At 37.6% G+C, this 115,343-nt stretch carries 104 protein-coding genes (2 of these 104 cut by a window edge); 73 read left to right on the forward strand and 31 right to left on the reverse strand.

Features of this window, described 5'->3' with window-relative positions:
• From J0M15_08525 to J0M15_08540, 4 genes are all read left to right on the forward strand, one after another.
• A protein-coding gene (locus J0M15_08525) for a hypothetical protein (GenBank protein MBN8537085.1) crosses the window boundary here: on the forward strand, positions 1-688 show its 3' portion. 359 nt of this gene lie to the left of the window's left edge; 688 of the gene's 1,047 nt are visible here — the last part of the coding sequence; its start codon lies beyond the left edge, outside the window; its stop codon occupies positions 686-688.
• Complete coding sequence (gene mvaD, locus J0M15_08530; protein ID MBN8537086.1) at positions 679-1,647, forward strand: diphosphomevalonate decarboxylase; 969 nt, start codon at positions 679-681, stop codon at positions 1,645-1,647. The genes J0M15_08525 and mvaD overlap by 10 nt, the downstream gene beginning before the upstream one ends.
• Positions 1,644-2,576 carry a hypothetical protein gene (locus J0M15_08535; protein ID MBN8537087.1) on the forward strand — a complete coding sequence of 311 codons (933 nt, stop codon included), beginning with the start codon at positions 1,644-1,646 and terminating at the stop codon, positions 2,574-2,576. The genes mvaD and J0M15_08535 overlap by 4 nt, the downstream gene beginning before the upstream one ends.
• A 451-nt stretch (positions 2,577-3,027) precedes the next feature.
• The gene (locus J0M15_08540; GenBank protein MBN8537088.1) at positions 3,028-4,035 is read left to right on the forward strand and encodes a hypothetical protein; all 1,008 of its coding nucleotides are present in this window, start codon (positions 3,028-3,030) and stop codon (positions 4,033-4,035) included.
• A gap of 61 nt (positions 4,036-4,096) precedes the next feature.
• Here J0M15_08540 and J0M15_08545 read toward each other — a convergent pair whose 3' ends face one another.
• Entirely contained in the window at positions 4,097-4,507 is a 411-nt protein-coding gene (locus J0M15_08545; protein ID MBN8537089.1) for a HEPN domain-containing protein, read from the reverse strand.
• Positions 4,491-4,865: a nucleotidyltransferase domain-containing protein gene (locus J0M15_08550; GenBank protein MBN8537090.1), complete on the reverse strand. Its 375-nt coding sequence runs from the start codon at positions 4,863-4,865 to the stop codon at positions 4,491-4,493. The genes J0M15_08545 and J0M15_08550 overlap by 17 nt, the downstream gene beginning before the upstream one ends.
• A gap of 337 nt (positions 4,866-5,202) precedes the next feature.
• Between J0M15_08550 and J0M15_08555 the strand changes: the two genes are divergently transcribed.
• Positions 5,203-6,240: a Fic family protein gene (locus J0M15_08555; protein ID MBN8537091.1), complete on the forward strand. Its 1,038-nt coding sequence runs from the start codon at positions 5,203-5,205 to the stop codon at positions 6,238-6,240.
• Here J0M15_08555 and J0M15_08560 read toward each other — a convergent pair.
• Positions 6,230-6,808, reverse strand: coding sequence for a Maf-like protein (locus J0M15_08560; protein MBN8537092.1), 579 nt, complete (start codon positions 6,806-6,808; stop codon positions 6,230-6,232). The genes J0M15_08555 and J0M15_08560 overlap by 11 nt on opposite strands.
• A 106-nt stretch (positions 6,809-6,914) precedes the next feature.
• Here J0M15_08560 and J0M15_08565 point away from each other — a divergent pair, with 106 nt between their 5' ends.
• From J0M15_08565 to J0M15_08580, 4 genes are all read left to right on the forward strand, one after another.
• Complete coding sequence (locus J0M15_08565) at positions 6,915-7,406, forward strand: transcriptional repressor (GenBank protein MBN8537093.1); 492 nt, start codon at positions 6,915-6,917, stop codon at positions 7,404-7,406.
• A 5-nt stretch (positions 7,407-7,411) separates the two neighbouring features.
• A complete protein-coding gene (gene uvrA, locus J0M15_08570; GenBank protein MBN8537094.1) occupies positions 7,412-10,063 on the forward strand; it encodes an excinuclease ABC subunit UvrA in 2,652 nt (883 codons plus the stop codon).
• 184 nt (positions 10,064-10,247) lie between these two features.
• Positions 10,248-11,477: a hypothetical protein gene (locus J0M15_08575; GenBank protein MBN8537095.1), complete on the forward strand. Its 1,230-nt coding sequence runs from the start codon at positions 10,248-10,250 to the stop codon at positions 11,475-11,477.
• Between the two features lie 282 nt (positions 11,478-11,759).
• Positions 11,760-12,347 carry an outer membrane beta-barrel protein gene (locus J0M15_08580; GenBank protein ID MBN8537096.1) on the forward strand — a complete coding sequence of 196 codons (588 nt, stop codon included), beginning with the start codon at positions 11,760-11,762 and terminating at the stop codon, positions 12,345-12,347.
• 40 nt (positions 12,348-12,387) lie between these two features.
• On the opposite strand, the gene J0M15_08585 is transcribed toward J0M15_08580, so the two are convergent.
• Positions 12,388-13,320, reverse strand: coding sequence for a hypothetical protein (locus tag J0M15_08585; protein ID MBN8537097.1), 933 nt, complete (start codon positions 13,318-13,320; stop codon positions 12,388-12,390).
• 171 nt (positions 13,321-13,491) lie between these two features.
• On the opposite strand from J0M15_08585, the gene J0M15_08590 reads away from it, so the two are divergent.
• From J0M15_08590 to J0M15_08645, 12 genes are all read left to right on the forward strand, one after another.
• Positions 13,492-15,093 (forward strand): peptide chain release factor 3, encoded by a 1,602-nt coding sequence (locus J0M15_08590; GenBank protein MBN8537098.1) that lies wholly within the window; start codon positions 13,492-13,494, stop codon positions 15,091-15,093.
• A 180-nt stretch (positions 15,094-15,273) separates the two neighbouring features.
• A complete protein-coding gene (locus tag J0M15_08595; GenBank protein ID MBN8537099.1) occupies positions 15,274-15,651 on the forward strand; it encodes a hypothetical protein in 378 nt (125 codons plus the stop codon).
• 8 nt (positions 15,652-15,659) lie between these two features.
• Positions 15,660-17,000, forward strand: coding sequence for a signal recognition particle protein (ffh, locus tag J0M15_08600; protein MBN8537100.1), 1,341 nt, complete (start codon positions 15,660-15,662; stop codon positions 16,998-17,000).
• Between the two features lie 79 nt (positions 17,001-17,079).
• Positions 17,080-17,328, forward strand: coding sequence for a 30S ribosomal protein S16 (gene rpsP / locus J0M15_08605; protein ID MBN8537101.1), 249 nt, complete (start codon positions 17,080-17,082; stop codon positions 17,326-17,328).
• A 157-nt stretch (positions 17,329-17,485) separates the two neighbouring features.
• Positions 17,486-17,725, forward strand: coding sequence for a KH domain-containing protein (locus tag J0M15_08610; protein ID MBN8537102.1), 240 nt, complete (start codon positions 17,486-17,488; stop codon positions 17,723-17,725).
• 123 nt (positions 17,726-17,848) lie between these two features.
• Positions 17,849-18,400: a 16S rRNA processing protein RimM gene (gene rimM / locus J0M15_08615; protein MBN8537103.1), complete on the forward strand. Its 552-nt coding sequence runs from the start codon at positions 17,849-17,851 to the stop codon at positions 18,398-18,400.
• 4 nt (positions 18,401-18,404) lie between these two features.
• On the forward strand, positions 18,405-19,229 hold the full coding sequence (trmD, locus tag J0M15_08620; protein MBN8537104.1) for a tRNA (guanosine(37)-N1)-methyltransferase TrmD: 825 nt from the start codon (positions 18,405-18,407) through the stop codon (positions 19,227-19,229).
• A complete protein-coding gene (locus J0M15_08625) occupies positions 19,226-19,849 on the forward strand; it encodes an RNA methyltransferase (GenBank protein MBN8537105.1) in 624 nt (207 codons plus the stop codon). The genes trmD and J0M15_08625 overlap by 4 nt, the downstream gene beginning before the upstream one ends.
• A gap of 28 nt (positions 19,850-19,877) precedes the next feature.
• Positions 19,878-20,324, forward strand: coding sequence for a 50S ribosomal protein L19 (gene rplS / locus J0M15_08630; protein MBN8537106.1), 447 nt, complete (start codon positions 19,878-19,880; stop codon positions 20,322-20,324).
• A 16-nt stretch (positions 20,325-20,340) separates the two neighbouring features.
• Positions 20,341-20,952 carry a ribonuclease HII gene (locus J0M15_08635; protein MBN8537107.1) on the forward strand — a complete coding sequence of 204 codons (612 nt, stop codon included), beginning with the start codon at positions 20,341-20,343 and terminating at the stop codon, positions 20,950-20,952.
• On the forward strand, positions 20,942-21,289 hold the full coding sequence (locus J0M15_08640; protein MBN8537108.1) for a YraN family protein: 348 nt from the start codon (positions 20,942-20,944) through the stop codon (positions 21,287-21,289). Before J0M15_08635 ends, J0M15_08640 begins: the two co-directional genes overlap by 11 nt.
• Before the next feature lies 1 nt (position 21,290).
• Positions 21,291-21,707, forward strand: coding sequence for a hypothetical protein (locus J0M15_08645; protein ID MBN8537109.1), 417 nt, complete (start codon positions 21,291-21,293; stop codon positions 21,705-21,707).
• Here the strand turns inward: J0M15_08645 and lptD are convergent.
• Entirely contained in the window at positions 21,700-24,135 is a 2,436-nt protein-coding gene (lptD, locus tag J0M15_08650) for an LPS assembly protein LptD (protein ID MBN8537110.1), read from the reverse strand. The genes J0M15_08645 and lptD overlap by 8 nt on opposite strands.
• A 153-nt stretch (positions 24,136-24,288) precedes the next feature.
• On the opposite strand from lptD, the gene J0M15_08655 reads away from it, so the two are divergent.
• On the forward strand, positions 24,289-24,615 hold the full coding sequence (locus J0M15_08655) for a hypothetical protein (GenBank protein ID MBN8537111.1): 327 nt from the start codon (positions 24,289-24,291) through the stop codon (positions 24,613-24,615).
• Positions 24,616-24,661: 46 nt separating this feature from the next.
• On the opposite strand, the gene J0M15_08660 is transcribed toward J0M15_08655, so the two are convergent.
• A complete protein-coding gene (locus J0M15_08660; GenBank protein MBN8537112.1) occupies positions 24,662-25,684 on the reverse strand; it encodes a hypothetical protein in 1,023 nt (340 codons plus the stop codon).
• A 90-nt stretch (positions 25,685-25,774) separates the two neighbouring features.
• Here J0M15_08660 and J0M15_08665 point away from each other — a divergent pair, with 90 nt between their 5' ends.
• Positions 25,775-26,347, forward strand: a complete 573-nt coding sequence (locus J0M15_08665) for a hypothetical protein (protein MBN8537113.1) — start codon at positions 25,775-25,777, stop codon at positions 26,345-26,347.
• Here the strand turns inward: J0M15_08665 and J0M15_08670 are convergent.
• The gene (locus J0M15_08670; GenBank protein ID MBN8537114.1) at positions 26,342-27,535 is read right to left on the reverse strand and encodes a thioredoxin domain-containing protein; all 1,194 of its coding nucleotides are present in this window, start codon (positions 27,533-27,535) and stop codon (positions 26,342-26,344) included. The two genes, J0M15_08665 and J0M15_08670, sit on opposite strands and share 6 nt — an antisense overlap.
• 68 nt (positions 27,536-27,603) lie before the next feature.
• On the opposite strand from J0M15_08670, the gene J0M15_08675 reads away from it, so the two are divergent.
• The 8 genes from J0M15_08675 to J0M15_08710 all read left to right on the forward strand — a co-directional run bounded on the left by J0M15_08675 (position 27,604) and on the right by J0M15_08710 (position 37,916).
• On the forward strand, positions 27,604-29,196 hold the full coding sequence (locus J0M15_08675; protein ID MBN8537115.1) for a ChaN family lipoprotein: 1,593 nt from the start codon (positions 27,604-27,606) through the stop codon (positions 29,194-29,196).
• Positions 29,197-29,253: 57 nt separating this feature from the next.
• A complete protein-coding gene (locus J0M15_08680) occupies positions 29,254-30,612 on the forward strand; it encodes a response regulator (protein MBN8537116.1) in 1,359 nt (452 codons plus the stop codon).
• 64 nt (positions 30,613-30,676) lie between these two features.
• On the forward strand, positions 30,677-31,357 hold the full coding sequence (locus J0M15_08685) for a hypothetical protein (protein ID MBN8537117.1): 681 nt from the start codon (positions 30,677-30,679) through the stop codon (positions 31,355-31,357).
• Position 31,358: 1 nt separating this feature from the next.
• Entirely contained in the window at positions 31,359-32,099 is a 741-nt protein-coding gene (locus J0M15_08690) for a hypothetical protein (protein ID MBN8537118.1), read from the forward strand.
• Positions 32,100-32,220: 121 nt separating this feature from the next.
• Positions 32,221-33,894, forward strand: a complete 1,674-nt coding sequence (locus J0M15_08695; protein MBN8537119.1) for a hypothetical protein — start codon at positions 32,221-32,223, stop codon at positions 33,892-33,894.
• A 2-nt stretch (positions 33,895-33,896) separates the two neighbouring features.
• A complete protein-coding gene (gene pyk, locus J0M15_08700) occupies positions 33,897-35,372 on the forward strand; it encodes a pyruvate kinase (GenBank protein ID MBN8537120.1) in 1,476 nt (491 codons plus the stop codon).
• An 85-nt stretch (positions 35,373-35,457) separates the two neighbouring features.
• On the forward strand, positions 35,458-36,207 hold the full coding sequence (locus tag J0M15_08705) for a hypothetical protein (GenBank protein MBN8537121.1): 750 nt from the start codon (positions 35,458-35,460) through the stop codon (positions 36,205-36,207).
• Positions 36,192-37,916, forward strand: coding sequence for a S8 family serine peptidase (locus J0M15_08710; protein ID MBN8537122.1), 1,725 nt, complete (start codon positions 36,192-36,194; stop codon positions 37,914-37,916). The genes J0M15_08705 and J0M15_08710 overlap by 16 nt, the downstream gene beginning before the upstream one ends.
• Positions 37,917-37,936: 20 nt before the next feature.
• On the opposite strand, the gene J0M15_08715 is transcribed toward J0M15_08710, so the two are convergent.
• The 3 genes from J0M15_08715 to J0M15_08725 form a co-directional block, all read right to left on the reverse strand.
• Positions 37,937-38,914, reverse strand: coding sequence for a Crp/Fnr family transcriptional regulator (locus tag J0M15_08715; GenBank protein MBN8537123.1), 978 nt, complete (start codon positions 38,912-38,914; stop codon positions 37,937-37,939).
• Between the two features lie 44 nt (positions 38,915-38,958).
• A complete protein-coding gene (locus J0M15_08720) occupies positions 38,959-39,813 on the reverse strand; it encodes a hypothetical protein (GenBank protein MBN8537124.1) in 855 nt (284 codons plus the stop codon).
• Between the two features lie 166 nt (positions 39,814-39,979).
• Complete coding sequence (locus J0M15_08725; protein MBN8537125.1) at positions 39,980-41,347, reverse strand: hypothetical protein; 1,368 nt, start codon at positions 41,345-41,347, stop codon at positions 39,980-39,982.
• A 123-nt stretch (positions 41,348-41,470) separates the two neighbouring features.
• Here J0M15_08725 and J0M15_08730 point away from each other — a divergent pair, with 123 nt between their 5' ends.
• From J0M15_08730 to J0M15_08770, 9 genes are all read left to right on the forward strand, one after another.
• Positions 41,471-42,325 (forward strand): 3-hydroxybutyryl-CoA dehydrogenase, encoded by an 855-nt coding sequence (locus J0M15_08730; protein ID MBN8537126.1) that lies wholly within the window; start codon positions 41,471-41,473, stop codon positions 42,323-42,325.
• A 201-nt stretch (positions 42,326-42,526) separates the two neighbouring features.
• Entirely contained in the window at positions 42,527-44,611 is a 2,085-nt protein-coding gene (locus J0M15_08735; GenBank protein ID MBN8537127.1) for a hypothetical protein, read from the forward strand.
• Positions 44,612-44,681: 70 nt separating this feature from the next.
• Positions 44,682-45,479 carry an enoyl-CoA hydratase/isomerase family protein gene (locus J0M15_08740; protein MBN8537128.1) on the forward strand — a complete coding sequence of 266 codons (798 nt, stop codon included), beginning with the start codon at positions 44,682-44,684 and terminating at the stop codon, positions 45,477-45,479.
• 10 nt (positions 45,480-45,489) lie between these two features.
• Positions 45,490-48,783 carry a cobalamin-dependent protein gene (locus tag J0M15_08745; protein MBN8537129.1) on the forward strand — a complete coding sequence of 1,098 codons (3,294 nt, stop codon included), beginning with the start codon at positions 45,490-45,492 and terminating at the stop codon, positions 48,781-48,783.
• A 281-nt stretch (positions 48,784-49,064) separates the two neighbouring features.
• Entirely contained in the window at positions 49,065-50,219 is a 1,155-nt protein-coding gene (locus tag J0M15_08750) for a hypothetical protein (protein MBN8537130.1), read from the forward strand.
• Complete coding sequence (locus tag J0M15_08755; GenBank protein ID MBN8537131.1) at positions 50,219-50,896, forward strand: hypothetical protein; 678 nt, start codon at positions 50,219-50,221, stop codon at positions 50,894-50,896. The genes J0M15_08750 and J0M15_08755 overlap by 1 nt, the downstream gene beginning before the upstream one ends.
• Positions 50,886-51,989, forward strand: coding sequence for a HAMP domain-containing histidine kinase (locus J0M15_08760; GenBank protein MBN8537132.1), 1,104 nt, complete (start codon positions 50,886-50,888; stop codon positions 51,987-51,989). The genes J0M15_08755 and J0M15_08760 overlap by 11 nt, the downstream gene beginning before the upstream one ends.
• Entirely contained in the window at positions 51,986-53,341 is a 1,356-nt protein-coding gene (locus tag J0M15_08765) for a sigma-54-dependent Fis family transcriptional regulator (GenBank protein MBN8537133.1), read from the forward strand. The genes J0M15_08760 and J0M15_08765 overlap by 4 nt, the downstream gene beginning before the upstream one ends.
• 368 nt (positions 53,342-53,709) lie before the next feature.
• On the forward strand, positions 53,710-54,225 hold the full coding sequence (locus J0M15_08770; protein ID MBN8537134.1) for a hypothetical protein: 516 nt from the start codon (positions 53,710-53,712) through the stop codon (positions 54,223-54,225).
• A 67-nt stretch (positions 54,226-54,292) separates the two neighbouring features.
• Here the strand turns inward: J0M15_08770 and J0M15_08775 are convergent, their stop codons facing one another.
• Entirely contained in the window at positions 54,293-54,706 is a 414-nt protein-coding gene (locus tag J0M15_08775) for a hypothetical protein (protein ID MBN8537135.1), read from the reverse strand.
• Between the two features lie 165 nt (positions 54,707-54,871).
• On the opposite strand from J0M15_08775, the gene J0M15_08780 reads away from it, so the two are divergent.
• Complete coding sequence (locus J0M15_08780; protein ID MBN8537136.1) at positions 54,872-55,699, forward strand: trypsin-like peptidase domain-containing protein; 828 nt, start codon at positions 54,872-54,874, stop codon at positions 55,697-55,699.
• A 281-nt stretch (positions 55,700-55,980) separates the two neighbouring features.
• Here J0M15_08780 and J0M15_08785 read toward each other — a convergent pair whose 3' ends face one another.
• Complete coding sequence (locus J0M15_08785) at positions 55,981-57,516, reverse strand: hypothetical protein (GenBank protein ID MBN8537137.1); 1,536 nt, start codon at positions 57,514-57,516, stop codon at positions 55,981-55,983.
• A 237-nt stretch (positions 57,517-57,753) separates the two neighbouring features.
• Here J0M15_08785 and J0M15_08790 point away from each other — a divergent pair, with 237 nt between their 5' ends.
• The gene (locus J0M15_08790) at positions 57,754-59,346 is read left to right on the forward strand and encodes a hypothetical protein (protein MBN8537138.1); all 1,593 of its coding nucleotides are present in this window, start codon (positions 57,754-57,756) and stop codon (positions 59,344-59,346) included.
• 117 nt (positions 59,347-59,463) lie between these two features.
• Here J0M15_08790 and J0M15_08795 read toward each other — a convergent pair whose 3' ends face one another.
• Positions 59,464-59,685, reverse strand: coding sequence for a hypothetical protein (locus J0M15_08795; GenBank protein ID MBN8537139.1), 222 nt, complete (start codon positions 59,683-59,685; stop codon positions 59,464-59,466).
• 537 nt (positions 59,686-60,222) lie between these two features.
• On the opposite strand from J0M15_08795, the gene J0M15_08800 reads away from it, so the two are divergent.
• The 3 genes from J0M15_08800 to psd all read left to right on the forward strand — a co-directional run bounded on the left by J0M15_08800 (position 60,223) and on the right by psd (position 63,717).
• Positions 60,223-61,170 (forward strand): hypothetical protein, encoded by a 948-nt coding sequence (locus J0M15_08800; GenBank protein ID MBN8537140.1) that lies wholly within the window; start codon positions 60,223-60,225, stop codon positions 61,168-61,170.
• Between the two features lie 79 nt (positions 61,171-61,249).
• Complete coding sequence (locus tag J0M15_08805) at positions 61,250-62,830, forward strand: hypothetical protein (protein ID MBN8537141.1); 1,581 nt, start codon at positions 61,250-61,252, stop codon at positions 62,828-62,830.
• A 68-nt stretch (positions 62,831-62,898) separates the two neighbouring features.
• A complete protein-coding gene (gene psd, locus J0M15_08810) occupies positions 62,899-63,717 on the forward strand; it encodes a phosphatidylserine decarboxylase (protein ID MBN8537142.1) in 819 nt (272 codons plus the stop codon).
• Between the two features lie 12 nt (positions 63,718-63,729).
• Here psd and J0M15_08815 read toward each other — a convergent pair whose 3' ends face one another.
• Positions 63,730-64,122 (reverse strand): 6-pyruvoyl tetrahydropterin synthase family protein, encoded by a 393-nt coding sequence (locus J0M15_08815; protein ID MBN8537143.1) that lies wholly within the window; start codon positions 64,120-64,122, stop codon positions 63,730-63,732.
• 21 nt (positions 64,123-64,143) lie between these two features.
• Here J0M15_08815 and J0M15_08820 point away from each other — a divergent pair, with 21 nt between their 5' ends.
• From J0M15_08820 to J0M15_08830, 3 genes are all read left to right on the forward strand, one after another.
• Positions 64,144-64,650: a 6-carboxytetrahydropterin synthase gene (locus J0M15_08820; GenBank protein MBN8537144.1), complete on the forward strand. Its 507-nt coding sequence runs from the start codon at positions 64,144-64,146 to the stop codon at positions 64,648-64,650.
• An 84-nt stretch (positions 64,651-64,734) separates the two neighbouring features.
• Positions 64,735-64,977 carry a ferrous iron transport protein A gene (locus J0M15_08825; protein MBN8537145.1) on the forward strand — a complete coding sequence of 81 codons (243 nt, stop codon included), beginning with the start codon at positions 64,735-64,737 and terminating at the stop codon, positions 64,975-64,977.
• Positions 64,974-66,815: a ferrous iron transporter B gene (locus J0M15_08830; protein MBN8537146.1), complete on the forward strand. Its 1,842-nt coding sequence runs from the start codon at positions 64,974-64,976 to the stop codon at positions 66,813-66,815. Before J0M15_08825 ends, J0M15_08830 begins: the two co-directional genes overlap by 4 nt.
• Here the strand turns inward: J0M15_08830 and J0M15_08835 are convergent.
• Genes J0M15_08835 through J0M15_08850 form a run of 4 tightly spaced genes read right to left on the reverse strand, consistent with a single transcriptional unit; the run spans position 66,794 to position 71,055 of the window.
• Positions 66,794-68,641: a polysaccharide deacetylase family protein gene (locus tag J0M15_08835; protein ID MBN8537147.1), complete on the reverse strand. Its 1,848-nt coding sequence runs from the start codon at positions 68,639-68,641 to the stop codon at positions 66,794-66,796. The two genes, J0M15_08830 and J0M15_08835, sit on opposite strands and share 22 nt — an antisense overlap.
• A 6-nt stretch (positions 68,642-68,647) precedes the next feature.
• Positions 68,648-69,379, reverse strand: coding sequence for a sterol desaturase family protein (locus tag J0M15_08840; protein MBN8537148.1), 732 nt, complete (start codon positions 69,377-69,379; stop codon positions 68,648-68,650).
• Entirely contained in the window at positions 69,372-70,295 is a 924-nt protein-coding gene (locus tag J0M15_08845) for a hypothetical protein (GenBank protein MBN8537149.1), read from the reverse strand. The genes J0M15_08840 and J0M15_08845 overlap by 8 nt, the downstream gene beginning before the upstream one ends.
• Before the next feature lie 7 nt (positions 70,296-70,302).
• Complete coding sequence (locus J0M15_08850) at positions 70,303-71,055, reverse strand: hypothetical protein (GenBank protein MBN8537150.1); 753 nt, start codon at positions 71,053-71,055, stop codon at positions 70,303-70,305.
• A 152-nt stretch (positions 71,056-71,207) separates the two neighbouring features.
• Between J0M15_08850 and J0M15_08855 the strand changes: the two genes are divergently transcribed.
• The 5 genes from J0M15_08855 (at position 71,208) to J0M15_08875 (ending at position 76,325) form a co-directional block, all read left to right on the forward strand.
• The gene (locus J0M15_08855; protein ID MBN8537151.1) at positions 71,208-72,623 is read left to right on the forward strand and encodes a hypothetical protein; all 1,416 of its coding nucleotides are present in this window, start codon (positions 71,208-71,210) and stop codon (positions 72,621-72,623) included.
• 25 nt (positions 72,624-72,648) lie between these two features.
• Positions 72,649-73,581 (forward strand): hypothetical protein, encoded by a 933-nt coding sequence (locus J0M15_08860; protein ID MBN8537152.1) that lies wholly within the window; start codon positions 72,649-72,651, stop codon positions 73,579-73,581.
• Positions 73,582-73,713: 132 nt separating this feature from the next.
• The gene (locus tag J0M15_08865) at positions 73,714-74,220 is read left to right on the forward strand and encodes a response regulator (protein MBN8537153.1); all 507 of its coding nucleotides are present in this window, start codon (positions 73,714-73,716) and stop codon (positions 74,218-74,220) included.
• Positions 74,221-74,226: 6 nt separating this feature from the next.
• Positions 74,227-75,117 (forward strand): HDOD domain-containing protein, encoded by an 891-nt coding sequence (locus tag J0M15_08870; protein MBN8537154.1) that lies wholly within the window; start codon positions 74,227-74,229, stop codon positions 75,115-75,117.
• On the forward strand, positions 75,114-76,325 hold the full coding sequence (locus tag J0M15_08875) for a HAMP domain-containing histidine kinase (protein ID MBN8537155.1): 1,212 nt from the start codon (positions 75,114-75,116) through the stop codon (positions 76,323-76,325). The genes J0M15_08870 and J0M15_08875 overlap by 4 nt, the downstream gene beginning before the upstream one ends.
• A gap of 55 nt (positions 76,326-76,380) precedes the next feature.
• Here the strand turns inward: J0M15_08875 and J0M15_08880 are convergent, their stop codons facing one another.
• The 5 genes from J0M15_08880 to J0M15_08900 form a co-directional block, all read right to left on the reverse strand.
• Positions 76,381-77,154 carry an SDR family oxidoreductase gene (locus J0M15_08880; GenBank protein MBN8537156.1) on the reverse strand — a complete coding sequence of 258 codons (774 nt, stop codon included), beginning with the start codon at positions 77,152-77,154 and terminating at the stop codon, positions 76,381-76,383.
• Between the two features lie 67 nt (positions 77,155-77,221).
• On the reverse strand, positions 77,222-77,911 hold the full coding sequence (locus J0M15_08885; protein ID MBN8537157.1) for a hypothetical protein: 690 nt from the start codon (positions 77,909-77,911) through the stop codon (positions 77,222-77,224).
• The gene (locus J0M15_08890; protein ID MBN8537158.1) at positions 77,908-78,438 is read right to left on the reverse strand and encodes a DUF3833 domain-containing protein; all 531 of its coding nucleotides are present in this window, start codon (positions 78,436-78,438) and stop codon (positions 77,908-77,910) included. The genes J0M15_08885 and J0M15_08890 overlap by 4 nt, the downstream gene beginning before the upstream one ends.
• A 64-nt stretch (positions 78,439-78,502) precedes the next feature.
• Positions 78,503-79,195, reverse strand: coding sequence for a cupin domain-containing protein (locus J0M15_08895; protein MBN8537159.1), 693 nt, complete (start codon positions 79,193-79,195; stop codon positions 78,503-78,505).
• Entirely contained in the window at positions 79,192-79,752 is a 561-nt protein-coding gene (locus J0M15_08900; protein ID MBN8537160.1) for a sigma-70 family RNA polymerase sigma factor, read from the reverse strand. The genes J0M15_08895 and J0M15_08900 overlap by 4 nt, the downstream gene beginning before the upstream one ends.
• Before the next feature lie 289 nt (positions 79,753-80,041).
• Here J0M15_08900 and J0M15_08905 point away from each other — a divergent pair, with 289 nt between their 5' ends.
• From J0M15_08905 to J0M15_08930, 6 genes are read left to right on the forward strand one after another with little or no spacing between them, the layout of a single operon-like run.
• A complete protein-coding gene (locus tag J0M15_08905; protein ID MBN8537161.1) occupies positions 80,042-81,403 on the forward strand; it encodes a TIGR01777 family oxidoreductase in 1,362 nt (453 codons plus the stop codon).
• A complete protein-coding gene (locus J0M15_08910; protein MBN8537162.1) occupies positions 81,400-82,173 on the forward strand; it encodes a DUF1295 domain-containing protein in 774 nt (257 codons plus the stop codon). The genes J0M15_08905 and J0M15_08910 overlap by 4 nt, the downstream gene beginning before the upstream one ends.
• Entirely contained in the window at positions 82,170-83,420 is a 1,251-nt protein-coding gene (locus J0M15_08915) for an FAD-dependent oxidoreductase (GenBank protein MBN8537163.1), read from the forward strand. Before J0M15_08910 ends, J0M15_08915 begins: the two co-directional genes overlap by 4 nt.
• On the forward strand, positions 83,411-84,241 hold the full coding sequence (locus tag J0M15_08920) for a DUF1365 domain-containing protein (protein MBN8537164.1): 831 nt from the start codon (positions 83,411-83,413) through the stop codon (positions 84,239-84,241). The genes J0M15_08915 and J0M15_08920 overlap by 10 nt, the downstream gene beginning before the upstream one ends.
• A complete protein-coding gene (locus tag J0M15_08925; GenBank protein ID MBN8537165.1) occupies positions 84,204-84,449 on the forward strand; it encodes a hypothetical protein in 246 nt (81 codons plus the stop codon). Before J0M15_08920 ends, J0M15_08925 begins: the two co-directional genes overlap by 38 nt.
• Before the next feature lie 25 nt (positions 84,450-84,474).
• The gene (locus tag J0M15_08930) at positions 84,475-85,944 is read left to right on the forward strand and encodes a deoxyribodipyrimidine photo-lyase (protein ID MBN8537166.1); all 1,470 of its coding nucleotides are present in this window, start codon (positions 84,475-84,477) and stop codon (positions 85,942-85,944) included.
• A gap of 22 nt (positions 85,945-85,966) precedes the next feature.
• Here the strand turns inward: J0M15_08930 and J0M15_08935 are convergent, their stop codons facing one another.
• Positions 85,967-86,974: a TerC family protein gene (locus tag J0M15_08935; protein ID MBN8537167.1), complete on the reverse strand. Its 1,008-nt coding sequence runs from the start codon at positions 86,972-86,974 to the stop codon at positions 85,967-85,969.
• A 156-nt stretch (positions 86,975-87,130) separates the two neighbouring features.
• On the opposite strand from J0M15_08935, the gene J0M15_08940 reads away from it, so the two are divergent.
• From J0M15_08940 to J0M15_08955, 4 genes are all read left to right on the forward strand, one after another.
• Entirely contained in the window at positions 87,131-88,015 is an 885-nt protein-coding gene (locus tag J0M15_08940) for a LysR family transcriptional regulator (GenBank protein MBN8537168.1), read from the forward strand.
• Positions 88,016-88,125: 110 nt separating this feature from the next.
• Positions 88,126-89,292, forward strand: coding sequence for a hypothetical protein (locus tag J0M15_08945; GenBank protein ID MBN8537169.1), 1,167 nt, complete (start codon positions 88,126-88,128; stop codon positions 89,290-89,292).
• A 100-nt stretch (positions 89,293-89,392) separates the two neighbouring features.
• Complete coding sequence (locus J0M15_08950; protein MBN8537170.1) at positions 89,393-89,950, forward strand: sodium-dependent bicarbonate transport family permease; 558 nt, start codon at positions 89,393-89,395, stop codon at positions 89,948-89,950.
• Positions 89,951-89,961: 11 nt separating this feature from the next.
• Positions 89,962-90,267: a transcriptional regulator gene (locus J0M15_08955; protein MBN8537171.1), complete on the forward strand. Its 306-nt coding sequence runs from the start codon at positions 89,962-89,964 to the stop codon at positions 90,265-90,267.
• 52 nt (positions 90,268-90,319) lie between these two features.
• Here the strand turns inward: J0M15_08955 and J0M15_08960 are convergent, their stop codons facing one another.
• Together J0M15_08960 and J0M15_08965 are read right to left on the reverse strand one after the other, a co-directional pair.
• Complete coding sequence (locus J0M15_08960; protein ID MBN8537172.1) at positions 90,320-93,661, reverse strand: hypothetical protein; 3,342 nt, start codon at positions 93,659-93,661, stop codon at positions 90,320-90,322.
• A 179-nt stretch (positions 93,662-93,840) separates the two neighbouring features.
• Positions 93,841-96,009 (reverse strand): M3 family metallopeptidase, encoded by a 2,169-nt coding sequence (locus J0M15_08965; protein ID MBN8537173.1) that lies wholly within the window; start codon positions 96,007-96,009, stop codon positions 93,841-93,843.
• Between the two features lie 302 nt (positions 96,010-96,311).
• Here J0M15_08965 and J0M15_08970 point away from each other — a divergent pair, with 302 nt between their 5' ends.
• The 8 genes from J0M15_08970 (at position 96,312) to J0M15_09005 (ending at position 110,091) form a co-directional block, all read left to right on the forward strand.
• Entirely contained in the window at positions 96,312-97,058 is a 747-nt protein-coding gene (locus tag J0M15_08970; protein MBN8537174.1) for a hypothetical protein, read from the forward strand.
• Between the two features lie 89 nt (positions 97,059-97,147).
• Positions 97,148-100,081, forward strand: coding sequence for a hypothetical protein (locus J0M15_08975; protein MBN8537175.1), 2,934 nt, complete (start codon positions 97,148-97,150; stop codon positions 100,079-100,081).
• A gap of 132 nt (positions 100,082-100,213) precedes the next feature.
• Complete coding sequence (locus J0M15_08980) at positions 100,214-101,170, forward strand: methylenetetrahydrofolate reductase (GenBank protein ID MBN8537176.1); 957 nt, start codon at positions 100,214-100,216, stop codon at positions 101,168-101,170.
• A 31-nt stretch (positions 101,171-101,201) separates the two neighbouring features.
• Positions 101,202-104,906: a methionine synthase gene (gene metH / locus J0M15_08985; protein ID MBN8537177.1), complete on the forward strand. Its 3,705-nt coding sequence runs from the start codon at positions 101,202-101,204 to the stop codon at positions 104,904-104,906.
• A gap of 128 nt (positions 104,907-105,034) precedes the next feature.
• Positions 105,035-106,027, forward strand: a complete 993-nt coding sequence (galE, locus tag J0M15_08990) for a UDP-glucose 4-epimerase GalE (protein ID MBN8537178.1) — start codon at positions 105,035-105,037, stop codon at positions 106,025-106,027.
• Positions 106,028-106,256: 229 nt separating this feature from the next.
• Positions 106,257-107,144 (forward strand): endonuclease, encoded by an 888-nt coding sequence (locus J0M15_08995; GenBank protein ID MBN8537179.1) that lies wholly within the window; start codon positions 106,257-106,259, stop codon positions 107,142-107,144.
• Positions 107,145-107,183: 39 nt separating this feature from the next.
• Complete coding sequence (locus tag J0M15_09000; GenBank protein MBN8537180.1) at positions 107,184-107,909, forward strand: endonuclease/exonuclease/phosphatase family protein; 726 nt, start codon at positions 107,184-107,186, stop codon at positions 107,907-107,909.
• Positions 107,910-108,000: 91 nt separating this feature from the next.
• Positions 108,001-110,091 carry a sodium-translocating pyrophosphatase gene (locus J0M15_09005; protein MBN8537181.1) on the forward strand — a complete coding sequence of 697 codons (2,091 nt, stop codon included), beginning with the start codon at positions 108,001-108,003 and terminating at the stop codon, positions 110,089-110,091.
• 68 nt (positions 110,092-110,159) lie between these two features.
• Here J0M15_09005 and J0M15_09010 read toward each other — a convergent pair whose 3' ends face one another.
• On the reverse strand, positions 110,160-110,432 hold the full coding sequence (locus J0M15_09010) for a TMEM165/GDT1 family protein (protein MBN8537182.1): 273 nt from the start codon (positions 110,430-110,432) through the stop codon (positions 110,160-110,162).
• A gap of 64 nt (positions 110,433-110,496) precedes the next feature.
• On the opposite strand from J0M15_09010, the gene J0M15_09015 reads away from it, so the two are divergent.
• Complete coding sequence (locus J0M15_09015; GenBank protein ID MBN8537183.1) at positions 110,497-111,795, forward strand: MFS transporter; 1,299 nt, start codon at positions 110,497-110,499, stop codon at positions 111,793-111,795.
• 24 nt (positions 111,796-111,819) lie between these two features.
• Here J0M15_09015 and tsaA read toward each other — a convergent pair whose 3' ends face one another.
• The 4 genes from tsaA to J0M15_09035 all read right to left on the reverse strand — a co-directional run bounded on the left by tsaA (position 111,820) and on the right by J0M15_09035 (position 114,768).
• Positions 111,820-112,671: a tRNA (N6-threonylcarbamoyladenosine(37)-N6)-methyltransferase TrmO gene (tsaA, locus tag J0M15_09020; GenBank protein ID MBN8537184.1), complete on the reverse strand. Its 852-nt coding sequence runs from the start codon at positions 112,669-112,671 to the stop codon at positions 111,820-111,822.
• Complete coding sequence (locus J0M15_09025; protein MBN8537185.1) at positions 112,664-113,449, reverse strand: TrmH family RNA methyltransferase; 786 nt, start codon at positions 113,447-113,449, stop codon at positions 112,664-112,666. The genes tsaA and J0M15_09025 overlap by 8 nt, the downstream gene beginning before the upstream one ends.
• Before the next feature lie 25 nt (positions 113,450-113,474).
• The gene (locus J0M15_09030) at positions 113,475-113,747 is read right to left on the reverse strand and encodes a hypothetical protein (GenBank protein ID MBN8537186.1); all 273 of its coding nucleotides are present in this window, start codon (positions 113,745-113,747) and stop codon (positions 113,475-113,477) included.
• A 103-nt stretch (positions 113,748-113,850) separates the two neighbouring features.
• Positions 113,851-114,768: a carbonic anhydrase gene (locus tag J0M15_09035; GenBank protein ID MBN8537187.1), complete on the reverse strand. Its 918-nt coding sequence runs from the start codon at positions 114,766-114,768 to the stop codon at positions 113,851-113,853.
• Positions 114,769-114,869: 101 nt separating this feature from the next.
• Here J0M15_09035 and J0M15_09040 point away from each other — a divergent pair, with 101 nt between their 5' ends.
• Positions 114,870-115,343, forward strand: partial view of an aminotransferase class IV gene (locus tag J0M15_09040; protein ID MBN8537188.1) — the 5' portion only. Its footprint extends 435 nt past the window's final position; only the first 474 of its 909 coding nucleotides appear in the window; it begins with the start codon at positions 114,870-114,872; the stop codon falls past the right edge of the window.

Genomic DNA, 115,343 nt, shown 5'->3' on the forward strand with positions numbered 1-115,343 from the left:
GTTTTGTCTTATTGAAAAAAATGATTTTAAGAATTTAAGTATAGAAGAAAAATCCCTAGAAACAATTCTTCTTGAATATTGGCAATGTCAAAGTGATTTAAGTCAAACGAGCCCCAGTGGAAATGATCTTTTGGCCCAACATTTTGCCGGTTTTAATATCATTGAAAAAGAATTTATTTCTAACAATCAAAATGAAGACAAAATTCAAAATAAAATGAAAATTCAACGTCGTTCGTTGGAATGGAAGTTCAAGAATTTAGATTTTACTCTTTGTTTGACGGGGAACAAAACTCCCACGCACACACATCTTCAAAACCTTAAAAGTTTTGATGAAAAAAAACTTGTTCAGATTCAAGGCAAAACTGAAGGGGCTTTTGATTCAGGAAATGAAAGATCTTTTGCAGAGGAAATTAACCATTGGTATGAAGAGCTCTTGGATCTTCAGTTAGTATGTGAAAACACTCAAAAATTAGTTAGGGATTTTAATAAAGAGATGAGTATCCATTCATCTCGAATGGCAATCAAAGGATGTGGGGCTTTAGGCAGTGATGTTCTTTTTATTTTGTATGACAAATCTGACACTTCATTGGTAAAAGACTGGCTCCATCATCATCAGCTATTAACTTCTTTTACATCTAATGATATATGGATCCAACCTATTCAGTTTGAAAGGAAAATATGGATTTAAAGGTGTATTCGGCTCCTTCAAATATCGCCCTTATAAAGTACATGGGAAAAACCAACGCCATGGATAATCTTCCAACGAATACTTCTCTTTCTTATACCTTAGAGCATTTAAGAACTTTTATAACCTTAGAAAAAAATGATAAAGATGAATGGCGGGTTTTGCAGGGTGATGGATTGTTTCCTTTAGTTTTATCAGAAAAAGGAAAGCAAAAGTTTATCAATCACTTGTCTTTTTTACGAGAACAGGCTCAGGTTAAAGAATTTTTTTTGATAAAATCGGCTAATAATTTTCCTTCAGATTGTGGGATCGCCAGTTCCAGTTCTAGCTTTGCAGCTCTGACAATGGCAGCAATGAATGAATTTCAAAAGTTATCCAATAACTTGTTAGATTTGTCGCCGTCTAACTTATCAGCGCTTTCTAGAAGAGGCTCAGGATCTTCATGTCGCAGTTTTTTTTCACCCTGGTGTGCCTGGAAAACCGATCGAGGATTTTCATTGGATTTCCCGTACACTCATCTACATCATATTGTTATTTTGGTAGATATAAGAAAAAAAGAAGTCTCTTCAAGTGAAGCGCACTTGCGTGTTACAACCAGCCCTTTTTTTCAAGAGCGACTGACCAATGTAGAAAAGCGGTTTCATGATCTTTCATTGGCATTAAAGAATTCGAACTGGTTGATACTTCGAAAGCTTTGTTTTGATGAATTCACAGAAATGCACCAACTATTTGAATCTTCGATGCCTCCATTCAGTTATCGCAATGAAGCTACTTTTAAGGTGATAGATCAACTTCTTTTATTAGAGAAAAAAAATCAAGAAAAGGCCCCAATCATTACGATGGATGCGGGTAGCAACATTCATCTCCTTTTTAAGAATGAGGATCTAGATCTGGCGAAAAAATATCGTTCTCTTTTTAACGGTTACGATTTGTTAACTTCTTTTCAGAAGGAATTAAAATGAGCTCTGTGTTTAGAACTGTCGCTTATGGAAAGTGGATTCTTTCTGGTGAACACAGCGTTTTAAGAGGTCAGGAAGCCATAGTGGTGCCTTTGTTTTCTAAGAAATTGTATTTTGAATTTCTTCCTGGATCTCAAATCGATGGGCTTCGCATTCATATTGAAGGAAGTCATTCGAGTGATATTGAATCTATTGTAAGGGCTTTGTTTTCCAAAGCTATTGAGATCCTGGAATTAAAGAAGTTTAATCTTTCAGGTGATATTCGTATTCAAAACGAAATTCCTTTAGGTTCTGGGCTAGGAGCTAGCTCTAGTCTCTGCGTGGCCTTTGGTAGATGGTTTTGTTCAATGAACTTGATTGAACCGAATAAAGTCTATGAATTTTCTAGGAACCTAGAAAACCTGTTTCATGGTGAAAGCAGTGGGGTTGATATAGCGGTGGTTCTTAACGAAAAACCTCTTATCTTTAAAAGACCCCAATCAATAGAATATATAGAAAATTATTTTAAACCGCATCTTTATCTTTCTTATTCGGGTCAAAGAGGAGTCACAAAAGACTGTGTTGAAAAGGTTAAAAAAATATTTTTAGTTGATCCCGAAAAAGCTCAACGATTGGATCAATCCATGGTGGAAACGACTCAGTTGCTCAAGCAGGCATTTATCGTTTCTAATGAATTTAACAATTCAAATGCAGTCAACAGTGATCAGAATCGCGAGAAACAAATGATCTTAGGAATAAATAATGCTTATTCCATATTTCAGGAGTGGGGGCTAACTCGTGGAGCGATTGATGAGCATATTAGCTCGCTAAAAAGGATGGGTGCTCTGGCATGTAAACCCACGGGGAGTGGTGGTGGTGGCTACGTCTTAAGTTTATGGCCCAGATCTATGGTACCTTCAGAACAAACAGAATTTGAATTTATCCCCATTTGAATGGTTAGTAAAGAACGTCAAGATAAACAACTCCGTTCTGTGCAGAACCCGCAGAGACACAAGTGCCTACATTTGTCGTGTCAACATAACACCCTGAAACTGAAACACCACCTCCTGAACCGTATCTTAAAGGAGTCATACCTCCATACCAACTTCCAGAATTAAGGATTCCACCGGCACTCCAATAGGAAACGCCAATGGAACCATAACCTGTAGATACGCCATTAGCTCCACAGTGACCTGGTTGTCCAAATCCTCCATAATAAATACTGTCCGTCGCTTGTCTATTGGGAGCATAGGACGTTGGAGTTCCGCTACCAAAAACAGCGCCAGGTAGTGGACCTGGAACAAGCGCTCCAGTATAGGAATCAATTCCAAAAGTGCAAGCAATTCAGGTTCTTGTAATGGGCCTCCAGATGGACAACAAATTTATTTAAAGCTATGGTCTGGCGTGAAAACCGCTGATGCTTCTCCCATTCACGGTTTACAAGTTTGGGATAGCGAAACTGGTTTTAATGCCTGTGGTGGTAAAATTGGCTTACCTTCAAGTGTAAAATCTGAAATTGGCGTGGATTTTAGTTCCAATGGAGCGGCTGATTCTACCTTCTCATTTGCTACATCAGTCACTAACTTCTTAGATCAGGTGACAAGCACAACAGGAACTGTGACTCTAACAGACAACTGGAAGATGAGCACAGCAACACTTCAACATAGCGTGAATCCTGGTTGTAGCGCTACAGACATCACTATTGGTGGTACTTCTTACTCTATGGCATGGAAGTGTGGACCAGATAATGCGAGTCTTTACCAAGTCAGTTTAGGAGGTGGTTGTGTGGTTACGGCAACTTCGAAACTCGCGGAAGTTCAAAACTGGAGTGGTATGACTTGTGTTAATAAATGGGCCGTCACCAATTCTTCAAACTTCGTTCAAACAAGTAGTTCAGTGAATTTCAATTGGACAGATTTGAATGCCTCACAATTGGCTTCAGGAACTTCATATTCTTCAATCGCAAACTCTGGCAGTTCTGATTCAGCCAAATTAGCACAATTGCAGTGTTATTCAGAGTATTACTATCGTTCTGGATTAGAGCGATCAGGTGCTGCTTGCTTACCAAGAGTTGCCACAGATTGGTCATCTTCAAATCCAGCTGATTTTGTGAAAGTTAATTTCCGGCCAAGCCAAATGGTGTTTTTTGACCAATATAAGCCATTCCCGGATGGCAGTGGTGGAACGATTTTAACTAGACAAGAACACTATAATGGAGTTCAAGTTAACGGTAATAGTTGGGTTAATTGCAAAGTCATTGATACCGGTGGTTTATCCATTAAAAAAATCAGCGATTCAAAATTATTGGCCACTTATCAATCTTCAGAAATCTCTACAAGTACAGGAAAACCTGCTTGTATGGCTAAATTTTCTGGTAAGAAGACAACATTCGTATTTTATTTAACCAAATAGTAATGATTATTGTCTGTGTGATGAAAATAAACATATTTATTTTCATCACTTAAAAGGAATATTAAGGTTTTTCAGGGCCGAGAATCTTCTCGGCCCATAACAAGACTCTGCTAGCTAACAGAATGCAATTTTGAAAATCCTCGTGGCTTAATTCTTCACTGCCTTCTTCGTATTTTCTTATAGTGGCATACTGAGAAAGTGTTCCAAGTAGAAAGGCATCTGGAGGAACTACTTTTTCTGGAAGCACAGCCACCAGGGCTTCTAAATCGTGGGTGTGCGGGATGGGTTTTTCATAAAAACAAAGGACAGCCTTCAATAGCTTTTCCGTACATTGTTGTGAGTGGTAAACAATGTTCTCTGGTCGTCCAATTTTTGCGGCACTCAATGCCTTGGCAGAATCTAAATCCCCTTTAGCAATACGTGCAAGCTCATAGGCATATTTTTTCTTATACTTTTTAGCGAGTGGACCCATTTAAACTCCAATTTGGATGTAATTCAACACCCGATTCTTTGATATCAAAACAGACGCCGCCAATTTCACTTCTTTTGATAAAGTCACTTTTTTTGAAAACAAGAAGGTCGAGTGGCCATTGGGATAACCGACCTGACTCATAAATTTTTTGCAAGAAAAGCTTAGGACTCTCCTCATCAGGAATAATGACAGCTAGGTCTAAATCTGATTCTGCTGTAAATCGGTCAGCTACAAAAGAACCAAAAATATAGATGGACGAATTTGGTTGTATTGACAGAACTCGCTCAATAATTCCCTTCAGAAGGGTTATCCAGAAGGGATCAGAAGTAGAAAGACGATTAAGCCGAAGAAGTGACATACCAGGGTAAGTCTATCTCTAAAATCTCAATAGTCAATCTACATCAAAGGCAGGTTGAAACATAATCTCAGTCCGGTATCTTTTTGTTGTACATATACTGGCAAGCATTTTTTTCAAGTGACGTTCCTATACTCAGAATCCCCAGTCTGTAATATTAGATCAGAAAGATTCTTTTAATAAAGGATAATGAGTCAGAAATTTCAATTTGATACAAATTCTAATCATTATCTGGGGACATTCATGTACCTAGATATATCAAACAGGAACAACGCCTGAATAAAAATCTTTAAGGAATAACGTTGATTTAATGAAAGAATAGTGAAAGAATAGCGAAAGAATGTTTCTTTCACAAGAGTTTACTTATTCTAAAGTTATGGTTGAAAGCCTAGTTGAAATTTCTAGAATGCAAGGGGAAATTTCAGCAAAAGTATTTTCATTATCTGATAGATTATTTTATAGACAACAAAGCCTAGCTGAATCAGCTCATTTTTCTACTAAAATTGAAGGAAATCAGCTGACTTTAAAACAGGTTACAGAGACGCTGGGTCAGAAAACTCATCTCAAAGCGTCTAGAGAACTCAAAGAGGTTATTAATTATGCGAAAGCTCGTCAATTTATATTCGAATCAAATATCAACATAAACAAAATCAATCTTTTAAAAAGTCATGACATTCTGCTCACAGGAATTTTGCTTAAATCAATAAGAGGGAAATACCGACAACTTCAAAATGCCATAAAAGATTCCAAGACTCAGAAAGTTATTTATCTCCCCCCAGAGTGGACAGATGTAGAAGATTTAATGAAAAATCTTTTTAAAATTGCTTTTTTAAAAAAACCTTCAATCGCAGAAGCTGTTATTGACTCTGGAATTTTTCATTTTCATTTCGAATCTATTCATCCTTTTTTGGATGGCAATGGCCGTCTGGGACGACTTTGGTCAACTAATATACTTAGGCATGGTGGTTTAAGTTTTGTTGAATTCGTGGCATTTGAAAAATATCACGAATTGAATCGAAAAACATATTATGAACAGTTGCATGCCTTGCAGGGTGATATTTTTTATAATATTTCTGCTCGTCTAGATTTGACTCCTTGGTTAGAATATTGGATTAAAGGTTTATTATACTCAATTAAAGAGGCTTATTCGCGAATTGAAAATTTGAGTTTTGAAAAAGAAGAATTGTTTTTAGAGAAGCGTCTTTCTATGGGTATAAACTTATTTAAATCCCATAAAAAAATATCTGCCGAGCAATATCAATTGCTAGCCAATATTGGAAGGACTCAAGCGGTAGAAGATTTAAACAAACTCATTCATTTAAAAATAATAAAAAAAATAGGTGGAGGTCGCTCTACTGTTTATATTCTTATGGAATGAAGATTCCATATTTTTCCAAAATTTTTGAAAGTCCAAGAAGTGGAATTCCTTGAATAGCTGTGGGATCTGTTGATTCAATAGTTTCTATGATCTGAATTCCGTGAGCCTCCATTTTATAGGAGCCAGCGCAGTCCCAGGGGGAATCAAGATCGACATAGCTTTCGATTTGGGCTCGTCGTAAAGGCTTTATTTTAATTTTAGTTATATTTAGTATGTCTTCTTGATAAGCGCCATCGAGCACCGTAAGAGCGGTTATTAATTCATGAGTTTGGCCTTGAAGTTTCATGAGTTGAAGAATGGCCTTCTCGCGTGTCCCTGCTTTTCCAAGAATTTCATTGTGAAGATGAACCAGCTGGTCGCCGCCAATGGTGATTTGGTCTTCCTTGGCTACCGAAGAGGCTTTCAAATAGCTTAATCGCAAAGCCAATACAGAAGGATTAAGGGAACAGTTTTTGTTTTTTTCGAAATCTTCATCAATCAATGGATTTTGCGATTCAAAGGTTAGACCAAGAATTTTTAATTGCTGTTGCCTGTAGAGGGAAGAACTTGCTAATACTATTTTTTTCATCTCGGTTTGTCCACTTGTACCACCCTGCGGCCTCGATTTAAGTCTTTTCAGACAGGCCTCGACAATTCTATTGCAAATGAAAATAATTTTCAACTATATTCCAGAAATGATAAAAAAAATAGAAGAAAAATTGTTACCTCGGCAAATAGATAATGAAACCTTATTTTTTGATGAAAAATGGACGGAGGATGACTTTCGAAATATCATTAGGAAGATAAATTTAAAGGTCACTCCCCAAAGGATGCAGATCTTAAAGGTGCTTCATGAGAACAGAAAACATATCACGGCTCAAGAACTTTTTGAGAAAGTGCAAAAGATCAATTCAGCCTTAGGATTTGCGACAGTCTATCGGTTTTTAAAAGACCTCTCAAAAGTGAATTCAGTAACAGAAGTAAGGATGGGCGGGATGCCTACGCGTTATGAGCTCACTCCCAAAAAACATCATGATCACATGACCTGCACTCAGTGCGGTCGTATTGTTGAATTTGAAAATAAAAATATCGAGGTGTTGCAGGAAAAGGTGGCTCATCAATATGGTTTTAAATTAACTCATCACGTGTTAGAACTTTACGGAGTGTGTCCGGCATGTCAGACTTAAGCACGATGAATGAGATCAAGATCGATGAAGAAGTAATTATTATTAAAAATGCCAGGGAACATAATTTAAAATCTCTCAACTTAAATATCCCCAGGAATAAAATAACTGTTTTTACAGGGCTCAGCGGTTCAGGAAAATCCTCCCTCGCCTTTGACACGATCTATGCAGAAGGGCAACGCCGTTACATAGATAGTTTGTCTTCCTACGCCAAACAATTTCTCGAGCAATTAAAGAAACCTGAAGTGGACTCCATAACGGGTTTATCTCCGGCCATTGCGATTGATCAAAAGTCCGTAGGGAGTAATCCAAGATCCACAGTAGGTACCGTTACCGAAATTTATGATTTCTTAAGGTTATTGTATGCAAAGGTCGGAACTCCCTTATGTCCGCAGCATCAAATTCCCGTGACATCACAAACGCCACAAGAAATTGTGAGTGATATTTTGAAGTTAGGGGATAACCATAAGATTTATATCTTGGCTCCTATGGCCCAAGGAAAAAAAGGGGAGTTTTTAAATGAATTTCAAAAATGGCAAAAAAAAGGTTTTATAAAAGCCAAAGTGGATGGGAAATTTATAGAACTATCCCAGGCAACAAAATTAGCCAAAACAAAACCCCATGATATCGATTTAGTTATTGATCAGCTGATCATCAAGGACTCTGTAAAATCAAGACTTTCTGAAAGTGTCAATACGGCTCTGATAATGGCAGAGGGGAAAATCATTTTAGAAACTCATCAGGGAAAGCGGCAATTGTTTTCTCTGAAGTCAGCTTGTCCCGAATGCGGTTATTCTTTTTCAGATTTGGAGCCAAGGCTTTTCAGTTTTAATAACCCACGCGGGTATTGTCCTACCTGTCATGGTTTGGGAACCCTCGATTTTTTAGAAGAAGAAATTTATGAAGAAGGTGAGGGCGGAAATAAAAAATTAAGTAAGGTCAAGTACACCTTAAAAAATGCAAAGGAAAAAGAAGAGGATGATGATTTCAGTTTTGAACCAGATATCTCTGTTTGTCCCAGCTGCCAAGGCCATCGATTAAAACCAGAGGCCTTGAATGTCAAAATTCATCATCAAAATATTTCCGAAGTGGCCGACTATTCTTGTTTGGAGTTAAAGGAATTTCTTCAAGAAGTGAAAGATAAAAAAGATATTTTTAAATCCAAAGATTTGCTAGTGGCAGAAAAAATTATTTTACAAATACAAAACAGATTAGATTATCTTATCCGAGTGGGGACAGGTTATTTAAGCATGAGCCGGTCCTCAAGAACCCTTTCCGGTGGCGAAGCTCAGAGAATCAGGCTTGCAACACAAGTAGGGTCTTCATTAATTGGCGTGCTCTATGTGATGGATGAACCAAGCATTGGGCTTCATCCAAGAGATCATCATCGATTATTGAATATCATTGCCGAATTGCGAGATCGGGGCAATACCATTATCCTTGTTGAACACGATGAAGATACCATATTATTTGCCGACCATGTGGTAGATCTAGGACCTCGAGCTGGCAAGCTGGGTGGTGAAATACTTGCTGAAGGCACCCCCCAGGAGGTGATGAAGAATAAAAATTCTCTTACTGGAAAATATTTAAATCGAGTATTACATATTCCTATTCCCAAGATCCGTCGTCAGGGAAATGGTAAGTTTATTGAGCTCACAGGGGCGACAGGAAACAACTTAAAAAATGTAAATTTGAAAATTCCGTTAGGTTTATTTAATTGTGTCACTGGGGTGTCTGGCAGTGGAAAAAGTACTTTGATTATTGATACTCTCTATAAACTCTTAGCCAAAGAGTTTTATAAATCCAGCGTGGTGCCTTCACCTTATCAAAAAATTTCAGGACTTGAGCACATAGATAAAGTTATTGAGATAGATCAAAAGCCCATCGGCAGAACCCCCAGATCTACTCCGGCTACCTATGTTGGACTTTTGCCAATGATCAGAGACCTGTACTCGCAGATCCCCGATGCTAAGCTGCGAGGTTATACTCCTGGACGATTTAGCTTTAATGTCAAGGGGGGGCGGTGTGAATCTTGTCAGGGGCACGGGCAAATTAAAATGGAAATGCATTTTCTAGCCGATGTTTTTGTTCCCTGCGATTCCTGCAATGGAAAACGTTATAATCGTGAAACCTTGGCTGTTACGTATAAAGAAAAAAACATCGCTCAAATCCTTGAAATGTCCGTAGGGGAGGCCTTAGATTTTTTTAAGAATCATATGGCTATTTACAAAAAACTAGAGACCCTTTCCCGTGTGGGTCTTGATTACATGACCCTAGGGCAAAGCTCGACAACTTTGTCTGGAGGAGAAGCCCAACGAGTGAAGCTATCTAAAGAACTTTCTAAAAGAGGTACGGGAAAAACACTTTATATTTTAGATGAGCCCACCACGGGTTTACATTTCGAGGACATTCGAAAGTTAGTTGAATTATTACATGAGCTTACAGAGCAAGGAAATACCTTGCTTGTCATTGAACACAATGTGGAAGTGATAAAAACCGCAGATCATCTTATTGATTTGGGTCCTGATGGTGGAAAAAATGGCGGTGAAATCGTGGCCTCGGGCACCCCAGAAATTGTGAGCCAAAACAAAAAAAGCGAGATAGCTGTATTTTTAAGAAAAGTTTTGCCTTCAGCTGCAAGTGACCTGATAGGGTCGTAGTAGCCGCCTAAAATGAAACAGGTCTATTGCCTTTTTTGTATTCGATTGAGCTGCCAGAAAAATAATACAACCTGATTTCATACTAAACTTCATTCTGGGGCTTTCCCATTTCAAAATGAAGCACAATTTAATTTTTATTTTAACTTTTCAGACAAATTCGGTTATTCTCGAAAAAGGGGGACTAATGAAACTTAGTAAATATGGTCGTGGCTTTCTACTTTTTGTTTTTGTGGCTGCTATCAGTCTAGGTTTTCAAAATTGCTCGCGATCTTTCTTATCTGAAGATCAACGTGTTGATCCCTCAATTGAAGGTCAGCTTTCGGAAGATCAATTTGTTGAAGGTATTTCGGAATTGACTGTTCAAAATTTGACTCAAAATTCTGAGGTCAAAGACGGTTATCTTTATGTAGGTGAAAATTATAACGTTTCCTTTTTAAATCGTAAGCTTAGAAACGATGCTGAGTTAACAATTGAAATTCAAAGTACCTCAACAGCAATATGTTTGCTGAGGCGAGAAGCTACTTCAAAGCATGCTCATAAAGGGTCGTGTTCTGGGCCAGGTGTTTTAGATTTGAAAATTACTTTCTTAAATCCAGGTCAAGCAACGGCAGTTGAACAACGGAAGTTTTTTGTTATTCCACGAATTAGCACCCCGCCAGAAAACCAAGTTCCAGCTAGTCCACAAGTCCCAGCTAATCCAGGGTCAGCTTCTGCTGCTTTCTTAGAAAGTTTGGAGTTTGAAGTTTCAGGCACTAGTAGTAAAAATTTATTTGAGCAAAAGTTTTATACTTTGAGTTTTATTGAGAATTTTATTAATTTAGAGACATATAGTTCTTCAACTTACAAAATTACGAAAGCTTCGATGAGTTCTTCTAACTGTATATTTGGAACTAAAGTAAATTCATTTTCAAGTTTAATTACGAAAGCGAGCTACGCATTTATCTGCTATGGATCTGGAAAGCTTGTCCTTGAAATACAGCGTAATAATGAAAGCAGTCGACAGTTCGTCGAGTACAATGTGGTTAAACCCGAAAGTTCAGATAATTCATTTATTGGTCAGGGAATGTTTCTTTTTGCAGAAGTTCCTTTTGCTTCTACCACGATAAATAGAACTTACCCAATTGCTCAATCAAGTTTTATCGATCTGTTTAATGAAAGAACTGACTTCGCATACGGCGTCTATTTAGATCCACTAATGGATTCTGCCTTTGTGAGGTTCGAGGTTGTTACCGCAGTCAGCTCAGTAACAGGGAGTGCGTTCAATTGTGAATTTAGCAAAGATGTTAAGCCAACATTAAAGCCAAATGCCATTGGTACCCTCAGTTGTGAAGGCCATGGGACCTTAACTATTAAGATAACATATGTTTTCGCTGATCGGGAAATTTCAAGAAACTTTAGTTATCAGGTATTCTAAGCGGTTTAATGTAACCACCCTTTAATCTGAATTACAGCAGAGCGTTGTATTTTCCTTATTCCAGTATTCCAATGGAATTGGTGAATTATTGTCTTTGAAAAATTCTTTTGTTACTTGAAGTAAATAGATACGTTGCAGTTCGCGAGCAAAAAAAGCCCACACTAAAGTTTCCAGAACTTAAGTCTACTTTTCCTAGTAAACCTATTCACAAAAAAGAAAAGTGAATATAATTATTATGACATTGGATTTGAGCAAATAAAATATACATGAATGGAGAAAAATATGAAAACACTACTTGTAATTTTGGCAGGTTTTTTATTTTCAGCAAGTGCCCGTGCCGGATTTATGGCAGAACCGTGGTTGGGATATGAATCGGGTAAGACGGATTGTACCAATGTTGTTGGAGGCGACTGTGGGGCTAAATCTACAGGAACAGGTTATGGGGCTCGATTAGGATGGATGTTTTCTGGTGGTTATTGGCTTGCGGGTGAGTACATGGGTGGATCGGGAACTATAAAGTACGACGATTCCAGTGTTGCTGATGATAATTTTGAGCATACGACTTTAGGGGCTACTTTGGGTTTTGATTTCCCAATGGGTTTTCGAGTTTTTGCTGGTTATGGTTTTAATAACAGCTTAAAAGATAAATCCGCTTCTGCGGAGGTCACTTTTAAAGGAACTTCTTCTCGTGTTGGACTTGGTTATAAATTTCACAATAACATCAGTGTTAATCTGGAATATCACACAGATACTTATACCAAATTTGATGTGTCTTCATTTACGGATTTAGATATTTCTACTTTGTTTTCAAAGTTTAATTCTACGAGAACGATGTTAACTTTGAGCTACGTTTTTAATAGTGGCAAATAAACATTCTTTTTCAGATTATTGAACTTGATGGTTTTGAATTTCATAATGTTGAAGTTGCTGCTTGCCTTTTCCTATTTGATTTTTCTTTCTTCCTTCCTGGATGAATAGTGGCTTGGTAGGCGCAGTTTTTAGAGCAAGTGCCTTTTTTTAGGTCCAACTTCAGACAGTCATCACAGATCAGGGCCTCCACATCGCAGTGCTGGCAAATGATTTTAGTCTCTGCAGGCTGACCGCAATGGGGGCAAAGCTTGAATTTTTCCGATGGGGATAGGTTTTGATTTACAGCCACCCGGTTATCAAAAACAAAGCATTCCCCAATAAATTCTTCATTAGGTTTTTCTTTGAGATAGGATAAAATTCCGCCATCAAGCTGATAAACGTTATTATAGCCCTTATCTTGAAGCTCTAAGATTCCTTTTTCACAACGAATACCACCAGTGCAAAAGATCATAATTTTTTTATCTTTGGGTATATTTTGAGACTCAAAATACTCTGGAAACTCGGTAAATTTTTCAATGTTCGGATTAAGGGCGCCCTTAAAAGTTCCAATTTTGTATTCATACCAATTTCGAGTGTCAATCATGACAAAATCTTTTTCATGCTTTAAGATGTGATCCCATTGCTCGGGACTTAGATGAAAATTTTTATCCTCATCGGGGACTCTGCCAGGAATACCGGTAGTGACAATTTCGTCTCGGACTTTGACTGAAAATCGACGAAAGGGAGGCTTTGTTGAGGTAGAATCTTTAAAATTCGAAATGGAAATCCCAAAATATTTTTGGAGTTCATTTTTAAAAGTGACCATGGATTTAGGGGTCGAAGAGGCAATGGTAGAGTTGATTCCTTCGGGGCCAGTTACAATGAGGCCCAAAATTTCATTTTTTTTAGCAAGAGCCTTCAGATCTATTTTGACTTGTTCTAAGTTGGCAATTTTAAAAAAGTGATAGAATGTTGAAATAGTAAAAAAGCGCATCTAAATCTCCTATTGAATTTGGGCTTCAAACCCAAAAATAAGTATTTATTTCGTTACGGACTAGGGCTTCACCTAAGCATCAGCTTAACTTCAGCTTGACTCGTAAGGTAATCTGAAAAAGGAGTCAAGCTTTGAGTTGCCCAAGACCTTGCAAAAATGTAAAAACGAAGGATGCTAATTGACACTATCTCTCAAAAAGAAATTCAAAGGCGGCGCACGTTTGCCATTATCTCTCATCCCGATGCGGGAAAGACAACACTCACAGAAAAGCTACTCTATCATGGAGGAGTGATTCATGAAACGGGTGAAGTCAAAGGTAAATCAGGAACCAAGGCAGTGACTTCAGATTGGATGGAGTTGGAAAGACAAAAGGGAATATCCATTACTTCTTCGGTGATGACCTTTGAGTATGAAGGGCTAAAAGTTAATTTGCTAGATACCCCTGGGCATAAAGATTTTTCTGAAGATACCTACCGTGTTTTGATGGCTGTGGATTCCGCCTGTATGTTGATAGATGTGGCTAAAGGAGTTGAGGAACGAACTAAAAAACTTTACGAGGTTTGTCGTTACCGACAGGTGCCCATCTTTACCTTTGTTAACAAACTCGACAGAGAAGGGAAAGACCCTCTAACCTTAATAGACGAGATCGAAAAGACATTGGGAATGCAATGTTATCCAGTGACCTGGCCTTTAGGAATTGGGCAAAGGTTTAAAGGGATTTATAATCGTATCACCCAGGAGCTTCAGTTTTATGATCAAAGGCGCGAAGGGGACGAGACCATTAAGTATGCGTTTAATGGCGTCTCTGATCCGAGGCTAGATGAGTTTTTAGATCGTGAAACAGCAGCCCAGGTTCGAGATGAGCTGGAACTTATCGAAAGTGCTTTACCCCCCTTTGATGTGGGCGCCTTTTTGAGCGGAGAGATCTCACCCGTCACCTTTGGTTCAGCAAAACAAAATTTTGGAGTGGATACCTTTCTTCATTTTTTTTGTTCCTATGCTCCAGCTCCTCAGGCAAGGAAAAGAAAAACAGGGGAGGATATGGACCCTTTGGAAAATAATTTCACTGCCTTTGTTTTTAAAATTCAAGCCAATATGGATCGGAGGCACCGGGACCGTGTTGCTTTCTTGCGCGTCTGTTCTGGAAAATTTGAAAGAGGGATGAAGGTTCAGCACATGCGTTTGAAAAAAGAGTTGAGGTTGGCCTATTCGAACCAATTTGTGGCTGCAGAGCGAGAGACAGTGGACGTGGCCTATGCAGGTGATATCGTTGGTGTGAATGATACGGGAAATTTTGCTATTGGCGATTGTGTGGCTGTTCAGGGACAAATTCAATTTGAAGATATTCCTAAGTTTGCTCCCGAGCTTTTTACGAAACTAACTGTTGGTGATGCTTTGAAAAGGTCTAAATTACAAGAGGCTTTGAAGCACCTGGCGGAAGAAGGAGCGATTCAAATTTTTATCGATCCTTTAGTGGGGATGCAGGACCCACTTATCGGCGCTGTTGGAGAACTGCAGTTTGAAGTGCTTGCTCACCGACTTCAAGATGAGTACAATCTTGAAGTTCGATTGAATCGATTGCCCTACTCCGTGGCTCGTTGGCCAAAAACTAAGGACGGGAAATCAACGGACATCCTGAAAGGTGGGTTTCAAATTTTTCGAGATCTTAATGAAAATCCAGTTATTCTTTTAAAACAAGAATGGGATTTGAATTGGGCCCAGAGGGAAAATCCAGAAATTGAATTTGCAAACTCCATCAGCAGAGCAAGGTAACCTCTGTAAAAACACGAGGTATTCAAAAAAAGGTCTCTTCTTTCTGCGTACTATTGTCTATCGACGCAGCCTCGCCTTACAGGTGAAAAAGTCCAATTTCTACCTTTGAAAATTTTTTTAGAAATGTTATGGTCCAAGGAGATTATTGAAACAGAATAAAATTAACCGTGGAGGTTCATGATGTCAGCAAGTGTTTTATGGTTAGATACAGAACATGCGAAGGTATTTAAAATTTCAGCAGATGCTGTAGAGAAAAAAGAAGTCAAACTGCACGGAATGTCGCATTCAAATAACAAACAAGAGACCCATAAGGATAATTTAGAACAACACTTTTTCAAGGAAGTCTGTTCAACTATAGGTAAGGTTGAAGAGCTTTTAGTTTTTGGCCCTGGAATGGCAAAAACACATTTTAGAACTTTTCTTGAAAAAAACCACAAGCATGATTTATATAAAAATCTTGTTGGAGTTGAGCCTTTGGATAGCCTAACTGACAATCAAATTTTAGAGTCATCAAGAAAATTCTTTAAAAAAATTCACCAATTTACTCATCCGTTTTAGAGTTAAAAATGTTTGAAAATTTATCAGATAAGATTCTTAATTCAGTTAAAAAACTAAAAGGTGGACAGCGAATTTCTGAGGCCAATATTGAAGAGGTTATCAAAGATATTCGACTCAGTTTATTAGATGCAGATGTTAATTTTAAAGTTGTAAAAAAATTTATTGATGAGGTAAAACTCAAGGCCATTGGTGAAAAAGTAATTGAGAATGTCAACCCGGGACAAATGTTTATTAAAATTGTCCATGACGAGCTGGTAAAAACCTTGGGTGGTGGAACTGCAGAGTTAAATTTAGAAGTATCCTCATCGGAACCAACCGTGTTGTTCTTAGTAGGTCTTCAAGGGGCAGGTAAGACAACCAGTGCCGCCAAATTAGCTTTGTTCCTAAGAAGTAAAAAGAATAAAAAAGTAGGATTGGTGCCGGCAGATGTTTATAGGCCAGCGGCCATTGAGCAATTGCAAACTTTGGGCAAACAAAACAATTTTCCCGTTTTTTCTTCTCAGCCAACTCAAAAACCTCAAGAGATTTTAAAGCTGTCTAAAGAGTGGGCCAAAGATCATAAACTAGAGGTTGTCATTGTGGATACGGCAGGTCGGTTGACCATCGATGAATCCTTGATGACAGAGCTTTCTGACTTAAAAAATATTTGGAAGCCTCAAGAAATATTATTGGTTGCAGATGCCATGTTGGGGCAGCAATCGGTTCAGGTAGCTGAAGGTTTTCATCAGCGTCTCTCTTTGACGGGACTTATTCTCACTAAAATTGATGGAGACGCCAGAGGGGGAGCCGCTTTAAGTATCCGCGAAGTTACGGGCATTCCAATTAAATTTCTAGGTGTGGGTGAAAAAGTTTCAGCTTTGGATATTTTTCATCCAGACCGTCTGGCGGGTCGAATTTTAGACATGGGAGATGTTCTTACCCTCGTCGAAAAAGCTCAAGAAGTGATGGACGATAAGCTAGCCCGTCAATCCACGGAAAAACTATTAAAAAATCAATTTTCTTTGGAGGATTTTTTAGCTCAAATTCAACAAATGAAAAAATTAGGTGGGATTGAGACTCTGATGAAATTTTTACCAGGAATGGGGGAGATTTCAAAACAACTCAAAAATATGACTCCTCCCGACCAAGAGATTAAAAAGATTGAAGCCATAATTCGTTCCATGACAAATGAAGAAAGAAGAAACCATAAGGTTTTAAATGGCTCAAGGCGTCTGAGGATTTCCAAGGGGAGTGGAACCCAGGTTACTGATGTCAATAAATTGATCAAGCAATTTGAAGAAGCGCAAAAAATGATGAGTCAGTTTATGAAAATGGGTTTAGGAAAAGGACCTATGGGAAAAAGATTTTAACAAAAAACTCATTTAATACTTGATAGTTTTTCATTTATTAAATATTAAGACTAAGGTTTAATTCTAAAAAGGATGGAAAATGGTAGTAATTCGACTAGCTAGATTAGGAAAAAAGCACGCTCCTAAATACAGGATCACCGTAGCTGACCAAAGAAAATATGTAACAGGTAAATTTATTGAAGTTATTGGTTCGTATATTCCAACACCTAAAGGTAAGGATATTCAGGTCAAAATGGATATGGATAAATATGATTTTTGGTTAAAAAAAGGGGCTCAGCCGTCCCCTAGAGTTAAGCACGTAGTGAAGCTAGCCCAGGCCCAAAAATAATTGTTGTTTTTTTATATAGACTCAGTGTCTAATTAAAATAGTAGAGAAAAACTAGTAGAAAAAACTAGTAGCGTAATTCTAGTAGAGAAATATTTGGATTATTAAAACTGGTTTCGGTTTTTGTTAATTTAGATATTTTTTTCGATAGGGAGAATAGATGGATAGCTTAAAAGTACTCGTTGAGCACATGGCTAAGTCCTTAGTTGATAAGCCTGATAATGTAGAAGTGGATGAGATTCCTGGACAACAAACAACTTTATTAGCTTTAAAAGTTGATAAAGAAGACTTAGGTAAAGTTATTGGGAAACAAGGAAAAACAGCGGCTGCAATGAGAACAATCATTAGAGCTGCGGGAACCAAATTAAATAAAAGATACCATTTAGATATAGTTGAATAAGGAACTGAAACAAGCTTAAGCAAATAGCTTTATATATAATCTCATACGTCAAATCTTAAAGAATTTACAGATAATGAGGGATTCATATTCTTTTCTTGGTTTTTGTGAGAAGACAGTCGTTCTATGCATTCAGAAGTACCGTCAAAAGTTAAAGTAGGAAAAATTAAAGATGCCCATGGCTTAAAGGGCGAACTTTATTTTTTTTCTTTTTCAAGAGAAACAGAATGGTTTGATGATTTATCTGAAGTTTATTTAGAAACAATTAATAGGAATGAGGACGAACCTTCTTTTCAAAAGTACGAATTGGAAAATTATAAAATTTTTAAAGAGGGTGCCATTATTAAGCTAAAGGGGATTTCAGATCGCACCATGGCTGAAAAATTGAAAGGTCGAAATCTTTTTATTCCAGAGCAAGCACTTGTTGCGAAACCTGGAGAGACAATTTATCTAAGTGAAATTCTCAATTTTAAAATTACCAATGAACAAGGTCAAGATCTGGGCCTTGTCGTGAAGTTTTCATCAAATACGGCTCAAGATATTTTGGTGATTCAGAAAAATAATTTAATTTATGAGGTTCCTTTCGTTGATCATTTTATCTTGGATATTTGTTACGAAGATAAAGTGATTGTTATGGATTTTCCTGAAAGTTTAATGACTGTTAACAGTGAGTCGTAAAGGAATGAAGTTTAATTTTATCACGTTATTTCCTGAGCTGATTGAGGCTTCTCTCAAGGGAGGGGTCGTTGGGCAGGCTATTCATAAAAATATCATTTCCTGTGAGTTCTTCAATCCTAGATCTGTAGCCACAGATGTTCATCGTACTGTTGATTCAATTTCTTACGGTGGAATTGATGGAATGGTTTTGAAACCTGAAATTATGCATAAAGCCCTAGAGAGCTTTAATAAAAGTAATCAATCTGACTCTAAAATAATAAAGACATTGTATCTGTCCCCCCAGGGTAAAACATTCAATCAGCATCACGTTAAAAATTTATTAAATTATGATGAAATTACTTTTATTTGTGGCCGGTACGCAGGCATTGATCAAAGATTTATCATCCATAATAAAATCGAAGAGATTTCCATAGGTGATTTTGTCTTGAGTGGAGGAGAATTACCAGCCTTGGTCATTATGGATGCCATCAGTAGGCAAGTTCCAGGAGTTCTGGGAAATTCTCAATCATCTATTAAAGATTCATTTTATGACAATTTATTGGAAGCGCCCTGTTTTACAAGACCACAAAAATGGGAAGAGCTGGAGGTTCCCGAAGTTTTATTGTCAGGTCACCATCAGAAAATTGAAGAGTGGAAAGAAAAAATATCCCTATTGATAACTCTTAAGAAAAGACCTGACTTGCTTCAGGATTTCTTCACCAAAAAGCAAGTTCATTTTATTAACGGAAAAACTTTTGGTATTTCTGAATTGAAAATATTTTACCAACAGATGAGTGAAAAAGAAAAGGTTGTCTGTGGAATTCAAGATATGATATTTGAAGCTCGATGAATAGAGATAATAATTTAAATGGAAATGGAGATAAGGATTTTATCCCGAGGATGGCGATTGGTCTTGTTCATTACCCTATTCTTGATCGTGAAAAAAAAATAGTGGCCACCAATATTACAAATTTTGATATTCATGACATAGCCAGAGCCGCTTCTGTATTTGGAGTTCATCACTATTATCTGATTCATCCAATGAAGGAACAGCTGATGTTTGTAGAAAGAATTTTAGACCACTGGAGGGTCGGGCAAGGCTCAAAATTCAATCCCTATCGAAAGACGGCTTTGAATCCAGTGAGAACAGCCGAAGATTGTGAGAAGGCTGTTGCCGATTGGAAGGAAAGATTGGGAACGGATGAGGACCCTATAATTATTGCAACCCATGCAAGAGCTGTTAGTGGAGCGAACCCTATCGCGTTTCAAGAAGCCAGAGAAATACTCTGGGAAAGCAAAAAACCAGTATTTCTTATTTTTGGAACAGGTTTTGGTTTGACAGATGAATTTATGAAAAACTGTCACTACGTGTTAGAGAGTATCAAAGGGGCTCCGCCCAGAGATTACCGTCATCTTTCTGTGAGGTCTGCAGTAAGTATCTGTCTTGACCGGCTTCTTGGATCATGGTAAACAACATAGTTTCAAAAAGGATAATTCAATGACTAAACAAACTACTGTAAAAAAAACGGCAACAAAGAAAACTCTTGGAAATAAGACAGGTGCAGAATTAATCAGAAGACTGACTCTAAAACCAGTCAATAAAAACATTCAAGAATTTAACCCTGGTGATACGGTGAATGTTCATGTCAAAGTAAAAGAGGGTGAGAAGGAAAGAACTCAAATTTTCAAGGGTGTTGTTGTAAAGATCCAAGGTTCAGGTTCTGCAAAATGTTTTACAGTGAGAAAAATTTCTTCAGGGGTTGGCGTTGAGCGAACTTTTCCATTTAGAAGTAGTAATTTAGAAAAAGTTGAAAAATTAGTTGCAGGTAAAGTGAGAAGAGCCAGACTTTATTATTTAAGAGGTCTACATGGTAAAGCAGCAAGAATTGAAGCTGATTTAACTGCAAGAACTAGTGACACTCCTGAAACCAATAAAGAAGCTTAATCTTAGTCCAAAAGAAATTCAAAACTGGGACCAGCTTCCCTATGATCTGATCGTCGGCACAGATGAAGTTGGTCGTGGTTGTTTAGCTGGACCTGTTGTTTCCTGTGCTGTTAAATTTAATCACATTTCTGAACTTGTCCAATTTAAAGATTCAAAATTAATTTCCGAAAAACGCAGAGAAGATTTATTCGATGAGTTCTCAAGCTCATTAACCTATGGTATGGGCGTTGCTTCCACTGAAGAAATTGATGAGATAAATATATTGCAAGCCTCTTTGTTATCAATGAAAAGAGCTGTTCAACAATTGGAAGATCATTTAAAGGGGAAAGTCTCTGGAAGAAAATTATTATTACTTGATGGGAATCAAATCATTCCTAATTTACTTGGCTATGATCAGGCCCCCGTTATTAAGGGAGATCTAAAAATTGCCTTAATTTCAGCGGCATCTGTTTTAGCTAAAGTTTTTCGGGACCGGTTAATGAGATCCATTGGCGAAGAGTATCCTGAATACAAATTTGAAATTCATAAAGGCTATGCAACCCAGCTGCACAGAGACCTTATCCAAAAAAATGGCCCAAGTAAATGGCATAGGCGTTCTTTTAAGGGAGTTAAGGAGTATGTTTTATGAACATATTAAAGGTCAAAGGTGTGAAGAATTAGTTTGCTCTTGGTTGGAGCAAAATGGATGGAAAATCCTAGGTCGAAGAGTCAAAAGTCCCTATGCCGAAGTCGATATTCTTACTTCAAAATTCGAAGGGCAAAACATAAATGAGACCATTAAAATGATTGAAGTCAAATCTGTTAGCAATAGAGACTATTTATTTTTAAGATTATCAAATCGACAAAGGGTTCGGCTTCATCAAGCGTTGATATACTTCAGCTATAAATGGAAAAAAGATATTGAACTTCATATTGCTTTTGTCGATGCAAAAGGAAGTATTGAATTTTTTCAGTTAGAAGACTAAAGTGGAAAAAATGAATCATACCTTTTCAAGTAAATTAATTAAATTCAGAATGATAAGAATGTTTTTAGGCCTAACCCTTATTTTGAGCTATCAATCGGTAAAATCTCAGGAGCTAAAGAATTTTTTAAGTTCCTGTGGGTATGGAACCTTGGCGGGAGCGGGGCTTGGATTAGCAAGTTTGGTTTTTGAAAAAAAACCAAACGAAAATTACAATAATATCGCCAGAGGAGCCTCCTTCGGATTGTACTTTGGAATTGGCTATGGGGTTTGGTTATCGACCCAAGAAAGTCATTCTATGGTCGATAGCTTTAGCTATTTTCCTAGCCCTAATATAAAACAAAAGAAAAAGAAATTCGATTATTTATTCATGCCATCAGTTGACGGGGCTCAAGTTCTTTTTTTATATAAGTTTATTTAATAATTTCATTCATGGCATCGATGGTGAGGGGTGGTTTTGAATTTCCATCGAAAGTAAAATCAAACCTTAGTTTTAACTCTTGGGGACCAGTTGTTGGACGGTATTGAGCTAGAGTGATAAGCCAGCAATCTCCTGGAGGTTTGAATTGAGCGACGTAGGCCCATTTTTTGAGTCGATTATTAAATGAATTACTTAGGTTTTTCCCATCATAAACAAATTCTCCGATTATGTTTATATATTTTGAAATCAATCCAGATCGGAAGAGATAATCTTCCGTTACATCTTGGCTTTTCACATCCTGTCCTGGCACAATCTGATTAGATTTAATTAAATTAATTTCATAAAAATTTCCGTACTTATTTGATAATTTAATACCCGAATTAATATCAGTAACTTTTTGATAAGGATAGTAGTTAAAGGAAGAAGCTGTTGAGAAATAATCAAAATTAATATTTAAATAGGCGGACAAATTTGACCAGGGTTGTTTGTTAGGGGTATTGAGACCAGCCTGATAAACATCATAGGATTGGGATAAGGTGAGAGAAGCCAGTTGTTTGTAGGAGGCACCTGAAGGATTAGTTATTTTTTCAGTGAGCCTTTGGACAACGGAAATAGTTACAATTTCTCTATCTAAACTTCTATCTAAATAGTCAAACTGTAAACCATAGGGCGAATTCAGGTCCCCATCAGAGATGCCATTTTGACTCGTAAAAGGAATATCTAAAAGGGATTCATTTTCAAATCCCCAGAAGGGGTGGTTGCGTTTGTCAACCCAAGGAGTTTTGCTGTAGATAATTTGTGGAATAATCTCGTGACGGTATTTGGACGAGTTAAGATCTGAAGAATCAGAATAAACTCGAGTAAATTGAGTTCTAGTGCCGAGCTCTGCCTTGAGATATCTACGGTAAACTTCAGAATTCTCATTTAACTGAAACTGATATTGAGTGTCTCTGAAGGTCATTTTTGGTAAAATATCAATGGTATCATTGAAATTTAAAGGGTAAGCGATTGTTGGTTTAAAATCAAATCTTTGGCCCGTTCTAAGGAGGTCTCGATTAGAATCAAATTTACCATCTTGTACTAATTTGCAATTAGGATCTCTATCAAAGTTAGGAGAATCACAAGAGTTTGTAGGGTATCTTAATTTATTCGTACTATCACTCAAAGTTTTTTCAGTGATATCATCATAGGCTTTTCCAGCTCGTGTTAAGTTGAGGTAACTAAATTCCCAATTATATATAAATCCTGAATCAGAAATGAATTCGGGCATTTTAGAAACAATAATTTCAGGTGTTCGATGCACGCTTTCATCATTACCGGCCAAAGGATCACTTTTAAGAAGATTGATATGATAACTTGTATCAATGTGGAAATGAGTATTTTCTGTATTTTTAGAAAGACTCATGCGGTTCTCAAGGGAAGGTTCATTTTGATTTTTTGTTTCTTTTGAAAAATCATTAGGATATTGCAGATCGCTGGCATTAAGCATTTGTAATCGATGAATATAGTCATTGGGTAATTCAAGGTAGTGATCATACTTAAGAAACCAACGGTTAAATCCTTCACCCTGTTCAGTTTCACTCTTAAAGGAATTGATGCGGTCCTCATTTTGAAAGACTTTATCCCTGAGCCAGGCCGTATTGAATTCCCCATAGCTGTTTTCATTCAAAACAAAACGATAATTTAACAAGCTCTTGGGACCTCTGAGTTCATAATTTTTTAAAGTGTAAGTGAGATCCTGATTCCTTGATATGACATAGAAGAAAGGTTGGGAAATGGTAAGACCTCCCGGCTGAGAATTCTCGAATTCAGGCGTCAATAAGCCCGTCTGTCGGTCACTTTTTAATGGGATAACCAAGTAGGGAAGCCAGAAGACGGGAATGGTTCCCACTTTTAAAAAGGAGTTTTTGATATAGGCATAGCCACCGAGTTCGGCTCTGATTTGTGATCCTTGGAAACTCCAGGAAGCCGGGCAGTTGGAACAAGTTGTGTAATCAGCATTTTGCACAAAAAAATCATTTTCGCCAGTTTTGTTAATGAGTTCGCCTTCAAAGATTACAGACCCAGATTGGACAAATCCCTTTGAAATAAGACCCGTATTAGATTCATAATCAAACCAAACTTGATCTCCGCCAAGAGTGGACTTAGTATGTGTCATTATGACTCTTCCTAACATGTGAATTCGCTTGGCTCTTAAGAAGATATAGGCTTGATCGCATTTTATATGATATTCCTTGTAGACAATTTGTATATTTCCTTTGAGCTCTACAATTTCATTTTCTGTATCTCTATCCAATGAATCTGCTTGAATAAGAAGTCCTTGAATTTTTGCAGAAAATGAACTTTCTGCGGCTAAGGTAAAAGAAAAGTTGAAGTAAAAAAATATTAAAAAAAGAAGATAGGTGAAGGACTTAAGATTCGTAAGCATTGGAAAAATAAAATCACTTTAGTCTGGTTTTGTCGAGGTTTTAATAGGTTTTAGTCTAAAAAAAACTAAAAATATCAATGAGGTATTTATTAATAAAGTTGTTTTGCCGAAAGAGGAACAGCGATGGATTGTAACTAACCTTATTGAGGGCGTATGAAAACAGAAGTGATTCAATTAAGCGAAGGATATCAGATAAATTTAATTGGTAAATTGGATGTCTTAAAGACGAACTATTTAAAAGAAGTTTTAGCCAGAGACTTTAAAAATCAAAATTTGGTTTTTAATTTTTCTTCCATTAGTTTTGTAGGATCAAATGGAATACTCCTGTTTTTCTCTGTTATGGATAACTTGTTCCATTCTCATCAAATCAGTTCGGCGGTGATTGGACTGAATGATGATTTCAAAAAGGTCATTTTTGTCGATCGATATCCGAATCTAAAATTTGAATTTGTGAATCAACAAGCTAATTACTTTGCCTAGTTCCAGCTAGTTTAAACCAGCTCTTTGGAGACCCAAGCCTTTTATCCTAAATGAGACAGTTGTTTTTGGAGGAAAGGTTTTTGCTTAATTCAATATTGATTTTTTCTAATGAATCCATGGCTTGTTTATATTTAATAAGCTCCGAATTTTTTTGATCCCATAGATATTTCAATGATTCCAGCTGTTTTTCAGTATTAAAAAGATCTTCCTTTGTTTTTGTATTTTCATCAAATAATTTTTTGGTTGTCAATTTTAGGTCTTTATTCTCTGTTTCATATTTATACTCAAGGCGTTGGAGGGCGGCAATTTTGTCATTAAGATCTTGAGTTGTTTTTTCATATTGGATCCTTTTTTCAGAAAAAAAGCGTTCCATTTCAATGAGTTTATTCTCGGTTTCTAAAAATTTTTGATGATAATGTTCGAGATCTTCAACTTTTGAATTAAGAAAATGGATGTTTTCTTTTTGCTTGGTTAAATCTTGATGATTTTGAGAAACGATTTCTTCATATCGGGAAATGACTTTTTCATTTCTTGTTTTTTCAGTTTCAATTTGAAAATTAAAATTATCAATCATATCAGATACTCTATTTTTAAGATCCTGTATCTGAACTTCTTTGCGTTCATTCACCTCTGAAATTTTTTGAATTTGCAACTCCAAATTTTTAGAATATTCTTTGAGCTCTTTGAAGTAAGGTTTTACTTGGGTATTTATTTTTTCTTGATATTTCCTTAATCGATGAGTTTCATTTCTTAAATCCACTTCCCTCGAAGTGATTAGGGAATGCTGAATTTTTAAAATCTCATTTTCATCTTGTAGCTGTTTTAATTGGGCATTTCTTGTTTTTTCTTTTTCGAAATTAATAAATTCCTGATCTTGAAGATTTTGGTTGTTAGCTTCCAACTCTTTTAATTTATTTTTTAAAATCTCAATTTCATTCTCAGCATAAGATAATCTTCGAATACTGACTTTTAGTTTTTCATTTGCTAATTCATTCATTTGAATCAGAGTTTCAAGAGATTTATTAGCTTTTGTTTCTTCTTTGCTTGGCAGTGAATTATAGGTGTCCATTTCTAGATAATCTCAAAATGATCCATTTTCCACAACCCTAGGTCCTAAATCTAGTCTTAAGTCAATCAGACAAAGGCCGATAGAAAGTCTATGGGTGAGATTAAAATGGAAGACGCAACGTCATCAAGTCCAATCAAAAAAGTTATTGATTTTGGCATTGATCCTGGGGATTACGGTAAGTCAGACTCATTAAGATATTTGATTTTAAGCCAAGTCTCTGAAGAAAAATATGAAAAATCTATAGAGGATCTTAGAGCCTTTTATCGTAAGGAAAGTGAGTATCCTACCTTTAAAATTAAGATTGAACGTTTTGTAAATCATTCTATTGATCTTATTTTTGCAATTAAAGCTAAAAAAACATTTCCTGGAGTTAAGCAATTGACCAGAGCCAAACAGCAAGAATTAAGGGATCGGTTTAAAGAGCATTTTAAAGAGCTTGTTTACATGTTAAAAAAGATAGAAAAAATCGAAAGAGATCTTTCCATTGAAGATGCGAGAAGCACTATTTACGTGATCCGAGCACTTTGGGTCTCATTTATGGCCCTCATGACCACTTGGTTTATTATGGAAACCTTTCAAGGATTAGCAATGACGAGCTTTGTTGTCATTACTGATACAGCAGAAAAAATAATGGACTTCATTATTTCAAAAATAGGTTTATAATCCAAGTTCTTTATACAGAGATTTTAGAACCATTAAATTTGAACCACCATCTAATTTAACCCCATTAACAAAAATGGTTGGCGTTCCCGCAACTTGAGCCTCTGCGCCTTCTTTACTGGCTGCTTTGACCCAGTTTTCTGTTTCTTCAAGGGCCATGCATCTTTTCAAATTTTCGCATTTTTCTGGTTGAAAACTGCATAACTTGGTATCTACTTCAGCAAGTGAGCCCATACCAATAAAGGATTCTTGATTCTCAAAAATAAAATAATGATAATCCCAACCTTGTTTAAACTCTTTTTCCGCGCAGTAGGCAGCATAAGAAAGTCGGCACCTAATACCATTTCCTTTGCTGTTTGAATCAAGTCCAGGATTGCAAGTTCCATCCAAAGGAAAAGGTTTGTAGATTAACTTCACATTTTGATGGGAGGCCATAAATGTTTTTAATGATGTCACTGCGTGTTTACAATGAGGGCACAAATAGTCGGCAAATTCAACGATGGTAAACTTAGCATTTTCATCTCCAGCAATTAATCCTGTGGTGGGGTTAAATGAAAATTGATTTCGATTTTTCCACGACTGTAAACTTTCTTGAATAAATAAGTCGAGTCTTTCACCAGTGAATCTTTTTTGAACATCCCAATTTATAAAAAAGCCGAGAATAGGAATAGCCAACAGAAGGTAAAGGCTGGCTTTATTCTCTTTAAACAAATGAGATATGTCAGTAAATATATTGAGTTCACTGTTTTTTGGAAAGGTAAAGTAAAGCGAAATGAGGCAAATCATCGAAAGGAAATAAGTTCCAATGCAAAAAGGGCAATAGCTTGATAAATAAAGACTTGAAATGGCAGCCATAACAATGGAAACGAAGAAAACAAAATTTGCGAGATAAAAGCTAAAACGAAAAGGGCGATGGGATTCTTTAGAGCTCAGAAATCCGTTGAGAATAAAGATGGCTAAAACTAAATTGGTAAGAAGGCCTAGTAAGGCAATGGGCACATTGAAAATTTCAGCAAAGCTACTTGTTGAAGCGACATCGCAATTAAATTTTTCATTTATGTTACAAAAGCTACTGTTAGAAAAGCCATATTTAAGTCCATAAAACTTAATACTTAAGTAGGTATGTAAGCCAGCAGACAATAATGAAGAGCAAAGGGCAAGGGATATTAATTTTTTTCTTTTTGTTTCCATTTCCTAATGAGATCATAAATAGGTGATAAGGGGAAATAATTTTTAAGCTGTGAGCTTGGAGATGCAGGGTGGCACGATTAGTTGAATGGGTAAATATTAAAAAAGAATTATACCAGCATGTTTACCATCAAGTTCAACAACGATGGGGAAAACTTGGAAAACAAATTCTAGATTATCGAAGTAAGTATGATAGTGAAAGTCATCGAAAATGGATCATTTCAAATAAAGAAGATCTATTTGAAAAAATGAATCAATCTCAAGTAATTATTTTGGGTGATTTTCATTCCCTTCATCAATCACAAAAATCACACCTACGACTGATTAAGAATTTTAAAAATTTAGATTTTAAAATCGCTGTTGAGTGCATTTCTTTCCAGCACCAGAAATATTTAGATAAATATTTAATTGGTGAAATAAACGATAAGGAGTTTTTAAAAAAAACAAATTGGAAAAAAAATTGGGGATTTCCCTGGGAGCATTACGAAGAGATTTTTAAATATGCAAAACAAAAAAAAATTAAAATGATTGCTTTGAATAATCTTAAGTTGATGTCTTTTAAAGACTCTCTTTACAAAAGGGATAGGGTGGCCACCCGAATTATCTCGCAGGAGCTTAAAAAAAGTTCTGAAACGATTTTTGTTATATATGGTGAGTCTCATTTAACTTCTAAAAAATTTCTAAATTTTGGAGAAAGACAAAGTAAGATAAGCAAATTAAAGATTTTTCAAAATATTGACGAAATCTATTTTCAATTAATGGATCTAAATAGGGAAGATGATGTAGATCTTGTTAGATTTACTGAGAATGAATTTTGTTTATTGAATGTTCCGCCATGGGTAAAATGGCAATCCTATTTGCTCTTTCTAGAAAAGAAATATGATTCTGAAATTGAATCAGAGAATCCTGATTTTACTGACTTTGTTGATCAATATATCAAAGTCATTTCAAAGGAGCTTAAAATACCTTGTGATTCTAAAAATTTGTCAGTTTATACTTCAAATGATTTTTCTTTTTTAAGAAAAATCAAGATGTCAAAAAGTGAAAATGAATTAAAGTTCTATGAGATTTTGATTGAGGAGGAAAGGTCCTTCTATATTCCTGATTTAGGAATTGGCTATTTAGGGAGGTTGACAATCAATCATGCTGCGGCGTTGGCTATGCAGTATATTTATTTTGCGCTTATAAAAATTAAATCGGTTCCCCACAAGTTGCCAGAAGAATTTGTATGCTTGATTTGGATAGAAGCTGTTTGTTATTTTGGTTCAAAACTCATAAATCCTAAGAGGAAAACGGAAACTATTAAGGACATAAAACAGAAAGTGATTCAATTTGGCTCTCAAGATTCAGATAAAGAGGCCTTAAAACTAGCTCTTTACCAAAAAACAAAAGAAGTTATGAGAATTTCAGGACGTTCGTTTGAGAAAAACAAAATGATAGTTCAGAAAAAAACAAGTTATATTCACTGTGCAAATTTATTGGGTTCTTTGATGGGGGAAAAATTATACAAGGGGTATAAGGCGGGTTTTATTTCCCTTGATCTATTGCATTCATTATTGAGAAAAAAAATGGAAGGTAAAACTTTTGAAAAGTTCTATTATGAATTTCTTGAAATAATAGATAATTTACCAGAATCATTCAAAAGTAAAGCTGACAGGCTGTAGGTCTAGATGTTTCAAAATGCCGTAGACCTTCAACTTCAATGATTTTATGATAGTCGTATGAAGATTCTTCTTGTCGATGATGAACCAGATGTTTTAGATTTGCTTCAATTGTTAATTTCGTTGGAGTTTCCTGATATCCAGATTTTTACCGCCTTAGACGGCCTAGGTGGTCTTAATATCTTTAATAAGAATTTAGATTTGGATTTGATTTTTTGCGATTACAATATGCCCAAAATGAATGGGGGCTCTTTCTTTTCGGAAGTGAGAAAAACCCATAAGGACTTAGATTTTGTACTTGTCAGCTCTGAAGACCCTAAAAAACATAAACAGTTTGAAAATGACAATCATTTTCATCATATAGATAAACCATTTTCTGACAAAGCTATTTTTAATAAGATAAGACAAATTTCCAGTAAAAAACCATCACCTGCTATTTTGGAAGGTGAGCCCAAACAGCAAAATTTTATTCCAGTTAATTTGGATATTTTATTGCATTTAAGAAAAGTAAATAGTTCCTTGTATCTGAAAATTTCCAAAGATAAGTTTATTAAAGTATCACATAATGATATCGAATTTAAATTAGAAGATAAAGAAAGGTTCATTAAAAAAAATGTAGATTCACTCTATGTTCAAAAGAATGAATTTAATAGTTTCTTGAACGATTTTAAAAAAATTGTGTTATCTAAAATGGCATGGGACAAGGCTCAGAGCCAAGAAAAAATAGATCTGTTATCTAATGATTTGTCATTGGTTCAGAGGGCCACCTCTGTTTTTGGGTGGACTCCTGAAATTATGAAATTTGCTCAGGAAAATATATCTGCAGTCATTAATATACTCAAAACAGAGCCCACGTTTAACAGACTAAATGAATTGTTGAAAAACAAAAAAAACTTTAAATTGACATCACATTTAATTATTTTATCAATCATGCTGACCGATGTGATTAAGAGGTTAAAGTGGGAATCGGATAAAACAATTGAAAAATTAACTTTTGCAGCCTTGTTGCACGATTTTTTATTAGATGAAGATCTTTTTGCTGACAAGCAAACGTTATTGATGGCAAATGACTTTTCTTCACTTAAAATCACACCAGAAGGGAATAGGCTTTACAATCATCCCTTAGATGCTGCAAATTTGGTTTTGGACTGGCCTCTTTGCCCTCCTGATGTGGATGTGATTATAAGACAGCATCATGAAAAACCAGATGGGCAAGGTTTTCCTATGGAATTAACGGCACAGAAAATTGCTCCCTTATCTGCGGTGTTTATCATGTGCGAGGATTTAATTTATCAAAATATGATCAATCCAGATATCAATTTAAAGTCCTACTTTAATGGTAAAAAAAGTTTTTACGGACGAGAGCCCTTTAAGAATATCTATCCTAAGATTCAAGAAATGCTAGAGCAGATGAAGTAGTGTTTCAAAATGATACAATCGCACATGCACCTTAAAGTTTAAATATATTTTCCGATAAGTAGGTATGCGTGTTCCATTGGGAATTTTCATTCAATTTTCTACCCTTTTATTCTTAGGTCTGAGTTGGAGTTTTCAGAAATTCGATGTTTTTTTTGCTGAAAACTCTGGAGATAAAGAACAGATTAAGGTTTTAAAAAATCAGTTAGAAATTAAAGAGTTCGAGACTAAAATTTCTTCTTTGGAAAATGAAAAGATGAATCAGCAGGTGCTCAGTTTATTAGATCAAGAGAGTCGATTGAAAAATAATTCTCTGGTAAAAGACCATATTAAATTGGGGTTAAGGACTCCAGCGTCAGTACGCAAACTTGATTTCTCACTTCTGCGAATAGAAGAGTTGCGAAGTCTTTTTCGAGAAAAAAATTATAATAAAGTTATTGAATTAGGAGAACGTATTTTAGGTCAAGAAAAAACATTTATTGTTAAACCTGAAGTGTTGTTTTTCTTATCAGAGTCTTATTTCTTGAATAAGCAATATGAAAAATCCGTAGAGAAAATTAATCAACTTATCAATTTGTATCCTGAGCATATTATGACGGGCTATTCTCTGCTCCGCCTTGGGAATATTAGCGAGAAATCAGAACAGGTAAATGAAGCAGAGTCTATCTATAGAATTATCATAGCACAATTTCATGACAGTGCCTTAACCGGAGAGGCCAAAAAGCTTCTTTCAAACTTAAGTGAATAACATGAATAGAATATGGAACTTTAGTTTATTTATTAGCTTCTTTTTCTTCAGTGCGATGGCCACTGTCGAATCGCCTCGGGGATGTTTTAAGTCGCATTTTGAAAAATGCTATTTGGGTACGGTAGGTAAGACGTCACGGGTTCATTGGGGTGAGAATGACTTTTTTCTTGGGAAGCAAACAATTCTTAAAATACAGAAAAATAAAATTCATTTTCTTGAAGGCTCAATGGTTATCAAGAATCTTTCTGCCGTGGAGTTACAGATAGAAAATAATACAATTTTCTTGTTAAAAGGAGAGTACTTGATTAGCCGAAATCCTGAGAACTATGTGATTAGGACCATGGAAGGTGTGGCTGAGATAGTCCTAAGGACTTCAGTCATCAATTCAGCTGGATATTCAAGTATGAAAATCACTGAAGGATTCGAGATCAATTTGGTGCCTGAGGGGTCCGATAACTTTAGTTTTAGCTCCTTGAGGCTTATCCCTCTAGAACCGCATTTATCAGCATATGCTAAAACCATGAACCAATCACCTTCTGAAATTTTAAAATACGCAAAGGAATTTCATAGAAAATACAAAAATTACACTCGTTGGTTCTCGGAACTGAATGATCAGTTAATTGCCTTAAAGAACGAGGAAGAGCTTCAGAAAGAAAGACAAAAGGCCAGCGACAAAGCAAAAAGAGATCTTGCCTCTCTACGAACAAAGCAACAGTTCTATCATAAAGTATTTGAACGGTAGGAGTCTAGTCCATATTTTCTCATATTTCATAGAAATTAAGACATAAATTATTAAAGTCTTATAAAATATAAGAGCGTGTTTGAACGTTTCAGGCACGCTCTAAATATTCCAGGAGGGAATAATGACAATTTCTCGAGCTGAAAGGGCTAGTGATACCAATAAGTTGACGGATCTTCGTGAAGAATACGAAAGCCGAGAGGTTCAAAGTGAAAAAAGAAAAAACGCAGAAATAAAACGAAATCAAAAACTACACAATGATGAATTAAAACAAGTTAAAGCTACCTATGAGAGTAAAATTGGTGATATCCAAAATAAATTTGGTGAACGCTTAACAGATCAAGAACAACAACATCAAAAACAAATATCTGACGTCAGATCTGTTTATTTAAATCAGCTCAGAAATAAAATGGAGGCAGCTCAAAACGAAAGACAGGTGCTTTCTGAAAATTATCAGGCGGAATCAGATACCCAAAAAAAAATTGGTGAGAGTCAAAAAGATCTTTTGACAAAAAACTTTCAGGGAGAAATCAAAAAAAGGGATGAAATGGTATCAGAACTCCATCAAAAAAAACGCGAAGAGATGGAACAAGGGATTCATAAGAATGCAGAGAAATTGCAAAGTTCCTATGATAGGGAGCTTAAATCCCTTATCAAAGGACGGCATGATGAAAAAGAAAATAATTATAAGGAACGAGGACAATTAAAGTCTTATTATGAAGATAAAATTTCTGAAATGGATAAAAATAAGGCTCGTGAAGGACAAAATTGGTCTCATAAATATTCTGATACGGTTTTGGCTCTGAATCAAAAATATTCTGATAGTTTGGATGAAAAGAATCAAATTTTAAAACATGCTACAGAAAAAAACAAAGAAAAATTTGATGCCAAGTATGAAGAGTTACAGGATCATTTGACAGCATCCAACGAACAGTTTAAGGCGACAATTGATGAAAGATTAAATAACAAAGTGAAATCAAAAGAGTCAGAAATCTTTAGTTTAAAAAATAGAATTTATGCCGATCAACAAAGCAAAAATAAGCTCAATGAGGTTGAAAAACAACATTTAGTAAGTGCTTATGAAGAAAAACAAAAATTACTAGAAAAAAACTTAATTGAACAACGAGAAGCTCTGAAATCTGTAAATGATCAAAGGATCGGAAAAATACTTAATGAGCAGAATGACTTTAATGCGCAAAACTTAAAAAGAGAAAAAATTGATAAAAACTTAAGCAATGAAAAGCACCGACAAGACCGGCAAGCAGTTCAAGAAATGCACAAGAATGAAGTGTTTAACGTGCAAAATGCTACAGACAAGAGAGTAAGCAGTATTCAAAAAACTGCCAATAATAAAGAAGAAAAAATAATCGCCTATTATGATGAATATTTAGACTTGATGAAAAATGGATATGTTGATAAAATCATCGAGCAAAGAGAGAAGAACGACAAAGATCTTTCACAGCTGAATGAGATTTATAATGAAAAATTTCGAAAGTTAAAGAGCATTTATGAACGAAAGCTAGATAAAACAGCAAATGACTATGAAGCTAAAATAGCAAAGATGAATGATGAAAAAGATCGAGAAATAAAGAGTTTTAAAAATCAAATGAATATTAAAGTTTATGATAAAGATAAAGAATTAAAAATGAGTTTAAACTCAATGGAAAAAAAATACGAAAATAAGATTCAAGGTATTCAAGAACAATACGAAGATGTTTTGAATAGAACAAATGAAAACCATCAAGAAGACTTAAAGAAGATGTCTTTAAAAATGCAGAACTACACCAAGAAAGCCTAGAAATGAAACTAAATGCGAGGAAAGTAAAGATTGTAGCCACTCTTGGCCCATCCACAAGCACTGAGGAATCCATAGAAAAAGCTATTTTAAGCGGCATGAATGTGGCTCGATTAAATTTTAGTCATGGAAGCCATGAACAGCACTTAAGTCATATTCAAATAATTCGAAAAATTTCAAAAAAACTGAATGCCCCTATTGCTATATTACAGGATTTACAAGGGCCTAAAATTAGAGTGGGTCAATTTTTAGAAGGTCAAATCAATCTTCAAGATGGCCAAATTGTCGAGGTGACAACAGAAAAAATTCTAGGAAACGATTCTTTGATACCCACTGATTTAGTATCTATGCCTGATATTGTAAAACCAGGTTATAAAGTCATGTTTGATGACGGTTTAATAGAACTTCAAGTTATTGAAGTCAACAAACCGCGAGTGAAACTCAAAGTCATCTATGGTGGTATTTTAAAAAATAGGAAAGGTATCAATATTCCCGAAGCCCAGTTGCCAGTCAATTCATTAACAGAGAAAGATTTAAAAGACCTGGAGTTAGGTTTGTTAAATCAAGTCGATTATGTGGCTTTAAGTTTTGTACGTCATGGTAGAGATATTAGACAATTGCGAGAGTTGATTGAAAAACATCATAGTGAGGCAAAGATTGTTGCCAAAATTGAGATGCTGGAGGCATTAGATAATTTGGATGAAATCATTAGACTTTCTGATGCAGTTATGGTTGCCAGAGGTGATTTAGCTGTGGAAGTCGGTCAAAGTCGGTTAGCTGGGATTCAAAAGAAAATTATCAAACTCAGTAACGAATTAAATAAGCCCGTCATTACGGCTACACAAATGCTTGATTCTATGGTTGAAAATCCAAGACCGACAAGGGCAGAAATTACTGATGTTGCGAATGCTGTACTGGATGGATCGGATGCTCTGATGTTATCAGCAGAAAGTGCCAGTGGAAAATACCCGTTCAAAGCCATTCAAACCATGAATGAAATTATTTATGAAGTTGAAAAAAATGAAGAGAATTACAATCGAATATCTCTAGAAACAGAATTATTAAGCGTGCCAAGTAGTATTGGAGCCAGTGCTTGTTTGTCTGCATTGAAATTAAATGCAAAAGCTATCATCTGTTTGACGACGACAGGTAAAACCGCGCAAACCATTTCTGGATTTCGTCCTCAAGCGCCAGTGTATGCCATGACTTCTCAATTAAATGTATTGAATAAGTTAGAACTTATTTGGGGATTGCAAACTTTACTGATTTCAGATTATAAAAATTTTTCTGATATTATTAACCAACTGGATGCTATTGTTATCAAGTTCGGTATTGCGAATACTGGTGATAGAATTATTCTAACTTTAGGATTGCCCGTAGAGCAATCTGGACAGACCAATACACTGTTCGTTCATATGATTGGCGAGCAAACAGTTTCAAAATTAGAAAATAAAGAGCTACCACTAAGGTTTAGATCCTAGTCTCAAAATGAGATGAGCCAATTTATTAATCCACAATCGTAAAGAAGTTGAATATAATTAAGGAATGAGACCATGGGGCATTGGGTTGGCAACTCTCATTGTGAGTTTTATTTTGTATAGGTTATTTATTCATCCTTATTTTATCGCAGAACCTTTTACCTCAACCAGCAAATTTTCTTCAATTCAGGAAAACGAAAAGATAAAGGGTTCACTTCAGATAAAAGATGTAAACGATGTAAAAGCTGTCAAAAATAAGAATGATACAAAAAAGAAATCTCGATTGGAAAATAGTTTGAATCAAAAAATGGACTCATTGATTGAGGAAAAAACGAATCCTCTTCGTGTGGTGGCCAGTGAGGACAGCCGTCATGGTGCCAGCCGCAGATTGAAGGAGGACGAATTTATTAAGACTTATCCACGGGTGAGATCTGATTTTTATCAAAAAGATCATTCAGAGGAATGGTTTGAGTTTCCAGGGACCTATGTCACATTTGAAAAAATTGAAAACCCATTGTTGCAAGTTTCCACCTTTCGAGTGACTACAAATGAGGATCAGGCTTTGCCGAATGCAAAATTAATTTACAATGAAAATCAGAAAATTTTTGCTGTGCTCACTGGGAAAGTTATCCTTAAGATTTTTAGTTTATTAGAAAGTGATCAAATTGCTAAAGATTATCATTTTCAATTGGAACGAGCGAGTCCAGAGATAAACACCTTTTACTTTACTGTTCGTGAAAGTTATCAATTATCCCACTTAAGCTCGAAGCTAGGAAGTGACTTTCGAGTTGAAAAATTTCATTTTGAAATAGTAAGAGATCAATGGCAAAGAAATTAATAATTTTATTTATACTGTCCTCCTTTATATCGGTTTTTTTTCAAAACTGCAGTCAGAATGGCTTTGGTGTTGTCTCTCCACCATCGGCAAATGAGGACGTTTCAGACCCGTTATTTATTTATGCCTGGCATTTGAAAAATACGGGTCAGAATGTGTTCTCAGGAACAGCAGCAACGGTGGGTTATGATTTAGGTTTACAAAAAACATGGGGCAGTGGGATTTATGGACAAGGAATAAAAATTTTAATCAGTGATGACGGTATTGAGAAACTCCATGAAGACCTGGTTGATAATCTTTTTTCTGGAAAGGAATACCGAGATTATATAGTGTCAAATTGGTTAAGTGATTCAGCTGCTCCTTCAGATGTCGATTCCCACGGAACCAGTGTCGCAGGCCTTGTGGCCGCCGTAGGATGGAATGGAAAGGGGTCTCTGGGAGTGGCACCAAAGGCCAAGATAGTGGCCACTAACTTTATGTCTGAAAATGTGACAAGAACTTCTGCTGTGATTGCCGATCAAGCCAAGGGGAGTGTGGATGTTGTCAACATGAGTTGGGGTTACGCTCAAACAAATTATACGGAAATTGAACCTACTTTTAATGATCAATTAAAGTTTGGTACTGAAAATGGACGCTCTGGAAAAGGTGTCTTATATGTTCGCTCTGCGGGAAATTCTCGATTAGAGTTAGTTGGTCGGAGTGTGAATGACTATCGACTCGGTTCTGCAAACTTTGATGGTAACAATATCACACCCTATTCCATAAATGTCGGAGCTATTTTGGCAAATGGAAAAAATGCCTACTACAGTTCTCCTGGTTCCAATTTATGGATCAGCGCTCCTGGTGGAGATGATGGGGTGACTTCTCCAGCTATGGTGACAACGGATAGGACGGGTTGTACTTTGGGATATTCAAATAAAAATTTGACCTCGCCACTTGCAGAGTTAGGGAGCGGATTTCTCAAGGGTTCAAATGGAAATGGAAGTTGTAACTACACGGTAACCTTTAATGGAACCTCCAGTGCGGCTCCCAATGTCACTGGCAGTATTGCTTTGTTGTTACAAGCCTTCCCTCTATTAACTTGGAGAGATGTTAAATATATTTTAGCTAAAACAGCGATTAAAGGTATTAGCGATGGACAACCTTTTGAAAACTTTTTATATCAAAATAACTCCACTCGATTCGCAAATCATAAATCCCCTACGGGATATACTTGGGACGATGAATGGGTAGTTAATGATGCTGGTTTCAATTATAATAATCTTTTTGGTTTTGGATTGATCAATGTGGATGCGGCAGTTGAATTTGCAAGGACCTACACGAGTTTATTTACGAGTTCATTGCAAAGAAAGGAATTTCCAATTTCAGGATTATCTTTGCCAGTTCCTGACTATGACAAAGATGGAGTTTCAAGCACTATCAGTGTTGCTGATAATTTAAGAATAGAAGCTATCCAAGTAGAGGTGAGTGTCACCCATCCAAATGCGGGAGAGTTAGCCGTGGAGTTAGTCAATCCTAATAATAAAAGAAGTGTGTTGGTGAACATGAATAACAGCTTGGATGGAACTCAGAATCTGACTTCTTTCACCTTCTTAACTAATAAATTTTATTTTGAGCCCTCAGTGGGGACCTGGAAACTGAGAGTCATTGATGGTCGCACAGGAAATCAAGGAACTTTAACTGGGTGGAAATTAGTAATTTATGGACAATAAAGGGCTCTCAACGACAACGACTATTTCAAGATTTTCTTAAAATCCCAGATCATTTTCCAGAAGGTGGCTAAGCGCTCAATATCAGAAAGAATGATATTAACAAAAACACCGCCTTCTTCCATGATTTTTTCACTGACAATATTTTTTTCAATAAGAGGGTTGAGGTCTTCTACCTTTAATAAAAATCCTAATTCTTTCATGGAATCATTTTGTAAATCATTAACATTGATTTTTCGAACGCCCTTAGCATTTGGCTCAATTTTTTTAGCATAGTTGATGATGCCATTAAAAGTTTTAATTTCTTCTGAAGAAAATGAAATCTTATCTTTTTCTGGTTTGTATATCCACTCATTATGCCAATCTACGAATTCAAAAAGTAAATCGAGTTTGTATAAAACTATTTTTTGTCTTCCTTCACCGAGTTCTTCGACTTTTCCAAGAGCCATTTCTTCCAGCGCCGCTAAGAGACTTTGCATTTTGTTCGTGGCTTCTTGAAATATTTGAATTGTTGTGTTTCTTAATCGGTTTTGTGGAATGAGTATACCCTCATCTTCTTTAGTTCCAAACCTATATCCAACAAAGCTAAGGATGGAAATTAATTTATTTATCGTATGGGGAGGAAATCTTTCCTCGTCTGGATTTGAAGACTCAAGCATTTTAATTCTTTTATTAGCTTCTCTGATATTATCATTTAAATTTCGGAGGATGGCTTTCACCCACACAGGAAGGCTTTCCAATTGTTGGTTGAGCGTTTCGTAAGGCAGGGCGATGACCTCTGAATCCTTCATGGCTTTGACATTGGCAGATCTGGGTTTTTTGTCGAAGATGGCCATCTCGCCAACTAAATTTCCAGCTTTAATTTCAGCCAAGGTGATCTCTGAGTTACCTTTTGATTTGGTAATCGCAAACTGTCCTGACTTAACAATATACATATAATCCGGGGCATCTCCGTCACGAAATAAATAAGTGTCTTTAAGGATTTTTTTGGAATCGGCCACAATTAATTCTATTAGATGTCGTGATCATTAAACAACATATATTTCTAAAGCCTTTTCTCCTGATCTTGGTTTTTATTGGCCTCTAGACCTAGATCTTGTTCCTTTATTTCTTCCATTTTGTCGGCAAGATTAAACTGTTTACTGGTTTTTATTCTTCGTGCGCTCATTTTTAAATCTAAAACTATTTTTTGATATCGATCTTGGACATCTTTAAGGTATGAAAATTTCGTCATATATTTATTTCCAGGGAGTTTCATTTTTTCTAAAACAATACCATTGCCCATGTAAATCATAGAGGCGATAAGATCGGTGTTATTATCGATATCATCCGTTCCTAAAAATAAAATAAGATCACCGAATTTAATTTTTTCTTTTGTTAGCTCTCGGGTGTACTCAGAAATGATTCCTTGAAAATCAGAATTTGTAATGGAGACTTCTTTGTTTAGGACGCTTTTATTTAAATTCTGATTATTCTTCCACTCTAACCACTGAAGAGATAATCCTTTGTGGGAAGAATTGTATTTTACCTTATGTAAATCTATTTTGATTGTTGATGGTAGAAAAGTCTCTAGACTATAAGGTTTATTTTTTTGATAGGAAATATTTTGATCAGTTTTTAATTGATGGTACCAAAAATAAAATTCACCTTTTGAGTTTAAAGATAACCGAGTATTTACAGTGTAATTATCGCTTCCTAAAATCTTGGGATAGGTAAGTGCTCTTTTTGAATCCTTGAGAGACTTGTAGGTTTGAAATTCATATTTCTTTTTATAAGAAAGTTTTTCAAATGATGTTGTTTCTATATAAGCAGCCCACGAAGGGGAGCTAACTATAAATGCGATTGATGCCATAGATGCTATTTTTAAAACGGATAAAAAAACTGTTAAATTTGATCTCATACATACCTCTTGAGATCATAACGCTGCAAGTCGTGCCAATGAATCATCATGAGGCGAAAAAGAACCAAAGCGAAGGGATTGGTTTAAAATCGAATAATACTTAGACGAAAGCCCACAATTCTTCAGTATTGTCTTATTTATTCGCATGAACCTTTCAAATACGCTCTTACTTCAAAAGGGTCCACTGAGATGAATCCAGGGAGTGTCTCATTTTGATTTTTTTAAACCCAGTATCTAGCCAAAGATCAATATCATTATTTTCTTTGGCTTCTAGTTTGAGTAATTTCATAAACTTGGGTGAAAGAGAATAGGTACTTTCCACCATTTGAGACAGGGTGTCCCAGCGGATATAGGGTTCAAAACTTTCTCCCTCATTCAGGCTTTTATAATTACCGACAATCCAAATTTTGTTTTTAGAAATAGTCACTGGCCAATTTTCATTTTTAAAAAAATCTATTTTTTTCCAATGATCACCATCTATTGTTTTGAAAACTCCCTCTGCCGAGATGAGTCCCTTGAGTTTAGTTTCAGGATAAAATGCCATGGAGTATATTTTTCGTTTTATTAACTCATCTGTTTTTAATATTTGTTCTTTGTTGGTTCTTTCCAAATGGGGCATCGTTTTTTTCCACCAAACTTCTCCATGCTCTGGCAACAAAGAGACGTGCCAATACTCACCGCTTAGATTTTTGATTTCCAGTCGTGATCTTATTTTAGGACCATTAATTTTATTTATTAAAGAAAAAGCTAAGTATTTATTTGTGATATAGGCTTTGAAATCTGAAATGGGATATTCTTTTTTGTTTGCATCAACCAGTTGAGTCCCTTTTCGATAACTAATGCTTAGCCAACCATCCTTTTGGTGCAGAGCTTGAGTGGCAAAGTCGGCTTTCATAAATACAAGCTCAGAATTTACATACCCTTTAAAATTCTGATATTGAATAAACAGCTTTTCGTTATCCCAAGAAATAATCTTAACTCTTTCTTTTTGCGGAATCGTGGTGATAAGCTTAGAGTTTTCTTTTCTTTGCTCTTTTAAAAATAACGAGGTGATAGTGAAACCAACACCAATATCCTCAGAAAAAGATTCTAATAAATCTAGTGGTAGGTAACCTTTTCCATTACCTTTATACTTTTCAACAAGTGCCCATGAAGGTCCTAAACTGAGTATTTTAACCACCTCCTGATTAGAAACGCTTGTATTGTTTTTTTGTTTAAAGTTGGAATCTTGAAATAAAATCAGGCCCGTTCTGACAATGGCCTGATCTGCCACTTGGATCTCCTTAAGCAGTTCTTCTTGTTTGTATTGAAAAACTTTTCGATCCCATTGAACTTGAAAAGAACTAGTCGTTTCAGATCGGATTCTTTTCGTCCACAGTTCTTCTTCTGATAACTGGCCTGAAGGAAAAAGGCTATCGGGCGTTTTATAAAATAAAGGAGCTTTTTTAGTGAAGATATCAGCCGTTGAAGAATCAATGAAAAATATGATAAAAAAAATTGAAAGATAAAGTAAAAATAATTTTTGCTGATTCACTTCATCTTATTATCTTATGATGCACCTTTACCTCACAAGACCTTTTGACCTAAAACTTGCCTTTAGGTTAGAGTCATAGCTTAAAAAGATATTAATTTCGCAGATAGTCGGAGGAAAATAGAGATGGAAATGATAAAAAGAATTGGAGTGGTGGGTGCAGGGCAGATGGGAAATGGAATTTCCCAAGTGGCTGCAAGTTCTGGATTTAGTGTTGTCATGATGGATGTTTCTGAGAAATCGATTGAAAAAGGTCTGCAAACCATAACGGCCTCATTGGACAAGTTAATAAAAAAAAATCTACTGACTGAACTTGACCGCGATCAAGCTCTTGGTCGTATTTCAACGGCCACCAACTACGAGGCTCTTAAAGACTGTGATGTTGTGATTGAGGCAGCAACCGAAAATATAGAGCTCAAATTAAAAATATTTTCCGAGTTAGATAAAGTTGTTAAAAAAACAGCCTACTTATTTTCAAATACCTCTTCGATATCCATAACCAAAATAGCCTCCTGCACTCAGCGCCCAGAAAAGATTGCAGGAATGCATTTTATGAATCCGGTACCCTTAATGAAATTGGTTGAAGCGATTAGAGGGTTGCAAACATCAGATGAAACTTTTGCTTTGGTTCAGCAGCTGACTGAAAAAATGGGAAAAGTTTTTGTTCCTTCGGTTAAAGATATGCCTGGTTTTATTGTAAATCGAATTTTAATGCCCATGATAAATGAAGCTATTTATGTTTTACATGAAGGAATTTCCGGGGTTGAAAGTATCGACGCGGCAATGAAGCTGGGAACGAATCAACCGATGGGCCCTTTGGCATTAGCTGATTTTATCGGGCTTGATACCTGCCTTGCAATTATGAATGTATTGCACCAGGGACTTGGTGATAGCAAGTACCGTCCTTGTCCTCTGCTAACAAAATATGTAGAGGCTGGTTGGTTAGGTAAAAAAGTGGGAAAGGGATTCTACCAATATTGAGGTTTCACAATTCGTTTATCAAATTTAAGTATGAAATTTAAGTATCAAAATGATACTTAAACGTAAATTTGAATCCAAAAGGTTGGAATGATGTGGCAATATATGTTACTTTGGTAGACAGCGAATTCTTTTTATTGAGTGTATCAGGATTAAGTGGGTCATGCGGATTTTTAGAATAGATAAAATGAGTGTAGGTGAAAATTGAAAAGAATTATCAAACTTACAAGGTTGATTTTTGTACCGTTTTTTTCCATCTGCCTGGTCTTCCTATTTTATACGAATTGCAGCGGATCTAGTAATAGTCAACCAGAGCCTGTTCCGTTAGATGAAAATAATAATCAAGGGGATCCCAATCAAGTTGTTTTGAAAGTACATGATACGGAGAGCTCAAGTACGATCAGTCCCTTGTTATTTGGTGTGAATGTTGGATGGACGGATCAAGGATCAAAAATCGTAGAGTATGGTGATTTGCTGAGAGATCGTTCTTTTCGTCAACAAAATGATGTAAAAAATAAGCAGTGGGTATTTAGTCCATCAACGGCTACCGGTGGAACTATTTCAGTTGGTACAGGAGTCGGTGATCCAAGTCCTTTAGGGGGGCATGCATCTAATGGATTTGTGACAATGGCTCAAACCTCAAATGGTTACACCTGTGTAGATCAAATTTTATTTGACGGGGTACAAAGTGGGAATCAATTTACTTTAAATTTTTCTTCATTGGGGGTGTCTGGAACCACCGCTTTGGTGGCCTTTTTTGCTGATACCAAAGTGATGCCAATCTCGTCGGCCTCTGATTATATTGCTACTGTAAATGGGTCTTGGACGAGACATGCGCTGGCTCTCACGGCAACAGGATCTTCGAAGCCAGCCTATTTTAGACTTTGTTTGGCCACGGCGGGTACAATTCAAATTGATGAGGTCAGATTAAGTCGATCGGGTTTTGAGCCTCAAGTAAAAAACCTGGTGAAGAATCGAATGCAAGAGTTAAAGGTGAAGTCATTGCGATTTGGTGGTTCCTCAGTTGATAGTTATTTTTGGAAATCAGCAATAGGAACCAGGATCAGTCGTAGTGAAATGCTCAATGACTTGGGAATTTATGAAACACCCTCCTTTGGACTCCATGAGTTTCTTGATCTTTGTGAAGAACTGAATGTGGAACCCTTGCTAGAGATCAATGTTTTAGATAGCCCAGCAAATGCTGCCGATTTGATAGAATATATCCTTGGCGGGGATGCAACTACCATGGGAACCCTCAGAAAAAATAATGGGAGGGTCACTCCTTGGAACGTCAAATATTTTGAAATTGGCAATGAACCCGCTTTGTCCTATTTAAGTGGAAGTAATTATGTGAGTTTGACCAAATCCATAGCCTCTGCAGTTCGATCTAAGGCTTCGTATTTAGGAAAAACTGTCTTTTTAAGTGGAGTAGTGGAGGCCGGTTTCAACTTGGCCGATTGGATTGCAGCCGTTCCCTTTTTGCAGAATTGGAATGCTGACGTTTTTTCTGATTCCATTGGGCTCAAAAGCACTGTTGACTTCACGCATGGGCATTTTTATTCCTATAACGGTTACGATCCAGATGAAGCCACACGGTTTCGAAACGTTATGTCTGGTGGAGAAGTCCTGAGAAAAAATATTTTAGAGGTCGTCTCTAAAACAGGTGGGTTGCCTCTATGGCTTACTGAGTTTCACGTGAATATTGAAAAATCAGAGCCCAAAGAAATTCTCACCGATTATCTTAAAGATTTTCAATCTGGTTTAGTGATTGGCCAAATTTATTTTCAACTTATCAATCAAAAGATTCCGGGGGCTCATATTTTTAATTTTTCAGAGGAAGTTGGGTATGGAATCACCCGTTCTTCCAATCAGTTTTCATTACGTCCGGCAGGTTTGGCGTTTTCATTTTTGAGTGGTGCAGCTGGGGACACTTTGATCAGCTCCCAATTGACGGGAGCTTCATCAACTGTCATTACTGGTGGGGTTGGAATTATTCCCTCTAATACTAGCTATTCGAATCTGAGTTCCTTTGTATCTAAAGATAGTACGGGTAGTTATCATGTTTTTATTTTGAATAGCGATTATGCTGTTGGATCCGCCGTAAAAATTCAATTTGACGGGTTCACACCCTCCGAAGGGCAATTGGTTTCCTATAGCCATGGATTGCTTTCAGATAACAACGAATCTAATCCAAATAATATCACTATTAAATCTAAATCCCTACCTGTTGGGTCCAAATTTGAAGTTGTCATTGAGCCCCATTCGATGATGCGCATCGATTTGCGCTAAGACTTCTTGACTGTCGCTTTTAAAAATCTAACTTAGTCACTCATTCTTAATTCAATAGGAAAAAAGCAATATGGGTTTTAATTACGATTTTCTAAGGTGTGAACAAGAAGATGGGTTATGGATTTTGACAATTTCAAGGCCCCAGGCTTTAAATGCATTGAATACCAAAATCATTGATGAGCTTGGTGAGTTTTTGCGGCAACTTTCTGAAATGGAATTTGATCATGCCCGCGGTTTGATTATTAAAGGGGATGGAGAAAAAGCCTTTGTTGCAGGAGCTGACATCAAAGAATTGTCAGAGTTAAGTGAAACAGAAGCCATGCAATTTGCTATCAAAGGACATAGTGTTTTTCATGAGTTGAATTTATTAAAAATTCCGGTGATTGCCGCTGTTCATGGTTTTGCCCTTGGCGGTGGCTGTGAGTTGGCACTCGCCTGCGATTTTATTGTAGCCACCAGAGCGGCCAAATTTGGTCTTCCTGAATGTACCTTGGGGCTGATCCCCGGATTTGGAGGTACTGTCAGACTCTCAAGGGCGATTGGAATTCGTAAGGCTAGAGAGTTGATTTATACCGGTGAAATTTTTAGTGCCGAGGAAGCTTACCGTATGGGCTTGGTTAATCAGATCGTCGATAATCAAGAAGAATTGATGAGTGTCGTTAAAAAGAAATTTGCATTGATTTTTCAGAGGGCCCCTAGTGCTATCGCCCAGGGTAAACTATCTATTAACAGATCCTGGGATATGGAAGTTGAGGAAGCTCAAAAATTTGAAGCCGAAAAATTTTCTCAGTTATTTCTTACCAATGATGTGAGAGAAGGAACAAAAGCCTTTATTGAAAAAAGAAAACCAGATTTTAAAGGAAATTAAAGGAAATTAAATGGTAACTCATAGGACTCCAAAAAATCCCATTCGTATTGTCACGGCAGCATCTTTATTTGATGGGCATGATGCAACTATAAATATTATTCGCAGATTGCTTCAAGATCATGGTGCCGAGGTGATTCATCTGGGGCATAACCGCAGTGTTTTAGATGTGGCCAAAGCCATACTTCAAGAGGGGGCCCAGGGTGTGTGCGTGAGTTCCTATCAGGGTGGTCACATGGAATACTTTAAATATTTAAAAGATATTTTAGCTGAATGTGGTTTGTCCTACGTGAAAATATTTGGCGGTGGAGGTGGGGTTATCGTTTGGGAAGAAAAGAAAGAGCTAGAAGCCTACGGGATCAATCAAATCTTTCACCCAGAAGATGGCCGAAAAATGGGACTAGAAGGCATGATTCAAATGATTATGGAGGCCTGCGATTTTGATCCTCGATCTCAAGTTCTAATGAAAATGGAATCAACTCTTCAAAAGACAAACTATTTTGCCTCAAGTTTAGGAAAAGACCCTATCCCCATGTTGGCTTTAGGCAGGGCTATCAATTCCATCGAATTAAATTCCGGAAATTCAGAGCCAAATGGAAATTCTGGCAAAACAGAGACCTTCGATCTAGAAAAATTAGAATTAAGTTCCTTTGCTAATAAAAAAAAGAAGGCCCCCTTCGTTGTTGGAATTACGGGAACTGGGGGCGCAGGAAAATCTTCCTTGATCGACGAACTGGCGCTTCGATTTTTAAACCAATTTCCGCAAATGAAAATAGCCATTGCCTGTGTTGATCCTTCGAAAAGAAAAACGGGTGGGGCCTTATTGGGGGATCGTATTCGCATGAATTCTTTATCCAGATCCCATATTTTCATGAGGAGCTTGGCTACGCGTGGATCGGGGCAAGAGATTTCATTACCTCTTAAAAATATTTTGAATCTGTTCAAGGATTTAGATTTTGATTTAATTATTGCAGAAACCAGTGGGATAGGACAAGCCTCTTCGCAAATTACAGAAATTTGTGACCTTCCTATCTATGTCATGACGAGCGAGTATGGAGCTCCTTCGCAATTGGAAAAAATTGACATGCTTGATTTTGCTTCCATTGTAGCCATAAATAAGTCAGATCGAAGAGGAGCTTTGGACGCACTGAGGGCAGTGAGTAAGCAATATCGCCGGTCCAGAAAAATATTTGATGATGCGACTGTGGTGCCTGTTTTTTTAACCCAGGCGGCGCAATTTAATGACAGTGGTGTAAATCAATTATTTACCGAATTAGTGAAGCAGTTAGAGTTTAAAACTCAAAATAACGAAATGATAGCGGGAAAAGAAAGTGTGATCATTCCAGGAGCTAGAGTTCAATACTTACTTGAAATTACCAACACGATTAGGAATTATAAAAAAAGAGTTTGTGCCTTGATGCCGGAGTTATCTCGAGTCGGTTTTTACGAAAATATTAAAACTTTAGATTTAAAAAGAATTATCAACGAAGTTGAATTTAAAAATTATGCAGACAAAGTTCTTTCTCAGTTAAGCCTTGAAGAGAAGAAAGAACTTTTGGGATGGGACGAGAAATATAATTTATACGCCCAAGACGAAATGGTCTATCATGTTCGTGGAAAGGAATTTCGTAACTCCTTAGTGACACGAACACTTTCTGGAACAAAAATTAAAAAAGTTGTCGTTCCAGATAAATCAGATTGGGGAGATCGATTTAAATATTTAAAATTAGAAAATGTACCGGGGGAATTTCCTTTTACAGCTGGAGTTTTTCCAACAAAGCGCACAGATGAAGATCCTAAGCGGATGTTTGCAGGTGAGGGAACTCCAGAAAGAACCAATAAACGATTTCACTTTCTTTGCCAGGGTGAAAAGGCTCATCGTCTTTCAACGGCTTTTGATTCGGTGACCCTGTATGGACAAGATCCTGACCTGCGACCGGATATTTTTGGCAAGGTTGGGGAAAGTGGAGTCAGCATTTGCTGTCTTGAGGATATGAAAAAACTTTATGCAGGGTTTGATCTTTGTTCTCCAAACACCAGTGTCAGCATGACGATCAATGGACCCGCGCCAATTATTTTGGCTTATTTTTTTAATACGGCTTTGGATCAGCAAGTTGAAAAGAAAGAAAAAGAATTGGGTCGAAAATTGAGCGAAATTGAATTGAAAGAAGTTTCCGCCTGGACAGTGCAAAATGTTCGAGGTACCGTGCAAGCCGATATTCTAAAGGAAGATCAGGGGCAAAATACCTGCATTTTTTCGATCCAATTTGCATTAAAGATGATGGGTGATATTCAAGAATATTTTGTCAATAACAAGATTAAAAATTTCTATTCAGTAAGTATTTCGGGATATCATATTGCCGAAGCCGGAGCGAATCCGATCTCTCAGTTAGCCTTTACCTTGTCCAATGGGTTTACCTTTGTCGAATATTATCTTCAAAGGGGTTTGCCTATCGATGAATTTGCTCCTAATTTGAGTTTCTTTTTTTCCAATGGTTTGGATGCCGAGTACACGGTTCTGGGGCGCGTGGCTCGACGTATTTGGGCGATTGCCATGAAAGACCTTTACCGCGCCAATGAACGCTCTCAGAAATTAAAATATCATATTCAAACTAGTGGTCGGTCTCTTCATGCTCAAGAGATGGCTTTTAATGATATCCGAACCACCTTGCAAGCGCTCATGGCTTTAAATGATAATTGCAATAGCCTTCATACCAATGCCTATGACGAAGCGATAACCACCCCAACAGAGGAATCTGTACGTAGAGCCATGGCCATCCAAATGATTATCAATAGGGAATTGGGGCAAAGCAAAAATGAAAACTCACTTCAAGGTAGTTATTTTGTAGAAGAGCTGACCGATTTGGTTGAGGAAGCCGTTCTCGAAGAGTTTTTACGAATTAATGAACGCGGCGGAGTCCTCGGAGCGATGGAGACCCAGTACCAGCGGTCCAAAATTCAAGAAGAGTCTCTCTATTATGAAAAATTAAAACACGATGGAACCCTACCGATTGTGGGTGTGAACACCTTTGTCGATCCTAAAACCGCCGTGAAAGACTATGTACCTCCAAAAATTGAGATGGCCAGAGCCAGTTATGAAGAAAAGAAATTCCAATTAGACAACATCGTTGAATTTAAAGAAAAAAACTGCAAACAGGCTTCAGATTGTTTGCAGGAATTAAAAACCGTGGCTTTAAAGGGGGATAATATTTTTGCGTCCTTAATGAAAGCAGCCAGGTACTGCAGTCTTTATCAGCTTTCACAAGCCCTGTATGAAGTCGGTGGGGAATACCGCAGAAACGTGTAGTGGATTCTCTTTGAAACTCAGGTTACAATTTATTCCTGCCATTGGCCCAAGATAAACCAGAAGTGGCAAGCTTGTATAAAATACAAGGTTATAATTTACTATTTAAATTCAAAGGAATATAAACTAGAGTGTACAGCTGTCTGTTTTTTTATACACCCTTAACTTGTTAACGTGGTATATTGCTTTTAATTTCAATAGGTTAGCATTTCTAAGTTGCCTCGGGTTTTGGTGGCCCTTTTGCTCTTTCTATTTGGTAACAATATAGAAAAGGGGACTTCAAAATGAAACTTGTATTTATTTTTTTACTTTCGCCATGGTTTTTGAAAGCACAGGATGTGCCGAATCCAAATGAATTCGTCATTGATAAAATTGTATGCGAAGGAAATTCAAATACCAGCTGTGATTTAATTCAAAAAGAGATTTATTTAAATGTTGGCGACAAAGTTAATGAAGAAGAGCTATCAAATGCAAAAATTCGTCTTCAATTAAAAAATCTTTTCAATTCTGTAAATATTTTTATGAAGAAGAGCTCGGAAAGAGGCCATGTAGATATAGTTATCGAGGTGATTGAAGGTAATCCATTTTTTATGGAGGTAGAATATGGTCTTGAGGGCAGTAAATACAGCAATTTTAATAGGCGAAATGTCAGCATAGGAAACCGAAATCTATTAGGGTTAGGAAAAATATTACGTTTTACCTATAGCCAAAATGAATTCTCTTGGCAGAACTCAAAATACTTTATCGGTACTTTGTCTTATGTAGATCCCAATTTATTTGGATCTAAAAAACTATTCTTTAATTTTAATGCTTCCTTTGAACGACCATTAAATAGTCCAGACTCAGCAGATTTTGGTTTTTATGATAAGAATGACCATTATTCAGCCTTGTTTGGAATTCGATTCTTTGATTTCTCTAATATTTCAATTTCACAAATGAAAAAAGAGGAAGTGTATCGCTTTCAAAACAGCAACGATGCTTCGAAGCGCACTAGCATTGTTGATTCAATTACCTATGGATGGAATTCAGAAGATGATACCAATTTTTCAACCTCAGGAAGCCGCTTTGCCTTAAGTTATTCTGAGGAACATCAACAGTCTTTAACTGATTCCTACATCAATAACGATAGATCGTATGAATACCTTTTTTTCAAAAAGAATTGGTCCTTAGCACCGAAAAACTACTTGAGTTTATCTTCAAATATTTATCGGTTTAATGATTTAATAGCACCAGAGGTCCAGAGTAATAGTTCCTTACTTTACAGTTATCAATTGAAAGATCGCTTAAACGGGTTAGGATCTCGTTCGCGATTATTCGTTGATGTGAATCCTATCGCTACTAAAGACTTTAGCACTGTGAACTTCCGTGCGGGTTATATAACAGAATTTGCTGGATTTGGATTGTTAAAGCTCGGGCTTACTTATTGGGGGAACATGTAATGCGCATCGCTTTCATTTTCCTAGTGTTTTATTTTGAATGTTTTGCGGTTGAAGTTAAATCTATAAAAGAGGGTAGTCAGATTTCCTTTCTAGTAAGTGATATTTCTTTTCCTGAAAATTTTGAGAAGTCTCTTAAGAGTGGACTTTCTAATATTTATATATTGAAGCAAAGTGTTTGGAAAAATGGTCAATTGGTATTTGCTTCTGATATTGCTGTGAAGGTTATTTTTGACCTTTGGGACGAGTTGTACTTTGTTACTAAAGAAGTCGGTTCAAATAACTCTGTGGATAAATACAGTCATACATCCAACATTCTTGAAAAACTCAAGTCCTATAAATTTTCTTCAACTTTGAAGGCTTCAGATTTCAAAAAATCAGATAATTACGAAGTCAAAGTTACTGTTATTTTGGATCCAATCACAAAAGAAAAGCAAAAGAAAATTAAAACATGGTTAGCAGAAAATCAAGTTAACTTACCAGGCATATCCAATCGGGCACCTACTTCTAAACAAACACCGTCAAATGACCAAGGGGCCTCGGCTTTTGATACGGTAAAAACTTCGGTTTTTAATAAAGTTCTTAATTCGGAATTAGATAGCGAGATCGTCGAAGGTGCTTGGATTTTTGAGTCAGACAGAATAAAAGTCAGCGGAAAGGATTTTGAAAATGAGAAATAAAGTACTCATCCTTTTAGTTGTCACACTTCTGATCATCGGAATTTTCCCTTTGATTTCCAACTATTTCTTACTAAATGATATTTTAGAAACCCAAGAAAAAATATATTTAAACGCTGATTTGAATAGATCCTTGTTAGCTTATGAAGCCTCCCTTAAAAAACTTTCGAAATTTGATCCAGTAAATGAAAATGAGTACAGAAATAAGTTTCAAGACCTTCAAAATTTAAAATTACTCTACGGCGAAGACACTTATTTTAGTAAAGCCGTCCGGTTGACTTCAATTAAATACTTTTTTCTTTTGTTTGGAATAATCATATTTATTTCGTTTTTTGCAGGAACGGCTCTCAGTTTTAAAGTAAACCAAATGTATGTGAAATCACTTGATGAATTAATAAAAGCGAAAGAAAAATCTCTTTTTTTAAATGAAATTGCAAAATGGAAAGAGGTTGCCCAGAAAATCGCTCATGAAATGCGAAGACCGATTCAACCAATTCGTATTTGGGCATCTCAACTAAAAAAACAGTCTTCTGCAAATACAATTGAAGTCAAGGAAGCGGCGATCGCTATCGAAGAGGAAATTTTGTTTCTGTCTAACATGGTGAATGAGTTTTCTGATTTTGCCAGTGTACCTAAACCTAAACTTGAAAAAGTAGATTTTGGCCAATTCATAAAAAACTTTGTCGTTCAGTATAAGGATATTTGGACCGAGGCAAAATTTAATTTCGTTAAAACAGCTGGTGAGTTTCCAGTTTTATTAGATGCTAAACTGTTTCGCACACTTTTAGCTAACTTAGTGGAAAATGCTATCGATGCTAATTTGAATAAAGAAGTTGATTTCACTTTGGATCTTTATTTATCCGAAGGCCAATTGCAATTCAGCATTTTTAATACGGGTATAGAGCTAAGTGCACCAGAACGAGAACGAATTTTCGATATGTATTACTCAACGAAAAATACCCATACGAATAAAGGGTTAGGATTAACGATTGTGAAAACAATAGTTCTTGAGCACAATGGTGAAATTCAATGTTTGGAAGCGATTGGCGGCGTAAAATTCCATGTAAGACTTCCACTATTTAAGAGGGAAATATGAATCAAAAACGTCTCTTCGTTGTCGATGACGATAAAAACATTAGAAAAAGTCTTCAAATCGCATTACAGAACGAAGGTTTTGTCGTTTCTGTTTTTGAAAATCCAGTCGCTGTGTTGATAGAACTAAAAAATGGGGAACCTGACATCATCGTTTGTGATATTTGCATGGACGAGCTCACAGGCATCGATTTATTTCAGCGTTTGATCGCTGATGGCTATGAAATCCCAGTCATTTTTATTTCCGGTCAGGCCAGCTTGTCGGATGCCGTAAAAGGTGTCCAGTTGGGTGCCTATGATTTTTTAGAAAAGCCATTCGCTCCAGAAAAACTTGTTGTTACGATTGAAAAGTGTTTGCAACTGAAAAAAATTAAAAATGAAATGAATGATTTAAAGAGTCAGGTCGTTGAGACTGATTTTAAAGGCAAGTCCCCTTCTTTCCTTAATGTTGTCGCAGCTATCAGTAAAGTAGCTCCAACGACAGTTTCTGTTTTAATTTCTGGCGAAAGTGGAACGGGGAAAGAACTTATAGCTAAAGAGATCCACGCTCAAAGTCGTGTTGCTAGTGGTCCGTTTATTAAAGTAAACTGTTCATCTATTCCTGAAAATCTGATTGAGAGCGAGTTTTTTGGATATGTAAAAGGCGCCTACACTGGTGCAGATCGCAATAAAAAAGGATTCTTTGAATTAGCTCATGGTGGAACCATATTTCTGGATGAAATCGGAGAAATGAGTTTAGCGGCTCAGGCTAAAATTCTACGAGTGACTCAGCAAAAAGAAATTCAAAAATTAGGATCAGAGAGAGTCATTCCTGTCGATGTTAGAATCGTTGCTGCAACTAATCGTGATTTGTCTCGCGATGTCGCTGCCGGTCGGTTTCGAGAGGATTTATATTTTCGATTGAATGTATTTCCTATTCATTCACCAGCACTGTGCGAGCGCACCCAAGATATTCCACTTTTGGCAGAGCATTTCCTTTCAGAGTATGTGCGCATCAACCGAATTCCTCAGAAATTTATTTCTCCAAAAGCAATGAAGCAATTAATGGAATACCATTGGCCTGGAAATATTCGGGAACTTAAAAATGTCATTGAGCGAATGTCTATTCTGGGTGGTCAAGTGCTTGATGTTCATTTACTATCATTTTTACCATCGACTGCCTCCTCCAAAACTTCTTTTTCTGGAAATTCTCTAAAGGATTTTAAAAATCGTGTCGAGCGCGAATATATTCTAGATGTTCTAAAGCAGGCATCGGGTAACATTTCAGAAGCTGCAAATCGTTTAGAAATTGAAAGAACTTACTTGCACAAAAAAATTCAGGACTACGAAATACGTAAACGTGAGTACTTTACCTAGATCAATCGAAATCGTAAGGGGGAAAAAAGGATTTTTCAAGAGCGGAAGTGGTTCTTTGTCTCGCTAACGAAAGTTCTCAGAAACTAAAATATCATATTCAAACTCAGACAGCGTTGTGAAGTTTAACCTCCGGAATCAATCTCACAGCTTCAACAAGCTTTAAAACGCGATCAATGGAAACCTTCTGCAGGCTTCCAAATAGTATACTTGTAACAATGGTTAAATCGAATACCGCAGAAACGTGTAGTGGATTCTTTTGTATGGGGTATAGGAAGTTCATGTATTGCAAAAACACTTAGTGGCACCTGGTTTGCCATTAAATATCACAATCGGTAATGTTGAATTTCAAATTAAATGGGGAGATTCTTGTGAAAAAAATGACAACTATTTTAGGTCTTGTGTTAATTTCGTTTACAATTTGTACATCAGCTTCCTTTGCAGGCGAAGTTTTGAAGACTTGTACATTTAATAAAAAAATGCCTGGAGATAGTCGTGTTATTCCAACTACGATTCAAATTATAAAAAACGGAAATAAGTTCATTGCTAAAACGATTCAATTGGTAAATGGCACTATGAACGAATTACCCGAGGAATCAGCAACTATTTCAGAATTTTTTGTTGGTCCGGGATTAACGTCAACGACACCTAACATGAACCAAGCAGAGATTCTTATCCAGGGAACAGAAGAGTACTTGAATTCGCCAGATTTTGGCAATTTTTTTAATGTTGGATTAGATCTTAAATCCATCAGGCGCGCCTGGTTATTCAAAATCGGTAAGTTTACGCATAAGGGTAGCACAGTTATAATTGAAGCCAAAGATAAGTATAAAAATGAGATGGGTTCATTTGTTAATACCGGATTTATGCCATTTGCCTGTGAATAATGGCACTTAAAATTATTTGTTGCCTTTTCAAATGTTAAAACTGTCGAATTTAAGAACTTAATTTCAGTTAAGGTGTCCAGGTGCCGCCATGGGTGGTGGAGCAATCGATCTGTGCAGTGCTGGCGTTGAAATAGGTATCATAGTATCTAATGATGCCATCCGTTCGTGTACAGCTGCCCACACTTGTATCGGACGAAGCTGTTGAACATGTATTTGAGTTTCCTGAAAGCCAATTTATCCCATTTATACCAGCGCTAGCGCTGTAGCGATTAAACTCTGCGGTACATGTTGTACTATCTGTATTAGAATCGGATCCGCTATTGAAATCGATACAAAGGTAGCCAGAATTTACTTTAGTTAAACGGCATCTGCCGCCTTGAATATTAGTTGCTTGATCAATATCACTTCGAGTCTTTTGACATGAGAGTAAAAATGAGATGGAAAGAAAAAATACAACGAATATTAATTCTATAGTTTTCATTTTTAAAGTCTTACGTACTGTGATTTTTTTGTCAACACTATCGTCAGGTCGATTTGGTTAAGAAAAAAATACAAAACAAGCAAAGACTCGCATTTAGGTCCTAAATGCCCTTGCCATCAAAGGAGACGAAAAGATATAACTTTTTTCTTAGAATAGGGTGTGGGTATGATGACATCATTTTTATTTTTTCTTAGAATTGGTCTTTTAATTGGAGTGTTAACAATTTTTCCCAATTCGATAGCTCAAACATTTTCGAATCAATTCAATTCAAGCTCCCAAAATAAATTAGTTATTAATAGAATTATTGTTGGTTCTGATAATTTTAGAACGGTTAAGGCCAATGGATCTAATATTCCCTATAAATTTCTTCCAGTTCTTGAAGCTGTTGGTTTGATGACTGTGGGTTGCACAGCTACACACTTAGGGCAAGGGCTTGTGATTTCAGCTGGTCATTGTTTTAATGCCGAAAAGGTAAAGTACAAACAAGGTTGTGAAGGGATTCAAGTACTTTGGGGGGTTCGTGAAGGGAAAAATCCAACTTCAACAAGTAATTGTCGTCAGGTTTTAGTTTTAGAAGATACCAAGATAAGAGACTACGCTTTATTTAAAGTTGATAACCCGCCGAGGGCCGAGCTACCTATTAAACTCGACGGTTCTGTTCCATTATCAACTAGAGTTACCATATTTTCACATCCTTTTACCTTACCCTTGGTTTGGTCAGGAATATGTGAGATTCGAAAAGTTTTCAGACCGGATATCCCATTGGGTTTGATACATCACCAATGTGATACCAATCCTGGTAGCAGTGGAGCCGCGATTATAGATGTAAATACGTTGGAAGTTGTTGGAATTCATAATGGGGGAATTTCAGATGGAGTTTCTGGTATGAATTATGGTACTTATATCACAGCAACCTATATTCCTACAATCTTATCCAGAGCGGGCTATCTTCCCCTATCAAGAAGAAATGCCACCTCACAGAATCAAAGATAAGGACTAGAAAAAAGCGATTTATAAAGAATCCCGTCGCTAGTGACTTGTTTCGCGCGAGAATGCGAATTTGATCTAATTTCAATAGCTGTTCTTTATGTATTTCCAAAAATGATTTTATACTTAAGTTTTTGGCATTCAAAGTAAACATGAGTATTTCCTTTAAAGTTTAAATTTTCTACTACTGCAACCCTTTTTGGATTCTTGGTCAATTAGAAAACATAGCAAAGTCCTTCCGCTCTTTTTAAAATCAAAAAATGCAATGAACTAAAAATCTTTGAAGGTTATTTAAATTTTTCGTAAATTTTATCGGCGACTCTAACACCATCACAAGCCGCGGAGGTAATTCCACCAGCATAACCGGCCCCTTCGCCAGTAGGAAATAAGTTTTGATGGGAAACACTTTCAAGACTGATTTCGTCTCGAGTAATTCTTAGGGGGCAGCTGGTTCTTGATTCGATGGCATAAAACTGAGCTTCAGGCGAAATAAATCCCTTCATTTTTGTCTGAAAATTTTCAATACCTCGAACAAGAAACTGGGAGATTTCATCGGGAAGAAGATCTCTTAAATTAATAGGGATATTTCCTGAAGGGGATGAGCCTTTGAGGTGATCTCCTACTTTATTTTTCAAAAAATCGGTGAGTTTTTGAGAAGGCAATTGTTTGGTGCCGCCTTGTTTTTGGACCATTTGAAAGGCCCTTTCCTCGAGTTGTTTGCGGAAATTCATTCCACCCCAAACATTTTTCCCAAACCATTTTCCATGATCTATGGAAACGACAATGGCACTGTTGGCCCAATAAGAATTGCGGTTAAAGTTACTCATTCCATTACAGACAAGACCTCCGGGCTCAGTACCGCTGGAAAGGACAAAGCCTCCGGGACACATGCAGAAACTATAGACACCAGTATTTGTTTTTTCATCATGATAAGTCAGTTTGTAATTGGCACTGCCCAGAGCGGTGTGACCGGAAAAATCACGAAACTGAATTTGGTTAATCAACTTTTGCGGGTGTTCAATCCGAACTCCCAGAGCGAAGGATTTTCCTTCCATAACTACATTTTTATTTTTAAGAGTAAGTAAAATGTCTTGTGCAGAATGTCCTGTGGCTAAGACAATATTGGATGAGTAATACTTTTGATTTTTTTCCGTGATCACACCTGTAATCGATTTATCATCTGAAATAAAGTCTACAACTTGATTTTCGAAATGAATTTCGCAGTGATGAGAAAGCAAGTAATTTCTTATTTTTGGAATGATTCGGCGTATTTTATCTGAACCAACATGGGGATTGGAAAGAAATTCTATTTCTTTAGGGGCGCCGAATTGAACCAAGCGATTCATGACATAGGGAATATGATCGGATTTAATTCGTGTGATCAACTTTCCATCACTGTAGAGCCCTGCGCCTCCTTCCCCAAAACAAACATTATTTCGTGGATCTAAATTTCCATATCGCCAGAAACGATTAATTCCGAGAATTCTTTTTTCCGCAGGAGAGCCCCTTTCAAAGATTATTGAAGGAATGCCGTGTTCTAGTAAACGTATGGCTGCGAACAAACCAGCAGGCCCAGTGCCAACAATAATGGGCTTGTCCTTAGGTGGAGTTTTTAAAGTTTCAATTTCAAAACTAAGCGAAGAGAGTTTTTCATTCGGCCCTGCAATTTCCAAAGTATAAACAAAATGGGGATGATGTCGTTGCCGGGCATCTACGCTTTGTTTCAGAATGCGATAGTCACTGTAGTCAGGAACCAGGTACTGAAGTTTTTCTTTAAGATCTTCATTGATTCCTACATTGATATTTTTGAAAACTTTAGACATATAACCCGGTGATGGTATCACAGTTTCCTAAATTAGGTTACTTAATTTTTGATGAGAAAGGTTTATTGTTTCTTCGGCGAACGACTCCAATACCTTTGATTAAAAAGGTACTCAACGGTTGTGTAAGGTGAAAAAGTTATGAGGCCGTTCGAAGTGACGAAAATTGCCAAAATGTCCAAATCTCTACAGGTGAAATTACCAATATAGTGTTCTATCTTGATTGGCATGGAGATATTTATGAGAAAGTATAGAAGTGGAAATTTACTGCTTATTTATTTGATTCTTGTTGTTATTTATAGTTCAAACTTATCTGCTGGTTCTGCGATAAAATCCAATTCTAGTTGTATTGCTATCTATCAAATTAAATCAAATTTTAAAGCGATTTCGCTAATTGATCAAGTAATCAATAATCTGAATATTCATAAAAATAATTTTCCTTTATTAGTAGTAACGGATTCGTTAAAATCTTATTTAGAACCAGTTCTAAAAAAATATGCCCTCATCACTGACAAAATCGAAGAAAAGTCGAGACTTAATAATCTTCAACTAGCAGTGACCACCACTGAAAAAACATTGCAGACCTTTTACGATTTATTGAAACATATCAATAATGAACTCGAGAAGTCCAAAAGAAATGAAGAAAAAATTAAATCTTTGTCTGTACAAATGAAATCTTGTTTAAGAAATATTTCTACTTGTCAGTTAAATATTCGTGATGCTTTACAAGAGTCCAATAGTGATATGAATGATGCAAAGGAATATTTAGAAGAACTCAAGGGAAAAGTTTCTGAGCTAAAAGAGTTTAAACTGCATCTAGAAAACTCGAGAGAGTTAAGTGACTCTATAAATGAAAACATGAGACTAAGTCTCTTAGATCTAATAGCGACGCAAATTCAAATGGTAGAAATAACCCTTCCTCAGATTGTAAATGCTCACTTGACAGCTCAGTCATCACTGATGACCATTGCTGAATTGCAAATGCCCAGTTTATTAAAAACAAAAGTTCAAGCTGCCGAAGCTGAGGCCAGAGGTGCTTATGGCATAGGAGCTCTTCAAATTTACAAAAATCAAGATGATTCTTTTTCTCTTAAAGATCGACCAAAAGAAGATCGACTTACTAAACATCAAGGACTGGTTATAAAAACACACGAACTTCCAACAAGTGAATTATCTCAAAAATTTAGGCATATGATTGACCAAAGTGAGCTTTCCCAGCTTGGCACAAAGCTACTTAAGTCCCTTGAAACCAAGAGCTTTAAAGATGTTTTTTGGGAAACGCTAGATCTGCGAAAAAAATCTCTAAAAACAGGTCCAACATTTCAAGTAGACTCCCTGACCCCAAAGGATATAGAACAGATAATTTTATCTGTTCTATATAATCACCCTGAATCTTTTTTTTCTAGGCTCAGAACAATAAGTTATGGGGAATCTCGATATAATACTTGGGTAGACTTTCCGACGGACTTGTACGATATGAAATTTATTCCCCAAATCTACGGTCTTTTTCTGAAAGGAATTACAACTGAAAAATTTCAGGCATATGAATCCTGGCTTAAAGATATAATTCAAACTTATCGCAATGAAAAAGAGCTCGAATTAAAACGTTATGGTCTAAGTCGATTTTTTCCTTTAGCAGAAAAAAGAAATGAGATTTTACTTTTAAAAAAGCAAATATCAACTGCTAAAAAGATATTAAGATTTTTAAAATATCCTATTGCTTTAGAACAACTATTCCACGACGCTAAAAATCACAATGAACCTTTTTGGCTTTATTTTAAATACTCCTACTGGTCCAATGAAAAAGCATTTATTCTCGATATTGAAATATAGACCGCTCTGGCTAGTACCGTGGGAATATAAGTAGCCGCGATATAGGTATCCTAATTCATTTCAAGGTGTGATTGGCTTGGAATACTTTCTCTTATGCTTAGATCTAACTCTTGTTTTTTAGGTTAACTTGATTTGGGGCACATGACTAACGTGAATATAATTTTTTTGTTCTACATAGCACTGATCATTCTTTTGATTAGGACCGCCTCTCTGGATCTTGATGGTATTTTTTCCGCGAATTTCTTCGCTTCCAAAATTATCTATTAAAACGTTGTTCAAAAACTCATTTCCATTATCAACACTTGCCGTGAGAACTTTAAAGGGAATTTTCAACTCCACACAAATATCCCACTCATCGAGTACCCACAGTGGGCTACCGTGTCCATGAACTCATTTTTAGAATTTCTTTTGATACGAGTTCACTAAAATCTACTGCTTTGTAATGAGGAATCCATTCCGGTAGAGCCGCCTTCATTTTCTTTGACCCCATCTGACCCATGGCCTGCCATAGGCGGCTTAAATGATAAAAAGCCTCCTTACTGTAGATCTTTTTACGCCCACGCTAACCATACCTTATAAACCTGAGTTTATTCATCAATCTAATGGCTAATGGCATGCTTTCGATGTAATTCCAGATTTATGCAGATCTCGGACAAAATTTGACTTCTCATTTTGCGCGTTGAATTTTGGTAACGTTTTTTATGAGGCCGTTCGAAAGTGACGATAATTGCCATAATGTCCAAATCTCTACAGGTGAAAAGCTTAAAGTTTTACTTTATATTACGATCTAATTTAAACCGTCGAGGAGGAGTTGTGCGAAATTAATCCCAATCCTTTTGCTTTACAACGGTATCAATAACTAACAAAGGATATTTTATGTTTAAATTTGGGTTTTTACTAATCGGATTAAGTTTTTTTTCATTTGAATTATTCGGAGTTCAATGTATTAACTTTTATGGAAATGGTTATAGCCTTAAACAATTTAAACAAGATTTAATGACTCTAGAATTAAAATCTGGAAGTACTTATTTTTCTGGTGAAGAAAAAAATGAAGCAATAAAAACAGTTTTGACTAATAATTTGGATAAAATGACTTCGGAAGATTTTACTGAGATTGCATTGCGTATTATTTGGAGAGAAACAAATTATCTTGTTTATGTAAGTTATTCTGCTGGTGCGCCATTGTATATTTCTAGAGGTGATGTACTTGATGCATTTAGCATGATTCAAAAGTTTTCAAAAAATTTCAATTTAACAGAGAAGCAGGCTTATAAGATTCGAAGTGCAATGATAAGGCGACCGGGAAGCTTTGTTGAACAGATTTTGACTGGAATAAATGCTGGATGGTCTAAAACAGATGATCCGAAAAAAGTTTTAATGTTTGATCAGCTGAGTTTTGGAAAAAATGATATAGTTCATCCCTCAGATAAAGGATACACATTGGGTATGTTTGTTTCCAAAATTAATTTTATGGTATCTAAGTTTCTTAAAGATGATAAAAGAATAATTGAGTTCACTAGACATGATATAAATATAGTTATGGGTGAGATGTTATCTAGGTATGCCGTGCATTTGTCTCCTGGAGAATTTACTAGAGTTAGTATATGGTTAATTAATACCCACCTGGATTATAAAGAGTATTATTGGGATTTTTCAAGTGGTCCAGATCGCCGTTCTCTTGGAGAAGCGTATAAAGAAATTATTAAAGCCAGTCATAAAGTTGATTTAAATAAAGAACAAAAAGATTTGATAAAATCCGAAATGCAAAAAGGACTTAGACTTTATAAAGATGAAACTTTATTAGATTTCGGAATCCAAATATGATTAAATCTTTAGAATTAAGTTTTTAACTTCCTTGGTAACGTTTTTTATGAGGCCGTTCGGGTAGTCAAAGAGGTGAAGTATGTATTTACAAAAGTTTCAAAAGATTAATTTAAGAACTTATATAAAATATATTCTTTTTGCTTCAATGATGACAGTGAACGCATCCCATTCTTTGGCCAGTTCTTGTTTGTCCTCCTATGGCGCTAATAATTACGAAAGTAATTATGCCAATAAAACAGAAGAACCCATTTCTCTTTTGAATCAGGTCATTCAGAATTTGTCTTCAAATTCAAATGGATTTCCAATTCTGATTGTCTCTGAAACCATAGAATCATTTCTGAAAACTATTTTCGAAAAGTATAATGAAATGACGGATAAAATTTCAGAAAAAAAAGAGTTGAATGGGATAAGTTTTTCGGTGAGTAAGGCTGAATTAACAATAAATACATTTTATAATTTACATCGTAATTTGGAAACAGAACTCGCTAAAACAAGAAGAAATGAAGAAAAAATAAAAGATCTTTCAGATCAAATGAAAAAATGTTTAGCAAATATCAGTATTTGTCAGTCAAACATCAAAGATTCAATGATCGAAACGAAAAAAGATATTCTTGAAACAAATGAATTTATACAGAATTTGCAGCTTAAAGCGAATGAGTTAAAAGACTTAAAAAATTGGCTGCCTGAGAGTATTCGTTTAGACGAGTTGGTTATGACTCCATTGTTGGAATTAATTGATACTTATATTCAAAATATTGAGAATATTTTTCCTCATATTTTGGAAAGCCATCTGAAAGCGCAATCGACCTTAATGGCTATGGCTGAATCTCAAATTCCCTCACTATTAAAAACAAAATCCATGGCTGCAGGCCTTGAAGCTGAGTGGCTCGTCGAGCTTGGAGCTCTTAGATTGAAACGTGACTCTACAAATGACAACGAAACATCAGGAAAAAAATCAACACTAATTGAAATGAAAAGTGAGCTAGCCCAACGGTTTGAACGTCAGATTAAGGAAAGCGAGCTCTCACCTTTTGGAAGACAAATTATTTCAGACTTAAACAATAAAAGGTTAGTCGATGTTTTTATCGATGCTGTAAACAGAAGACAATCGGATCAGAATACTTTTGATCGGAGTGAAAGTGTGTATTTGACAGCAAAGGATTTGGAACAAATAACATTCCGAATGCTTTACCAGAAGGGACCAGGCCGCCTTTTTGAAAGAGAAAATTTTCTATTGTTTAAGAGGACTAATGGACACTGGGTGAGTGATTTAGTTCCCTACGTGGATATTGGCACGAAAAGGTTTTCATTGGATTTCTATTTGCTATTTCTTCTTTCGAGAAATTTAAATAAGTTTAACTTTGATTCAATGAACGCTTGGTTTAAAGAAATTATGGAAAAATATTTATATGACAGAGAATCAGAAATTAAAAAATATGGAATAAAAACGTTTTTTTCTGGCTTAGCAATAGGCGCTGAAGCAAAAAATATCAATCAAATAAAGACTGCAATTAGAGATTCCAAAATAATTCTTGAAATATTATCAAAACCTATACATAGTACTGTACTAAATGAGTTAAAAGGAGAAGCATTAATTTTAACTGGATGGGATACTAGAAAATTGACACCTACTGAGTTTTTCATACACTCCCCAAGATAATAGGTATTTTAAAAAGGACTCACTGTTTATCTTGCCTTAATTAAGTTGAAATTATACAGTGGTCCGCTATGTGGATTATAAAGTTTTTACCAAGAAAAAAAATAAGTAAATGGATTGGGAGATTGGCATTCAAAAAATTTCCGAAGTCCATTCAAAATAAGATAAATCTCACCTACGCTCAGTTTTTTGGCATTAATTTGAATGAAACTGAATTCCCCTACTACGACTATAATTCGTTAGGTGATTTTTTTATTCGAAGGCTTAAAGTAGGGGCAAGGCCTATAGGAAACAGTCCTTTAATTCATCCTTGTGATTCTCGAATTACTGAAAAAGGGAAAATTACAAAGGCCCAATTGATCCAAGCCAAGGGGATCCAATATAGTTTGGAAAATTTTACTCAAATTGAGGATTGTCGAGAGAAATATGATCAAGGGTATTTCCTAACCTATTATTTGTCACCTAAAGATTATCATCGTGTTCATTCCCCTGTCGATGGGATGATCACGCAAATTAAGTATTGTACAGGGGATCTTTGGCCCGTTAATGACTGGTCAATTCAAAATATTCCCCAGGTGTATGAACAAAATGAGCGCATTTATGTAGAGCTAGCCACGGAGTATGGTCCTGTGGGAGTCATTTTTGTGGGGGCAACAAATGTGGGTTCTATTGCCTTAAAATTTGAAAGAAAATTATATACCAATTGGAAGATCCCTTCAAAATCTATTGTTTACTCTCCACCACTTGAAATAAAAAAAGGTGAGGAATTGGGAATGTTTAGAATGGGAAGCACGGTGGTGGTTCTGTATGGGCCAGAGTGGTTAGATAAATTCAAATTGGGAATAGACACAAACTCCCAGGTTCGAGTCGGCCAGAACTTGTATGAATAATCTTTAAAGTTTTCATCTAGACACAGGATAACAGCATTCCGTTGTCGTCGTTTCTTTGATGCTGACTTGAAAAAGTATGGGAATTTGTTTTTTTGTTTTCTTATAGAGCCAAATACAAAGAAGTTCTGTGGTAGGGTTTTCCAATCCTTTGATATTATTTAAAAATTGGTGATCAATTTGATTAAGTATTGGTTGTGCCTTTGTGGCTAATACATGATAATCCTCAAGCCATCCAACACTTGAGTTGAGCCTTCCTCGGTAAGTGAAGGTGATTTTGAAGCTGTGTCCATGAATTTGCGAGCAGGGGTGACGTTGAGGGAGTTGAGGTAGTTTTCGTGCCGCCTCGATATAAAATTCCTGTTTTAACTCGATGTATTCCCCTGATTTTCTTGCTTTCTTGGTCATCTTTGCCTATTCCTATTTTCTATGAAGACTACAACACTTCTTTTGCAAAAACAAAATTTTAAATTTTCGGCAGCTCATTTTTTAATCTTCGATCAACACCGAGCCGAACGACTTCATGGTCATAACTATCAGGTAAAAGTGGATATCACGGTGCCTCCAGGATCTGAGGTTATGAATCAGGGATATTTCATCGATTTTAATGAGTTTAAAAAAATAATAAAAACCCGATTGGATGAATGGGATGAAATGGTTTTATTGCCAAAAGATCAACCAGAAATGAATTTTAAAGAAAACGGCCCTTCTCTAGAGGTTAGATTTCGAGATCGATTTTATGTCTTCCCAAAGAATGAGGTCTTATTATTACCCATAACGAATACCTCGGTGGAGCAATTTTCAAGACTGTTAGCTGCGGATTTTCTTAGGTTGTTCAAAAAATTTGGAGTGTTAAAGGTCCGTTTATCAGTTGAAGAGACTCGCGGCCAGGGAGCAACAACAGTTGTTGGTGATGATCAACACGCTCTCAGTTAATTTTCATTAATACGGATTAAACAAGTTATTCTAGGATTTTTAATATAAGTGCTTATAAAATTCTACAAAAAGAGGACGAGACCCTTGAATCAAGAAAAGAAATTAAAACTCGATCAATTAAAGCCAAATATTTTTTATACTATTAAAAAAATTAGCCTTAATGAAGATGTTAATATTCATCAACGACTTTTGGATTTTGGTTTTTACGAAGGTATGCAAATTAAGATCATGAGACGATTACCGTTTGGTGGACCATGGATTATCCAAGCCGACAGTCTTTATATGGCTTTGCGGGACGAGGAATTTAAGATTTTGGAGTTAGAATGAAAAGCTATGTTTTAGTTGGTTCACCCAACTCGGGTAAGACAACTTTTTATAATTGGATCACGGGTTCTCATTTTAAAACTGTTAACTATCCTGGTTCGACGGTGGAGTATTCGGTTGGTTCTATAGCTTCAAATTTAGGTAAAGATATTTCTTTTATCGATACTCCTGGAACCTATAGTTTGAATCCTAAAAGCCCCGATGAAGAGGTCACCTCTTCGGTTCTCTATGACCTAAACAAGGATGATAAAAATAAAAATGTTATTTTGGTAATGGACGGGCTACATATTGACCGGAGCTTGATAATGGCTCTTCAATTGAAGAAGGCTGGATTTCCGTTCTCTGTTATTGTCACCATGGATGATCTTCTAAAAAAATATAATAAAGATCTTGATTTTGTCAAATTAGCGGAACTATTAGGAGTCGATGTCTTTCCATTTAACGGTCAAACTGGAGAGGGTTTAAAAGAGATAGTTTCTGGATTGAAAACTAAAAATGAGTTTGAAATTAAAAAATTAAATTGGACTTATTTGGATTATCAAAAAGCTAAAATGGAATTAAATCTTATTTTAAATCAGGTTAAATTGAATCAGGATCAGAGTAATTTTCTGAGTTTGACACAAAAAATGGACAAATATGCTCTTGGAAAATTTGGTTTTATTATATTTTTCTTTTTAATGACTTTACTCTTTGCCTCTCTTTTTTGGTTTTCGACTCCTTTTTCAGATGCCATTAAGTGGATGTTTGCGACTCTCTCTGAGAGTTTAGATAAGGGGATGCCAGAGTCTCTTTTTCGCGATTTTCTTTCAAAAGGAATTTTGTCTAGCTTTTCGGCCATTCTCGTTTTTGTGCCGCAAATATTTTTGCTTTTTTTAGGCTTAGGTATTTTGGAATCATCAGGTTATCTTCCAAGGGCAGCTGCTATCATTGATCACCCTTTGCGAAAATTGGGTTTGGGAGGAAGATCTTTTGTGCCTCTTTTATCTGGATTTGCTTGTGCCGTTCCAGCCCTGATGGCAGCAAGAAATATTTCATCAAGAAAAGAGAGGATGATTTCTTTATTTATCATTCCCTTGATGAGTTGTTCAGCCAGAATTCCCGTTTATGCTTTATTAATTTCTTTTTTTATCGTCGACAATCCATTTATCGCCGGAATGGTTATGGCCGCATTGTACTTAATGTCATTGACTGTAGGATCCATTGCGGCATTAGTTTTAAGTCGCTTTATTCCAGCAGGGAAAGATCAATTCTTTTTGATGGAACTCCCACTTTACCGGGCACCTAAGTGGAGGATTTTAATTAACCAGGCCCTGCAAAAAACTAGGTCCTATGTGGTTAAGGCAGGGCCAATTATTTTTATTTTCGCTGTTATCCTTTGGGCCTCTACAGAGTTTCCAAGGGTTGATTCCAAAGCACCCCATTTGAGTGAAAGTTATGCAGCACAATTGGGGCAAGTTATGGAGCCGATTTTTAGACCCATGGGGGTGGATTGGCGAGTGGGGGTTGGATTGATTTCAGCTTTTGCAGCAAGGGAAGTTTTTGTTTCTTCCTTAGCTGTTACCTTTAAGGTGACGGAAGACAGTGAAAAACAAGCTCAGGAATTAAGTGAAGTGATGAAAAATGCAAGCTTTCCCAACGGAGAAAAGATTTTTACCTTTGGGAGTGTTTTTGGTTTAATTGTGTTTTTTATGATTGCTCTGCAATGCATGTCAACCGTGGCTGTTCAGATTAAAGAATCAGGATCATTTAAATTTGCGATGATTCAATTAGTATCCTTAAACTTAATAGGATACATTTTAGCCGTCATGATTAATCAAACCTATTCTTTTCTTTTAAAGTAATAATAACGACGGTACCATGATTTGGTTTTTCTTTTTAAACTAGAAACAGTGTCTGTTGGAAAGATAGACACTCTGAAAAGGCTGTAAGGATCTTCTTCATGATGAAATCCACCGGTCGTTGTATTCACGGCATATTGATATCCTGCCTTTAGACAGAATTCAGAAGCCATCGGATGTCGTACACCATAGGTATAGGCATAGGAATAAATGGTTTTTTGAAATTCTTTTTCAAGTTGGATTTTGGAATCACAGATTTCATGGTAAGCTTCTTTATCTGTCATTTCTGATAACTTTTTATGATCAAATCCATGACTTCCCACTTCCATAAACTCAGAAATAATTTGCCGTTGTTCGCGGGACATCAAAGGTAAGCTTGGGGCTCCTGAGTTTTTATCCCAATAATTTGTTGTATGCGGATGCGCTAATAAATAAATGACGGATTTAAAGTTATATTTTTTTAACAAAGGAAGGGCCAGTGTGAGATTGTTTTCATACCCATCATCAAAGGTTAAAATAATTGGTTTTTTAGGAAACTCAGACCAAGGAAGAATCCCTGTCTTGTACCTATAAAGGTCAGCGAATGTGAGAGAGGTAAACTGACTTTCCTTTAAAAACAATAAATGCTTTTCAAACTGAGCCGCCGTTATAAAAATTTTATGTGGAGAAGAAATCTCTTTTTCAACAACTTGATGGTACATTAATATAGGAATAGGGTGAGAATATCTTTTCTTAAACGAAGCGGAATGATAGGTGGCTATGATTTGATCCAGGACCTGGGTCTCTTCATAGGATTCACAGAGCTGAGTGAGAATTTGAGGTTCGTCATTTTCTATCTCTAATTCAAGGTCTTGGTAAAATTGGTTCCAGTTAATTTCAACAGAATTCGTTTCAAGAATATCGCCGAAATTTGAAGATTTATTTTTTTCAAGGGATGAAGCGGTCACTAAACCTTCGTAAGACTGCTCGCCTAAGGACAAAACTTTCTTTCCTGCAAGTAAAGATTCAATGGCAATCCGGCCAGCGCCAACTACCAAATAACTTTTTTGAATTAAGCCCTGCAAGTTATCTAGAGGTCCATGGAATTGAAACCGGTTCGGATAATTTGTTTTTAATGAATTTATAAAATCTTGAGTTTTTAAATTCAACGAAGTTTCTAGGCCGCCGGCGAAATGAATTTCAATAAGCGGGTATTTTTTAAGAAGCATTTCGCAAAAATTCTGAAGGATAAACTCCCAATTTTGACCTTTAGGACCCGTCGTTCTTCCCAAAAATGAAATGACCCGTGGAGCTGTTGAATTATTTGTTGGTTTAACTGTTGAATTGGGTGAATTGGGTGAATTGGGAACCAATTCTTTGAATCGATAGAAATTTCTAATAACCTGGATTTGAGTTTCTCTTAGGTTAAAATCAAGAATCATTTGCTTTTTAATATTTTCACAAACAGCTATTATTTTTTCACCGTAGTGATTGAATAATTTTTTAGAAAGGGAATAGTGCTGCCGACCATGAAGGGTGGTCACCAAGGCACAGTCGAGTCCCCTGGTAGCCCAGTACCCCATTTTTGCTGAGGCTCGAGAATGGGCATGGATGATTTCAATTTTATTTTTACGGATAAATTGTCGAAGTTTGAAAATACTTTGAAGTCGTTTAATAAAGGTTGTTCGATGTATGGCTAAGGGAAAAAAAGGAATCGATGTTTTTGAATGAAGTTGATCGCTTATAATAAATATCTGGTGGCCTTTTTTCTCAAGGGCTTCGGCAAGACTGACGGCGTGGGCCTCGGCACCTGTTAATTCAATTTGAGAAAGGAGCTGGACAACTTTCATTGAGGTTCATTCATTTCTTCTAATTGTAGTTCCAAAAATTCGATCCCATATATTAAAATAGAGAGAATAGTTTCCATGAAAAAATTGGTGATGTCTATTATGAAAAGTGAATGTCGCAATCCAATTAAGTCCTTTAAATTTAGCCAAGCTCAAATATTTATACTCAAAACCAGAATGACCTAGAAAATTAATTATTGAAGTTAGAAAGATATAATACATCAAGACAAATAAGGGAATAGGTAGAAAAAAAAGAACTAAAGGGTAAAAACAGAGTTCAATAAAGAGCTCTAACCAGTGATGACTAAAAGAAGTCCACGGGGTTGGATTTGTAGACTGATGATGCACTGAATGAAGTTTCTTGTAAAGGATACCTTGATGAAATAACCAATGGGTCAAGAAAAAATAAAAATCTTGAAGCAAAAACAATAAGAATATGAATCCAAGTGAGCCCAACAAGGACCCCCATGTGAAACTGAAATTCAAATTTAATTTCGAGTAGGAATAAAAAAACTGCAGATAGAGAACTAAGACGATCGCCAAATCTACAATGATTGACGAGTAGCTTCGCTTTATATCTTGATCTATAGTTCTGGCCAGAGGTTCTTTTGGTTGAATTTTAGCTTCCCTCCATTTTGCTTTATGAGTGACATAAAGATATTGATAGAGCCAATAGGGGCCCCACCAGTGGCGAAAAAGGATAAGACAAAGAATAGTTAAAATTAAAATAAATTCATTCATTTTTGGCATTTCCTAAAAGTTCCCAGGCATCCAATAATTGTAAATCTTGATAGGCCTTATTATTAAATAACCAACTCGTTAAAGTGTTACTTGGTCCCACATTTATAAACGAGCGTATCCCTTTTTGGTGGTAGAGATGCTCTAAAGTTTCACACCATAAAACAGGTTCAACAGCTCCAGCAAGAGCTTCATTGACAATATCTTCAGCCGTTATTAAGTCCCTTAGCCAGACACTCGAAAAAGTGGAAACTTTCGGATTTTCAACAGGCCATAGCGAAGAAGTCGCTCTGAGTAATTCAAAAACGGGCTTCAGCGTCGAGCTATGGACTGGAAACGGAAGCATCTCTTTGATCTTTAAATTTTGATTTTTGGATTCAGCCTGAATGGATTTTAAAGTTTCAAGGTCCGTACCTATGGTGCCATGTTCAGTGGACCATTGGCTGATGGGAGCGGCAAAACTAGAGAGCCAATTTTTTTGCTCTGCTGTTAATGGGGAGCCGTCTTGAGTTCGAACCGTACACGTCATCCCTTCGGGGAGCATTTTTCTTAAACTTGAAAAATTCCACATGATATGAATCGCTTTTTCTAAGTCAATAGAGTTGCATAAAACAGACCTGGCGATATCGCCATGGCTGCATCCTTGAATCAAATTCCAAGAAAAATTTCGGTTAGCTAACTCTTGAGCCACAGCCACTTGGAGGGTGGTAAGGGCAATGAGAGTGCGATCTAAATCAACTAAATGGGGTCGGTGGGTGGTAATTAAAAAAGTCTCTAAATCTTCATTCTGTCCGGTTAACTCGGAAAGAACTTGGGAAGAGCGTTGAAACGATTTTTTGATATAATCATAAGGTAGCCAGCGCTTCATTTTGGAAGTTACAAAGAGGGCATCTAATCCTGGAAAAAGAAGTGCCTGCATCGGATAATTATCCCAAAATTTCTTTATAGGCTTCGTTAAGCTTAGAACTCCATTCAGAGGCAAGTCGCTTTTCCATGAGAATAATCTCATCTTGAGATGAGTCCGCGAAGTCCAAACCTTCAGGTAACTTTCCCGTGACCAAGGTCAAATGGTTGCGTTCGTCATGAATAATGGACTTAGCTAAATCTTGAACTTCTTGTAGAGGGGAAAATTTAGCAAAACAGGGGTAGATTTTCATGATACGACGTTCAATCAAAAATGCAAGAAGGGCATAGGAAGAAATTGCAAACTGACTGTCACAGGTTCTTTGGTGAAAGGTTAATCGAAAAACCCGCTTGGCCAAACTTTGAAGGTAGATCTCTGTTTCTTTGACAAAAACACGGTTTAATTTGGCTTCTTTTAGAATATCGTTATCTTCAAGAGTCCAGCGCAAATTGCGAGCACAATCTTGAATCAGTTTTGTGTGGCGAACTTCATCATAGGCGTGTTCATGGGTTTCATGGCTCCAATTTTGGTAGGTCAGAGCCATCATCCAGCTTACCCCTATTAATTCAAAAAGAGAAACTCCATCGAGTAGGGAGATACAAGAAATCTTGTTAGAAAATATATCTATCTTTAAATCACCTTCAGCAAGGTGCTCAGCAAGGCTAGAATTTTTCGCAGAAAAATTTCCTGACAAGTTGGTTTGGTTATTATTATCTATGTCCATAGAATCACTATCCATTTGTTTTTCTATTTGTCCTTCTAAATTTACCATCATTAATCCCCACAAAGAGTACGGGTTAATATAGTTCAATCCAACTAATTTTCTACTGTAGAATCTTAAACATATAATTATTTCAACCAGATCATGGTCTAGAATGATTATTTTTTACTCAACTTTATGGATGATGCTAAATAAAATCATTTGGAATGAGATGTTTCGTAAAAATTATCATGGTGAGCTTGATCGTATATTCTTTTAAATCAGAGGGGGCTGAGGGGAAGCCATCGCTCTTGATAAATGATCTTGAACGAATCACCTGTGAGGAGTCCTACGATGTTGGAATGGACTATCTGATTGCTGCCCTTGGTACGGAGTCGCATCTGCATCAAATGGAATTTGATGATTTTAAGCTGGGTTTAAAATTTAAAGATTTAGAGGCTCAGAATCTATTTTACACCCTGTATTCGGATTTTTATAAAGCTTTGTTAAAGCTAAGTCTTGAGGAAGATAATGAAAATATTCTTGAACTGGCAACGCAAATTAAAGTGGAGGATGCGAGTTCTGAGTTCAGAAAAAGAATGATCAGCGAAATTCAAGAAAAAATCAAAATTATTAGTTCCAAGTTAAAATCAAAAGGCATGGAATGCCCTCCTGCAGCGACATCTAAAGTTACTGAAAAAAACACAGCCATAAAAATCCAGGGTTTGAAAAAACAAAACCCCGTAAAGTCCTTTATTAAAAGAATCATGGAAAAAGTGCTGGCCGTGACTTATCAAAGTTGTGACGTATTAAAGTTAAAGCCATTGACGGCTAATGTTCCTAATGTGGAAGGTATCCAGGAGAAATGTTGTCATGGTAAGGGGATGATGCGAACGATTTCAAATTTAAGTTCACTACTAAAAACAAATTACTATCTGCAATCTCCGTTGACGGGTCCTCAGTGTTTTTCAATAAAGGAAAATCCCCTAATCTATGATTATGGAGGAAGACCTAATTTTACCCGTGGCCTGGAAGGTAAATTGGATTTCTTTTCCAACTTGGGTGGCACCAATGTCTTAGGTTATGATTGCTCGGCATTGGTCTATTCCGTTCTATTAGGAGGGGGGCTGAGGTTAAAATCAAATAAGCCCTTTGTCGCGAGTGATGTCGTAGCGGCACAGTCGAAGCAATTTATAAGTCCCGAAGTCAGTGGCTGGGATTGTTTAAAGAGGATCACTTTGAAGCCAAATCAAAGCATTGAAGTGGGAGATATTGTTTCCCTTAATGGACATGTGGTGATGATCTATTCAACGGGTGAAGACCCCTTTGGAATAAGAAATTTAAAAAGTTGCAATGATGTCAAGGTACAGTCATTTGATTTCAACGTATTTCAATCCTCTCCCTCAAAGGAGGGTATTGGAATTAATGTCTACGAAGCTAAAGATTACCTTGAAGAAAGTGAGCAAATGTCTGAAATATTTTTAGATTATGCTCGGAGTGCCTGCTTGAGCCAAAAACAAAATAAGAATATTTTTTTGAAACGAAAGGCCTATTCCATTATTCGTCACACCCAGACTCCTGAGTGTCAAACCGAGCCTGTCAGTTTTGAAAATGAGTCTTGCGTTGTTGGGACTTGCATTTGATAGGGATTCTTCCTAGGATGATTTTATGTCTATGATAAAATTCAGAATGAATATTTTCCTGTGGTTTGTTAGCTGTCTTTTTTCCTTGCAAGGTTTGGGGCAGGGGCCTGATATAAAATTGCAAGAATGGCAAAAGTATCCTCTTAATTTCTTTCAAGTGAGCGGCGAAAGGTTTTTTGTAGATACGGCAGGTTTCTTTGCAGCGGGTACAATTAAAAGTTCTTCGCAGCAAGAGTCTGACAAGGTTGAAAACTCTGGTGTTGAATTTAGTAGTGAGTATGGCTTCACAGATCAATTTGCTGGCAAAATACAGATGGCCTACCAAAGTGGAAGCCAAAAAAACTCAACTTCAACAACGAAAATCGAAGGTCTTAAAGATGTGACCGGCTTAGTAAAGTGGAAACTCACTTCCCCTGTTGTTATTTTGATTGAAACTGGAATAGAGACCAGTCCTGAAGCGTTGAAAATAAATGCTCTTTCAAGAACCGTCACGGCTTCTTCTGGCGGAACGAAAGTGGTTATCAAAGGAGGGGCCCAGATTCCCCATGAAAAATTTGTATTTGGAGGAGGGGCTTCCTATAAACATTTCTTGCAAAGAGAAATGGAGATCACATCGGTACTCGGTTCCGAGACAGCAAAAATTGATGGAGGAAATCAAATTACGGCTTCTGGATTTTTTGAGTTTGGAACAGGATTGAGAACAGGTTTGGAGCTCAAATGGCTTTTTCAAAATAGATCTTCCTATGCATCGAGTGCATTGCAAACCACTTCAGATTTTGAACTTGAGTACCAGCAAGTAACAACAGGAGCCTATCTAAAAATTCCCGCTGGTGAAAAAATACAGATGTACATCCGTGGAGATTACAACCTCAACCCCTCCAACAAGCGAGGGAGTTTGAGCTACGATAAAGATGAACTCTTTGAAGCCAAAGTTGGTCTGCAAGCTGTATTTTTCTAGAATTCAAAAAGATGGACCAAAAAGCCCATGTCTTTTTCACAACTAGGTCTTTGGTTAGTTTCAATTTGATCTCTTGTTCTAGACTTAAGAGTTTGAAGATTCCTCTCGATATTGTTTCCATGGAGGACATCAATGTCTGATTCTAATAAAAACACTTCTGCAAAGTCTATCGATACCAAGGATAAAATAGAAATAAAAACAGCAGAAACTAAAGCAGTGGAAACTGAACCAATAGTCGAAAAGGATACAGTTTTGGTAGCCGAAGACTCGGCCACCAATCGAAAAATACTCGTTCATGTTCTAAAAAAACTAGGGTATGAAGTTATAGAATGTGAGGACGGGAGAGTGGCAATCAATATTCTGAAAAGCCAAACCGTTAAGAATTTAGTACTTGTTATTTCTGATGTCATGATGCCTAATCAAGACGGTCTTGAAGTCCTAAAATTTATTCGGGAATCTGCTTCATTGAAGGACTTGCCAGTTATTTTAGCTACAGCAGTTACGGATCGTGAATTTATTATGCGAGCTAAGGCATTGCGTGTAAACAGTTATATCGTTAAGCCTTTGACCTTTCAGAGGGTTGCAGAGAAACTGCAAGAACTTTTTCCAGATAAAAAATTTCCGAAACTGGTGGCGTAAATCCTTATGGGAGCGCTCAAACTGGATCAAAATTTAATTTTAAAAAAGCTAGACAATCTTCCGACCCTGCCATCGATTGTCTATGAATTGAGTCGAATTATTAACGACCCAATGTCGTCAACGAATGAAGTTGTAAAAATTTTGGAAAACGATTTGGCCCTAACCTCACAAGTATTGAAAATGGCAAATTCAGCTTATTATGCAATTCCAGGAGGTGCCGCCACATTGGGACGTGCCATAGGTTTTTTAGGATTTGATACGGTCAACCAGTTAGTGTTAAGCAGCTCGATAATTTCAGCACTGAAAGCTAAGGGCACTAACGATTTTAATATCAATCATTTTTGGCAACACTCTATTGGTGTGGGTATTGCGGCTGAAACCATTGCGAAATACACTAAACATCCACTTCCATCTGATCTATTCACCTGCGGCCTTGTTCATGACATTGGAAAACTTGCCATTTACCTAACTGACCCAGATGCATTTTTGAGTTTAATCTCTTTTGCTAAAGAGAACAAAATGTCCATTGATGAGGCAGAAGGAAAATTAGATTTTCCTCAGCATACAGAAATAGGACGATTACTCGCAGAAAAGTGGCTTTTGCCAAGGCAGATTCAAGCCGCTATAAGCTATCATCATCAATCGGACTTTAAAAAAAGGGGCGGAATATCTAATGACTTGGGCCGAATCGTTGATACCGTCATTTTGTCAAATTTGATTATTCATGCACAGAAATTTGGAAATAGCGGTCATGAAATGGTGATGCCTCCAACGAAAGAGCTAACTATTAGACTCATGATAGATTCCAAAGTCGATTTCAAACCATTGGCTAATGAAATTGAAGTTCAATTAGAGCGAGCCACAGAGTTTATTAGGATTATTGGTGGAGCTTCATGAGTATAAAAAAGATCCAACAAGCTGTTATAAATGATTTTTTTGAAATCGTAAATGAAGAATCGATGTCCGCCACCTTGGCTTTTGATTTAAATTCAAACAGTTGTCTTTATGCCAATCGATTGGCTGCGGAAATTTTAGAATTTCCGATAAATGTAGATCCGGTAAAGGTCACAATGGACTGTCTCATTCCCAAATCTGAGTTTGGAAAGAATTTTAGAGCGTTTAGTAAAGAGCTTCTTGAGCATGAGGGGTTTTTTTCTGAAGTGACTGTTAAGAAATGGAATGATCAAGTTTTTATTGCCAGTGTCATGACAAAACAAATAAATGTAGCCAATGAAAAATTTCTTTTAATTCAATTTCAAGACTTGAGTGTTCAAAATAAATTACAACGAGAAATTTTAACAAAAAGAAATGAACTAAAATTAGCTTATGAAGAAATGTTGCTACAAAATAAACAATTGCGTGAATTGGACTTAGCAAAAGATCGATTTATAGCCCTTACAACCCATGAACTACGAACTCCTGTTTCAGCCATTGTTTCCTCAGCAGAAATATTAAAACATCGTTTCTATGAAACCCAAGAACAATTAGATGAGTTTGTGTCGATTGTTTACGACCAGGGAAAGCAACTTTTAGAATTGATAAATGATATTTTAGATTTATCTAGGATCAATGCAGGTAAAATGGATTACTACATTGAAGAAGGAAATTTGTTTGCTTTGGTAGAAGAGCAAATGAATAGCCTTAATAACCTCGCGCAGGAACGTGGAATTAGGATGAGCATAGAAACCCCATCTTTTAATTCGAGCTGTTACTTCGATGCGGTCCGTTTGTGCCAAGTCATTTCCAATGTTTTAACCAATGCAATTAAGTACAATAATGAAAATGGAACTATTAATATTTGGCTAGAAGAAAATACCAAATTCATAAATCTATACATTCGTGACTCTGGTGTTGGAATTGCCTCTGAAGATATTGAAAAAGTCTTTAATGAGTTTGAAACCATTGGAAAAGTTAGCCAGCATAGCAAAGGGACAGGTTTAGGTATGCCCATTAGCAAAAAAATTATTGAATCTATGGGTGGTGAAATTCATTTGAAGAGCACATTTGGCGAAGGTAGCACATTTTGGATCATGGTTCCCAAAGAAAAAAAATTGGATCCGTCATGGTACCGCGGTCGTCCGTCTGATGGGGAAATTGGCTCCTAATTACCATAATTTGAATTGGAGTAATAGGACTCGGTTCATAACATTTTACTAAAAATTACCGTTTAAACTTCTTCTTTATCACCGAACGAAAAATGGGACTCAAATACCTTGCTATCCATAGTCCAACAGATGTGGCCCCATCGGGGAGCAGATATTTGTCATCAGACTCTATGGCTGCCTTAATTTTTAAAGCGTATTCTTCAGTTGAGATCGAGTTTTTTGGGACCTCAAAATTTTTTGCATATTTTGTTTCAATCTCATCAAACATTCTGGTTTTAACTCCAGGAGTGATTAAGCATAATGTTGAGACGCCTGTTTCAGATAACTCTGCTTCTATAGAATCTGTAAAAGCCACCACAGCAGCTTTTGATGCGGAGTAAGTTGAGGCGCAGGGAAAGTGCATAAAAGCTGAAACGCTAGCGTTATTTACAATTTTACCACGACCGCGTTTAATCATTCCTGGAATAACGGCTCGACTTAAATGAACGAGTGCATTCACATTGACTTGAAACATTGAGTAGATCTCATCTAAGGGTTGCTCTTCGATAAGGCCACCTGTCAAAAGACCTGCATTGTTAAAAAGAATATCGATCTGAAGTTCTCTTAGATAAATACAAAGGTTTTCGACACTTTCTTTTGTGCCAAGATCACAAATCATCAAATGAACGGAGGCAGCACCAAGAGATTTTAACTTTACCTCAAGGTTTCCATCAAATGATCTGGCGGCAAGGTAAACATGGGCTCCACTTTGAGCCGCCATTTCAGCTACGGCAAGCCCAATTCCTCTATTTCCACCGGTTACTAGAAAATTTGTGCCTTTAATATTCATGTGAGCCTTCTTGTCAGATTTAGTATGATCCGATCAAAACTGAAATAAAAAATAATGTCACGGTTTCTCATGGTTTGTTTTGCCATCTGTAGCTTATCACAACGTCTTGAGGTTTGCCTAAATCATCTAAGATATTGGACCTGCCAGCAAAAGACTTTAGCTGCTTGGTTTTTGAATCATAGACTACCTTTAGCTCACCAGCAAAAAGTCGGAAGAACCAATTGCTGGCCCTGATTCCATATTCAGACTCTTCTGGAGAATTGGCGGGATTTCGATATCCCGTTAGCGAATAAAAAGCTTTACTATCAAGCACTCCAAAATTAAACTCAACTGACTTCGTTTCAAGAAGTGCAAAATTCAAGCGGATGAAGTTATCAAATCCTTGGCTGGCAACCATTGTATCCTTGAAAGGAATACTTTTTTTTGAAACTGATTTAAATTCTTTTATTTCTTCGAATTCGACAAACCCATTAGATAAACGAATTGTGTACTTTGTTTTGAATCGTTTGTCTTCGAATGTTGTATCAGGAACGGTTTTGCTTTTTGAAAAATCAGAGGTCATTGTTGCAAACTCAATTCCGTCTGGTTTTGTATATTCAACGCGAATGAATTTATTTAAACCAGAGTCATCTTTTTCGACTTCATGTTTTTCATGAAACAAGATTTCGCCCATTTTATTTCTTGCTATTCCTTGAAGAATCTCTGCTTGGATAACTATGGGGACAAAAAGAATGAAAAACAAATTTATAATTTTCATAATTTCCTCTTAAAAAACACCAACGTTACTTCTCCTAAGTAAAACCCGAACTTACTCATTTTGGATTTGTTTATCATGATTCCGTCGTCTAACAGGTACATCCAGTCATCAAATTGGACATGATAACTTTTGTCTCCTACAGGCAAATCTAAAGTGTATTTCCATCGAAACGCGTTTCCTGCTGATTCACCTTCAGCAGTTCCTACAACATCAGATGCTGTTCCTGAATATTTACCATCTTTTTCTTTTTTTAGGTTCCAAACGCGCTTTGATTTTTTACCGTCGGAATATTCGAAGTCTTCGTCCAAAGTTCCTGAGTTGCCATTCCATGTCCCCTTCATTAGAACCTTAAATCGTTTGACGATCATGCCAGATCTGTCTTGAAAAAAACCATGAGCTTCGAGATTGCCGCTCAAGTAGTCTTCAAGCAACAGTATGGGCTTTTGATTTTTGTAGTCTTGCACTTGAGCTGTTGTACAGCCTGAAATTATTGCTAATAGGCTTGCCATAATAAAAAAACTCCTCATTTGATTTACCTCAATCATTAATTGAAACTGCCATTGGTAAGCGAAATCAATCTTTTAAGTGCCATTACAAATGGTCAAATTTCCAGTTTAAAAATCTCCAAAAAATCCGGTTTAATGGTTTTAGCATTCCCCGGAAAAAATAAAGCGGTTCTTCAACGTTACTCAATAAGAGACATCCATCAGGACTAGTCGCTTTAGGCGAGTGGACAACGGTATGATCAGAAAATGAAAAATCTCCAGTTTCGAACTCAGATCCCGCAGCGGCAAAACTTCCAGAAATGACATAGCTATATTCAGCCCCGGAATGTGAATGAGGAGGCACCTCCTCATTTGGTCCTAGATAGATCAGAAGTAAGGAGTTACTTTCATTTCCTTTCAGTCTTGCAATTTTTCCTCGCTGACCAAAAGACATCCACTTCAAACTAGTTAGACTTAAATGGCGCAGACTACGAGGCATTTCAAACCTTTGGTCGCCAACTACAATTTCGGTAGGTTTGCTGAAGTCAAAAAAATTTGCTTGTTCATTCTTACTGGAATCTAGCTGACTTGAAATATTCAGCCAAATCTCGTCGAGCGAGTCTGGCGAAGCTGGAGAACTTGAATACATGTCAGAGGCCAAAGCTTTTTCAAACGAAGCCACTGAATTTAAACACATCGAGCATTGCTCAATGTGTGCAGATATGACCGAGGATAGAGACTCATTGAGTTCTGCAGCCGCAAATTTTCTTAATACTTCATTTGAAGGATGGTGCTTCATTTGTCCTCCAATCGGTTCCTTAATTGAGCAAAAGCTAGTCGAACTCTCGATTTTACAGTCCCGAGAGGCAAACTGCGAAGCTCGGCGTACTCAGATTGCGAATATCCTTGGAGATATATGGAATCAACCGCATCCCGTTGTTCTTGAGGTAGTAAGCTTACGCGGATTCGAATATCCTTATCGATAATTAAGTGTTCGTCTTTAAAGTTATCAGAGATATCATCACTCATTTCATAAATATCTTTGGATGAAAGATTTAAGACATCTCTTTTTTTTGATCGAAAATGATCAAATTTTAGATTTCTGACAATGGTATACATCCATACTTTAAACGTGCCTTTGCTTGAATCAAAGAGTTCAGATTTATTCCAAACGGAAATAAACACCTCTTGAGCTAAATCGGAGGCTTTTTGTTCTTCAACCCGAGAGCGCTTTAAATAAGCAACGACATTTCCAAAAAAAGCCTTGAACAACTGTTGAAATGATTCTCGACAGCGATGTTCTTTGACCCGATTCATTAAGGCATCGAAATCTAGAATTTGAGATGGCTGGTTCATCCTTTTTCTCCGTGAAAGATTAGGAAAAAAAGTAGCATAACCGTTACCCGGTCTCAATTGAACTGTCCAAATTAAGCTAAAAGACGACTCCATGTCCTATAATACGTATGGTTGCTCAAATTGGATCACATCAGGATTAAAAAATATTTTTGTGTAAGGAGTGATCCAATTCCTATTTAATAACGTAGTTAAACATTGTATAGTCCGCGTTGTTGATAACAATAAGGTCTTAACATAATAAAGTTAGATCGATGCTTTTTTATTAAACACCGTTTTAAAGGTTTAGTTTATGCGAATACTGGTAACAGGTGCCTCTGGATTGATTGGAAAAAATTTAATTAGAAATTCATTGAGCCTGGGCCATCAAGTCTACGCGCTTGTTCGTAGTCCTGATAAATTTTTTATGCTTCCTAAGAAAAATGTCATTGCATGGAATCATAATGAAATTCCTGATTTGTCGGACCTGGATCCGCTGGATGCCATTGTGCATTTAGCAGGTGAAAGTATTGCTGATTCCTATTGGACTAAAGACCGTAAAAAAAGTATTGCTGAATCAAGAATAATTGGCACAAGAAACTTAGTTTTGGCCGTCAAGAGATTGCCTCCTGACAAAAGACCTAAAGCTTTCATTTCTGGATCGGCAATTGGATACTATGGTTATCAAAGAAAAGAGATTTTGGATGAATCAGCGACATCGGGAACAGATTTTTTAGCCAAGGTTTGCATTGAGTGGGAAGCAGAAGCACTTGCTGCCGAAAATTTAAAGATGCGTGTTGTGGTACCTCGGACGGGAATTGTTATTTCGCGTGAGGGTGGCGCTCTTGCTAAAATGCCGCCGATTCAAATTTCTGACGGTCAACACTGGATGAGCTGGATTCATATCAAGGATATGGTTCAGATTCTGCAGTTGATGATAGAAGATGAAACTATTTCCGGTCCTGTAAACTGTGTTACTCCCAATCCTTTACGAAACAGGGATTTTGTAGGCTTGTTAGCTGAATTCCATAAAGTACCACTGATAGGATCAGTCCCTCGCTTTGTTTTGAGTTTGGTATTAGGTGAAGCAGCAAGTGTCATCGTATCAAGCTTGAGCGTTCAGCCAAAATTTTTAAATGATAAAGGGTTTCAATTTCAATTTCCGGATTTAAAGTCAGCTCTCCAAGAAGAACTAAAAGATTGGAATAGGTTAGACAATAGTCTTTTTAAAGATCAATTTGTTCCATTGAAGCCAGATCAAATTTTTCCATTTTTTAGTAAGGCTGAAAACTTAGAAACTCTTACGCCTCCCTGGCTCAATTTTAAAATTAAAGCAAAATCAAATGAATTTTTAAAAAAAGAATCTGTTATCGACTATAAATTAAAAATTCATGGAGTTTCAGTTTATTGGAGAACATTAATCAGCGATTGGAAAAATAATGAATTCTTCGTCGATGAGCAAATAAAAGGACCTTACTCGAAATGGCATCACCTACATTTATTTGAACCTGTTCCTGGAGGTTGTCTTTTGCGTGATGAGGTAACTTACCAGATTCCGGGGTCCTTAGTTGGAAAGTTATTATTAGGTCGATGGATTGAAAAAACTGTCAATAAGATATTTTCCTTCAGGCAAAAGAGAATTGAAGAAATAACTAAACTGGGGCAGTTACAGTGAGCTCTGTTTCTATTTTTTTTATTGGTTTAGCCTTTTGCCTTCTATTAATGTTGCTAACCTGGGTGTATGCTCAAAAAATGAATTATTACAGTCTTGTCGACGTCGTATGGTCCTATGGAATTGGTCTATTGACTGTAGTTTTTGCTATGACTGCAAATGGTACGCCTACCAAGAAATTGATAGCTGTGGTATTAGCATCATGTTGGTCCATACGATTAGGAACCCATCTAGCTATACGACTCAAGTCTCATTTTCCGATTGAGGATTCCAGATATATCGGTTTGAAAAGCAAATGGGACAAGGCACAGTTTTTAATCTTCTTTCTCTTTCAAGGTCTGTCACAGGCTCTTTTTTCTCTCCCATTTCTTTTTCTCGTCCAAGATAAGGATCCATCCATTTCAAGTTTGACGGTGGTTGGGATTTTTTTGTTTGCTGCTGGTTTTATTGGCGAATCCGTTGCTGACAAGCAGCTTCATGCTTTCAGGATGAGTCCCGAAAATAAGGGTAAAGTTTGTGATAAGGGTCTATGGAAGTACTCAAGACATCCGAACTATTTTTTTGAGTGGATCATTTGGTGTGGGATTGCTATCGCGGCAGTACCTTCTCCAAATGGATATTTCGCTATTCTCAGTCCAGTGGTGATGTATTTAACTCTCAATTTTTTGACTGGAGTTCCAGCCACAGAAGTCCAATTGCTAAAGTCTAAAGGATCTCTATACATTGAATACCAAAGGAAGACCAATCGATTTTTTCCGGGAGCTCCACTATGAAAGTTGCTATCATTGGCGCTGGAATCAGCGGCTTAGCTGTGGCATTGATTCTAAACGACAAATTTGAGGTTCATCTTTTTGAATCAGACCCAAGATTGGGTGGGCATGCAAACACCGTAAATGTTCAAGACAATGAAAGTGGAAATGTGGCAGTGGATACAGGTTTTTTAGTTTACAATACTCTGACTTATCCACACTTCACAAAATTCTTAGATTATCTGGGTGTTGAGTCAGTCGAATCCGACATGACATTATCCATTCAAACGAAAGATGGTATTGAGTGGGGAGGAGAAAACCTTAAAACCATTTTCGCTCAAAGACGTAATTTATTTCGTCCTTCTTTTCTTAGAATGCTTTTAGATATAGTTCGTTTTAATAGAAACGCCGGAGAGAATCTTCGGTTAAGTATTAAAAATAACTGGACTCTCGGTGAACTTGTTGATTTTTTGAAATGCAATGAATCTTTTAAGAATCACTATCTTCTGCCTATGACGGGCGCCATTTGGTCGATGTCGTATGAAAACGCCCTCAAATTTCCTGCTGAAACATTTCTGACATTTTGTATAAATCATCGGCTTTTGCAGATCAACGATCGACCCATTTGGCGAACTATTAAAGGCGGCTCAATTAACTATGTGAACCGTGTTTTTGATAAGCTCGAGCGTGTCCATCTAGGAACAAAGGTCACAGCCATACGAAAGAAGCCCAACAGTATTGGGGTCCTCACTCCAAACTCAGAAATTGATTTTGATAAAGTTATACTTGCTACACACGCACCTACATCAAAAAAAATCATTCAGAACGATTTTCCAGAGCTTGCTAAAGAAATCGCCTGCTTTGATGTAACAACGAATCAGGTTGTTTTGCATGGAGATAGGTCAGTTATGCCAAAAACCGAATTGTGTTGGTCAGCATGGAATGTTTTGGCCCAAGGGAAAGCAAATAGTAACGAAGAAATTTCCCTTACTTATTATATCAACAAGCTTCAGCCCTTGAATTCAAAGAAGAATTACTTTGTAACTTTGAATGGCAAAAATGATTTCGCAAGCACGCATCTAAAATTGCATTACGATCATCCTCAATTTAATTTTCAAGCCATAGAGGCTCAAAAACGTCTTCCCGATATTCAAGGGACAGAAGGAATTTTCTTTGCGGGAGCATGGACTCGTTATGGATTTCATGAAGACGGAATACTGAGCGCGGTAAATGTTGCAAAGTTAATGGGAGTTGTACCCCCATGGATTTAAAAGATCAAAATACGGTATTAATTGGGGAAGGATTTGTTTGGCATTCTAGGCCTCCTGTTCATAAAAGCGAAAATAGTTTTATAGGAAGAATCAGAAAAAAAATTAAGTCACCTTATAGTTTTACATACCCGATATTTAACCTTCTTGTTCCAGTTCACAACGAAAAGGTTTTAAAAAGTTTAGAAAAAGGATTTTTTCTTTCTCTAAAACCTAAAGATTATTTAAATTCTAAAGAAGCTAGTTTAAAAGAAAAAATTTTAGAATTTATAGCTAAGGAGCTCAATTATACTTGTGATCAGATTTGGCTTCAGACATTGCCGAGAATGTTCGGATATGTATTTAATCCAGTTAGTTTTTGGTACTGTTACAGTGGCGGAAAATTAGACTCGGTTTTATGTGAAGTTAACAATACTTTTGGTGACAAGCACTTCTATTTTATAAAAGGCGTTAATTCAACCGGTCCCAAGATACACCAGACAATTAAAAAATTTCATGTGTCACCCTTTCTTGACATTGAGGGACACTATAAATTTAAATTTACTGAATCTGAAAAAGAAAACGAAGTAAGTATTCAGCTCTTTAATAAATCAGAATTGAAAATCAATACTAAAATCAAATTGAAATACCAGCCTTTTGAAAAATATTCGTCACTTTACGTTCTAAGGAAATACGGATGGCTGACTCTAATGGTAATTCTTAGGATTCATTTGCAAGCCCTTATTTTGTGGTTGAGGGGTGCAGATTTTTTTAAAAGACCATCACCACCCAAGGAGAAAATTACTTATGAATTTACAGAACATAAACAATCAAGTTCTATTTAAAGTTCTTGAAAGAGCTAAATTTGGTTCTATTGGACTAAAATTCATGGACCCAAGAACCGAATATAAGTTCGGCGAAGGACCGCAGGTCGCTGAGATTTTCGTAAAAAATGGAGGCGTTTTAAATGAGATAGTTTCTGGAGGAGACATTGAACTTGCGGCAGCAATTAAAAGAATAAATGTAGCCCATTTTTCACTTCAAAAAACCTAGTAATTTATTAAAGCGAGGAACGAAAATGAGCCAGTCATGGGCAATTCATTGGTTTAGAAGAGATTTGCGAATCATAGGAAACAAATCTCTTCGAGAAGTGTGGAAGAAAACCAATGGACGAGTCGTCGGCATTTTTTGTTTCGACTCAAACTTTCTTGCAAGAGATGATTTTTCCTATAACCGATTTGCTTTTTTTTTAAAAACACTTAAAAGTTTGAAAGAGGAGTTTAATTCTTTAGGTGGAGATTTAATAGTGGTTGATAGGCAGCCTTCTGTTTTTTTTTCATTTCTAGTAAATTCACTAAAAAAAACAAAGAAGTCATTACCGAGCTATGTTTCGTGGAACAGAGACTACGAGCCCTTTGCCTGTGCAAGGGATAAAAAAATGGAAGAGTTGATTTCATCTTTTGATATTCATGTTATTACGGCAAGAGATCATCTTGTTTTCGAGCCGCATGAAATTAGGAAAGACGATGGTTCTTACTATCAAGTCTATTCTCCATTCAGCCGAAAATGGCTGGAGCTTCTAAATTCTCAGCCTGGAGGCGATAGAGTTTCAAACGAGCTTATTCTAAATGATAATTCTGCTAATAAAAAACAATTATTTAATCTGAAGTGGAAAGAGATTTTGCCATCAGGGTTGGAAATTCGCGACGATCTCGAAGATTTCGAGAAAAAGAATTTAAAACACGTTACAATTTCCATACCAGATGCCGGCAGCAGAGTTGCCTGGGCTGCCTTAAAACAATTCTCGAAAAAAATTGAAGCCTATAAAGACATGCGGGATTTTCCATATATCGAAGGAACCTCTCGACTATCAATTTATTTAAAAAATGGAAGCTTAACTTGCAGCCAAATTCTCACGTATCTTAATTTAATAAATTTACCATTGAAGAATTCTGAGGGTCCGAATCAGTTTTTAAAAGAAATTATTTGGAGGGAATTTTACTACCATATTTTATACCACAGACCTGATGTTGAAAGAACGGCATTCAAAATGAGCTATCAAAACATCAAATGGGAAAATCGTTCTGATTATTTTGAAAGATGGAAAGAAGGAACGACTGGCTTTCCAATTGTCGACGCTGGAATGAGAGAGCTTCGAGATACAGGCTTCATGCACAACAGGGTTCGGATGATTGTCGCTTCATTTTTGGTAAAAGATTTATTGATTGATTGGCGTTGGGGTGAAAAACATTTCATGAAGTACCTTTTAGATGGAGATCTAGCCCCAAATAATGGCGGTTGGCAATGGGCTGCGTCCACAGGCTGTGATTCTCAACCCTACTTTCGAATTTTCAATCCGTGGCTTCAAAGCAAAAAATTTGATCCAAAAGGTAGGTATATTAAAAAATATATCCCAGAGTTACGCGAAGCTACTCCCAAAGAAATACATGAGCCCGATGCAGACCGAAGTCGTTGGAAATACCCACCTCCTGTAGTTGACCATTTTAGACAAAAGAAAAAGGCACTAGAGCTTTTTAAAATTAGTTGAAATAGGGTGAAAATATTTTTAGTTACTTCTTTCTCTTTATGTAGTCGATAATAATGGATGCAACTATAGACGAACCAATCAGGAGGGCAATGATTCCTAAAGACCAGTTGACTGGAAACTTTCCTCCGAAGGCGTCATTTAGCCAAACCATCTTAAGACCTACGAAAACAAGAACCGAAGCGAGTCCATATTTAATGTAAATGAATCTATCCATGACCCCGGCAAGCATGAAATACATGGAACGAAGTCCAAGGATTGCAAAGATATTCGAAGTAAAAACAATTAAAGGTTCCTTCGTTAAAGCAAAGATTGCTGGAACTGAATCTACCGCAAAAATAATATCGCTCAGCTCAAGGAAAACTAGAGCCAAGAACAAGGGCGTGACATAGGTACGACCATCTTTTTTAAAAAAGAATTTTTGCCCTTCCACTTGCGGATGGACTCTAAAAACTTTCTTGAGTTGCCGAACCATAAAATTGTTTTCTAAGTCTTGAGGCTTTGTGCCTGCAAAGTACATTTTAAACCCGGTCAAAATTAGAAGGGATCCAAAGAAAATCACAAGCCAGTGGTACTGCATAAGGACCGAACCCATGGCAATGAAAATTCCTCGGAAGACCAGGGCACCTAGGATTCCCCAAAACAGAACTCGGTGCTGATACATTTTCGGGATTCTGAAGTAAGCAAATACAACAGCAAAAACGAAAATGTTGTCAATGGCCAGAGACTTCTCGACCACAAATCCAGTTAAGAATTCAAGAGCAGATGACTTTGCCTGAGCCTCGGGGTCAAATCCTATGATCGAGGTATATCTCTCGTGCGTCGAAAATCGATATTGCGCATAAAGGTAAAATAAATAGTTAAAAACGAGAGCCAAGCTAATCCAGACAGTCGTCCAAATCGAAGCTTCTTTGAAGCTGACCTCGTGTGCTTTTTTATGAAAAACTCCAAGGTCAAGAGCCAATACCACGAGTACAAAAGTCGTGAACCCTGCATAGAACCACCAATAATCGTAAAACGGGAAAAGTATCATTTTTTAATTCTCCTTTAAGCCTTAACCTTTTTGTTATCATTAAATATTTCTAAAAGCAAAATATCTTTAAAATCGATAAAAAAATTGATTTGCACTTGTATTTACGATACAAATGTTTTGGAGTTTTTGAGAACCAAATTTTTTTTGGGGGGGGTTATGAACCAATGGATTAACTACCATCATCTTTTTTATTTTAAGACGATTGCGGAAGAGGGAACTGTCTCAAAAGCCGCAGAAAAATTACGGCTTGGCCAGCCGACATTGTCAGCACAATTGAAACAGTTTGAAGATCATATTGGGGTTCAACTTTTTGAGCGGCATCATAAAAAGCTCACCCTGACAGAACAAGGTAAAGTGGCACTTGATTACTCGAAAAATATTTTTAAAATGGGATCTGAAATGTATGAGGTGCTTCATGATAGGCTAAAACCGATGAAGCCATCGCTCCACTTAGGGGCACTGGATAGCGTTCCTAAGCAAATTATTCTTCAGTTAGTTAAACATGCTTTCAGAATTTCGCCCTGCCAAATCACCTTATCCGAAGGCAAATCGGATGAATTATTAAGAGAACTTTGCTCACATAGGATGGATTTGCTGGTGACAAATTTTTTACCGACTGGAATTGACGGTAAAGGCCTATATCCCAAGCCTATTACTAAAAAGAATGTAGGATTTTATGGAGCACCTAAATTTAAATCCTTAAGAAAAGGCTTTCCGAAATCAATATCTGGTGAGCCAATGGTGTTTCCTACATATGACAGTCGTATGAGACAAGATCTGGATCACTGGGCAAAGATGAATAAAATTGAACTCAACATTATTACCGAAAGCCAAGACATATCGGTCAAGAAGCTTATGGCAGTTAACGAGTTAGGATTGATTCCAGCAGCGACCCATACGGTTACAGGTCAAGTTCTGCGAGGTGAGCTTATCGAAATCGGGCAACTTCAAGGTGTTTATGAGGAGCTTTTTTTAGTTACAGCCCAGCGAAAGATTGAAAATACAATTGCTTCAAAACTAAGAGATTCTTTTATTGTATAGAGTTTACAAATACAAAGTAGGTTTTTTATCTATTTTAACAATCTCTAATTCTTCCGTAAAGTAATTCATGTGAGGGTATTATACTCTCACTAAAAACTTTAGGAGGATTTATGCTCACTTCGAAAAAAACGATTTTAAAACCCTTGTTTGAATCGACTAACGGACTGCATCTGACGGCCTACCTTATTAATAGAGGCGACCTCGTAGATCTAAAATCTCAACTTCGAGATATTATTACCCAGACCTATGAGTGGTTGAATCCAGTAATGTCCATCGAAGATAGAAACAAGTTTTTAGAACCTCTCGACTCGCTTCTTGAAGATGCTAGCATTTTCAAAGAGATGAAAGGCAATATCGGTATCTTCCGTAATCAGGCATCATTCAGGTTGTTGAATATACCAATTGAAGTCGAGCAGGCCTGTCAGGTGGCAACAAGCTTTCATGTGAAGCCATTGCTAAAATGGCTACAATCAGATCAGGAATTTCTACTTTTAGGTCTAGAAAAGGAAGCAGCTCATCTGTACTTGGGAAATCAGAGCTCATTTAAACTTGTTGAGTCTATTTTACTTCCTGAAGCTTTAAAGGGTAAAGAATTTAATGGTGGTTATCAAAGCCTGAAGGATTCAAGAACAAAACGAACCAAAGAAGGCGAGACTATTGCTTGGCTCAATGAATGGATTTCCGAATTGACGAGAACCACAAAACCAAAACTCTTTGTGGCTGGCGAGAAGTCGTTTGTTTCTAGGCTTGGTCGAAAGCTGAGATATAAAAATGTGGCTAAAGCTCCGATAGCGGATCTCTTTGTCAAAAATAACGTCAGCGATATTTGTTCTTCCGTTAGAAGAGTCATGAGAGCTGAGGCAAAAGAATATGTCGAAAAGTCAATATTTGAATTTCGATTGGCCGAGGAAGGAAATCGGGTTCAAAAAAATATCTTTCAGATTTCGAGAGCGGTGGTTCAAGGTAGAGTTCGAAAACTGCTGGTGACAGATGAACTTAATATATTTGGAAAAATTGACAAGAAATCAGGAGGAATAGCGATTCACCCATTCGACTTGGATCACGAAGACGACGATATTCTAGATGACTTGGCCCAAATGGTTTTAAGTCAAGGTGGCGAAGTCATCGTCGCTTCAAAAAACGAAATTCCAAGTGGCCGGGCTATTCTGGCGATTTTGGATGATGGAGGAAAGGAGCTAGCGAAGACGGATAACATCCGTCTTGCTACAAATAAAGATCTAGTTTCAATGAGGGACGATGTCCGAAATTATGCATGAAAAAACCTATCTATTCTATCTGGCGATAAAATTCTAGTTAAAGACCGCGAATTGGCGCGATTCTTGTCAAAAGAAATGGAGAAAAGGTGGAGAACTTCCTTTGAGTGCAATTGAAATTTTAAAAACAAACCTACTGTCGCCCTTGGTTCTCGCGTTTTTACTTGGAATTTTCACAAAGCTAGTCAAAAGCGAACTGAGCTTACCAAAAGATCTCTATTCCACCTTGTCGATTTATCTATTGCTGGCACTGGGTCTAAAAGGTGGAGTCGAGCTTTCAGAAAGCACTTTACAAGTGATTGCATTGCCTGCGTTCGTAACCATCGCCCTAGGCTGTATAACACCGGTATCGGCCTACCTGTCCGATCTCAAGAAAGTTGGATTGCCGCTCATTTCATTGGGTGTGCTCATCCCACTCCTTCATGGGATCTTAGGCGTTGTTTTGGGCAATTGGTCAGGGCTGTCAATTGGCGGCGCCACCGTTCTTGGTACGATGGCGGCAAGTGCCTCGTATATCGCGGCCCCTCCAGCTGTTCGTATGACGTTGCCAGAAGCCAATCCGACTTATTATTTAACGGCAAGCTTGGCAGTAACATTTCCTTTTAACTTGGTTGTCGGAATTCCATTGTTTTACAAATTAGCCGTGTGGCTGGCTCGCTAAAGAGGGAGATTATGAAACTCATCAATTTTAAACTTGTAACTATAGTTTGCGAGCCAGTCTTAAGCTCAAGCGTTTTGAAGATCAGTCATGATCTTGGGGCAACTGGATATACGATGACTGAGGTTCGAGGTCAGGGTAATGGCGAAAAAAGTAGCGGCGAAGTTCCTGATGTAAAATCTAAAATAGAAATTATCGCGGACCCCGACTTAGCATTAAAAATAACAAAATCTTTAGCTGAACAATTTTTTGAAAATTACTCTTTGATTACCTATTTATTAGATATTTCAATCTTGCGTCCGGAAAAATTTGAAAATTAATAATGAGAAAAGGTGCTGCACACTCAAAAAAAAACTTGAATGATCAGCGTTCCTATTGACCAGTGCCTTGTAAGTATAAGGGCAAGGATTTTGAAGTATTGTAGTTAATATTCAAAGTGGCATATCTTCCATTAATGGCACTAGGAGTGAATGTCACGACCACGGTGCATGAGCCGTATCCGCTGATGCCTCCAACACAAGAGCCACCGGTACCAGGGAAAGAGCCGTCCTTGAAATTATAATCAGCAGCGTGACTTCCAGTGATAGTAAAGGAAGGACTCAAAGAAACAAAAGTTCCTGTCGTGTTTGTAATGGTGATAATTTTATCCATTGAACTGCCAACGGAAACAGCTGTTGTATAGGAAGCGCCACCTCCCATCACATCTACACCTGAAGGGGATAAGGAAGAGGCACAGGCGCCTCCACCATCCAGAGGTGGGCACCAAGCGTAGCTCGTGCCGGTGAGAGTGTTTCCATTTTGGTAAATCGAAGAATAAGCTCCGGAGTAGGAAGGAAAGACATTCACAAAATTCCCGCCAGCTAATAAGCTCTTCATATAGACCACAGTACTTGATGTTCCCGAAGTAATGGACAAATTTTTAGAGGCGACAACCGCATCCGAACAGTCGGAAGCCGAGTAAAGCCCTCCATTGACGATGGCTTGATTGGTTCCTATCGTTATCGGAATAAAAGAGCCGCTGAGATTGGGGACAGTATTTCCAGAACCAGCGATTGGATTATCCATTAATTGAAAGGTCAGGGTTCCGCAGTTGCTATCAAACCAAGAAGCATTGAAACCGACGGCAATGGCGTGCATCCACAAATTGGCGATATTATAATTTTGAGAGCCACTCATATAATAGTTATTGCCATTGATAGAAGCGTTGATATTGATATTTCCAATATTTTGAGGCTTGTAATAGAAAGACATCGAGCTTTGACCCGCCGAAATGGGGCTTTCTGAATTATTCATTAAGTTTAAACAATTAGAATCAGAATAAAAATTACTTCCAGCACCGCCACTGGCATTAAATTTAATGACTTGATTGCTCGGTACTGGAGCGACGGTATTGGTATCATCTTTGGCAGTCACGGTGAGCGGCATGCATTGATTTATAAACAAGTAACTTGGAGAGGGAGAACTGAAAGTTAAATGAGTCGGTTGTCCAAGAGGAAAAATACCAATTCCATAAAAAGCAGTTAAGTTAATGGAATCAATACTTGCATTGGCTTGAATGCTGGCCCAGCCAGTGGTTGAGCTTTTTATGTAAAATGAAGTTATTCCTGCCGCAAAAGAGAAGGTGCCGCCTGTGGCTGTGCAACCTGGATCCGTGTATATTGTTGCCCCATTTGCTGTAATGGAAACATCACCATTATAAGAGATCACGTTTCCGTTGGTATCTGTGGTTTGAACTGACATTCCTAAACAGGTGCCAATATTTGCGGCCTGAGAATTCGTGTTCAACATCAGATTGGTCACGCTTCCAGAGGATCGGACACGCAAGGTTTTACTTATTGAGGATAACGTGGAAGCTGCATCTGTAGGAGTTAGCACAATATCTGTTTCAGGAGTAGCTGAAGATTTAAATCTGACTCCGATCCAGTTGAAATTTGCAGGAATGACCACCGAGGTGATCGCTCCTCCAGAACAACTGAAATCATTTTGACTATAAAATGTTCCACTCACCGTAGCTGATAAATTGACAGTCACACTATTGCTAGAAGAGGCAGGTCCTCCAGAATTTGTAAATAAACCCAAATTCAAATTGGTGCATTGATTGATCGTAATCGCTGTTAAGTTTTGAAAACCAACCGTTGTGGGAACGCCAGTGCCACCGCCCGCACCGCCTCCTCCGCCGTCTCCTCCGCCGTCTCCACCGCAGCTGGAGCAGCCTCCAGAGTTTCTAAGGTAACTGGCTTGTACCCAAAATCCGGGTCCAACGGGGACTCCTGATTTTGTTGGGCAAAGAGCAAACATCGCGCCGCTACTAGCTTCTGCATCTGTTAAGGGTAAGTTGGCAGAATAGTTAGAGCTGCTGACGGGGGTGTTCGCAACCACGTTATAACCCATGCCTTGTAAAGCTTCACAGGGGGCAAAAGATGACCGGTAATTGAAGTTCATGCCCAGATTTGTGGTCTTAAAAACAGTAAAGCCATCAAGAGTATTTGCAACTCCAGGTAAAAGGGTGCCTGAAATAGAAATAGTTCCAGCGTCGACAATCTTAGGTATAATAAAAGAACCACCCCCATTTGAATCTGAAGAGGGAAGCAGAAAAGGCAGTCTAAACCCTGCACTGTTATCGTTACCATGCTCAAGAAGACTTGGCTTAAAGCCCAATACAGAGTCTAAAAGATGAGCCGAAATATTTGCCTGAGTGTCACAGGGAGCGCTTCCACCAAGAGCCACACCACCGCGTAGGTTGACAGATCCCAAGCTTGTATCAAACAAATTACTTGGATCAGCGCTATTGTCATCTGTGACAGTGAGTGGGGTGCTAGTTCCTATCTTGAGCAGACGAGTTAAAGCCGTTGTCGTTTTACAGATAGCTTTATTGGTAAGCGCAGCAGGTGCTCCAAAAAAACCATAAATCGAAACCGTTGGATCCTGTTGGCGTTGAGTGCTTGTTCCCGAATAATTTTCCACCTGGATGTGACTAGGTAGAGTGGCCCTCAGGACTTTATCTGATACAGGAAAAGAAGTTTCTGACAAATCAACAGGTCCACCCCACAATAAGCTCCCATCTTGAAGTCGGTACCCAAATTGAGCTCCGATGAGCCCGAAAAATTGAAACCATCCGCTGAGAATCATCGAGCGATCAACAATCATTGGAGATTTTCCTCCGGGAGGAAAATAAACAATATCCACGCGTCCCGTAGGACCTTCTGTTGGACCTGTAAGGTAGCGACCTTGAACCCGACCGGAGATGATTGTCGAGGATTGTCCAACGGAGCTTATATTTATAGGAACCTCTTCTGTGGCAGCCACCATGGATTTAATTTGATCGCCGTAATAGAACTGCATGCTGCCATTATTAGTTGATGAATCGCTATAGACAGCAAGAATTTGAAATAGTCGATCAGGGCCTTTCGGTATGTCAAAAGAAAAGGATGTGGGAGCCGTAGTTGTAGCTGTCCCCGCAGGCCCATTATTTTCGCTGTCCCAGTTAAATACGATGGGTGATGAAAGTCCATTGCCAGAAATATTAATAGAGACATGGGAGAGGGTGCTCGAAGCCAGAGAGCCCACTTTTTGGGATTTCATGGTCTGAGGGATGGAAATGGAAATCTTAGTTTCGTTGTCCTTTCCTGTTCTTGTGCAAGAGACAAGGTAAAAAGAAAATAAGAAGCCAGTCAGGACCCAAATTTTAAGTTTTGCAGGGGCTGGGATTCTCATAAAACTCCTTTATTCATCTTTTATTCAACGGATACCTATCGGTTAATCCAGTTGAAACTTAAGAAAGTTAAAGAAATTTGCTAATCCCTCATTAGTTGATTCCCATCTCAGAATCAAAATGAGACAATGTCAAAAAAATCACAGTCGCAAAAAATAAGTAATTACTTTTAACTGGGCCTTTAGTTTTTTGATTCTATTTTGACTTCATTGGGAACAGGAAAACCACGGGCTCTTAAAAGGGAATCAACCTTGGGTTCTCTGCCTCGAAACAAACGATAGCCTTTGGCTGGATCGATGGTGTTGCCGACAGAAAACACATAATCCACTAATTTTTTAGCCGTTGGTTTATCGAAGGGATTACCAGCTTCGACAAAAGCTTCGTAGGCATCGTGATCTAAAACCTGGGACCAAAGGTAGCTGTAGTATCCAGCAGCATATTCATCACTTGAAAATAAATGGCCAAAAGCTGGCAGACGATGGCGCATCACGATTTCACTAGGCATTCCCAATTCCTGCAGGGTTGATTTTTCAAATTGAGCCGGTTGAATGTCTGCGTCTGTCGAAAGATGAATCTTCATATCTACGATGGCCGAGGCTAAAAATTCAACTGTTGTAAATCCACTGTTAAAAGTTTTTGATTTTTCAATTTTAGCAATGAGTTCCTTTGGCAGCGTTTCCCCTTTGGCATTGGTAAGCAATTGCAAAACTTCTGGAGTTTTTAAATAATTTTCTAAAAGTTGTGAGGGAAATTCCACATGGTCTGTCGGTGTATTGCTTCCAGATAAGGTTGGATAAGTCACGTGGCTGTTTAAGCCATGGAGGGCATGACCAAACTCATGAAACATAGTGATACCATCGTCCCAAGATAAGAGAACGGGCTCGCCAGGTTTTCCTTTAATAAAGTTCGAGTTATTTGAAACAATCGTGGTTAATGGTGTTTTGTCAATTTGGCTTTGTTCACGGTAAGCGCTCATCCAAGCCCCTGAATTTTTTCCAGCACGCGCAAAGGGATCAAAATACCAAAGACCCACTTGTTTTCCCTTCTTGGTCACTCGGTAAACCGTGACATCTTCGTGGAATACGGGAACGCCCTTTAGCTGTTCAAATTTTAAATTAAATAGTTTTTCAGCGGTAAGAAACAAGCCTTTTTGAATCTGAGATAATTGTAAATACGGCTTTACCGTGCTGATGTCTAAATCGTATCTGGCCTTGCGTACCTTCTCAGCATAAAACCGATAATCCCAAGGTTGGATTTTGAAATTACCTTTTTCTTGGTCGACAATAGCCTGCATCGCTTTGACTTCCTCTTTAACTGCTGCCACGGCGGGTGTCCAGACCTGCATCATTAAAGTCATTGCTACGGCGGGATCTTTTGCCATTTTGTCTGTTAGATTCCAATGAGCGTAAGTTGGGTAACCGAGGATGCGGGATCGTTCGGCTCGCAGCTTTAAAACCTCGGGAATGACTTTATTATTGTTATGATCATTGTCATTATCGCCACGGGACGTCCACATTTTGAAAGCTTTTTCACGAAGGTCTCGATTTGTGGAATAGGTTAAAAAAGGTTCAATACTGGAACGAGTATTCGTTAATATCCACTTGCCTGGTTTTTTCTGAGCTTGAGCTTCCTCAGCTGCGGCATCGATAACTGCTTGTGGGAGTCCAGCCAAGTCTGCTGTTTTTTCAAGAACCATTTTGATGTTAGCCTCGTCCGCTAATTGGTTTTGACTGAATTGTGTCTCCAGAGCGGCTAGACGTTGATTGATCTCCCCAACGCGAGCTTTTTGTTTTTCATCTAATTTGGCGCCTTTTAGAATAAATTTGTTATATTGAAACCATACCAAGCGTTGCTGTTCGGGATTCAATTTGGATTTTTCAGGAGAACTGTAAACGGCCTCAATCCGTTTGAAGAGTTTTGAATTCTGAATCACTTCGTCTTCAAAAGCAGCCAATTTCGGCGACATGATTTTTTCGACTTCTTGAAACTCTGGCGTGTTGAGTCCACTTTTCCACACACTGTACATGGTGATGACGCGTTCTAAGGTGCGTGATGATTTTTCCATTTCGACGAGGGTGTTTTTAAAGGTCGCTTTCTTTGGATTGCTTACAATGACTTCAATAGCTTTGCGTGCCTCTGCCATTCCTTCTTCTAGGGCCGGCTGAAAATCTTTGATTTTGACTTTGTCAAAGGGAGGCACCCCTCCGTAAGGTCCCTTCCACCAGTTAGTTAATAAGGGATTTGATGGATTGTAAGCAGTTTTTAAAGATTTAGCAGCATTTCCCGAATGTTCCACAATTGAAAATACTATCAGTAAACAGAGGATAAGTTGAAGATTTATTTTTCGCATTTTTTACTCTACTTGGTTAAGTTTGTTTTGGAGGTTTATAATTTTCAAACTGTATAACAAACCTATGCCTTGGGTGACAACACAAAAAATCATTCATCCATTGACTTACGTAGTATAAATAACCTGGGTAGGAGAGATGTCTCATAATGGTAAAAATGGTAAATAAGACATTCATTTAGATATCCATAGACGTCTCATTTTCAAACTTAATTTTTTGATTTGCTGATTTATTTCTTAATTTATCGTTCAATTTATGACTCAATTAATTTCCAATAATACCGAAGAGGCAGTGAGGAGATTTATTGAGAAAAAAGTTAAAAATCTTATTTTTCTTTAGTTTGATGTGGGCCTTAGGTTGTTCGCGAAAACCTGATGCGGGGGTGGCTACGGTGAGTATCATGGCGCCGGCAGCTCTGGCTCCTACTCCAGCCGTTCTGAACCAAAAAGATAAGCTTAGGAAAACAAATCAAAATCAGAAGCAAAATCAGCTGACCTCTTTGGCAGCACTGCCAACCGATCGCAAACTTTGTTACGGAGTGAGTATCTCAGGACCTGGCATTGACAAAACAGCGGCTAGTCAATGTTCTCCAGAGCTTTCAGCAACGGCTGGTTTTGTGGAGGCAGGTGGATTGATGGAGGTAGTCATTCCTAAGGGAGAAGGGCGCCGGATCGAGCTCTATTTGTTTGCACAAAAGGCCGGTGAAAATAATCCCTGTCCACAGATGGGCTCAGTTCTGCCGCTGACCCGGTTAAAGCAAGTTTATTTGCTTGGAAAAGTAGAAGGTCTGAGCTTACTTAAAGACGTAGAGGAAGTCGAGATTCCGATTACTTTTTCTGGGATCGAACAAAATATCACTCAAACCTTGGCTTTGCCATCAAGTTGTCTTGGAAATCAAGATCCCGATGGAAATGAAATTCATAAACGATTTGGAATTTACACGAGTTCCCAAAAATCTTTAGGTGCTGGCTATAAGCTCTATGGAGTTGTTGGAAAACCAACCGATTCAAAGGTGCTCAGTGGCGGAGGGTTCAAGCTTGTCGTCAAATAGCATGACGAAAAAGTTTGAAGTCATTTGGGAAAATTCAGTTATTTGGGAAAATCAATAGTGAAGTGTGACTTTAGTTAAGGAGAAAAGGCATGAACAAAATTATGTTGATACTAGGTTTGATGATCTGGAAGCCATTTCAAGTCAAAGCCATCGAACTGACGAAAGATTTTAATTTTCAAGGAAATTTGCTTAGCGACAGCACCGGGTCTCCCATAACAACAGCCACCGCCTTAGTGTTTGAAGTTTTAGATCCATCGGGAACATGCCTTTTGTATCAAGAAGCTCAGTCTGTAACTCCGGATAGCGAGGGCTTTTTTTCGGTGAAAGTAGGTAGCGGAACCAGAGCTGCAGCGGCTGTGGATGGTGGGGCCCTTTGGAAAGATATTTTCCAGAATAACACGACGGTTTCAGCTCGTACCAATTGTTCGGGCTACACACCCGCAGCCTATGATGGAAGAAAGCTCAGAGTGACTGTAAACGGAGTGGTTTTGAGCCCTGATTTTTCAATGTCTTCAGTTCCCATGGCGACGGTGGCAGAAAGCCTTCAAGGAAAACAACCTCAAGATTTTGTCCCAAGTTCTGGAAATGGGATGGTGAACGGGTCATTAAAATTGTTGAATCAAAGTCCTCTTAAATTTCAGGATTTCGCAGGCACGAACTCTGTGAATTTTCAAGCGCCGTCAAGTTTGTCGTCCACGATTTTATTTACTTGGCCCAACAGTGTTGGAACCCCTGCTCAGGTTCTAGTGACCGACGGGAGTGGGAATTTAAGCTGGGTCACACCCGTCAGCAATGGAACCTTCTCGGCACAGCCTCAGTGGAGTGGGGTTCCCTCTGGAACCAATGATCTGACCAACAAAGCCTATGTAGATGCTCTAGTGGTTGCCGGATTGCCTAATGTGGGAACTCCAGGAACGTATAGCAAAGTGACTACAGATACAAAGGGTCGAGTGACAGCAGGAACCTCTTTGGTGGAGGCCGATATTCCCAATTTGGTTTCTGCAGGAAAAGTGAATGGAGCGGCAATAAATGTGGGAACTCTTGGAGGAAGTGCGGCCATAAACACGACGGGAAATTTAGTGACCACAGGCACAGTAAGTGGTCAAACTTTATCGGCAACTAACATGCGATTTTACAATTCGTCCAATTATTTGGAATTCACTGCGCCGACCCTTTCTGGAAACACAAGTTTTATTCTTCCCTCAGGAGACTCTACAGGGACGCAATACTTGCGCTCTGACGGTTCAGGGAATTTGTCTTGGGGAACACCAGGTGGCGCGGGAACGGTCAATACAGGTGCAGTTGATCAGCTGGCATTTTATGCAGCAGCAGGAAATACTGTTAGTGGTTTGTCCACTAGTCCTAACGGCGTTTTGGTCACCAATGGAAGTAGCACACCGTCGATATCTTCCACTCTGCCAAGCGTGGTTCAGAATAATATTTCGAGTGTTGGGAACATCACGTCGGGAACTTGGAACGGCGGTTTGATCTCAGCTCATTATGGTGGTACGGGAATCAATAGCGGTGCGGCGGCCAATGGGACCTTGCTGATTGGTAATGGTGCGGGATTTAATTTAACAAATCTCAATCAGGCGGGTAATCAGGGTGTCACGATCGCCAACGGATCTGGATCTATTTCCTTAGGCACCGTTCAAGATATTCGTACGACAGCGGCACCCAGTTTTTCAGGAGTGGTTTTAAATAATGCGGGAACTAATTTGTCGCAATCTGTTTCTGTGGGTACTTCTTATGGGATAACTTGGCCAGGTACGGTAGCTTCAACCGCTGGTTCGGTGCTGACTTCGACTTCGGGAGGATTGCTCAGCTGGACACCTTCTATCCCCGCAGTGAATGGAGGAACAGGACAGACCTTCTACGCAACGGGCGATTTGCTCTATGCCTCTTCACCTTCAACTCTTGCGAAGTTATCATCAGGAACCAATGGGTTTGTTTTAACAAGCAATGGAGCAGGAACGGCGCCATCGTGGCAAGGTCTTCCAGCGGAATCTCTTTCAAGTTTAACACCGGCAGTGAGTTCTAATGTAATAGATAACTTAAATTTTGCACAAAACTGGAATTGGTCCACAGCTAATACTCAAACGCCACTGAGTCTAACGGCGAACTCACTGACTACAGGTACGGCCCTTAATATTTCCACTTCAAGCAACACACTGAATTCCTCTAATGGTTTGTTGAGCGTGGTGAATTCAGGAACATCAACGGCAGGTGTTTTTGCAAAGTTACAAGCTAATTCCGCTGGAGGCTCTGGAATGACCTTGCTCACAAATGGATATGTAGGGATGGGAACAAGTACACCTATCGCCCTTTTTCATGCTAGTTCAAACTCGATGACAAATGCCATAGTGACTGGGGGTGCTGGTTCAAAAGCAGAACTTTTGTTAACTGGACCCTCCGGTTCCAATTTCCCTGGAGTCAATTTAAGTTATATGGATTCATCTGGAAATTTTCAGTTGGGAAAGGTAACGAATGGTTCTTCAAACACCACCTATCCATGGCTTGAAATTAATGGAGCTTCTGGTTTTTTTAAGATGGCATCAAATAGCGCCAGCGTGGGTGCCAAGTTATCCTTAATCCGGGTTAATAATGTTTCAACAAATTTAAATGGAAACGTACTAGGTAATCTTAATTTTGAGGGCTACAATGGATCAGGAAATTCGAATGCTGGAGCGGGTTTGTCGGCCATCACAACGGAAAACTGGGCACTTGCATCTAATGGCACCGCGCTTATTTTTAAATCCACATCGAATGGTTCGTCAACTTCGACAGAGAGAATGCGAGTAGATCAAAATGGGAACATTGGTATTGGAACAACAACACCTCAAACATCTTTGGACGTTGCAGGTGTTATTAAAGTAGCAAAGTATGCCTCTCAGCCATTTGCTTGTGATGCGGCCCACGACAGTTCGCTTGCTATCACCTCGGGTTATCGCCAATGTGTATGCAAAGGTGGAGCAACTACTTGGGTTTTTACCAGTGATGGCACCACCCCATGTACTTGGTAAATTTTTGACTTCTGAGTGCTTACCAGCGAATTAAATTCAAAATTTAAATTGAATTCAGTGAAAAAAAAAATTAGGGTAGTTCTTCACGAAAATTTCTTTTTTGTTTTATTTAAATGAGGATGTAGAAAAAAAATGAAGGTGATAGATCATATTCATAAAACGCTAGCCAAAAACTCGGGACCTGAATTTAGCTATGAAATAGTTCCTCCTCCGCGGGGAAGATCGGTTAAAGACATTATCGATATCGTCGAAGGACTTTCAGATGTGGAGCCTCAGTGGATAGATGTCACTAGTCATGCTTCCAGTGCCTATTATCTTGAAAATAATGATGGAAGTATCCAAAAAAAAACCTATCGTAAAAGACCAGGGACTTTAGGTATCTGTGGGATCATTCAAAATCGTTTTCGTATTGATACGGTGGCTCACATTTTGTGTCAGGGCTTTACGAAGGAAGAGACTGAAGATGCCTTGATTGAGCTGAATTTTTTAGGCATCCATAACGTTTTGGCTTTAAGGGGAGATTCTTTGAATTATAGCAAAGAAATTTCTAAAAACCGATCAGTTAATCAGTATGCTGCAGATTTGGTGGAACAAATAAATGGCTTAAAACAGGGCAAATTTATAGAAGATATTTCCAATAGCACCCCTTTGGACTACTGTATTGGCGTGGCTGGTTATCCTGAAAAACATTTTGAGGCAGCCAATTTTAAGACGGATATCTTAAATCTAAAAAAGAAAGTGGATGCCGGTGCTGACTACTTGGTAACCCAGATGTTTTTTGATAATAAAAGTTTCTATTCATTTAAAGCCGCTTGTCTCGAAGCTGGCATCCATGTTCCCATTATCCCAGGATTGAAAATCATTCGGAGTGCTGTTCAGTTAAAAACAATTCCCAAGACATTTAATGTTGATTTGCCAGAAGTTCTTGTCGATGAAATTTTAGAAACCCCAGGGTCGGCAGAAGAAATTGGCTTGTCTTGGGCCCAAAAACAAGTTGAGGATTTAGTCAATAAAGGTGAAAAAAATATTCATTTTTATATTATGAATGATACCAACTTGGTTCTCGATTTGGTTCATAAAATTAAATAATCAATTCAATTATTAAATTCAAGGAAGTGAAATGTTAGCTCGTCTTAAGAAAAGTTCTGTTCTCTTAGAACTCGAAGAGAAATTAAATAATGAAATTTTGATACTCGACGGTGCCATGGGCACTATGATTCAACAATACCGTTTGGAAGAAAAAGATTTTAGAAAAGGCTATTTTGAAAAACATGGAAAAGATTTAAAGGGAAATAATGATTTATTGTGCCTGACTCGACCAGAGATCATTCGACAAATTCACTTAGAATATTTGCAATCGGGAGCCGACATTATTGAGACGAATACCTTTAATGCCAACAGCTTATCCCAAGCTGATTATGGACTTGAGCGGGAGGTGCGACAACTCAATTTGGCGGCAGTGAAAGTGGCCAAAGAAGCCCAAGAAATCTTTTTTAAACAAACGGGAAAAAAGACCTATCTTGCTGGCGCCATTGGTCCTACCAGCAAAACGGCCTCACTTTCTCCTGATGTTCAACGACCTGAATACAGGGCTGTCAGTTTTGATGATTTAGTCAAATGTTATCAAGAACAAGTTGAGTGTTTGCTTGAAGCCGGAGTGGATATTTTATTGCCAGAAACCACCTTTGATACATTAAATTTAAAAGCGTGTTTATTCGCCATTGAAAAAGTTCAACAAAAATTTAAAGTTAAATTTCCGTTGATGATTTCAGTCACCATCACGGATCTTTCAGGAAGAACTCTTTCTGGCCAAACAATCAAAGCCTTTTGGTATAGCATCATGCATGCTGATCCTTTAAGTGTTGGAATCAATTGTGCCTTGGGCGCCAAAGAAATGAAGCCTTACATTCAAGAGCTCAGCCAATTAGCCGATTGCTATATCAGCTGCTATCCCAATGCGGGCCTGCCCAATCCCTTATCTCCAACAGGTTATGATGAAACTCCTGAATCGATTGCCTTCGAACTCGGTCAGATGAGCGCTGCTGGATTCGTAAATATCGTTGGTGGCTGCTGTGGAACCACACCCTTACATATCAAGGCTATTGCGGAAAGAATTAAAAAAGATTCACCTCGCACACGGCAACCTCGAACTTTATCTTTAAAACTTTCGGGGTTAGAGCCACTGGAGTCCCCGACTTCGGGAGAGCGTTCTTTTCTGATGGTAGGAGAGCGAACCAATGTGACAGGGTCCCCTAAATTTTCTAAATTGATCAAAGAAAATAAAATGAACGAGGCATTGGTTGTTGCCAGACAACAGGTGGAAAGTGGTGCGAACATCTTAGATGTTAACTTTGATGAAGGAATGATGGACTCTCAACAGTTGATGACTCGTTTTTTAAATTTAATCATGTCTGAGCCCGAAATCTCTAAAATCCCCATTATGATTGATTCTTCAAAGTGGGAGGTTCTTGAGGCTGGTCTCAAATGCCTGCAGGGGAAAAGTGTGGTCAACTCCATTTCCTTGAAAGAAGGCGAAGAAAAATTTTTAGAACAAGCAAGTCTGATTAAACAATATGGTGCTAGCCTTGTGGTGATGGCTTTTGATGAAAAGGGCCAGGCGGTGACGGTTGAAGAGAAATTAAGTATCTGTCGACGAGCCTTTGAATTACTCACTGAAAAACTGCAGTTTAGACCCGAGGATATTATTTTTGATCCGAATGTCTTAACCATTGCCACAGGGATGGAAGAACACAATGCCTATGCCCTTCATTTTATCGAAGCGGTGAGGCAAATTAAGTTAGCCTGTCCTGGCTGTTTAGTGTCGGGTGGCATTTCAAATCTATCCTTTTCATTCCGTGGAAATAACCATATTCGTGAGGCTCTCCATAGCGTCTTTTTATACCATGCCATCAAAGCGGGACTCGATATGGGTATCGTCAATGCAGGGATGTTGGAAATATATGAAAATATAAAACCTGAATTAAAAAATTTGTGTGAAGAGGTGATTTTAAATACCTCAAAGGATGGATCTGAAAAACTCATTCATTATGCAGAACCCTTCATTAAATCAACTGATTCGGGTGAAAAAGCCAAAAAAACAGAAGATTGGCGATCTTTGCCCTTGGAGGAACGGATCTCCCACGCAATGGTCAAGGGTATTGACTCCTATATTGAAATCGATACGGAAGCCGCACGATTGCAGCTAGCCATTCCTTTGAAAGTGATCGAAGGCCCTTTAATGAAAGGCATGAAAATCGTTGGCGAGCTTTTTGGTCAGGGGAAAATGTTTTTACCCCAAGTGGTAAAAAGCGCCCGGGTGATGAAAAAAGCGGTTGCTTATTTGGAGCCATTTATCGAAAAAGAAAAAGACCCTTCGGCGGTTCAGTCAGAGGCCCCTGTTTTTGTTATCGCCACAGTTAAAGGAGATGTCCATGATATCGGAAAAAATATTGTGGGAGTTGTTCTTTCTTGTAATGGATTTAAAGTTATTGATTTGGGAGTGATGGTTTCCATTCAAAAAATTATAGAAGAATCTAAAAAGCATAAAGCAGATCTTATAGGTTTATCAGGATTGATAACACCTTCTTTGGAAGAAATGATTTTTAATGCCGACCAATTAAGGGATCATGCTTTTAAAATTCCCTTATTGATCGGTGGGGCTACCACTTCTAAAGTTCATACGGCTGTCAAGATTGACCCTCATTATCCTGGTCCTGTGGTTCATGTCAGCGATGCCTCTCTGGTGATGGAAGCTTGTTCCTTGTTGCTGGGTTCTAAAAAAGAAGAACACCGCTTGAAAATTAAAGAAGAGTATAAGGTCATCCGCGAGAGTTACCTTCAAAATCAAAAAGATAAAAAAAGCGATATTCTTTCTTTGTCAGAAGCTAGAAAAAACAAGTTTGTTTGGGTTTCTGAAAAAGCGCAAATCGAAAAACCAGAAAGACTGGGGATTTTTGAATGGAATCCAGGTATCGAAGAGATCCTATCTTATGTGGATTGGTCTCCATTTTTTTGGGCCTGGGAATTAAAGGGCTTATATCCTCAAATTTTCCAAAATCCAAAAACAGGAGAGGAAGCGCAAAAACTTTTTGCTTCAGCTCAAGAGATGTTAGAAGTTTGGCGGTCAAAGAAAAATCTAAATCTCAAGGTGCTCATAGGTGTTTTCCCAGCGCAAAGTGAAAATGAAACGGTTATTCTTGAAGGCCCCGAGGGGCAAACCACGGAATTTCATTTTTTGCGCCAGCAAAGAAAAAATGAAGTCAATCAAGGGATTCATTATTGCTTGAGTGATTTTATTAGTCCTGGCTCTGAAAAATCTGAAAAAGATTATTTAGGTTGTTTTGTCGTAAGCGCTGGACCTCAAATTGAAATCATGGCTTCTGAATTTGAAAAAAATCATGATGACTTTAACTCTATTCTGGTAAAAGCCCTAGGTGATCGCCTAGCAGAGGCCTTAGCGGAATGGGCTCATCAAAAAGTCAGAAGCTTTTTCAACTTTGGAAAAAATGAAAATCTAAGTCCACAGGATTTGGTGAATGAAAAATACCGCGGAATCAGGCCGGCACCAGGGTACCCAGCCTGTCCAGATCACTTGGCCAAATTTGATATTTGGAAACTACTCAATGTAGAGCAGCGAATCGGAGTCAAACTCACAGAATCAGCAGCCATGTGGCCAGCCAGCTCGGTGAGTGGTTTTTACTTCTTCCATCCCGAAGCTAAGTATTTCCATGTCGGCAAAATCGGCGATGATCAACTTCAGGACCAGATTCAACGACGAAAGCTAGCACCCGAATTACTAAAGAAGTGGTTATCACCAGTGTTGTAGCTAGCTTATGATTTCTTTTTTCTCGTGCGGAGCGCAGGCACAAAAACATTTTTAAAGAGTGGAAAAATCAGTAATCTTCTGATATGGGTAACACCTGGGCACGGCCCAGGACCTTTGAGGATGTTCATATGAATGTGTTAGTTACTGGTGGAGCTGGTTATATTGGTTCATTTGTCAGTCATCGATTGATTGAGCAGGGTCATTTTGTTGTTGTTTATGACAATTTTTCTACGGGTTTTAAAGAATCTTTGCATCCTAAATGTAAATTTGTATTAGGGGATGTGAGGGATCGGGAACTGCCAGCACGAGTGATGAAGGATAATAAAATCGATGTGCTAATGCATTTTGCGGCGAAACTAAATGCCCCTGAATCGGTAGACAATCCGTTAGATTATTTTGACAATAATTTTCTGGGAACATTGAACCTATTGCAGTGTTGTGAAAGAGCTGGTGTTTCCAAATTTATTTTCTCATCCACGGCGGCGGTCTATGGGGACACCCGGAAGTCATTAGTTGTTGAGACTGACAATTGTTTGCCAATAAATCCCTATGGAGAATCCAAATACTTTTCAGAGAAGCTTCTACTTGACCAAGGAAAGGCAAGGTCTTTGAGCTTTGTTTCCTTAAGATATTTTAATGTGGCAGGAGCCAGTAGCGATTTAAAATTAGGGCAACGAACAAAAAATTCCTTTAATTTAATTAAAAATGTTTGTGAAGTGGCTTTGGGAAAAGGATCGGTCCTTGAAGTTTTTGGAAATGATTATCCAACCCCTGATGGGTCGGGGGTAAGGGATTATATTCATGTCGAGGACTTGGCTCAGGCCCACATTTTAGCTGCAGAGAAAATCGTTCAAGCGATGGGGGAACCTATTCAAGAAGTTTATAATTGTGGTTATGGAAAAGGATATTCTGTTTTGGAAATCATTAAGACTATAGAATCCATCGCCATGAAGAATATTCCCTACGAGATAAAAAAACGAAGATCTGGTGACCCAGCCTCGGTAGTTGCTGACGTTTCTAAGATTTCAAAAGAGTTGGGATGGAGACCTCAACATCAAGATATTGAGGAAATATGTGGGTCCACTTTTAAATGGTTTCAACAACTTTCTTTTAAACTGTAATGCCTCATTGCAAAAATAACAAAAAGTCATAAATTAAGTTGTCTTTTTAAATTCTTATTAATAGTCTCCCGTTCAAGAACAACCGGTATATGCCAATAATAGATGAAGTTTAATAAGTTTAACTTTTCCTTCATCAAGGTTTGGCGTTTCTATAAAGCACCTTCAATGCTTAACTACGGGAGTAAAAATGCGTGTGAGAAGATCTAGATCTGCTTTGATCCTAAGTCCAATGCTTTTAACCGTTTTTCTAATTGTGACCTTCGCAATTTCCCTTAAATCCTTGGCCCTTCAGCCGCGAAATCCTTTTCGAAATCCCTCGAGTCAATATTTGCCTTACTATTCTCAAAATTTTTATTCTGCTCTGCAAATAAGTTCTAAAGATGAAAACTTAAAATATGTTTTAAAAAGTATCCTTAGAAATTATCATATTTTTAATCCTGGGCAGTTGGATACCCTAACTGAGCGTTGTCCGGCAGATAGAAGAAATTGTTATCAACAGATCTCGTTGGGGTATGAGAGGGCCAGAATCTACTTGATGGGATATCTTTATTTGGTGAAACAACAAAATAATTATTTAATCAAAGAAGCCTATTGCAATAAGTATTATGGACCAAATGAATTTAGAGGAGGACGAGGGCCAGCCCCCCAAACAGTTCCGGATTATAAAGTGATAAATGTGGAGCATACTTGGCCACAAAGTCGATTTAATGGAAGATATGATAAGGAATTTCAAAAAGCAGACTTGCATCATCTTTTTCCAACAGATTCTCAATTGAATGAGATTCGAAGTAACAACAAGTTTGGCGAAGTGATAAGTGATTTCAAAGCATTGAAGTGTGGGCAATCACGTTATGGAGTAAGTAAAGCCTCTCATCGAGAGGTTTTTGAACCACCAAATCCACATAAGGGTCGAGTGGCAAGGGCCTTGTTTTATTTTTCAATTAGGTACGACCTACCTATTGATACAGAGGAAGAAGCCTTTCTCAAGAAATGGAACGCAGAATACCCGGTCGACCAAGAGGAAATCACTCGCAACGAGGAAATTTATAAAACTCAAGGGAATCGAAATCCTTTTATCGATTATCCCGAATTAGCTACGATGATTTCTGATTTTTAATTGCACTGACTTTCTTTTCAAGTCTATTATGGGTATATTATGGTCTTTTTTAATCACGTGAGTGTGACTGATGAAATTATAGAGTTTGGTCAACCAATTAAAAATAAAAACAAATTAAAAGTTTTGGTTTGGAATATCTATAAAGGAAATCGAAAAGAGTTTAAATCGGAATTTTTGCGTCACTTTTCTGATTGTGATTTATTCCTTCTTCAAGAAATAGTTACCTCTGATAGAGTTCTCGAGGTTCTTAAATTTGACCCCAATATATCATGGGTTCTTGGAAGCAGTTTTGAATATAAACATAATCTGATTAAAACCGGTGTGGCCATTGGAAGTCGAATTCCAATAGAAAACCCGAGGTTGGTTCGAAGCGCTGAACAAGAATTATTTTTTTGGACTCCGAAAGTCAGCCTATTTGTAGAAAATAAAGAATTAGATCTTTTGATTGTCTCTACCCATTTTGTTAATTTTACGACGACGGTGAGATTTAAATATTTTTTGGAAGAGCTCCTTGAAAAAATGGCTCTTCATCAGGGGAAAATCATTCTTGCAGGTGATTTTAATACTTGGAATTTCAAAAGATGGCACCAGCTTCTTAGCGGATTGGAAAAAATCGGATTAAGGCACTGTCAATTTTCTGAAGATCATCGGCTTTTAAAACTGGATCATTTGTTTTTTAAAGGTGTTCACATTAACTCAGCTCAAATTTTAAACAGCTGCACAGGGTCTGATCATTACCCTCTGATTTTTGAAATCGAAATCTAATTTAATATAAGGTTGACAAATTTTAATTCTTAAGGCTTTTTAGGATTTCAATTAATTATAAAAATAAAGTCTATAAGGTGGATATAAAATGATGGGTTTGGTTGGATTGGTGAGTTTGACAGATTCTTCTTTGTTACAGCTTCCTGCAATTGCAGGTGCCGTTGGTTTAGTGGTTGCCATTTTTCTTTACTTTAAAATGAAAGCGAATCCTACGGGCAATGAAACAATGAACCGTATTTCCACTTATATCAGGGAAGGCTCTATGGCTTTTCTAGTGAGGGAATACAAAGTTCTGGCTATTTACTCTCTTGTTGTGGGAGCGGCCTTGTATTTCAGCCTTGGTTTTGAAGCCGCTGTTTTTTTCTTACTGGGTGCTTTTTTAAGTTTACTTGCAGGATTTTTCGGGATGAAGGCAGCCACCTATGCTAATGTCAGAACCACTCAGGCGGCGACAACGGGCTCCAAATCTGCGGCCTTATTGATTGCTCTCGACGGTGGGGCGGTGATGGGTTTGTCTGTCGCCGGTCTTGGACTTATTGGATTGGGAGTTCTGTATTTTATTTACAAGGATCAAAAAATAGTAGCCACAGTGTTGCATGCGTTTGCCGTGGGAGCTTCATCCATCGCTTTATTTGCCAGAATTGGTGGGGGGATTTACACGAAAGCGGCGGATGTGGGTGCTGACATTGCAGGGAAAGTCATCCAAGGGATTCCTGAAGATGATCCCAGAAACCCAGGAGTTATTGCGGACAACGTAGGTGATAATGTTGGTGATGTGGCAGGGATGGGTGCCGATATTTATGAATCTATGGTGGCGGCTATCGTTTCTGCTATGGCCATTGCTTTTACCATTCCCTCAACCTCCATAGCCCAGTTAATAGAAGGTGGAACTGAAGCCACACTCAGGAATGCCGCAATTGTGCTTCCATTAGTTTTGTCTGCCATCGGTTTGATTATTTCTATTTTTGTTATTTTTATCACTCGTGCTTGTCGTTCACTTTTTGCTCCGGCGGCGATTCTCAGATTTGCGCTGATCATGCCTCCCGTTTTGCTTACTCTTGCAAGTTGGGTATTGATGCCTGTGTGGGGTGTTTCGCAGAATGTAACTATCGCTCTCGCTGCAGGTTCCATAGGTGGCGCCCTCATTGGCCTCGTCACTGATTATTACACCTCTATGGGGCCAATTAAGAAAATTTGCCAAGCCTCTTTGACTGGCCCAGCAACAAATGTCATCCGTGGTTTGGCTGTGGGAATGGAATCAGTCGCGCTGCCAACATTGATTGTTGTTGTTGCAGCTGGAGTCGCAGACAGGTTTTTAGGACTCTACGGAATTGCTTTGTCTGCCGTAGGGATGTTAGCTGGAACAGCTGTCGTGATGACGGTGGATGCCTACGGACCCATTGCAGATAATGCGGGTGGTATTTCTGAAATGAGCGGTTTAGGTAAAGAAGTGCGAGCTATCACTGATGAATTAGATTCTGTAGGAAACACCACTGCCGCCATTGGAAAAGGCTTTGCTATTGGCTCAGCCATTCTAACCGTGGTTGCCTTGTTTAGTGCCTTTAACATGGAAGTAAATCATTTCCGAATTGAAGCTGGTTTAGCAAAAATTTCTATGGATTTGACTTCCTCTGGAGTCCTCATCGGAATTCTTATTGGTGCCATTTTACCTTTTCTTGTAGGAGCTTCCACGATGACGGCTGTGGGTAAGGCGGCTGGAGATATCGTTGAAGAAATCAGAAGGCAATTTAAAGAAATTCCGGGTTTGTTAGAGGGAAAAGCCGAACCACAACCAGCCAAAATCGTAGATATTGCAACCCTTGCAGCCTTAAAACAAATGGTTTTCCCTGGAATGGTCGCGGTTCTCGCCCCCGTTCTTATTGGATTTATTTTAGGACCTCAAGTTTTAGCTGGAGCCCTAGCTGGAGCCTTAGCTGTAGGTGCTACCATGGCCCTTTATATGGCCAATGCTGGTGGAGCTTGGGATAATGCCAAAAAATATATCGAAAAGGGTGGGATGCCAGGACATCCAAAGGGCTCTGACTGCCACAAAGCTGCAGTTGTCGGAGATACTGTTGGCGATCCCTTCAAAGATACCTCAGGCCCTGGCGTAGCGATTTTAATTAAGGTGATGAGCGTCGTGTCTTTGCTGATCGCTCAGCTCATTGCTACAATCGGGTAGGGTTTTTTCAAACAGCGCTTCTGTATAAGCGCGTTTCTGTAGAAACGCGCTTTCGTACAAACATGCTCTTAGTTTTTCTGTAATAGAATATAAATTCCTATGAGGATAAACAATCCTCCAGAAAGGTACTTTAAGTATTCAGGATGGATAAGGGTACCGAGATATTTACCAAAAAAAACTCCAAGGGTGCCAGCTAGACCTAAAGCCAGCACAACAGCAAGCCAGACACTTATTGTTGAATTGGTTTTAGATCCCGCAGCCAATGCGGCAAATTGGGTTTTGTCACCCATTTCAGCAAGAAAAATAGTTATAAAAGTACTGAAAAAAATGGTCCAATCCATATATCTCCTTTAAAAAAATACCGAGTAGTGATCAAATCATAAAACCAACAAGAAGCCTATTAAAATGAAACAAAAGAGTAATCAGAATATTGATAAATCCATTCGCCTCAGTTTGATTGATGCTTTATTGTATTCTTTGATGGTTGGAGCCGGTGAGTCCTATTTGCCCGCCTACGCTTTAAGTCTTGGATTGGGCGACGTGGCTGCGGGAATCTTAACTAGCTTGCCCCTTGTTTCGGGAGCCTTTATTCAATTGTTTACTCCTAAATGGATTCAAAAAATAGGTAATCCAAAGAGCTGGATCGTCGCAACAGTGATAGTTCAATCCTTGGCGTTTCTCCCTTTGGTGTATTTTTCATCAAGTTACAAACCCGATTTTTGGATTTTATTTTTAGTCTTCACTTTGTATTGGGCCAGTGGTTTTTCAATCAATCCTTTTTGGACCTACTGGATGAGCCACCTAATTCCAGAGCATGAAAAGAATAAGTATTTTTCATTAAGGTCAAAAGTATCCCAAGTAGGAATTCTCATTGGCCTTGTGGGTGGGGGATTGGCTTTAAATCATAAAGTGGATTTTATGCCCTTTTCCAGCGTCTTTGGAACTTTGTTTTTTTTGGCTTTTAGTTGTCGTTTGTTATCAGGAATTGTGCTCAGCCAAAAAGTGTACTTTCCCGAATGGAATAGGGTTTTAAAATCAGAAAAATTTTCTTTTTTAGATTCCATTAAATTTTTAGGTAAAAAATCTGAAACGCGAAGTTTATTACTACTCTTGTTTCCATTTTATGCTTCGGTCTTTATCTCAGCCCCCTTTGTAAATCCCTTTCTTTTGGCGCAATTAAAATTAGATTATTCTCACTATATGGGTTCTTTAGTCGCCTTGCTGGTTGGAAAGTTGATCTGTTCGTGGTTCTTAGAGAAATATAGTAAGCAAATCACTTCCTACGGTGTCTTTTTTTGGGGGGTTTTTTGCATTTCTCCTGGGCCCATGTTTTGGGGAGTTTCTAATGATTTCACCTTTATTTTATTTCTCCAGTTTTTCAGTGGAGTGGCCTGGGCTTGCTACGAAGTAGGGACGCAGCTGATTCTGTTCAAAGATATAAGTCTGAAAGAAAAAATTCCCTTTGTATCCTTGTATAATTTTTTTATGTCGACGGCTGCCATTTTTGGAACTTTTATTGGTGCGATGTTCTTAAAATCATTTTCCTCTACTTATTCGAATTATATAATTCTATTTTTATTGGGAGGCCTTGCCCGAGTGGTTCTCAGTGCCCCTTTATTAAGTAAAATTAAGTTTCTTGAAGAAAAAAAAAGTTTAGATCAACAAGAAAAACATCCTGAAACAGTATTTGAAAAGGTGTCATAGGTAGACGTCCTTCAATTCTTCGATTTAAAAATTTTCAAAAACGGTCTGATTAAACTCGATATGGATACTTTTATCTTTATAGATATCTTGGAAATCTTTGTGACCAAGAAGAAGCTCATTTTCCCTGTAACCAGAAAAGATAGATTGAATTGTAACCCTTTGAGAGCTTAAGTTGATTTGGAATTGAATTCGCCAGGTTCGATAACAAAGAACGCTTGATGCTTCGTTTCTGCTTAGATGATTTATTTTTAGGAGTCTTTTTTTGTCAGAATTTAAAGGATCGTATTCTAAAGATCTTTGAATAAAAGGAATTAAATTAAGTTGGTGTTGGGAGGTTAAGTACTCTAGCTGTTTTAATGCGAGATCAGAGTATTGTAGAGTGAATTTGGAATCTTCAATTTTTTCCAACCATCCAACACGAGAAGAGGGAAAGGAATCATGTTCGGGAATATAGGGTTTGATATCCAAGATAGGAGTTTCATCTAAAATATCTGAAGAAGTGACATAGAGTTTTAAGTTCTCTATTTTAATTAATTTAAGGCAGCTCAGTCCAATAGGGTTAGGACGGTAAGGAGATCTTGTTGAAAAAACACCAAGCTTTGTGTCGCTTCCTCGAGGGGGTAGAGTTTTTGGTAACCAAGTTTGATTTTTATGAAAATGAAAGAGAACCCATATTCTTGAAAATCCATGGAGATTTTCCAGAGCTTGTTCGAATTGATGATTTTTAATAAGTTCTATGAACGAAGTGGTCTTGTCGATTTCATTTGTCGCCTCCATTTCAACATTTTGATCTAGAGGCTGTCTGGGTAAATCATAATTATTTATTGAATTACTTTTAAAAAACCCGATGGGTTGAAACTCAAAAGACTTAGCCATTTGCCGACCATTGTTTATAAAATTCATAAATAAATATAGAGGCGCAATTGGCGATGTTTAAAGAATTTTTATAACCTCGAAGAGCGAGGACTCTTGTCTCGTTGCAGGCGGCAATGACCTCTGGATCTAACCCGAAGCGTTCGTTTCCAAAAACAAAGGCCACTTTTGTTTTTGGAAAGGGGATACCCAGAGGAACGGCATGGGAAGTCGTCTCCGCAGCGATTACATGATAGTTCTGGTTTTGTAGGGATTGAATCAGGGGAAGGGCTTTAGGCAATGTTTCCCACGGCAGATGCTCGTGAGCGCCAAGAGTCGTTTTATTTGTTTTTGCATTGGTTGGATCTGGGGTATAACCTACGAGGTAAATTTTTTCTAAATTGAAGGCCTCACTTGTTCGAAAAATAGAACCCACATTGAAGCTGCTGCGAACATGATCCAGGATAAGCGTTAAAGGGAGGGTTTTAGATTTATCTTTTCTATCAGGATGATCCTTATTAAAAATAAGAAAGTCTTCATCTTTTAAATCTTTTTTTAAATACCGTTCAACTGGAAGTAGCCAATGGGTTAATTCTTGTAAAGTCATCTGAGAGTGAAGGTGATAATAGAGAGAGTGAATTTTAAGAATTTCAACATCACTCTCACTTTGTAAAGAAAATAAAATTTCTTTGATTAGATGCAAATCTATTTCATTCAATAAATCATTCGAAGACAGTTTTTTTTCTAAACCCAGAAGTAATTCATATAATTTTTCGATTTTTCGGTTTCTAGGTTTTAACATTGGTTTTATCACAGATTATAGAAATTTAATCTTGAAGACATTGAGCAAGGACTTCGCGAAAATAAACTTGTTTTGCCTTAGCTTTATTTAACTGAGCTTCCAGATCTGTGAGATTTCCAGAGCCATTGATTCTAGCAAGTTTAAATTGTGAGGTTAAAGATTCGACTTGTTGATCAACTTGAGTCACAATCTCTTCAAAGAGTGAACAATCAGAAGCTTGTTCAAAGACTTCTTGAGATAAAACTAACTGGGATTGAAAAGCAAAGGCCAAAATAATGGGAAGTAAAATGTTTTTCATAAGTATCCTTTTTTAAGAAGGACACTATCACAAACTTTGAAAAGTTCAAATCGACTTCAAAAAGCCCCTATATTTTTTACCATTTAAAATGATTGGGGTTTAGTCACTTTTTACCCCACTCCACGGCTCCAGAGTCTAAATGATAAAGGGCTGTAGTGAGGCGCAGATGCCCAGATTTGACTGCTTCTCTGATAATGGTCGACTTTTCTAAAAGCGCTTTGGAGGCACCTTGGGTATTTTCCCAACTTTCAGTGAGGTAATTTTCAGAAGGTTTTGCATTGGACTTGTTGCTGAGGCGTGGTTGGATATCGGCAACTAGGGCGTTGAGATAGGGACTGCCAATATCGCCACCAGGTGCCGTTGAAACAGCTGCTTTCACAGCTCCACAAGAGGTGTGTCCCATGACAACAAGTAACTGACTATGAAGATGCTCAACAGCATATTCGATACTGGCAATGGAAGAATTGTCTAAAGACTGTCCTGCCGTTCGAACAACAAAAATTTCTCCAAGTTTTTGGTCAAAAACAACTTCGGGAGGAACTCTTGAATCGCTGCAAGAAAGAACAATCGAGTGGGGAGCTTGTTTGGCTGCTAGCTTATCGACATCCTTTTTACTTGCGCCATCATGCCTTAAATAGCCTTTGGTAAAACGGATATTTCCATTTTTTAACCAGTTCAATGCTTTTTCTGCAGAAACACCCGTGGTGGAGGGATGAAGGGTAACAACCTCGGCTTTTTTTAGGGTTTCTTTGAGTTCAGATAATTCTTTTGTAGAACTAGAGGCCGTGACAGGACCTGTTAGTTTTTGTATTTGCGGTGGTATTTCTTTGGAAGGACCTGGCAATGGAAGGGGGCTTGCAGGAGCTGGGTTAGCTGTTGGAGGGGCTGAACTGATTTCTACAGGAGTGTTTTGTATCGGTGCTGATGGTGGCTGGACATTTTCAGATTTTTTAGATTTAACAGAACAGCTTAATAGAGCAGTAGATATAAAAAATAAACTCAGTAGCAATTGTTTTTTCATAAGTCCCCTTTTTGAAATATTGTCATCATACCAAGTTAATTGGTCAATCAAGATTTCTAGATTGTCTGGGTCTATTTTTTTTTTTAGTATAACTCATATATATGACAAATAATGAATTACCCTCTTGGCCCCATCAGCAAAAATATTTTAGCTTTTATTCATCCTATTTTAATCAAATGACAACGGATCCTAAATGGATGTTAGTGCCTCTTGATGATCATGGATTTCATCGTGGTGACGGGGTTTTTGAAGCGATAAAATGGAAAAATAATAAGATTTGGCTGCTGGAAAAACATCTAGATAGACTTTTTCAAAGTGCTGAAAAAATTTTTTTAAGGATACCTCTGTTAAAACAAGATTTAGAAACAAAAATAAGAGAGCTGGTAAGTTTGGCAAATAAAAATACCGGGATGATCAGGGTTTATGTGACTCGAGGACCAGGAAACTTTGGAGTGAGCCCAAAAGAAACAATTGGATCTCAGGTTTATATTGTTACCACAGAGCTAAAAGAAGTAGCTCAGCAATTGATTGATTGTGGAGCTCGGGCTGGCTGGAGCTTGCTTCCACCCAAAGAA

The organism is Deltaproteobacteria bacterium (assembly GCA_017302835.1).
GTDB lineage: Bacteria > Bdellovibrionota > Bdellovibrionia > Bdellovibrionales > Bdellovibrionaceae > UBA2316.

Bases quoted from the DNA above. Each gene is read 5' to 3' on its own strand.
- mvaD (MBN8537086.1), top strand. From the start codon at position 679: ATGGATTTAAAGGTGTATTCGGCTCCTTCAAATATCGCCCTTATAAAG.
- J0M15_08535 (MBN8537087.1), top strand. From the start codon at position 1,644: ATGAGCTCTGTGTTTAGAACTGTCGCTTATGGAAAGTGGATTCTTTCT.
- J0M15_08545 (MBN8537089.1), bottom strand. From the start codon at position 4,507: ATGGGTCCACTCGCTAAAAAGTATAAGAAAAAATATGCCTATGAGCTT.
- J0M15_08550 (MBN8537090.1), bottom strand. From the start codon at position 4,865: ATGTCACTTCTTCGGCTTAATCGTCTTTCTACTTCTGATCCCTTCTGG.
- J0M15_08555 (MBN8537091.1), top strand. From the start codon at position 5,203: ATGTTTCTTTCACAAGAGTTTACTTATTCTAAAGTTATGGTTGAAAGC.
- J0M15_08560 (MBN8537092.1), bottom strand. From the start codon at position 6,808: ATGAAAAAAATAGTATTAGCAAGTTCTTCCCTCTACAGGCAACAGCAA.
- J0M15_08565 (MBN8537093.1), top strand. From the start codon at position 6,915: ATGATAAAAAAAATAGAAGAAAAATTGTTACCTCGGCAAATAGATAAT.
- uvrA (MBN8537094.1), top strand. From the start codon at position 7,412: ATGAATGAGATCAAGATCGATGAAGAAGTAATTATTATTAAAAATGCC.
- J0M15_08575 (MBN8537095.1), top strand. From the start codon at position 10,248: ATGAAACTTAGTAAATATGGTCGTGGCTTTCTACTTTTTGTTTTTGTG.
- J0M15_08580 (MBN8537096.1), top strand. From the start codon at position 11,760: ATGAAAACACTACTTGTAATTTTGGCAGGTTTTTTATTTTCAGCAAGT.
- J0M15_08585 (MBN8537097.1), bottom strand. From the start codon at position 13,320: ATGCGCTTTTTTACTATTTCAACATTCTATCACTTTTTTAAAATTGCC.
- J0M15_08590 (MBN8537098.1), top strand. From the start codon at position 13,492: ATGCTAATTGACACTATCTCTCAAAAAGAAATTCAAAGGCGGCGCACG.
- J0M15_08595 (MBN8537099.1), top strand. From the start codon at position 15,274: ATGTCAGCAAGTGTTTTATGGTTAGATACAGAACATGCGAAGGTATTT.
- ffh (MBN8537100.1), top strand. From the start codon at position 15,660: ATGTTTGAAAATTTATCAGATAAGATTCTTAATTCAGTTAAAAAACTA.
- rpsP (MBN8537101.1), top strand. From the start codon at position 17,080: ATGGTAGTAATTCGACTAGCTAGATTAGGAAAAAAGCACGCTCCTAAA.
- J0M15_08610 (MBN8537102.1), top strand. From the start codon at position 17,486: ATGGATAGCTTAAAAGTACTCGTTGAGCACATGGCTAAGTCCTTAGTT.
- rimM (MBN8537103.1), top strand. From the start codon at position 17,849: ATGCATTCAGAAGTACCGTCAAAAGTTAAAGTAGGAAAAATTAAAGAT.
- trmD (MBN8537104.1), top strand. From the start codon at position 18,405: ATGAAGTTTAATTTTATCACGTTATTTCCTGAGCTGATTGAGGCTTCT.
- J0M15_08625 (MBN8537105.1), top strand. From the start codon at position 19,226: ATGAATAGAGATAATAATTTAAATGGAAATGGAGATAAGGATTTTATC.
- rplS (MBN8537106.1), top strand. From the start codon at position 19,878: ATGACTAAACAAACTACTGTAAAAAAAACGGCAACAAAGAAAACTCTT.
- J0M15_08640 (MBN8537108.1), top strand. From the start codon at position 20,942: ATGTTTTATGAACATATTAAAGGTCAAAGGTGTGAAGAATTAGTTTGC.
- lptD (MBN8537110.1), bottom strand. From the start codon at position 24,135: ATGCTTACGAATCTTAAGTCCTTCACCTATCTTCTTTTTTTAATATTT.
- J0M15_08655 (MBN8537111.1), top strand. From the start codon at position 24,289: ATGAAAACAGAAGTGATTCAATTAAGCGAAGGATATCAGATAAATTTA.
- J0M15_08660 (MBN8537112.1), bottom strand. From the start codon at position 25,684: ATGGACACCTATAATTCACTGCCAAGCAAAGAAGAAACAAAAGCTAAT.
- J0M15_08665 (MBN8537113.1), top strand. From the start codon at position 25,775: ATGGGTGAGATTAAAATGGAAGACGCAACGTCATCAAGTCCAATCAAA.
- J0M15_08670 (MBN8537114.1), bottom strand. From the start codon at position 27,535: ATGGAAACAAAAAGAAAAAAATTAATATCCCTTGCCCTTTGCTCTTCA.
- J0M15_08680 (MBN8537116.1), top strand. From the start codon at position 29,254: ATGAAGATTCTTCTTGTCGATGATGAACCAGATGTTTTAGATTTGCTT.
- J0M15_08685 (MBN8537117.1), top strand. From the start codon at position 30,677: ATGCGTGTTCCATTGGGAATTTTCATTCAATTTTCTACCCTTTTATTC.
- J0M15_08690 (MBN8537118.1), top strand. From the start codon at position 31,359: ATGAATAGAATATGGAACTTTAGTTTATTTATTAGCTTCTTTTTCTTC.
- J0M15_08695 (MBN8537119.1), top strand. From the start codon at position 32,221: ATGACAATTTCTCGAGCTGAAAGGGCTAGTGATACCAATAAGTTGACG.
- pyk (MBN8537120.1), top strand. From the start codon at position 33,897: ATGAAACTAAATGCGAGGAAAGTAAAGATTGTAGCCACTCTTGGCCCA.
- J0M15_08710 (MBN8537122.1), top strand. From the start codon at position 36,192: ATGGCAAAGAAATTAATAATTTTATTTATACTGTCCTCCTTTATATCG.
- J0M15_08720 (MBN8537124.1), bottom strand. From the start codon at position 39,813: ATGAGATCAAATTTAACAGTTTTTTTATCCGTTTTAAAAATAGCATCT.
- J0M15_08730 (MBN8537126.1), top strand. From the start codon at position 41,471: ATGGAAATGATAAAAAGAATTGGAGTGGTGGGTGCAGGGCAGATGGGA.
- J0M15_08740 (MBN8537128.1), top strand. From the start codon at position 44,682: ATGGGTTTTAATTACGATTTTCTAAGGTGTGAACAAGAAGATGGGTTA.
- J0M15_08745 (MBN8537129.1), top strand. From the start codon at position 45,490: ATGGTAACTCATAGGACTCCAAAAAATCCCATTCGTATTGTCACGGCA.
- J0M15_08750 (MBN8537130.1), top strand. From the start codon at position 49,065: ATGAAACTTGTATTTATTTTTTTACTTTCGCCATGGTTTTTGAAAGCA.
- J0M15_08755 (MBN8537131.1), top strand. From the start codon at position 50,219: ATGCGCATCGCTTTCATTTTCCTAGTGTTTTATTTTGAATGTTTTGCG.
- J0M15_08760 (MBN8537132.1), top strand. From the start codon at position 50,886: ATGAGAAATAAAGTACTCATCCTTTTAGTTGTCACACTTCTGATCATC.
- J0M15_08765 (MBN8537133.1), top strand. From the start codon at position 51,986: ATGAATCAAAAACGTCTCTTCGTTGTCGATGACGATAAAAACATTAGA.
- J0M15_08775 (MBN8537135.1), bottom strand. From the start codon at position 54,706: ATGAAAACTATAGAATTAATATTCGTTGTATTTTTTCTTTCCATCTCA.
- J0M15_08780 (MBN8537136.1), top strand. From the start codon at position 54,872: ATGATGACATCATTTTTATTTTTTCTTAGAATTGGTCTTTTAATTGGA.
- J0M15_08785 (MBN8537137.1), bottom strand. From the start codon at position 57,516: ATGTCTAAAGTTTTCAAAAATATCAATGTAGGAATCAATGAAGATCTT.
- J0M15_08790 (MBN8537138.1), top strand. From the start codon at position 57,754: ATGAGAAAGTATAGAAGTGGAAATTTACTGCTTATTTATTTGATTCTT.
- J0M15_08800 (MBN8537140.1), top strand. From the start codon at position 60,223: ATGTTTAAATTTGGGTTTTTACTAATCGGATTAAGTTTTTTTTCATTT.
- J0M15_08805 (MBN8537141.1), top strand. From the start codon at position 61,250: ATGTATTTACAAAAGTTTCAAAAGATTAATTTAAGAACTTATATAAAA.
- psd (MBN8537142.1), top strand. From the start codon at position 62,899: ATGTGGATTATAAAGTTTTTACCAAGAAAAAAAATAAGTAAATGGATT.
- J0M15_08815 (MBN8537143.1), bottom strand. From the start codon at position 64,122: ATGACCAAGAAAGCAAGAAAATCAGGGGAATACATCGAGTTAAAACAG.
- J0M15_08820 (MBN8537144.1), top strand. From the start codon at position 64,144: ATGAAGACTACAACACTTCTTTTGCAAAAACAAAATTTTAAATTTTCG.
- J0M15_08830 (MBN8537146.1), top strand. From the start codon at position 64,974: ATGAAAAGCTATGTTTTAGTTGGTTCACCCAACTCGGGTAAGACAACT.
- J0M15_08835 (MBN8537147.1), bottom strand. From the start codon at position 68,641: ATGAAAGTTGTCCAGCTCCTTTCTCAAATTGAATTAACAGGTGCCGAG.
- J0M15_08840 (MBN8537148.1), bottom strand. From the start codon at position 69,379: ATGAATGAATTTATTTTAATTTTAACTATTCTTTGTCTTATCCTTTTT.
- J0M15_08845 (MBN8537149.1), bottom strand. From the start codon at position 70,295: ATGCAGGCACTTCTTTTTCCAGGATTAGATGCCCTCTTTGTAACTTCC.
- J0M15_08850 (MBN8537150.1), bottom strand. From the start codon at position 71,055: ATGATGGTAAATTTAGAAGGACAAATAGAAAAACAAATGGATAGTGAT.
- J0M15_08855 (MBN8537151.1), top strand. From the start codon at position 71,208: ATGAGATGTTTCGTAAAAATTATCATGGTGAGCTTGATCGTATATTCT.
- J0M15_08860 (MBN8537152.1), top strand. From the start codon at position 72,649: ATGTCTATGATAAAATTCAGAATGAATATTTTCCTGTGGTTTGTTAGC.
- J0M15_08865 (MBN8537153.1), top strand. From the start codon at position 73,714: ATGTCTGATTCTAATAAAAACACTTCTGCAAAGTCTATCGATACCAAG.
- J0M15_08870 (MBN8537154.1), top strand. From the start codon at position 74,227: ATGGGAGCGCTCAAACTGGATCAAAATTTAATTTTAAAAAAGCTAGAC.
- J0M15_08875 (MBN8537155.1), top strand. From the start codon at position 75,114: ATGAGTATAAAAAAGATCCAACAAGCTGTTATAAATGATTTTTTTGAA.
- J0M15_08880 (MBN8537156.1), bottom strand. From the start codon at position 77,154: ATGAATATTAAAGGCACAAATTTTCTAGTAACCGGTGGAAATAGAGGA.
- J0M15_08885 (MBN8537157.1), bottom strand. From the start codon at position 77,911: ATGAAAATTATAAATTTGTTTTTCATTCTTTTTGTCCCCATAGTTATC.
- J0M15_08890 (MBN8537158.1), bottom strand. From the start codon at position 78,438: ATGAGGAGTTTTTTTATTATGGCAAGCCTATTAGCAATAATTTCAGGC.
- J0M15_08895 (MBN8537159.1), bottom strand. From the start codon at position 79,195: ATGAAGCACCATCCTTCAAATGAAGTATTAAGAAAATTTGCGGCTGCA.
- J0M15_08900 (MBN8537160.1), bottom strand. From the start codon at position 79,752: ATGAACCAGCCATCTCAAATTCTAGATTTCGATGCCTTAATGAATCGG.
- J0M15_08905 (MBN8537161.1), top strand. From the start codon at position 80,042: ATGCGAATACTGGTAACAGGTGCCTCTGGATTGATTGGAAAAAATTTA.
- J0M15_08915 (MBN8537163.1), top strand. From the start codon at position 82,170: ATGAAAGTTGCTATCATTGGCGCTGGAATCAGCGGCTTAGCTGTGGCA.
- J0M15_08920 (MBN8537164.1), top strand. From the start codon at position 83,411: ATGGATTTAAAAGATCAAAATACGGTATTAATTGGGGAAGGATTTGTT.
- J0M15_08925 (MBN8537165.1), top strand. From the start codon at position 84,204: ATGAATTTACAGAACATAAACAATCAAGTTCTATTTAAAGTTCTTGAA.
- J0M15_08930 (MBN8537166.1), top strand. From the start codon at position 84,475: ATGAGCCAGTCATGGGCAATTCATTGGTTTAGAAGAGATTTGCGAATC.
- J0M15_08935 (MBN8537167.1), bottom strand. From the start codon at position 86,974: ATGATACTTTTCCCGTTTTACGATTATTGGTGGTTCTATGCAGGGTTC.
- J0M15_08940 (MBN8537168.1), top strand. From the start codon at position 87,131: ATGAACCAATGGATTAACTACCATCATCTTTTTTATTTTAAGACGATT.
- J0M15_08945 (MBN8537169.1), top strand. From the start codon at position 88,126: ATGCTCACTTCGAAAAAAACGATTTTAAAACCCTTGTTTGAATCGACT.
- J0M15_08955 (MBN8537171.1), top strand. From the start codon at position 89,962: ATGAAACTCATCAATTTTAAACTTGTAACTATAGTTTGCGAGCCAGTC.
- J0M15_08960 (MBN8537172.1), bottom strand. From the start codon at position 93,661: ATGAGAATCCCAGCCCCTGCAAAACTTAAAATTTGGGTCCTGACTGGC.
- J0M15_08965 (MBN8537173.1), bottom strand. From the start codon at position 96,009: ATGCGAAAAATAAATCTTCAACTTATCCTCTGTTTACTGATAGTATTT.
- J0M15_08975 (MBN8537175.1), top strand. From the start codon at position 97,148: ATGAACAAAATTATGTTGATACTAGGTTTGATGATCTGGAAGCCATTT.
- J0M15_08980 (MBN8537176.1), top strand. From the start codon at position 100,214: ATGAAGGTGATAGATCATATTCATAAAACGCTAGCCAAAAACTCGGGA.
- metH (MBN8537177.1), top strand. From the start codon at position 101,202: ATGTTAGCTCGTCTTAAGAAAAGTTCTGTTCTCTTAGAACTCGAAGAG.
- galE (MBN8537178.1), top strand. From the start codon at position 105,035: ATGAATGTGTTAGTTACTGGTGGAGCTGGTTATATTGGTTCATTTGTC.
- J0M15_08995 (MBN8537179.1), top strand. From the start codon at position 106,257: ATGCTTTTAACCGTTTTTCTAATTGTGACCTTCGCAATTTCCCTTAAA.
- J0M15_09000 (MBN8537180.1), top strand. From the start codon at position 107,184: ATGGTCTTTTTTAATCACGTGAGTGTGACTGATGAAATTATAGAGTTT.
- J0M15_09005 (MBN8537181.1), top strand. From the start codon at position 108,001: ATGGGTTTGGTTGGATTGGTGAGTTTGACAGATTCTTCTTTGTTACAG.
- J0M15_09010 (MBN8537182.1), bottom strand. From the start codon at position 110,432: ATGGATTGGACCATTTTTTTCAGTACTTTTATAACTATTTTTCTTGCT.
- J0M15_09015 (MBN8537183.1), top strand. From the start codon at position 110,497: ATGAAACAAAAGAGTAATCAGAATATTGATAAATCCATTCGCCTCAGT.
- tsaA (MBN8537184.1), bottom strand. From the start codon at position 112,671: ATGGCTAAGTCTTTTGAGTTTCAACCCATCGGGTTTTTTAAAAGTAAT.
- J0M15_09025 (MBN8537185.1), bottom strand. From the start codon at position 113,449: ATGTTAAAACCTAGAAACCGAAAAATCGAAAAATTATATGAATTACTT.
- J0M15_09030 (MBN8537186.1), bottom strand. From the start codon at position 113,747: ATGAAAAACATTTTACTTCCCATTATTTTGGCCTTTGCTTTTCAATCC.
- J0M15_09035 (MBN8537187.1), bottom strand. From the start codon at position 114,768: ATGAAAAAACAATTGCTACTGAGTTTATTTTTTATATCTACTGCTCTA.